At 35.6% G+C, this 115343-nt stretch carries 102 protein-coding genes and 1 pseudogene (2 of these 103 cut by a window edge); 69 read left to right on the top strand and 34 right to left on the bottom strand.

All coding sequences use genetic code 11. The annotated features are described in order from the left end of the window. On the bottom strand, positions 1–934 hold the 5' portion of the coding sequence (locus tag GQR59_RS09985) for an IS91 family transposase (RefSeq protein ID WP_160062109.1). 116 nt of this gene lie to the left of the window's left edge; 934 of the gene's 1050 nt are visible here — the first part of the coding sequence; it begins with the start codon at positions 932–934; the stop codon falls past the left edge of the window. Beyond that, a complete protein-coding gene (locus GQR59_RS09980) occupies positions 931–1818 on the bottom strand; it encodes a site-specific integrase (protein WP_160062107.1) in 888 nt (295 codons plus the stop codon). Before GQR59_RS09980 ends, GQR59_RS09985 begins: the two co-directional genes overlap by 4 nt. Positions 1819–2039: 221 nt before the next feature. On the opposite strand from GQR59_RS09980, the gene GQR59_RS09975 reads away from it, so the two are divergent. The 3 genes from GQR59_RS09975 (at position 2040) to GQR59_RS09965 (ending at position 4368) form a co-directional block, all read left to right on the top strand. Continuing rightward, a complete protein-coding gene (locus GQR59_RS09975; protein ID WP_160062105.1) occupies positions 2040–2402 on the top strand; it encodes a hypothetical protein in 363 nt (120 codons plus the stop codon). Continuing rightward, complete coding sequence (locus tag GQR59_RS09970; RefSeq protein ID WP_160062103.1) at positions 2402–3502, top strand: hypothetical protein; 1101 nt, start codon at positions 2402–2404, stop codon at positions 3500–3502. The genes GQR59_RS09975 and GQR59_RS09970 overlap by 1 nt, the downstream gene beginning before the upstream one ends. Positions 3503–3621: 119 nt before the next feature. After that, entirely contained in the window at positions 3622–4368 is a 747-nt protein-coding gene (locus GQR59_RS09965) for a hypothetical protein (RefSeq protein ID WP_160062101.1), read from the top strand. Between the two features lie 511 nt (positions 4369–4879). Here the strand turns inward: GQR59_RS09965 and GQR59_RS09960 are convergent. Next, entirely contained in the window at positions 4880–5674 is a 795-nt protein-coding gene (locus tag GQR59_RS09960; RefSeq protein WP_160062099.1) for an IS110 family transposase, read from the bottom strand. 17 nt (positions 5675–5691) lie between these two features. On the opposite strand from GQR59_RS09960, the gene GQR59_RS09955 reads away from it, so the two are divergent. The 4 genes from GQR59_RS09955 (at position 5692) to GQR59_RS09940 (ending at position 8712) form a co-directional block, all read left to right on the top strand. Next, positions 5692–6255 (top strand): transposase, encoded by a 564-nt coding sequence (locus GQR59_RS09955; RefSeq protein WP_160062097.1) that lies wholly within the window; start codon positions 5692–5694, stop codon positions 6253–6255. Between the two features lie 60 nt (positions 6256–6315). Beyond that, a complete protein-coding gene (locus tag GQR59_RS09950) occupies positions 6316–6459 on the top strand; it encodes a hypothetical protein (RefSeq protein WP_442966184.1) in 144 nt (47 codons plus the stop codon). 60 nt (positions 6460–6519) lie between these two features. Beyond that, positions 6520–7524 (top strand): transposase, encoded by a 1005-nt coding sequence (locus tag GQR59_RS09945; protein WP_160062095.1) that lies wholly within the window; start codon positions 6520–6522, stop codon positions 7522–7524. A 498-nt stretch (positions 7525–8022) separates the two neighbouring features. Continuing rightward, positions 8023–8712 carry a S1 family peptidase gene (locus GQR59_RS09940; protein WP_160062093.1) on the top strand — a complete coding sequence of 230 codons (690 nt, stop codon included), beginning with the start codon at positions 8023–8025 and terminating at the stop codon, positions 8710–8712. A 249-nt stretch (positions 8713–8961) separates the two neighbouring features. Here GQR59_RS09940 and GQR59_RS09935 read toward each other — a convergent pair whose 3' ends face one another. Beyond that, complete coding sequence (locus GQR59_RS09935) at positions 8962–9600, bottom strand: SDR family oxidoreductase (protein WP_160062091.1); 639 nt, start codon at positions 9598–9600, stop codon at positions 8962–8964. A gap of 884 nt (positions 9601–10484) precedes the next feature. Here GQR59_RS09935 and GQR59_RS09930 point away from each other — a divergent pair. Next, complete coding sequence (locus GQR59_RS09930; protein WP_160062089.1) at positions 10485–10907, top strand: BLUF domain-containing protein; 423 nt, start codon at positions 10485–10487, stop codon at positions 10905–10907. 146 nt (positions 10908–11053) lie between these two features. Continuing rightward, complete coding sequence (locus GQR59_RS09925; protein WP_160062087.1) at positions 11054–11350, top strand: hypothetical protein; 297 nt, start codon at positions 11054–11056, stop codon at positions 11348–11350. 223 nt (positions 11351–11573) lie between these two features. On the opposite strand, the gene GQR59_RS09920 is transcribed toward GQR59_RS09925, so the two are convergent. After that, a complete protein-coding gene (locus GQR59_RS09920; protein WP_160062085.1) occupies positions 11574–12803 on the bottom strand; it encodes a multidrug effflux MFS transporter in 1230 nt (409 codons plus the stop codon). Between the two features lie 133 nt (positions 12804–12936). Between GQR59_RS09920 and GQR59_RS09915 the strand changes: the two genes are divergently transcribed. The 5 genes from GQR59_RS09915 to GQR59_RS09895 all read left to right on the top strand — a co-directional run bounded on the left by GQR59_RS09915 (position 12937) and on the right by GQR59_RS09895 (position 20160). After that, entirely contained in the window at positions 12937–13434 is a 498-nt protein-coding gene (locus GQR59_RS09915; RefSeq protein WP_160062083.1) for a MarR family winged helix-turn-helix transcriptional regulator, read from the top strand. 1094 nt (positions 13435–14528) lie between these two features. Then, the gene (locus GQR59_RS09910) at positions 14529–16439 is read left to right on the top strand and encodes a RecQ family ATP-dependent DNA helicase (protein WP_160062081.1); all 1911 of its coding nucleotides are present in this window, start codon (positions 14529–14531) and stop codon (positions 16437–16439) included. 557 nt (positions 16440–16996) lie between these two features. Continuing rightward, a complete protein-coding gene (gene yidA / locus GQR59_RS09905) occupies positions 16997–17806 on the top strand; it encodes a sugar-phosphatase (RefSeq protein WP_160062079.1) in 810 nt (269 codons plus the stop codon). Positions 17807–18024: 218 nt separating this feature from the next. Beyond that, a complete protein-coding gene (locus tag GQR59_RS09900) occupies positions 18025–18687 on the top strand; it encodes an NADPH-dependent FMN reductase (protein ID WP_160062077.1) in 663 nt (220 codons plus the stop codon). Between the two features lie 744 nt (positions 18688–19431). Beyond that, the gene (locus GQR59_RS09895) at positions 19432–20160 is read left to right on the top strand and encodes a methyltransferase family protein (RefSeq protein ID WP_160062075.1); all 729 of its coding nucleotides are present in this window, start codon (positions 19432–19434) and stop codon (positions 20158–20160) included. Positions 20161–20878: 718 nt separating this feature from the next. Here the strand turns inward: GQR59_RS09895 and GQR59_RS09890 are convergent. Next, positions 20879–21667 carry a phytanoyl-CoA dioxygenase family protein gene (locus GQR59_RS09890; RefSeq protein WP_160062073.1) on the bottom strand — a complete coding sequence of 263 codons (789 nt, stop codon included), beginning with the start codon at positions 21665–21667 and terminating at the stop codon, positions 20879–20881. A 323-nt stretch (positions 21668–21990) separates the two neighbouring features. Then, positions 21991–23412 carry an aminotransferase-like domain-containing protein gene (locus tag GQR59_RS09885; RefSeq protein WP_160062071.1) on the bottom strand — a complete coding sequence of 474 codons (1422 nt, stop codon included), beginning with the start codon at positions 23410–23412 and terminating at the stop codon, positions 21991–21993. A 264-nt stretch (positions 23413–23676) separates the two neighbouring features. Between GQR59_RS09885 and GQR59_RS09880 the strand changes: the two genes are divergently transcribed. From GQR59_RS09880 to GQR59_RS09870, 3 genes are all read left to right on the top strand, one after another. Then, entirely contained in the window at positions 23677–23937 is a 261-nt protein-coding gene (locus GQR59_RS09880) for a hypothetical protein (protein WP_160062069.1), read from the top strand. A gap of 1 nt (position 23938) precedes the next feature. Then, a complete protein-coding gene (locus tag GQR59_RS09875; protein ID WP_160062067.1) occupies positions 23939–24547 on the top strand; it encodes a LysE family translocator in 609 nt (202 codons plus the stop codon). A gap of 272 nt (positions 24548–24819) precedes the next feature. Beyond that, a complete protein-coding gene (locus tag GQR59_RS09870; protein ID WP_160062065.1) occupies positions 24820–25113 on the top strand; it encodes a putative quinol monooxygenase in 294 nt (97 codons plus the stop codon). A 208-nt stretch (positions 25114–25321) separates the two neighbouring features. Here GQR59_RS09870 and GQR59_RS09865 read toward each other — a convergent pair whose 3' ends face one another. Beyond that, positions 25322–25795: a peptide-methionine (S)-S-oxide reductase gene (locus tag GQR59_RS09865; RefSeq protein WP_160062063.1), complete on the bottom strand. Its 474-nt coding sequence runs from the start codon at positions 25793–25795 to the stop codon at positions 25322–25324. Positions 25796–26283: 488 nt separating this feature from the next. Between GQR59_RS09865 and GQR59_RS09860 the strand changes: the two genes are divergently transcribed. Beyond that, complete coding sequence (locus GQR59_RS09860) at positions 26284–29085, top strand: bifunctional aconitate hydratase 2/2-methylisocitrate dehydratase (RefSeq protein WP_160062061.1); 2802 nt, start codon at positions 26284–26286, stop codon at positions 29083–29085. A gap of 482 nt (positions 29086–29567) precedes the next feature. Here GQR59_RS09860 and GQR59_RS09855 read toward each other — a convergent pair whose 3' ends face one another. The 4 genes from GQR59_RS09855 to GQR59_RS09840 form a co-directional block, all read right to left on the bottom strand. Then, positions 29568–30242: a haloacid dehalogenase type II gene (locus GQR59_RS09855; protein WP_160062059.1), complete on the bottom strand. Its 675-nt coding sequence runs from the start codon at positions 30240–30242 to the stop codon at positions 29568–29570. 79 nt (positions 30243–30321) lie between these two features. After that, a complete protein-coding gene (locus GQR59_RS09850) occupies positions 30322–31506 on the bottom strand; it encodes an MFS transporter (protein WP_160062057.1) in 1185 nt (394 codons plus the stop codon). A 140-nt stretch (positions 31507–31646) separates the two neighbouring features. Then, a complete protein-coding gene (locus GQR59_RS09845; protein WP_160062055.1) occupies positions 31647–32219 on the bottom strand; it encodes a TetR/AcrR family transcriptional regulator in 573 nt (190 codons plus the stop codon). Between the two features lie 281 nt (positions 32220–32500). Continuing rightward, positions 32501–33514, bottom strand: coding sequence for an NADP-dependent oxidoreductase (locus tag GQR59_RS09840; RefSeq protein ID WP_160062053.1), 1014 nt, complete (start codon positions 33512–33514; stop codon positions 32501–32503). Positions 33515–33682: 168 nt separating this feature from the next. On the opposite strand from GQR59_RS09840, the gene GQR59_RS09835 reads away from it, so the two are divergent. Both GQR59_RS09835 and GQR59_RS09830 read left to right on the top strand, forming a co-directional pair. Continuing rightward, positions 33683–34591 (top strand): LysR family transcriptional regulator, encoded by a 909-nt coding sequence (locus GQR59_RS09835; protein WP_160062051.1) that lies wholly within the window; start codon positions 33683–33685, stop codon positions 34589–34591. A 51-nt stretch (positions 34592–34642) separates the two neighbouring features. Next, positions 34643–35515, top strand: a complete 873-nt coding sequence (locus GQR59_RS09830; RefSeq protein ID WP_160062049.1) for a hypothetical protein — start codon at positions 34643–34645, stop codon at positions 35513–35515. Positions 35516–35689: 174 nt separating this feature from the next. Here GQR59_RS09830 and GQR59_RS09825 read toward each other — a convergent pair whose 3' ends face one another. Next, positions 35690–37033 (bottom strand): MATE family efflux transporter, encoded by a 1344-nt coding sequence (locus GQR59_RS09825; protein WP_160062047.1) that lies wholly within the window; start codon positions 37031–37033, stop codon positions 35690–35692. A 178-nt stretch (positions 37034–37211) separates the two neighbouring features. Here GQR59_RS09825 and GQR59_RS09820 point away from each other — a divergent pair, with 178 nt between their 5' ends. Together GQR59_RS09820 and pepN are read left to right on the top strand one after the other, a co-directional pair. Beyond that, complete coding sequence (locus GQR59_RS09820) at positions 37212–39929, top strand: bifunctional acetate--CoA ligase family protein/GNAT family N-acetyltransferase (RefSeq protein WP_160062045.1); 2718 nt, start codon at positions 37212–37214, stop codon at positions 39927–39929. 222 nt (positions 39930–40151) lie between these two features. Continuing rightward, positions 40152–42797 (top strand): aminopeptidase N, encoded by a 2646-nt coding sequence (gene pepN, locus GQR59_RS09815; protein WP_160062043.1) that lies wholly within the window; start codon positions 40152–40154, stop codon positions 42795–42797. Between the two features lie 548 nt (positions 42798–43345). Here pepN and GQR59_RS09810 read toward each other — a convergent pair. Continuing rightward, entirely contained in the window at positions 43346–43957 is a 612-nt protein-coding gene (locus GQR59_RS09810; protein ID WP_160062041.1) for an outer membrane beta-barrel protein, read from the bottom strand. A 169-nt stretch (positions 43958–44126) separates the two neighbouring features. Next, positions 44127–44645, bottom strand: coding sequence for a DUF2062 domain-containing protein (locus GQR59_RS09805; protein WP_160062039.1), 519 nt, complete (start codon positions 44643–44645; stop codon positions 44127–44129). Between the two features lie 33 nt (positions 44646–44678). On the opposite strand from GQR59_RS09805, the gene GQR59_RS09800 reads away from it, so the two are divergent. The 10 genes from GQR59_RS09800 to GQR59_RS09755 all read left to right on the top strand — a co-directional run bounded on the left by GQR59_RS09800 (position 44679) and on the right by GQR59_RS09755 (position 58252). Continuing rightward, entirely contained in the window at positions 44679–47153 is a 2475-nt protein-coding gene (locus GQR59_RS09800; RefSeq protein WP_160062037.1) for a DNA internalization-related competence protein ComEC/Rec2, read from the top strand. Positions 47154–47173: 20 nt separating this feature from the next. Beyond that, a complete protein-coding gene (msbA, locus tag GQR59_RS09795) occupies positions 47174–48925 on the top strand; it encodes a lipid A ABC transporter ATP-binding protein/permease MsbA (RefSeq protein ID WP_160062035.1) in 1752 nt (583 codons plus the stop codon). Beyond that, positions 48925–49905: a tetraacyldisaccharide 4'-kinase gene (lpxK, locus tag GQR59_RS09790; RefSeq protein WP_160062033.1), complete on the top strand. Its 981-nt coding sequence runs from the start codon at positions 48925–48927 to the stop codon at positions 49903–49905. The genes msbA and lpxK overlap by 1 nt, the downstream gene beginning before the upstream one ends. Continuing rightward, on the top strand, positions 49899–50078 hold the full coding sequence (locus GQR59_RS09785; protein ID WP_160062031.1) for a Trm112 family protein: 180 nt from the start codon (positions 49899–49901) through the stop codon (positions 50076–50078). The genes lpxK and GQR59_RS09785 overlap by 7 nt, the downstream gene beginning before the upstream one ends. A 2-nt stretch (positions 50079–50080) precedes the next feature. Further along, positions 50081–50872 carry a 3-deoxy-manno-octulosonate cytidylyltransferase gene (kdsB, locus tag GQR59_RS09780; RefSeq protein WP_160062029.1) on the top strand — a complete coding sequence of 264 codons (792 nt, stop codon included), beginning with the start codon at positions 50081–50083 and terminating at the stop codon, positions 50870–50872. A 5-nt stretch (positions 50873–50877) separates the two neighbouring features. After that, positions 50878–51813, top strand: coding sequence for a hypothetical protein (locus GQR59_RS09775; protein WP_160062027.1), 936 nt, complete (start codon positions 50878–50880; stop codon positions 51811–51813). A 9-nt stretch (positions 51814–51822) separates the two neighbouring features. Beyond that, positions 51823–52722: a DUF350 domain-containing protein gene (locus GQR59_RS09770; RefSeq protein WP_160062025.1), complete on the top strand. Its 900-nt coding sequence runs from the start codon at positions 51823–51825 to the stop codon at positions 52720–52722. A 74-nt stretch (positions 52723–52796) separates the two neighbouring features. After that, positions 52797–54506 carry a polyamine aminopropyltransferase gene (locus GQR59_RS09765; RefSeq protein ID WP_160062023.1) on the top strand — a complete coding sequence of 570 codons (1710 nt, stop codon included), beginning with the start codon at positions 52797–52799 and terminating at the stop codon, positions 54504–54506. 293 nt (positions 54507–54799) lie between these two features. Beyond that, complete coding sequence (locus GQR59_RS09760; RefSeq protein ID WP_160062021.1) at positions 54800–56545, top strand: lysophospholipid acyltransferase family protein; 1746 nt, start codon at positions 54800–54802, stop codon at positions 56543–56545. A gap of 144 nt (positions 56546–56689) precedes the next feature. Next, complete coding sequence (locus GQR59_RS09755; protein ID WP_160062019.1) at positions 56690–58252, top strand: SulP family inorganic anion transporter; 1563 nt, start codon at positions 56690–56692, stop codon at positions 58250–58252. Between the two features lie 116 nt (positions 58253–58368). On the opposite strand, the gene GQR59_RS18850 is transcribed toward GQR59_RS09755, so the two are convergent. Continuing rightward, entirely contained in the window at positions 58369–58494 is a 126-nt protein-coding gene (locus GQR59_RS18850) for a hypothetical protein (RefSeq protein ID WP_268892984.1), read from the bottom strand. Positions 58495–58907: 413 nt separating this feature from the next. Here GQR59_RS18850 and pfkA point away from each other — a divergent pair, with 413 nt between their 5' ends. The 3 genes from pfkA to GQR59_RS09740 all read left to right on the top strand — a co-directional run bounded on the left by pfkA (position 58908) and on the right by GQR59_RS09740 (position 61664). Beyond that, positions 58908–59870, top strand: coding sequence for a 6-phosphofructokinase (pfkA, locus tag GQR59_RS09750; protein WP_160062017.1), 963 nt, complete (start codon positions 58908–58910; stop codon positions 59868–59870). Positions 59871–60275: 405 nt separating this feature from the next. After that, on the top strand, positions 60276–60875 hold the full coding sequence (locus GQR59_RS09745) for a UPF0149 family protein (protein WP_160062015.1): 600 nt from the start codon (positions 60276–60278) through the stop codon (positions 60873–60875). 78 nt (positions 60876–60953) lie between these two features. Next, positions 60954–61664, top strand: a complete 711-nt coding sequence (locus GQR59_RS09740; protein WP_160062013.1) for a TIGR01621 family pseudouridine synthase — start codon at positions 60954–60956, stop codon at positions 61662–61664. Between the two features lie 415 nt (positions 61665–62079). Here GQR59_RS09740 and xthA read toward each other — a convergent pair whose 3' ends face one another. The 3 genes from xthA to GQR59_RS09725 form a co-directional block, all read right to left on the bottom strand. After that, the gene (xthA, locus tag GQR59_RS09735; protein WP_160062011.1) at positions 62080–62886 is read right to left on the bottom strand and encodes an exodeoxyribonuclease III; all 807 of its coding nucleotides are present in this window, start codon (positions 62884–62886) and stop codon (positions 62080–62082) included. A gap of 242 nt (positions 62887–63128) precedes the next feature. After that, positions 63129–63365 carry a TIGR02647 family protein gene (locus GQR59_RS09730; RefSeq protein WP_160062009.1) on the bottom strand — a complete coding sequence of 79 codons (237 nt, stop codon included), beginning with the start codon at positions 63363–63365 and terminating at the stop codon, positions 63129–63131. A gap of 410 nt (positions 63366–63775) precedes the next feature. After that, the gene (locus GQR59_RS09725) at positions 63776–64198 is read right to left on the bottom strand and encodes an outer membrane protein assembly factor BamE (RefSeq protein ID WP_160062007.1); all 423 of its coding nucleotides are present in this window, start codon (positions 64196–64198) and stop codon (positions 63776–63778) included. Positions 64199–64442: 244 nt separating this feature from the next. Between GQR59_RS09725 and hemA the strand changes: the two genes are divergently transcribed. The 8 genes from hemA to rlmM all read left to right on the top strand — a co-directional run bounded on the left by hemA (position 64443) and on the right by rlmM (position 71609). Beyond that, entirely contained in the window at positions 64443–65708 is a 1266-nt protein-coding gene (gene hemA / locus GQR59_RS09720; protein ID WP_160062005.1) for a glutamyl-tRNA reductase, read from the top strand. A gap of 50 nt (positions 65709–65758) precedes the next feature. Then, positions 65759–66850: a peptide chain release factor 1 gene (prfA, locus tag GQR59_RS09715; protein WP_160062003.1), complete on the top strand. Its 1092-nt coding sequence runs from the start codon at positions 65759–65761 to the stop codon at positions 66848–66850. Next, entirely contained in the window at positions 66851–67675 is an 825-nt protein-coding gene (gene prmC, locus GQR59_RS09710; protein WP_160062001.1) for a peptide chain release factor N(5)-glutamine methyltransferase, read from the top strand. 132 nt (positions 67676–67807) lie between these two features. Next, positions 67808–68194, top strand: coding sequence for a SirB2 family protein (locus GQR59_RS09705; protein ID WP_160061999.1), 387 nt, complete (start codon positions 67808–67810; stop codon positions 68192–68194). Positions 68195–68197: 3 nt separating this feature from the next. After that, positions 68198–69058 (top strand): SirB1 family protein, encoded by an 861-nt coding sequence (locus GQR59_RS09700; RefSeq protein ID WP_236546708.1) that lies wholly within the window; start codon positions 68198–68200, stop codon positions 69056–69058. 55 nt (positions 69059–69113) lie between these two features. Beyond that, on the top strand, positions 69114–69959 hold the full coding sequence (kdsA, locus tag GQR59_RS09695; protein WP_160061997.1) for a 3-deoxy-8-phosphooctulonate synthase: 846 nt from the start codon (positions 69114–69116) through the stop codon (positions 69957–69959). 157 nt (positions 69960–70116) lie between these two features. After that, complete coding sequence (locus tag GQR59_RS09690; RefSeq protein WP_236546707.1) at positions 70117–70509, top strand: DUF423 domain-containing protein; 393 nt, start codon at positions 70117–70119, stop codon at positions 70507–70509. 14 nt (positions 70510–70523) lie between these two features. After that, positions 70524–71609, top strand: a complete 1086-nt coding sequence (gene rlmM / locus GQR59_RS09685; RefSeq protein WP_160061995.1) for a 23S rRNA (cytidine(2498)-2'-O)-methyltransferase RlmM — start codon at positions 70524–70526, stop codon at positions 71607–71609. Between the two features lie 334 nt (positions 71610–71943). Here rlmM and GQR59_RS09680 read toward each other — a convergent pair whose 3' ends face one another. Both GQR59_RS09680 and GQR59_RS09675 read right to left on the bottom strand, forming a co-directional pair. Then, entirely contained in the window at positions 71944–72942 is a 999-nt protein-coding gene (locus GQR59_RS09680) for a VanZ family protein (RefSeq protein WP_160061993.1), read from the bottom strand. A 421-nt stretch (positions 72943–73363) separates the two neighbouring features. Beyond that, positions 73364–74578, bottom strand: a complete 1215-nt coding sequence (locus GQR59_RS09675; RefSeq protein ID WP_025565589.1) for a pyridoxal phosphate-dependent aminotransferase — start codon at positions 74576–74578, stop codon at positions 73364–73366. Between the two features lie 206 nt (positions 74579–74784). Here GQR59_RS09675 and GQR59_RS09670 point away from each other — a divergent pair, with 206 nt between their 5' ends. The 5 genes from GQR59_RS09670 (at position 74785) to GQR59_RS09650 (ending at position 81136) form a co-directional block, all read left to right on the top strand. Continuing rightward, entirely contained in the window at positions 74785–75738 is a 954-nt protein-coding gene (locus GQR59_RS09670; protein ID WP_160061991.1) for a LysR family transcriptional regulator, read from the top strand. A 238-nt stretch (positions 75739–75976) separates the two neighbouring features. Beyond that, complete coding sequence (gene moeA / locus GQR59_RS09665; protein WP_160061989.1) at positions 75977–77224, top strand: molybdopterin molybdotransferase MoeA; 1248 nt, start codon at positions 75977–75979, stop codon at positions 77222–77224. A gap of 229 nt (positions 77225–77453) precedes the next feature. Then, positions 77454–78506, top strand: coding sequence for a 3-deoxy-7-phosphoheptulonate synthase AroG (aroG, locus tag GQR59_RS09660; RefSeq protein WP_160062544.1), 1053 nt, complete (start codon positions 77454–77456; stop codon positions 78504–78506). A gap of 255 nt (positions 78507–78761) precedes the next feature. Beyond that, entirely contained in the window at positions 78762–80162 is a 1401-nt protein-coding gene (locus GQR59_RS09655; RefSeq protein ID WP_236546706.1) for a cobyric acid synthase, read from the top strand. Positions 80163–80164: 2 nt separating this feature from the next. Beyond that, complete coding sequence (locus tag GQR59_RS09650) at positions 80165–81136, top strand: Solitary outer membrane autotransporter beta-barrel domain (RefSeq protein WP_160061987.1); 972 nt, start codon at positions 80165–80167, stop codon at positions 81134–81136. A gap of 46 nt (positions 81137–81182) precedes the next feature. Here GQR59_RS09650 and pdxH read toward each other — a convergent pair whose 3' ends face one another. Then, positions 81183–81836 carry a pyridoxamine 5'-phosphate oxidase gene (gene pdxH, locus GQR59_RS09645; RefSeq protein ID WP_160061985.1) on the bottom strand — a complete coding sequence of 218 codons (654 nt, stop codon included), beginning with the start codon at positions 81834–81836 and terminating at the stop codon, positions 81183–81185. Between the two features lie 155 nt (positions 81837–81991). Between pdxH and GQR59_RS09640 the strand changes: the two genes are divergently transcribed. Continuing rightward, positions 81992–82486, top strand: a complete 495-nt coding sequence (locus tag GQR59_RS09640; protein ID WP_160061983.1) for an elongation factor P hydroxylase — start codon at positions 81992–81994, stop codon at positions 82484–82486. Positions 82487–82692: 206 nt separating this feature from the next. Continuing rightward, positions 82693–83244, top strand: coding sequence for a hypothetical protein (locus tag GQR59_RS09635; RefSeq protein ID WP_160061981.1), 552 nt, complete (start codon positions 82693–82695; stop codon positions 83242–83244). A gap of 230 nt (positions 83245–83474) precedes the next feature. Here GQR59_RS09635 and GQR59_RS09630 read toward each other — a convergent pair whose 3' ends face one another. Next, positions 83475–84470, bottom strand: a complete 996-nt coding sequence (locus GQR59_RS09630) for a YHYH protein (protein WP_160061979.1) — start codon at positions 84468–84470, stop codon at positions 83475–83477. A 579-nt stretch (positions 84471–85049) separates the two neighbouring features. Here GQR59_RS09630 and GQR59_RS09625 point away from each other — a divergent pair. The 8 genes from GQR59_RS09625 to GQR59_RS09590 all read left to right on the top strand — a co-directional run bounded on the left by GQR59_RS09625 (position 85050) and on the right by GQR59_RS09590 (position 93917). Then, positions 85050–85442 (top strand): response regulator, encoded by a 393-nt coding sequence (locus GQR59_RS09625; RefSeq protein WP_160061977.1) that lies wholly within the window; start codon positions 85050–85052, stop codon positions 85440–85442. A 1379-nt stretch (positions 85443–86821) separates the two neighbouring features. Further along, positions 86822–86968 carry a hypothetical protein gene (locus tag GQR59_RS09615; protein WP_160061973.1) on the top strand — a complete coding sequence of 49 codons (147 nt, stop codon included), beginning with the start codon at positions 86822–86824 and terminating at the stop codon, positions 86966–86968. Beyond that, a complete protein-coding gene (locus GQR59_RS18645) occupies positions 86958–87392 on the top strand; it encodes an EAL domain-containing protein (RefSeq protein ID WP_236546705.1) in 435 nt (144 codons plus the stop codon). The genes GQR59_RS09615 and GQR59_RS18645 overlap by 11 nt, the downstream gene beginning before the upstream one ends. 16 nt (positions 87393–87408) lie before the next feature. After that, positions 87409–87639, top strand: coding sequence for an EAL domain-containing protein (locus GQR59_RS18640; RefSeq protein ID WP_236546704.1), 231 nt, complete (start codon positions 87409–87411; stop codon positions 87637–87639). 237 nt (positions 87640–87876) lie between these two features. Continuing rightward, the gene (locus GQR59_RS09605; protein WP_160061971.1) at positions 87877–88224 is read left to right on the top strand and encodes an Hpt domain-containing protein; all 348 of its coding nucleotides are present in this window, start codon (positions 87877–87879) and stop codon (positions 88222–88224) included. 12 nt (positions 88225–88236) lie between these two features. Further along, positions 88237–89676, top strand: coding sequence for a sigma-54-dependent transcriptional regulator (locus tag GQR59_RS09600; RefSeq protein WP_160061969.1), 1440 nt, complete (start codon positions 88237–88239; stop codon positions 89674–89676). Positions 89677–90271: 595 nt separating this feature from the next. Beyond that, on the top strand, positions 90272–91156 hold the full coding sequence (locus tag GQR59_RS09595) for a phosphate/phosphite/phosphonate ABC transporter substrate-binding protein (protein WP_160061967.1): 885 nt from the start codon (positions 90272–90274) through the stop codon (positions 91154–91156). A gap of 31 nt (positions 91157–91187) precedes the next feature. Continuing rightward, the gene (locus GQR59_RS09590) at positions 91188–93917 is read left to right on the top strand and encodes a response regulator (RefSeq protein WP_160061965.1); all 2730 of its coding nucleotides are present in this window, start codon (positions 91188–91190) and stop codon (positions 93915–93917) included. Positions 93918–94033: 116 nt separating this feature from the next. Here the strand turns inward: GQR59_RS09590 and GQR59_RS09585 are convergent, their stop codons facing one another. Both GQR59_RS09585 and GQR59_RS09580 read right to left on the bottom strand, forming a co-directional pair. Next, positions 94034–95632: a B12-binding domain-containing radical SAM protein gene (locus GQR59_RS09585; RefSeq protein ID WP_160061963.1), complete on the bottom strand. Its 1599-nt coding sequence runs from the start codon at positions 95630–95632 to the stop codon at positions 94034–94036. A 154-nt stretch (positions 95633–95786) separates the two neighbouring features. Beyond that, entirely contained in the window at positions 95787–96683 is an 897-nt protein-coding gene (locus GQR59_RS09580) for a LysR family transcriptional regulator (RefSeq protein WP_201288046.1), read from the bottom strand. Positions 96684–96912: 229 nt separating this feature from the next. Between GQR59_RS09580 and GQR59_RS09575 the strand changes: the two genes are divergently transcribed. The 3 genes from GQR59_RS09575 to GQR59_RS09565 all read left to right on the top strand — a co-directional run bounded on the left by GQR59_RS09575 (position 96913) and on the right by GQR59_RS09565 (position 99983). Then, complete coding sequence (locus tag GQR59_RS09575) at positions 96913–97815, top strand: DMT family transporter (RefSeq protein WP_201288045.1); 903 nt, start codon at positions 96913–96915, stop codon at positions 97813–97815. A gap of 242 nt (positions 97816–98057) precedes the next feature. Further along, entirely contained in the window at positions 98058–99473 is a 1416-nt protein-coding gene (locus tag GQR59_RS09570; RefSeq protein ID WP_160061959.1) for an SLC13 family permease, read from the top strand. Positions 99474–99500: 27 nt separating this feature from the next. Next, on the top strand, positions 99501–99983 hold the full coding sequence (locus GQR59_RS09565; protein ID WP_137297395.1) for a response regulator: 483 nt from the start codon (positions 99501–99503) through the stop codon (positions 99981–99983). A gap of 239 nt (positions 99984–100222) precedes the next feature. Here GQR59_RS09565 and GQR59_RS09560 read toward each other — a convergent pair whose 3' ends face one another. The 4 genes from GQR59_RS09560 to GQR59_RS09545 form a co-directional block, all read right to left on the bottom strand. Further along, complete coding sequence (locus GQR59_RS09560; protein WP_160061957.1) at positions 100223–100606, bottom strand: 3D domain-containing protein; 384 nt, start codon at positions 100604–100606, stop codon at positions 100223–100225. A gap of 48 nt (positions 100607–100654) precedes the next feature. Continuing rightward, positions 100655–101614 (bottom strand): DUF2914 domain-containing protein, encoded by a 960-nt coding sequence (locus GQR59_RS09555; RefSeq protein ID WP_160061955.1) that lies wholly within the window; start codon positions 101612–101614, stop codon positions 100655–100657. Positions 101615–101902: 288 nt separating this feature from the next. After that, the gene (locus GQR59_RS09550) at positions 101903–102520 is read right to left on the bottom strand and encodes a DUF938 domain-containing protein (RefSeq protein WP_160061953.1); all 618 of its coding nucleotides are present in this window, start codon (positions 102518–102520) and stop codon (positions 101903–101905) included. 2 nt (positions 102521–102522) lie between these two features. Further along, complete coding sequence (locus GQR59_RS09545; protein ID WP_160061951.1) at positions 102523–103650, bottom strand: GNAT family N-acetyltransferase; 1128 nt, start codon at positions 103648–103650, stop codon at positions 102523–102525. A gap of 300 nt (positions 103651–103950) precedes the next feature. On the opposite strand from GQR59_RS09545, the gene GQR59_RS09540 reads away from it, so the two are divergent. The 3 genes from GQR59_RS09540 to GQR59_RS09530 all read left to right on the top strand — a co-directional run bounded on the left by GQR59_RS09540 (position 103951) and on the right by GQR59_RS09530 (position 105815). Continuing rightward, complete coding sequence (locus GQR59_RS09540; RefSeq protein ID WP_236546703.1) at positions 103951–104598, top strand: SOUL family heme-binding protein; 648 nt, start codon at positions 103951–103953, stop codon at positions 104596–104598. A 414-nt stretch (positions 104599–105012) separates the two neighbouring features. Next, positions 105013–105411, top strand: a complete 399-nt coding sequence (locus GQR59_RS09535; protein WP_160061949.1) for an acyl-CoA thioesterase — start codon at positions 105013–105015, stop codon at positions 105409–105411. Between the two features lie 110 nt (positions 105412–105521). Further along, entirely contained in the window at positions 105522–105815 is a 294-nt protein-coding gene (locus tag GQR59_RS09530; RefSeq protein WP_160061947.1) for a PilZ domain-containing protein, read from the top strand. 185 nt (positions 105816–106000) lie between these two features. Here GQR59_RS09530 and GQR59_RS09525 read toward each other — a convergent pair whose 3' ends face one another. After that, a complete protein-coding gene (locus tag GQR59_RS09525; RefSeq protein WP_160061945.1) occupies positions 106001–106750 on the bottom strand; it encodes a 4'-phosphopantetheinyl transferase family protein in 750 nt (249 codons plus the stop codon). 89 nt (positions 106751–106839) lie between these two features. Beyond that, positions 106840–107142: a DUF496 family protein gene (locus GQR59_RS09520; RefSeq protein ID WP_137297402.1), complete on the bottom strand. Its 303-nt coding sequence runs from the start codon at positions 107140–107142 to the stop codon at positions 106840–106842. A gap of 278 nt (positions 107143–107420) precedes the next feature. On the opposite strand from GQR59_RS09520, the gene GQR59_RS09515 reads away from it, so the two are divergent. Beyond that, a complete protein-coding gene (locus tag GQR59_RS09515) occupies positions 107421–108800 on the top strand; it encodes a PhoH family protein (RefSeq protein WP_160061943.1) in 1380 nt (459 codons plus the stop codon). Between the two features lie 315 nt (positions 108801–109115). Here GQR59_RS09515 and GQR59_RS09510 read toward each other — a convergent pair whose 3' ends face one another. Next, complete coding sequence (locus GQR59_RS09510) at positions 109116–109871, bottom strand: PEP-CTERM sorting domain-containing protein (RefSeq protein ID WP_160061941.1); 756 nt, start codon at positions 109869–109871, stop codon at positions 109116–109118. A gap of 337 nt (positions 109872–110208) precedes the next feature. Between GQR59_RS09510 and GQR59_RS09505 the strand changes: the two are divergent. Continuing rightward, positions 110209–110814, top strand: a pseudogene (locus GQR59_RS09505) (PhoH family protein); the annotation flags it as partial. 77 nt (positions 110815–110891) lie between these two features. Here GQR59_RS09505 and GQR59_RS09500 read toward each other — a convergent pair. Both GQR59_RS09500 and GQR59_RS09495 read right to left on the bottom strand, forming a co-directional pair. Continuing rightward, positions 110892–111491: an RNA methyltransferase gene (locus tag GQR59_RS09500; protein ID WP_160061939.1), complete on the bottom strand. Its 600-nt coding sequence runs from the start codon at positions 111489–111491 to the stop codon at positions 110892–110894. Between the two features lie 191 nt (positions 111492–111682). Further along, entirely contained in the window at positions 111683–112042 is a 360-nt protein-coding gene (locus tag GQR59_RS09495; protein WP_160061937.1) for a DUF2750 domain-containing protein, read from the bottom strand. Between the two features lie 159 nt (positions 112043–112201). On the opposite strand from GQR59_RS09495, the gene GQR59_RS09490 reads away from it, so the two are divergent. From GQR59_RS09490 to cysN, 3 genes are all read left to right on the top strand, one after another. Continuing rightward, complete coding sequence (locus GQR59_RS09490) at positions 112202–113332, top strand: site-2 protease family protein (protein WP_160061935.1); 1131 nt, start codon at positions 112202–112204, stop codon at positions 113330–113332. A 396-nt stretch (positions 113333–113728) separates the two neighbouring features. Next, on the top strand, positions 113729–114637 hold the full coding sequence (gene cysD / locus GQR59_RS09485) for a sulfate adenylyltransferase subunit CysD (RefSeq protein WP_160061933.1): 909 nt from the start codon (positions 113729–113731) through the stop codon (positions 114635–114637). 46 nt (positions 114638–114683) lie between these two features. Beyond that, a protein-coding gene (cysN, locus tag GQR59_RS09480) for a sulfate adenylyltransferase subunit CysN (protein ID WP_160061931.1) crosses the window boundary here: on the top strand, positions 114684–115343 show its 5' end (the start). The gene runs 750 nt beyond the window's last position; 660 of the gene's 1410 nt are visible here — the first part of the coding sequence; the start codon lies at positions 114684–114686; its stop codon lies off the right edge, out of view.

Below are 115343 nucleotides of genomic sequence, written 5' to 3'. Positions count from 1 at the left end.
ATATCAGCAATATTTGTAGTCGCAGTTGTTTGGCATTACCTCTTAAAAACCCATAATCCCTCACCCGCTGCAGACCTTTTGGTAACACGTGTTGTAAGATTAACCATAAGAATTCGAGCACAGGTAAAGTACGTTCTTTAGTCATATTAGTGCTGCTTTCTTTATACTTAAATGTGACCATTTCCTCGGAGAGGTTAATAATGTCTTTATCGGGTAACACGCCACGATACAGATAACGTGATAAGTATTTAAAAGCAGAGGCACCAAATCCGACCTTACGGCAATCGACCATCCATTTTTTAGGCGTGTCAGTGGGCATGGTTAACTCAGCGCTGTGATTAATCGCATCAATGACTCTTGCCCGCCATACTTTAGCGAGTGCAAATTCATTAAACAGATATTTTGCATCACTTTTGTGCCATTGTTTCTTTGTCGTATCGTAACGTCCGCAGGGCACAATGATATGCACATGAGGATGACATTCACGTCGCCGATTATGCGTGTGTAATACGCTAGTAAACCCTAAACTGCCTTTATTCTCTCGCTTGGCAAAGTCTTTTAATATGCCCGCCGTCACTTGTAACATCAATTGATACAGTGCTTTGGGGTGTTGACGAGCCAGTACTCTCAATTGATAGGGTAGCGTAAAGGTGACCATAAAATAGTGTACGGGTAATAGTTTATCGGTCTGTTTAGCTAACCAATTTGAAGTTGTTTGATGCAAACATTGTGGACAACTTCGATTCCCACAAGATGCTGGGAGTTGTTGGTCATGCTGACAATGGCCACAATGCCATTGGGTCGTTCGATTTACATCGTTTTTACAGTGCAGCATATCAGTGATAGCGCGACGAATATCTTGATTCAACAATCCACCATATTGTTGCTCCAGTTGTGCTTGATAGCGCTCAAGTAGTGCAATAAATTGGCTCATGATGCCTCCCATTGAATTGATAACCTTTCGGTTAACTGGTTCAAGGCGGTGACATTATCTTTTTGTTTGAGTGGAGTGAGTTGTGTGTATTTCGCTGTCGTATTCAGGCTGTGATGTCCCAATAGTATTTGCAGGGAGCGTAGGTCAATACCTTGCTCTAAGAGATGAGTTGCAAAGCAATGTCGTAATGAATGTGGACTGATAGATTTATTAATACCCAATTCAGTCATCACTTTTTTCAACGCTTTCTGCACACTGCCTTTATCCATCGGCACTTGTGTGTTTTTACCAATACTTGGAAATAACAACTGCGGATGACGATGCGTTGACCAATAGCAACGTAATGCAGAAAGTGTTCGTTTGGGTAAAGGGAGTAAACGGTCTTTACCTCCTTTACCTTCGCGAATATGCACTTGCATGGTATGGCTATCAATGTCGTTCACCGTCAAATCAAGGGCCTCACTTAAGCGTAATCCCATGCTGTACAAAACAAGAAAAAACACCTGATAACGCAATGCACGAGTGTGGCTAATTATCAGTCCAATTTGTTGTGGCGTGAGGATGTCGGGAATGCGTTTTACTTGTGGTGGTTTGACAATATTGAGCCATTCCCACTGTCTATCGAGAGTATGTTTATAAAAAAACTGTAATCCATTTCGGTCTAATTTAATGGTACTCCACGAGTGAGTTTGAATGAGTTGTGCAAAGTAACACTTTAAATCTGCTTTGGTTAATGTGTCAGGTGTGCGGTCAAAAAAGGTAGTTATCCTACGTACTGCACGAGAGTAGGCATCAATCGTGGCAGGTCTCATGCCTTGCAGTGTTAGGTTGGTCAAATGCTGTTGATATAAAAGATTAAAGTGTTGTTGCTCTGAGGTGTTCATCGCTTATACTCCTATTAGATATCACCGAAAAGTGATATAAATATAAGTATGAACGTTATTGGTATTTTGTTTTTCTGCCGCACAGCGGCTTCGTTCAACAAGACACTTAAACGGAACTAAAACAGTGGGTTACGTTTCGCTTCGCTACACATTTTAACCCACTATTTTAGTCCGCTTAGTGCGGCGTTATAACGCTCACTTTTACATTACTGGAGATAAATTTGCTATTTAAAGGTTACGTTGTAAATCATCAACATCGGGGGGGATTACCGATAAACAAAAAAAGTCAGTGGACTATCCCTGAATGGAAAGAATTAACTTTATTTCATGATGCAAAAATGAATGAATGGAAGTGTAACAAAGATAATTTATGGTCTGCTGATCCCGAGTTTTGTAAAATAGGTCGTGATATTAATAATGATTTATTTATAGCAAAGTTTAAAGTTGATCAAGGTATTTGGCATGGTTATCCCGTGTCACCAAAAGCTTTTGATATTCCACCTAAAGGAACCCTTAAAGATTGGGTGGTTAAAAATATAGTAAGTAAGAGAGATGCAGTCAGAATTGAACAAGGTAAATATTAATGCTAGGTCAAAAATTAACAGTTAACATTTGTGGCGATTATATTGAATCTTACATTTATTCAGGTGTTCTGTTCTTAATTGATGCCGATTTTAAACTGTCTATATATTCTTGGGATAAAATATGTGAAGAACTCCTTGCTAATAAAACACTATTTGAAAAATTAAAATTTAAAAGGTATTTGTTGGGTCACTCCTCTTCAATAGTACTTAAACATCAAGAGATATTTGAAGTTACTGAAAATGATATTAAAAAGCATAAACTGCATGAACTAAACATTAATGAATGGCCATCTGACATCAGCATTTATAATAATAGATTCTATTTTTCTTCATCAAATGGTGTTTCTTACTTTGATTTTTATTGGGAAAATGGATCAATTGATGGAGTGAGCAAAATTAATAAGATAATTGATGCCGCATCTTTTAAGTTAGCGCCTGGGTCACATAACCGTATTGCAGTTGCAGCTGGAAATGATGGCGTATTATCAGTAGCGCCTGAACGAAAATATATAAACGATAAAGACGTTAAAAGTATAATTACCGAGCCATGTAACAATCTTGATTGGTTAGGAAATAGGCTCATAGCAAATACAAAATCAGGTATAAAATTTGTCAACTATGAACCACTTATAAAACAGAGTGAGTTTAATGGAACTGAAAAAGAATTCTGGGCGAAAATTGTTGAATTGAAGCAACAAAAGCCTTCAATTGAAACGGTTAAAAAAATTGGTGAAGCAGATGTTTTATCTAGTATTTATCTAGGTGACAAGATACTTTATATTGATTCAGGTAATAATGTGCTCAACAGAGCAGGTGAAATATTAACAACGATTGATATACCAAATAATAATCAAGAATTATATTTTAGCTCGTCAGTTTTTGGTGTAATCGCTGAGTCTATAAACGATTTATACTTAGTTAATAGCAGTGGTATAAGTAAATTGGACGATAAGTTTGCGAACTATAGAAGCTTTCCAAGGGCTAAATTCTACGCCAATCAACTCCATGTAGTTAATGATGAACACTTATCTGTCAAAATATTCAGCAGTAATTCTGAAGATAAATTTTCGTATAATGTTAAAGAAATAACTGCATCTTAACGTGTTATAACAAGGCAATTAAACGGAACTAAAACAGTGGGTTACGTTTCGCTTCGCTACACATTATAACCCACCATTTTAGTCCGCTTATTGCGGCGTTAGCTGTATAAGGTATTTAAATGGGTAGTCTTGATTCTTGGGTAACTGAATTTAAAAAAATTGGTTGGTTCATTCCTCCTTATGTAACTATGGGAGAAATGGATAATATACTTGGTGCAAACATAAAAAATGAGGCTGATTTAACACAGCTAGAATTGGAAAATATCCTCTCGCCAATATATTCCGAGAATAATTTGGCTAACTTATTTATTGAAAAATATTCTAAAACTCCGTTTATTAAAGATTATATAAATATATTGGATAATGGTATCGAAGCTCATTTTATGGGATTACATTATTCAGCCGTAGCGACTTTAATTCCTGTCATAGAAGGGGCTTCAAGAAAATTAGCTATTAAACGGGGTGTGCATCATAAGCATGTAAAACAGACTATTAAAAATATATGCAAAAGCTGTAAAGATGAAGTTGTTAGTAAAAAACTTGGTGCGTATGAAGAGGTGGAATCAATGATCGATTCATTTGAGTTCTTTTTAGTAAATAACCTCTATTCGGAATCAAGTACATATCCTCACGAAGATAAAACTAATAGAAATGGAATTGCACATGGTTCATTTGATGATTCAGATTATGGTACTGCAATAAATTTTTATAAAACGATCGCAGCTATTAACTCGCTTTGTTTTTTGGCTGCAATTGATGCTGGTTTATCATGGTTTCCTCCAAAGGGTAGTGAAGAGGCATATAAAAAAGCAATGTATCATTCACTTTGTAATAAATTCTCTACTTTACGCGTGCAACACAGCTAACAAACAAGAATAGGTGTCGCGCAGCCGACACCTTATTCGGGTGTTGGACAAGCCCGTTTGAGGTTGGTTTACTCACGAAAGATCTGGACATATATGGTCACTCTTTGTAAATCAAGATTAGATTGATTTTTATTTTCTGTTTAATAATTGATTACGTACAAAAGACTCGTCACCCTTATTAATAAAGGGGTGTTTTCCTGATTAAACTTGTCTTTTGTACAGGATCGTTTTAGTCGATAAATCACCTTTGTCTAAACTGCTCTTTACATCATAGAGATAACGGTTTCTTGACATATATCCGGCGTCTTAATGGCTACTTTATGGGAAGCCGCGCCCTCCTGAATTCCAGAAGAAGTCTTACTCGCCTTTGCACCCATTATGCCTTAAAAGGCAGAAGTCCAGCTGAGGTTCCGAGTAAGACAAACCGTTTTAAATCATCAATGCTTATTACCGTTTAGGGTGGTGGATTAATTAAATCGTTTTTCATATTCTATCTGTTCATTGTGCTTTATCATGCACAAGCTTTAGTCACATCAAAGGGCTGTTTAGTCGTTAATACCGACCAAATTATTCTGGCTAGCTTATTCGCTAAAGCAACCACTGCTTTACACCCATGCATTCGCTCTTTTAGCGTTTTCAGCCAACAACTCAATACATCGTCTTTTTTCTCACACCAGTTCAGTACCGTGCGCGCACCATGAATTAGATACTTTCTAAGCGAACTATTGCCCCGCTTACTTATTTTACCCATTCGATTTGTTTCACCACTAGCATATTGTGTGGGTGTTAGGCCAATCCAAGCGGCTAGCTGCCTGCCATTTTTAAAGGCCCCCGCATCACCGACTGATGCCATTAAAGCGGCTGAAATAATTGGCCCGATACCTGGTATGCTTTGTAACAATGCATATTCATCTTTGTCTTTAATTAGGTCGAACAACTCTGTTTTTACTGCTTCAATTTGAACACTTATTCGTTGTATATTACGATAAATACGTAGGATAAAACTGCGTGCTATCGACGTTAATTCATTATTCGCATCTTCAACGATATCAGGTACTGCGTTCATCAAAGTCGTGATACCCGTTCCAACCACTACGCCGTACTCAGATAATAAACCTCTTAACTGATTCACGTCACCCGTTCTTGTTTTTACCAATCGTTCAGCAATCCGTTGTAGTGATTGAATGTCTTGTTGCTCTGTCGATTTAACCGCAACAAAACGAACTGTTGGACAAAGATCTGGACACCCACCTATTTGAATAATTGCGATAGTTAAACTATCTTTTATAAATGCGTATTTTTGCATTTAGGAGGTAGTTTATTATGACTCAATCTCGCCAATCACAAGTATCATTATCTGATACACCTTATTACCACTGTGTTTCGCGTTGTGTTCGTAGAGCTTACTTATGTGGTGAAGATAAATACACCGAAAAATCCTTTGAACATCGCCGTCAGTGGGTTGTTGAGCGAATGCATTACCTCGCTTCTCTTTTTAATATTGATATCTGCGCTTACGCTATCATGTCCAACCATTATCACCTGGTATTGCACATAGATGAGCAACATAATGAAAGCCTAACGCATGAAGAAGTTTGTGAGCGTTGGTGTCAGCTCTATTCAAAACCTGTATTAGTTGAGCGTTGGCAATCCGAGCAAACCACCTCAGAAGCAGAAAATAAAGCCGCATTAACTATTATTAATGGGTGGAGAGGGCGATTAGCTGATATTTCATGGTTTATGCGCTGTTTAAATGAATTCATTGCGCGCAAAGCGAATAAAGAAGATGAATGTTCAGGTCGTTTCTGGGAGGGGAGATTCAAGTCTCAAGCATTACTAGACGAAGATGCGTTATCGAAAGATCTGGACACCCACCTATTTGAATAATTGCGATAGTTAAACTATCTTTTATAAATACGTATTTTTGCATTTAGGAGGTAGTTTATTATGACTCAATCTCGCCAATCACAAGTATCATTATCTGATACACCTTATTACCACTGTATTTCGCGTTGTGTTCGTAGAGCTTACTTATGTGGTGAAGATAAATACACCAAAACGAAAGATCTGGACACCCACCTATTTGAATAATTGCGATAGTTAAACTATCTTTTATAAATGCGTATTTTTGCATTTAGGAGGTAGTTTATTATGACTCAATCTCGCCAATCACAAGTATCATTATCTGATACACCTTATTACCACTGTGTTTCGCGTTGTGTTCGTAGAGCTTACTTATGTGGTGAAGATAAATACACCGAAAAATCCTTTGAACATCGCCGTCAGTGGGTTGTTGAGCGAATGCATTACCTCGCTTCTCTTTTTAATATTGATATCTGCGCTTACGCTATCATGTCCAACCATTATCACCTGGTATTGCACATAGATGAGCAACATAATGAAAGCCTAACGCATGAAGAAGTTTGTGAGCGTTGGTGTCAGCTCTATTCAAAACCTGTATTAGTTGAGCGTTGGCAATCCGAGCAAACCACCTCAGAAGCAGAAAATAAAGCCGCATTAACTATTATTAATGGGTGGAGAGGGCGATTAGCTGATATTTCATGGTTTATGCGCTGTTTAAATGAATTCATTGCGCGCAAAGCGAATAAAGAAGATGAATGTTCAGGTCGTTTCTGGGAGGGAAGATTCAAGTCTCAAGCATTACTAGACGAAGATGCGTTATTAACCTGTATGGCCTATGTCGACCTAAATCCAATTCGCGCCAAAATGGCAACTAGCGTTGAAACATCAGAATATACATCAGCTTATGAGCGCCTATTACCTTGCAAAAAAGCTGGTGTTGCCCAACAACAAGACAAACCGTCAGATTTATATCATAAGAAACCACTGTTTGGCTTTATTGGTGATGAAAATCAAAATGATACGCAGAGTATTCCATTTTCACTATTAGATTACATCGAGCTTGTCGATTGGAGTGGCCGTATTATTCGAGAAGATAAACGGGGGGCTATTTCAAGCCAACGGCCTAGGTTATTATCAACATTAGGCTTAGAAAATGATATTTGGTTATCATTGGCGAGTAGTTTTGGAAAAGATTATCACGGAGCGGTGGGCTCTTTAGAAGCATTAGCTGCTTATGCAGGTAACACAGGCAAACGTTGGATAGCCAGTAAAAACCAATTACGGCTGCATTAAGTCGCGTATTTTTTATTTAAAACAAAATAAACACACTATTAGCAGCGGCTAACATCAGTCATACCTGAAAAAGTCATTATTTGCGAAAACTTCTCTTAATTTATGATTTTCTACTATCAAAAATTTTTAGGTTACCGTTTTAATAATGGAAATAGGATTATGTTTGATGGTTTAAGTCGATGGATGTCCGTAATTTTGGCATTCATTGGATACCCACTAGTTAATTACAATAAAATCAAAGCTTTAGGATGTAAAGGTGATGGGTGTCCAGCACTTTCCAAGGCACTATTCAAGGCTACAATGGCATTGCCATTAACTCAATAAATCCCGCATATTTAGCCCTCTAATCCCATTTATGACTCAATTTAATCAATTAGTTAACAAAAACAAAATAATCTATTTAATCTCAAGTAAATGTAAGCTACTGTCATTTTTATTTAAAATAAACAGGCTGAAAATGAGAAATTCTACAGCCTCGTTAGCACTACTGGAGAAAGTATGAATTTTGGTGATTTTCAAATACCGCTATTAATTGCTAAAAAAAGCATAAATAAAGGCCATGTTAACCTACAAATCGATAGATATGCAGGAGTTGCTTTCTATGTTGGTGACAAAGGTAAAGTTGTAACTTGCCGTCACATAATTCAGATGGTGCAAGATGATGAAGTATTAGTTGGTAAATGTTTAGTTAGTAATCAAATATTACCTATATCAAACATTAAAGAGCATCCTAAGTTTGATTTTGCCATGGGAGTTTTCCCTACAACACATAAGTATTCAACTTTTCCTATAGAAAATGTTGAATTATCTTTGGGTCAAGACGTTAGAGTTTTTGGGTTTAATAATATTGGTAAAGTAGGCGAGAATGTAGAAGTAAAAGCTAGGCTACTAAAAGGTTACATAGTTTCAATTAGTGATAAGTCTGATCACCCTGAAGCTAAATCAATTACAGAGTTATCATTTCCATCACTTAAAGGTTTTAGTGGAAGTCCTTTGGTAAGTACGCAGACAGGTCAACTAGTTGGAATGATGTTTAGTAATCTTGAATCTTCGATTGAGGTACATTCATTCATGGATGTAGAAGAAAATGGAGATAGCTTCAAAGAAGGGATTTATAGAATTATTGAATTAGGCCTAGCGCATCCAGTTAAGGATATAATTGAATTTATGTCTGAACTTGAAAAGTAGTGCTAACAAACAAAGAAAGATCTGGACACCCAACTATTTGAATATTTAGGAGGTAGTCTATTATGACTCAATCTCGTCAATCACAATTATCATTATCTGATACACCTTATAACGATTAACTATATAGCTTTTATGTTGCCATTGTTGAGAGAGCCTTAATATAACGACTCCCTCAATATCACTCTGTTTTACCTTATTGCCTGCTTATTGACTAAATAATGGATATTTAGCTATCACAGGTATGAAGACTTATGAAGGTAATACTTCATCAATACTTTTACTACCGTTAAAAATTTCCGTAATAGTGCTTTTCTTAGGTGGATTTTTCACAGAAAATAACAGTGCTTTAGCCACGTCATCGCGCGTGATTGTGGCTTGTTCTTTTTGCTCTGGTCGCTGATTAGTAAACTTGCCTTTACCTGTGTCATTGGTGAGCGATCCCGGGCGTATAATTGAATAATGTAAGCCACTGTGTATTAGATGTTCATCTGCCATGTGTTTTGCCACTAAATAGGGGTGCATATTTTCAGGCCCCTCTGATGGTGCGTCTGCACCAATCGAACTGACCATAGTAAAATGCTTCACATCGTTATTTTTTGCATAATCGGCTGCTCTGCAGGCTGCCCATAAATCTATCAGTATGGTTTTATCTACGCCAGTGTGACCGCCAGAGCCCGCCGCAAAAACAACATTTTCACAGTGTTTGAAAGCATGTTCAAAGTCTTTGTTAAGATCCTCTTCAATAATTGATAGTTTGTCATCATGAATATCTGATAGTTTGCTTTTATCGCGTACAAGTGCAACCACATGTTGATTGTTATCTAGCATCAATTGTGTGAGTTTTTTACCAATTTGACCACTTGCGCCAATAATTAATGTCTGTTTCATTTTATCTCCTGCTAGGTTTTAAGATTAGGTTTATATCATTAAAAATAATGCTTACTTTAGTTATTGTGAGTTTAGTTATTGCTTCTAGTTACTTATATTGTTCCTAGTAATTAGGGCTAGATAAGCCCTAGACTCAATATCACCAACATTAGAGGTGCAACTACTGTTCCACTTTTAATTGACTGATATAAAAGGATTAAATAATTTCTTTCTATAAGTTACATGCAATAAGTACAGAGGGGGTTGTAAGATTTACACGTGTAACTTGTTGTTTGCCTATGCGAAAAGTAGGGAAAAGTAGTGAACAACCAATTGCTCCAGTTCTATTAGTGCTTCGGAACGAAATCCACTTTTTTGAATTCAAATAATATAAGCAAGGATATGGTTATTAACTACCGCTACAAAGTTTAAAGCTTGAGGAGCTGCATTTAAATTGCATTGCAACTATTCAAATGAGAGGTTTTGTCTTGGAAATGCTAATTGATGTATTTGAGCAGTATCATCAAAATCGGTAAAAGCCATAAAACGTATTATCATTTTCAACTCTCGTTTAGAAACAATCATCATGCGCTTAAGGGGCTAGGTTATCTAACTGCATTAGGATTAAAATAATTAGCCTTTAGTGCCGATTCTGTTCAATGGGGTGCTGCTTATTTATTAGCAGTAGGTGTAAACGATGAGTCGATCAGAACCGGCCAATATACCAATAGGTAACATACTTTTTAGTGGCTCAAATCGGCTTCCATTAGAGAACTATGTAGGCTTCCATTAGAGAGCTATGAATAAATTTTGTTAATTTAAATACTACTTTTTGTATATTATTGTTTTAACAGACTATAGTTAATTTAATTATCTAAAAACTTTATCAATAGGTTGGATTAACTATGTTTGAATTACTTTATACCAGTGTGGCACCTCAATGCTTATCGGAAGCTGAGCTAATGGATATTTTAATAAAATCCCGAATCAAAAATAAGGAACTCGGTATCACTGGTTTGTTGATTTATCATGACAGGGAGATCATGCAAATACTGGAAGGTGAAAAAGCCACAGTTAAAGCGTTGTTTCAAACTATTTGTGACGATCTGCGACATACCAGTGCAGGTGTGTTTTATGAAGGAAATATTAAAGAACGTGCGTTTACTGATTGGTCTATGGCCTACAAATCTTTAGATGAAGAAGCTGTAAATAAAATTACACACGGTTATCAAGGTCTAAATAAAGCATTATCACCTGTTAATATGTTGTTAGAAAGCAACAACAGAGGAAAAAAGGCATTCATTTCTTTGTGTGATAATTTTAGATGATGTGTGATAATTTTAAATAATGTCTGATTGAGTTAATTATCGTCTGATAACTTTAAATTGCTTCTTGTTATGTTTAAAGTGCGTGCTTAATCATTGGTTAATTACATATTATTTGTCACATTTATTTTATCTGTGAAAGGAAGTGTATGAGTCTTTGTTACGAAGTCGCTATATTTAAAGTAGAAAAACACAATATTCCAAGAGTGATCGAACTTAGTCTTTTAATTTTTAATGAAATTAATGCTGATGAAAAGGTGATTACATCTTACGATATACTGCAAAAAACAGATGTTGCAGATCAAGTCTGTTGGCAACTGACTTGGATTAATGAACAAGCCGTTAAATCAACTGCGCTAAAATGGCCAAACTTACCGAGCACAAAAGAATTAGAATCGCTTGTGGGTGAAAAGATCTATTACGGTCATTTTTTGAGTTCAATTTAATAAGATAATGGATTGACTCAGCCGATATAAAAAAATTAAGGTTGAACAATATAGAGTATGGCTAGTTTTAATGAGTAGAGAGGCGTGTTGGTACTATTATTCAAGTTGGAGATTTTCCTAAAGCGAGAAATCCTGCCTTTTTTTAGCCTCTTTTCTGTTATTACCCTGCTATAGCTCTGTCATGGCTCTGTGATTTTTTACAACAAAAAATAATGTAAACCTTCTATGTTGTAGATTCAATTTCATCTGCTAATCGCGCTTGTTTATTACTGCGAATGACCGCTGTTAGCGCAATGCTTGACGATATCAACATGATGATCGCGACAGGTTGTAAGTAACCCATACTAATAAAAGCGGCTGATGCACTAATCGTAGCACCCATCGTACATTGAAAAGCGCCTAATACTGCAGAGGCTGTTCCGGCATCTTTTCCAAAATACTTCAGAAAACAAGCATTCGAATTTGCCATAACCCCACCATTAGCACTGATCATGATAATAAAGCCGATAACAGTGAGTGTTAAGCTTTTAGGCTCTAAGAAGCTGGAGAACACTAATAAAAGGCCACCCGTGAATTGCATGGTTAAGAAACAACGTAATAAAATAGCAGGTTCGAAACTATTTAATAACACGGTATTTAATCGGTTAATAATAATGATACCAAGAATATTAGCTGCGAATAACATGGAGAATGTGTCAGTACTGACTTTAAAAATCTCCATATAAATCATCGATGAATTAGTGACAAAGGTCATTAATACGGCAAAGGCAAATGCTTGTGCAATCAAATAACCAATTGCTTGTTTATGTCTAAACACATCTATAAATTTAATGCCTTTTCTGCGTTCTACGGTTATGGCCAATTCTTTCTTTTGTTTAGAGGATTGATGCGGAATAAATATTTTTGCCAACAAAATAGCTAAGCATGAAAATGCAGCCATAAAGTAAAAAATCCAATCCCAACTATGAATGGATAAGATAAAGTTACCGATGGTAGGTGCAATCGATGGGGCAATCATCATGATTAAAGATACTAAGGCAAACAGTTTGGCTGCTTCTCTGCCATCGGCATTATCACGAATAGTGGCAGGTACTCCTACGATTGCAATGCCACCGCCAATGGCTTGAAGCAATCTCCATGACCATAACTCGCTGATGTGTGAGCTGGTGGTGAGCAATACACTAGCAAAGGCAAAAATACCGAGGCCTAACATCATGATTGGTAAGCGACCATGTTTATCTGATAACGGTCCACCAATGAGTTGTCCAATCGCAAGACCAAAAATGTATAAGCTAACGGTCACCGATAGCATTGAGATATCAACCTGCATTTCATTGGCAATTAATGGCAGGGCGGGCAAATAGCTGTCGATTGCAAATGGTGAAACCGCGTATATCGATGACAGTGTCACTATTAAGCGTTTACTGACTTTATTTTTATTAGTTTGTGTCATTTTGACCTCTTATTTATCTTGCCAGTGAGATAATAAGTGGATTTTATCTTACTGGCAAGATATCTTCTTGTTAAGACGTTGTCATAAAGAGTTGGCACAAATGATTAAAAAATATCAATAAGAGTAAAAGAAAATGAGTGCAAAAAATAGTATGAGAGAAATGCAGCGTGAAGTTCGTGAGAACTGGCCTGAATGTGCTGACACTATCTCGTTTTCTTTGTTAAAAATGACGCGTATTCATGAATTATTCAAACATGAAATTGAATGTTGTATTGAACAGTATCAATTACAACAAGCTGACTTTAGTGTGTTAGCAACATTACGACGCAACCCTGAACCTTATTGCTTATCTCCCACTGCTTTATATCGCAGTATGTTTTTCAGTTCGGGTGGTTTGACAAAAATTTTAGGACGTTTAGCTGATGCGGGGTTGATTGAACGTATAGATAACCCAGAAGATAAGCGAAGTAAGTTAGTACAGTTAAATCATAAAGGTAAACAGTTAGTAGAGACGATCATGCCGGAGTTACATAAGCAGAGTAATTCGTTGCTTGAAGTACTTTCTGAAGACGAAACGTTACAGTTAGAGAGCTTGCTGCAGAAAGTGTTAGACCATAACGAAAAAAACTAGCTTCGACTTTGTACCTAAAAACTTTTAAATTGTCTCGGATCGCTGGCTTAAGTCTGCAGTTTTTTGTGTATTGTTTATGCTTTGTATGAAGAAGTGGATAAGGTTAAATATTTGTCAGCTGAAGAGTACGGCAAAGGTAAAAACATAAAAGGATTAACACAAAACCCCTGCAAGCTGAAAACATGACTCGCAGAGCTCTTCTGCTCATCACACTAGGCTTTGCCTAATTCGCCATGCGCCCCGAATTCAGAACATAAAAGGATTAACACAAACCCTTGTAAGTTAGAGAGTGATCGCTAAGTCAAAAGGTTAATCGTTTAAAGGTGTTTGAGTTTTTAAGGTTTTGGGGCGCTGGCTTCAGCCTGCAGAGTTTTGTGTGTTGTTTATGCTTTGGGCGAAGAAGTGGATAAGATTAAATATTCGTAAGCTGAAGAGTATGGCAAAGGTCAAAACATAAAAGGATTAACACAAAACCCCTGCAAGCTGAAAACAGGACTCGCAGAGCTCTTCCGCTCATCACACTAGGCTTTGCCTAATTCGCCATGCGCCCCGAATTCAGAACATAAAAGGATTAACACAAACCCTTGTAAGTTAGAGAGTGACGGTTAAGTCAAAAGGTTAATCGTATAAAGGTGTTTGAGTTTTTAAGGTTTTGGGGCGCTGGCTTCAGTCTGCAGTTTTTTGTGTGTTGTTTATGCTTTGCGTGAGGGAGTTAGGTTAATTAAATATTCGTAAGCTGAAGAGTATGGCAAAAGTAAAAACATAAAAGGATTAACACAAACCCTCGTAAGTTAGAGAGTGACGGTTAAGTCAAAAGGTTAATCGTATAAAGGTGTTTGAGTTTTTAAGGTGTCGGGGCGCATGCTTTAGCCTGCAGAGTTTTGTGTGTTAGTCAAGACAGTCATATGAAGTAGTAGTGTGACGTTAGTAATCAGAACATAAAATAATTAATACAAATAACGGTAATTTAAAAGTAAAACAAGCCACATACAAGGTGAAAGTAGAGGTGGCATTCATACAAATACTCTCAACTATACTTCAACTATATCTTAACTATGCTATAAATAAGCATTAATCCTTTTTTAGGTCTTTTTATGTATTCTACCCTACAGCAATATTTTGGATTTGATCAATTCAGACCGGGCCAAGAGCCGGTGATTCAAGCGCTCCTTGACGGCCATAGCGCTGCTGCTATTTTCCCTACTGGTTCAGGGAAGTCTCTTTGTTATCAACTTCCTGCATTGCATTTACCGCACCTGACTTTAGTAGTTTCTCCTTTGTTAGCGCTGATACAAGATCAACTGGAATTCTTACAAAGTAAGGGGATTAAAGCCGCGAGTATTCAGTCTATGCAAAGCCCTGCTGAGTCTGCACAGGTTTATAAAAGTGTTGCAAATGGTGAGATCAAGATTCTATTTATCTCGGTAGAACGTCTTAACAGCGAACGTTTCAGGGCCTTTTTGAAGAAAGTACCGATTTCATTGTTAGTGGTCGATGAAGCCCATTGTATTAGTGAATGGGGACATAATTTCCGTCCTGATTATTTAAAGTTAGCGAGTTACCGTGAAGAGTTTGCTATTCAACAAGTCCTTTTATTGACAGCGACTGCAACATCAAAAGTAATTCATGATATGGCCGCTAAATTCCATATTGATATTAGCAATATTACTTTGACCGGATCTTATCGTAGTAACTTAAACTTATCCGTTGTCGGTGTTGATGAAGCGAGTAAGTTACCGACCTTATTACCTTGGTTAAAAGACCGACAGCATAGCGCTGGCATTATTTATGTGACGCTACAGAAAACGGCAGAGCAAGTGGCGGAATCTTTATTACGACAAGGTGTACAAGCGACGGCTTATCATGCTGGTTTAGATTCTGAAATAAGGCAAGGTATTCAGCAACAATTTATGAGTGGAAAAATACCGTTAATTGTTGCTACTATTGCCTTTGGTATGGGCATTGATAAAAGCGATATCCGTTTTGTTGTGCATTATGATTTACCTAAATCCATTGAAAACTATGCACAAGAAATTGGTAGAGCCGGACGCGATGGCCAACCTTCAGATTGTTTAGTGTTAGCAAACAAAAATAACTTAAATGTATTAGAAAATTTTGTGTATGCCGATACTCCGGAAGGTTCTGCTATTGACTTCATTATTAACGAAATCTACCAAACTCAAGGGCATTGGGAAGTGGTAATGAACAGTCTTTCCACTCAATCTAATATTCGTTTATTAGCCTTAAAAACCTTACTTGTTTATTTAGAGTTGGAACAAGTAATAGAGCCTGCTTATAGTTATTACGCCGAATATAAATACAAATTTTTAGTCCCTGAAAATGAATTGGTTTCACGTTTTCATGGAGAAAGAGCGCAATTTGTACAAACTATATTGGCAACATCAGACAAAGCTCGGACTTGGAGTACACTCAATTTTGAAAAAATGCAGCAAACTTATCAGTGTGAAAGAAGTCGAGTATTAACCGCCATCGACTATTTGGATCAACAGGGTTTGATTGAGCTGCAAACAAAGCAAATGACACAAGTCTATAAAGTAGATAAATCTCAGATTACAGGGGATTTATTGGGTGAGTTAACGCAACGATTTTCACAGAAAGAAAGCAGTGAAATTCAACGTATTCATCATTTATTAGCTTTTTTTGCGAGCGATCAATGCCTTAATTTACAATTAGCACAGTATTTTTCAGATGCTAATTTGCAAAGTGCTTGTGGGCATTGCTCTGTTTGTGCAGGACATCCTGCGATTATGCCTGTCGTTGCTAGTTTACGACCATTACAACAATACGATGCTGCACAGCAGTGTATTGAAATATCAGAAAAGTTAGGGATTCATGATAGTGCTGTGTTGAGAGCGCGCTTTTTTTGTGGGTTAACAACGCCTATTTTTACACGTTTAAAAGTTCGTCAATTAGCAGGGTTTGCATCACTGGAAAATTATCGATTCTCGGGATGTATTAGCGTGGATAGAGGAAGGGTGCTTTAAATAATTTTTACATAGCTTGGGTATCTTTTTACATCGTTTTATTCGCTATTTTAGTTATTAATACCAATCACACTAATTAAGTTATCTATTTTACTTGTTAAAATAACTTATTTCTTCGTTGTAAATTTCGTAAAGGGAACAACCATTTAGCTCAATTTTCACCTTGGACTAAGTCATTTTTCCTGCGCAAAATTTAGATCACTTATTTAATGTAATCGGTATAACTTCAGTTCTGGATAATGGAAACGTAATATTCGACAGATTTAATATGTTAGGTTTTTATATGATACGGTATCGTTAGTTTCTGCTTTGTTTTTTAATTGGAGCGGTTATGTAACGTACTGTAACTTAATGTAAATTGTTACAGCATTCGCAATTCGTGTCATTTAAATAAAGTAAGCTCGTTATATAAGAAACTTAATGAGCAATGTTTGTTAATGAATAATGTTTGTTAATAACACTAAGAGAGAATAATTAGTTTATTAGCTGGCATTCAAAACATTCAAATAAAATATTAAAAGGTATGTCTTACACCTTAATTAAATAGTGGAGTCAATATGTACAAACTAATTGCCTTAGATATAGATGGCACATTACTCAATTCAGATAAAGAAATGTCGAATGAAAACAAAGCTGCAATTGCAGCGGCTCGTGCAAAAGGTGTGCGAGTTGTATTAGTGTCAGGACGACCTACAAGTGGTATGAGACCGTCATTAAAAGAATTAGGTATGGATTCAGATGATGACTATGTTTTAAGTTTCAACGCTTCTGTAGTGCAAAAAGTAAAAAGTGAAACAATTATTCGTAGCCAAATATTAACGGGTGCAGATGCAAAGAAGTTAGCTAAAGTAGCTCAACAATATAATGTTGATATTCATGCCTTTTCTCATCAAAAAGGTTTAATCACACCTGCGCATAATGAGTATACAGATCTAGAATCTAACATTAATGGTGAGCCTATTACCTTGATTGATTTTGAAGAATTAGCGGATGATGAATTGATATTAAAAGTAATGTTAGTCGATAAACCAGAGAAACTGTCTGCTGCCATTAAACAGTTGCCTGCTAGTTTGCATGAAGAGTTTACCATTATGCAAAGCGCTCCTTATTTTTTAGAGTTTTTAAATTTAAATAGTAATAAAGGCATTGGTGTTAAAGCGCTTGCTGAACATCTATCGATTCCTATGGAGCAAGTTATCTGTATGGGTGATGCCGGCAATGATTATCACATGATTAAATACGCTGGGTTGGGTGTTGCAATGGGCAATGCGACTGATGATATAAAGGCTATTGCCGATCATATTACGGCGAGTAATGATGAACACGGTGTTGCAAAAGCTATTCAAAAATTTGTATTAGATGTTTAATTAAAACAGGTGCTTTATTGAGATTTTAGGTTGTCTATTGTAAGTTTGATTAGTTAAACAACTAACTTATTAAAAGTATTAAATGTCTACTATGCTTTATTATTTAAACACTTATTATTCGTTATCTAGTAAATACAGTTATCTTTTAGAAAACAGTTTTCTATCAGAAGAAATAGATTTATTGCTAGATATGTAATTTCCATGACGGAGAGTTATTAATGAAGTTTCTGGTTTTTTTAGGAACGGTTCGTGATAGCACACCACCAAGGCCTGCACGTCTTGGTGACCGAGTTGCTAAAGCCTGTATTGAGTGTTTAACTCGTCGATTCGGTGATAATGAGTTTGAACTGGTTGATGCTTTAGATTATCCATTAGAAAGTGTTTTTAAACCGCATTTTTCTTATTCAAAAAGCCAAGTCCCAGTAGCATTAGATAAACTCGCTAAGAAAATACAAGAAAGTGATGGTTATATCATGATCAGTCCTGAATATAACCATTCAATGAGTCCCGCTTTAAGCAATCTATTAAATCATTTTGGTAGTTCTTTATTTTCCTATAAACCAAGTGCGATTGTTACTTACTCTGCAGGACAATGGGGGGGAATGCGTGCCGCCGTTGGGTTGCGATCTTTCCTTTCTGAGTTAGGTTGTTTGTCGGTTTCATCGATGATTCATGTCCCTAAGGCACAGGATGTTTTTACTGAAGCTGGGGAAATGAAAGAAGGGCAAGTGGAAAGTGCTTGGTTTGATTATTTCTCTCAAACATTTAGTCAATTAGTTTGGTGGGCTGAAGCAACCCATCAGCACAGAATGAAGGTCGATCCACAAACAATAAATAAAACCTTTAAAACAACACCTGCTGAGCGAAATGCTCCTTCATAATTTATACCAATCAAACTAATACCAATCACACTAATTAGCTGATCTATTTTACTTCTTGGATTTAGAGCATAAGTAAATAACTTATTTCTTCGTTCTAAGTCTCGTACGTAAAGAGGACAACCATTAAAGGGTTAACATCTTTTGGTTAATTCTCCGACAGACGATTAACGAAGTTAATTTTCAAAAAGATCTCAACTTATAACCTAAACTATTTTTACTGTGCCAATTTTAGATCTCTTATTTAATGTAATTAGTATTACTACTTACTTTTAAACTTTAGAGCTTAGAACTTAGACCTTCTCTAACGTTATCCTAGTGTATTTACTTTATTGGACAATTTTTAAATACATACTCATCACCATTTAAGGTGTAAAAATCGGAAAGTCGTAAGATAAACAGATTCTAGGCATAAAGGTAAAGATCTAACGGGTAAATCCAGACTTTATAACAACGAAAACGATTGCCTCGCGACTTGCCTTGGCATTCGAGTTAACGCCTGAATAATGCATCTTGATTAGTAACGGGTATATTAGAATAATGATAGGGGGTAATTATAAATAAAATTCAATTTTCTATAAAATTTCTCTAGTCGATTCGGATTATCATTGCCTTTATACTATAATAAAAATCACTCAACTGTTTGATTAAAATACACGTTTTTATATGGTGTTTTCTTACTATAAAAAATGACGTGGTCAATGTTTAAATCGAATTCAAATGAATAAACGTGGTTAATAGAGCAATATGACATTTTACGGTAACCAGTTAGATATAACAGAATTTACACGCTTTTACTTAGCTGCTTTTTATACTTTTGTTGCTGTTTTTTACACGGTTAAAGTGCTTGTTAATAAACGCCAGATCAATAGGCAGTCCAGCAATCAGGCTAGTATTCAACTTAGTACTCGAAATGATAGTCAACATAACACACAAAATGGCTCTCAAAATGACCATCTAGATAATAATCAACAAGAGGTAATATTCACCGGAGAGCGCTTTTGTTCTACATGGTGGAATCACATGACATTTCGTGTGTTTAGAGCCACTATCTGGATGGTATGTTTAGCTAGGTTGTTTCTTCCTAACGTTGATAATTATTTAGGTATGTTGTTCTTTTCAGAGTCATTCAGTATTGTACTTTTAGGTAATATTTTACTAACCCTAGGGTTTATGATGACTGTTATTATTCATTTTAAAATGGGTAAGCAATGGCGTTCAGGTATTGATCCGTCAGGTCCTAAGAAACTCATCACGGATGGATTTTATAAATTTTCACGTAATCCCATGTTTTTGAGTATTGCACTCTCTCAGTTTGCTTTTTTTCTTGCGCTACCTTCTTTATTTTCATTACTTTGTTTTATCATTGGTGTAATGGCTTTATACCGTCAAATTCTTTCCGAAGAAACGCATTTATTACAGCATTTTCCAGAACAATATAATATATATTCAACAAAAGTACGAAGATGGTTGTAAGGCTCTTTAAGATTTTGGGGCGCATGCTTTAGCCTGCAGTTTTTTGTGTGTTAGTAAAGAAAGTCAGATGCAAGTTATAAAGTGTACATTCATCTAATCTGTTAATGCCACTAATACCAATCACATTAATTAACGAAGTTAATCTTCGAAAGGCTTTAATTTACGCCTTCAACTAAGTCATTTATCTTGTGTAAAATTTAGATTACTTATTTAATGTAATCGGTATAAATTAAATCTGATTTTATTAAATACCTCATTGTTAAGCATCAAACGAATCTTATTAAGATTAAATAACCAACACAAAACCCCTGCAAGCTGAAGCATGCGCCCCGAATTCAAAACATAAAAGGATCAACACAAAACTCCTGCAAGCTGAAAACAGGACTCGCAGAGCTCTTCCGCTCATAACACTAGGCTTTACCTAATTCGCCATGCGCTTCGAGGTCAAAAAATAAAAGCAATTAACGCTAAAATGGGTAAGTTCAAAAGTGGCTGCTAATTTGAGAAAATTAACTGTGTAATGATGTTTAAGGTTTTGGGGCGCTGGCTTTAGCCTGCAGTTTTTTTGTGTGTATTTTTATATTTTGGTATTTTGAGGTTAAAGAGTTAGGTTGCTTCAATTTGTTTAAACTGAAGATTGAGTTAAAGGTTAAAGTCTAAAAAAAAAACAACACAAAACCCCTGCAAGCTGAAGTGCGCGCCCCTCGGTCAAAAGTGATTAATATTCACTTAATGACTTTAAATAAAGCGTGTTTTTAAATATTGTTGGGTTGGTGATTTTTTCTAACATAACTTCATCTGGTAAACAGTCGTCGTCAACATAGTCTACAAAGTCACCTGTAGCATCAAAAATCAAGGTATCAAATGCTAAACGATCTAATCCGTACAGACCTCGGTGGATCATGTCGGCTGAGAATACTAATAAATCACCGATCTTTAATGGAATCTTTTTTCCTGTTGATAGATCATCGCTGCTAAATTTACGTTTTCTTGCAAGGCGAACATCTAACTCTTCCTGAGTGTCCCACTGTTTATGAGAACCAGGAACTAACTCCATACCGGGTTCATCGAATAATGGAACACGAAAGTGCACAACTTGGGTATCTTGAATGGCTTTTTTCTGACCTTCAATATGATGATCGTATTGACAGTCACGGTGCCAAAAGTTTTCTTGTTGGCGACGTTGTGGATTAAAAAATAATTGTGTATTCATAAAAGAGGGATCGTTTGTTATCACTGTACTGATGATGTTCATCATTTTTCTTGAACTGATGAAGTTAAATAATTTTAAACGATCTTGGCTTTGTAAATATTGGCTTCCAGTTATTAATGAAGAGTTAAAGGCTTCTTTTTTGAAGAAGGTTTCATTATCTACTTTCCATGTCTCATGGAAGATGAGTATTGTTTCTCTTAATGCTGATATTTCAGCCTCAGTAAAATAATTTTGTATAACGAAGTAACCTTGCTGATCATATTCGTTTTTTAAGTGATTTAAATTACTAACCATTTACCGTTGCTGCCTTTATTCTATTTTTAAATTCGATGTCGCTAAATGCTCGATTTTCGCTATTTTCTCGTTTGTTTTTTGATATACGTTTTAGTCTTTTTTTGAGACTAGGTTCTGAACTCTGTTTAGGATTAGGCTTCAACTTTAGTCTCTGTTTCAAAACATGTTTAGTCTAGTTTTCAGAATTCCTGCTATGCTTTATTTAAGCTATGCAGTTGTTGTTTTAATTCAATAGTCTTATGAAATCGGTTTAACGATAAACAAACTTCACGTTATTTTTGGAAACGCATGATAGCGGAATATTAGTAAAACACCCATTAAGTTTATTGGTTATTTTCCTTTTGTTGCTCGATGTAAAACCCTAATTTACCAATAGCTTGCTCACGTTCAATTTCAGTTTTTTCACTAAAGTTTAAGCGCATACAATGTCGATATTTTCCTGTCGCAGAAAACAGAGTGCCAGGTGCAATACTGACGTCGCCACCTTTACATTGAGTGGCTAATTTTACGGCATCAAACTTTTTGTTGAGCTCTACCCATAAAACATAACCTCCTTGTGGAAAACTGATACGAGTATCTTTTGGAAAGTATTGTTTAATACATTTAATGAGGTGATCTCGTCCTTGTTTGTAAAGCAAACGTACTTTACGCGTATGGCGATTATAAGCCCCTGATTCAATAAAATCTGCTATAGCCAGTTGCGGCAATGTCGGACACATTGAACTACTGACGTATTTGACATGGGTTACTTTATCGCGATATCGACCCGGTGCAATCCAGCCTACGCGTATTCCTGGTGCGACGGTTTTTGAAAATGAACTGCATAATAAAACGCGACCATCTTCATCAAAGGATTTTATTGTTTTAGGTCGAGGGGATTGGTAACTAATGTCGCCATAAATATCATCTTCAATAATGCTGATATCGTAACTTTGAGCGAGCTGATAAAGTCGTTTTTTATCAGCTTCAGGCATGCTATATCCCATTGGGTTGTTAGCGGTTGGCGTGACTAAAATAGCTTTAATAGGCCATTGGTCGAGTGCTAATTCTAATGCCGCTAAACTTAATCCATTTTCTGCATTGGTTGGGATTTCAATTGCTTTTAAGTTAGCCGCTTTGATCGCTTGCATTGAACCATAAAAACTTGGCGACTCAATGGCCACTATATCACCTGGTTCTGTGACGGAACGTAAACACACTGATAAACCTTCTTGGCAACCTGATGTGATAACCAGATCGTCAGGATGTAATACGCAACCTGAGTTAATGGCTAATTTGGCTATCTGCTCTCGCAGTTGTAATGTGCCTTTAATATTGCCATAGGGAAGGCTGAGCGCTACTTGATGGCGCATTAATGATGACATTTTTTTTAATAAAGGATTCAAACTCGGCACACTCATGTTTGGCATTGCATGTTGTAATTGAGTCGTAGAGACATCTTCTTTTGCGAGTAATACTTCTAAAACATCTTGCCATTGAGATACATCAATAGGACGCTGTGCTGGACGAGAAGTGATCGGCAAGGTAGGCGTTGTGGTTTTATATGCAACAAAATAACCTGATTTTGGTCTTGCTTCTATTAAGCCTTCCATTTCAAGTTGATGATAAGCTTGTTGTACCGTGGAGATACTGACGTTATGTTCAGCGACTAATTGACGAATAGAAGGTAATTTGTCGCCTTCAACAAATAAGCCGCTATGTATATTTTCACGTAAACTATTCGCCACTTTATCGTATAACTTCATTTTCCATCTCCCTTTTAGCATTATGCCCTGTCGTTATTTTTGGATACAGTTTTATATTAAACGATATTTGAAACATTTAACCATACAGATAGGTCATAAAATCAACATACAGCCAGTAATTATAATTATCTGTATCTAAAAATTAAATAAAATTGAGTCTGTATTGAAAATGGAGCTTGTCTACAATGGTTTCTAGTCGCTTAGTTCAGCCTTCAACCCTCAGCTAAGCGAATTATATAATTGTTTAATAAAAGGATGATTGTGATGAATACTAGAAACACAATAAGTAGATTAATAAGGCAATACCAGACCCGACAGCAATTAAATGATTTGCCTTTGTATTTGATTGAAGATATTGGAAAAACACCTGAAGAGATTAAACATGAGTTAAGTAAAAATTCATTTAAGTTAGTTTGGGTTAACAAGTTAAGTGCGTTAAAAGCGGATATCAATAAAGAGATGAAAATTAATCTCTTAAGTCAGCCACTCAATAGATTATTTAGCCAGCTATTAAGGGGGGCTTAATATGGATATCTCTTTGTTGCTAGCCATCTCTTTATTTGCTTTTGTCATGTCGGTGACGCCTGGACCTAATAACATTATGTTATTAGCATCGGGTGCTCAGTTTGGTTATCAAAAGACATTACCGCATGTCTTTGGTATTTTATTAGGTATTGCTAGTTTATTGGCGTCAGTTCTACTGGGGTTAGGTGCGGTGCTCGAACGTTATCCTGATATCTATAATGTATTAAAAGTATTAGGCAGCCTTTATCTGTTCTGGCTTGCTTGGAAAATCACTACAGCATCGACAGATCCTGGTTCAATCAATAACGCACAAACAAATACTAAACCTATGACTATATTAGGTGCTGCTTGTTTTCAGTTTGTAAACCCTAAAGCGTGGGCAATGTGTGTCGGGAGTATCAGTACTTTTACGTTAGCAGGCGAACAATACCTTGAATCAGGTTTATGGATCATGTTGTGCTTTGCTTTAAATGGATTTATTGCGATCAGTTTATGGGCTTACCTTGGTGTCGGTATTGCACAGCGGTTAACGACGATTAAGCGTAAAAAAGTGTTTAATTATACGATGGGCGCAATGACGATCGGAACATTATTTTTTATATTGAATTAGTTTTTTATATCCAATTGGCTTTTTCATATTGAATGAGTCTGTATCTTTAAAGTGGAAGCGCAGTCATTGGCAATATTGAGCACTTCAGAGTTGAATCTACCCGTTAATTAAAGTCACGTTAGTTGAAAGCTCATTAACTAAGGCTATGTAACTAACGCTATATAACTAACACTACATAACCCATATTACACAGCTAAAATGGGTCAAGAATGAACACATTGATTAATCAATAATACAGTTTAGCTTATTTGAAATAAGAGATAGGGATTGAAATGAACAGAGAAATAAAATTAGTGATATTAATTGAAGTTCAGACTGGACAAGCAGATCAACAAATTGCGCTATACAATAAACTTAAGCTTTTAGTATTAGCTGAATCAGGTTGTTTACAATATGAAATGAGCCGAGTAACGGGTAGTGAAGTTCAATTTGTATTAATAGAGTCATGGAAATCACAAGATGCGTTAACTTTACATGATCAAACATTGCACATGAAAGAAGCTGATGCGTTGAGCCCCTCATTTAGAGTTGGGTCGGCAAAAGTGATTCAGTTATTTCAGCTTTAATTGCACGTTTTTAACTATTTTACTTTTAACTAATGGGTCTTCGATTATTGAAGGTTCATTATTAATTATGCATTTATGCTGTTTTTAATACTTATGTCTTAAATAAGTTAACAGAGAAAAGGTAGTGTTCTTAAGTCGCTAAATTTCCCTGTTAATTTATGTGTATTTTGTATAACAGTTATTGAAAAGCGTGCTTCACGTTGGCTATCTATTTTTTGTACTTGTAAAGCTTTTCTATAGGAATGTGACAATAGTCATCGGGGAAGTTTTGTAATCTATCTTGATGCTCGTCTGCGCTTTTTATATAGTTTGTTAATGGTTGAACTTCTACTGCAATTTTTTCATGATCACTTCTGCTGCTAATTATCTCATTAACGTCAGCTAGATGAAGTAATGAAGTGGAGTAAATGCCGGTACGATATTTTTCGCCAACATCAATACCTTGTTTATTAATGCTGTATGGGTCAATGATTTCAAAATAACAGGAAATTAATTGCTCTAAAGAAATGATGCTTGGATCAAATTGAGTTCTAACACATTCGGCATAACCATCGTAATCCCCATCTAGCTGTTGAGTTTTGCCATTTGCTCTGCCCACTTCTGTAAACGCAATGCCGGGTACGTGCCTTAAATATTCTTGGACTCCCCACAAACACCCGCCAGCTAAGTATATTTCTTGCATCTTATTTCCTCTAAATCCATGCCTTTAAAAAGCATTGTTATTTTGCCAATAAGTTAATGAATAATTAAAGATGATTTAAGCAATCAAGCAGTAAAAAGCCAAATAATAGATTAATAATATTTAAATTCAGTTTATTGAGCGAGCTGATATAAATCAAGTCTCTCTATGCTGGTGGGTGTTTTATTAAACAGATTGTTTAATTTAGTATCAAAGGATTTTAATATCCTTTATATTACTAAGGAATTAGATGCCTTATTTATTCAAAAAAACACAAACTAATGATGAATACATTTGTTTTATTAAACATGTTAATCAAATGTTTTATGTTTGTTTTTCTTGTTACTGATAATGATAATCATATGGATGATTTAGAGCTTCATTTTATTGAATTATATCGTTTTATCTGAGAGCTGAGTGGCTATCTATTATTCATGTTTATGGTATATAATGTTACGTATGTTAAATTATTGTTATTATTAGAGGTATAAATGAGCCTGTATTTAGATTACTTAAATGAAATAGAAGATCGTAAAGTTGAAGGTCTACATCCACTACCAATTGATAAAGGTGACTTGTTAGCTGAGATCATCACTCAAATCAAAGATACTGGTAATGAACATCGTGAAGCTTCACTTAATTTCTTCATCTATAACACTTTGCCTGGTACGACTAGTGCGGCTGGTGTTAAATCACAATTTTTAAAAGAAATCATTCTTGGTCAATCTGTTGTTGCTGAAATTACACCAGAATTCGCTTTTGAATTGTTATCTCACATGAAAGGGGGTCCTTCGGTTGAAGTGCTTCTTGATTTAGCCCTTTCAGATGACGCTTCAGTAGCAACGCCTGCAGCAGAAGTATTAAAAACGCAAGTATTCCTATATGAAGCGGATACAGAACGTCTTGAAGTTGCATTTAAAGCTGGTAATGCGATTGCTAAAGATATTCTTGAAAGTTATGCTCGTGCAGACTTCTTCACTAAACTACCTGAAATTGCTGAAACAATTGATGTAGTGACTTATATTGCCGCTGAAGGCGATATTTCAACGGATTTACTCTCTCCTGGTAACCAAGCTCACTCTCGTTCAGATCGTGAATTACACGGTAAGTGTATGATCACACCTGAAGCGCAAGACGAAATTCAAGCGTTACAAAAAAAATACCCTGGCAAAAAAGTCATGCTAATTGCTGAAAAAGGCACAATGGGTGTTGGTTCATCTCGTATGTCTGGCGTGAACAACGTGGCACTATGGGCTGGTGAACAAGCAAGTCCTTATATTCCATTTGTTAACTTTGCACCGGTTGTTGCTGGTACAAATGGTATTTCACCAATATTTTTAACAACGGTTGGTGTAACAGGTGGTATTGGTTTAGATCTTAAAAACTGGGTTAAGAAAGTAGATGCTGATGGCAAAACTATTTTAAATGAAAGCGGCGACCCAGTACTAGAACAGACTTACTCTGTTGAAACAGGTACTGTGCTTACTATTAATACTAAAGAGAAAAAACTATATAACGGCGATAAAGAATTGGCTGATGTTTCTTCTGCTTTCTCGCCTCAAGCTGTTGAGTTTATGAAAGCCGGTGGTTCTTACGCGATTGTATTCGGTAAGAAACTACAAACTTTTGCTGCTGAAACACTAGGTGTTCCACTAGAGCTAGTATATGCGCCTTCTCAAGAGATCTCTCATGAAGGTCAAGGTCTGACTGCTGTTGAAAAGATCTTCAACAAAAATGCAGTGGGCGTAATGTCTAAAGCGGCTTTACATGCGGGCTCTGATGTTCGTGTTCAAGTTAATATCGTTGGTTCACAAGATACGACTGGATTAATGACTTCTCAAGAACTTGAGTCTATGGCTGCTACAGTTATTTCTCCTATCGTTGATGGTGCTTACCAATCAGGTTGTCATACCGCGTCTGTTTGGGATAATAAAGCGCAAGCAAACATTCCTAAATTAATGGCGTTCATGAATAAGTTTGGTCTTATTACTGCACGTGACCCTAAGGGCGTTTATCGTCCAATGACAGACGTTATCCATAAAGTACTTAATGATATCACTGTTGATGATTGGGCTATTATTATCGGTGGCGACTCACATACTCGTATGTCTAAAGGTGTTGCTTTCGGTGCCGATTCTGGAACAGTTGGTCTTGCGCTAGCTACCGGTGAAGCAACTATGCCAATCCCTGAGTCTGTTAAAGTTACCTTTAAAGGTGAGTTGAAAGACTACATGGATTTCCGTGATGTTGTTCATGCCACTCAAGCTCAAATGCTTAAACAGTTTGGTGATAACGTATTCCAAGGTCGTGTTATTGAAGTACATATAGGTACTTTATTGGCTGACCAAGCGTTTACATTTACCGATTGGACTGCTGAAATGAAAGCTAAAGCATCAATCTGTATTTCACAAGATGACACATTGGTTGAGTCTTTAGAAATCTCAAAAAGCCGTATCCAAATCATGATTGATAAAGGTATGGATAACCAAATTGAAACTCTTAAAGGCTTAATTGCAATCGCTGATAAGCGTATCAATGAGATCAAGTCAGGTGAAAAAGCGGCACTTGCACCAGACAATAATGCTAAATACTTTGCTGAGCTAATTGTTGATTTAGACCAACTTGATGAGCCAATGATTGCTGACCCAGATGTTAATAATGCAGATGTTTCTAAGCGTTATACTCATGACACCATTCGTCCTGTTTCTTTCTATAAAGGAGAGAAACAAGTAGACCTTGGATTTGTTGGATCATGTATGGTGCATAAAGGCGACATGAAGATAATTTCTCAAATGCTGAGAAACTTAGAAGATGAAAGCGGTAAAATCCACTTTAAAGCGCCATTAGTGATTGCGCCACCAACATACAATATTGTTGATGAGCTTAAAGCTGAAGGTGATTGGGACGTACTTAAGAAGTATGCTGGTTTTGAGTTTAATGATGATGCTCCAAAAGAGTCTGCTCGTACTAAATACGAAAATATCATGTATCTTGAACGTCCAGGATGTAACCTTTGTATGGGTAACCAAGAGAAAGCAGAGAAGGGTGATACTGTAATGGCAACTTCAACGCGTCTTTTCCAAGGCCGTGTTGTTGAAGATACTGAAGGTAAAAAAGGTGAGTCTCTATTATCATCTACTCCAGTTGTTGTACTTTCAACTATCCTTGGTCGTACACCAACCATGGAAGAGTACAAAAATGCTGTTAAAGGCATCAAATTAACTGACTTTGCTCCACCACTAGATGCAATGACAACTGAACCAGTTGAATTTATTCAAGTGAGTAACGTTTAGATCACTGAGCAAAATTGGTTTTTTGATATTTAAAATAGTATGAAGTGTTAATAATATTTAATACTCATTCTACAAAAATTACCTTAAGCCAAAACTCATATAAATTAAGGATTGTACTCGAAAGAGGGCAATCCTTTTTTTATCACTATTTTTCAATAAATAAAATGGCTCAAACTTAAACTCATTTATTTTTCACTTATGTTAAATATTAATTCACTGTAGTTTTTTGATAACGACATACACGAACGCGTCTAAATGTCTGTGTGTTGAATGGAGTTCAATCTACTCAATTACTGTGTTCGGTGAATAAAAAGGAAGTTTTAATTGGAGGATGTTTTAGCGAGCAAAGTAGGGTTAATATTCACCGCATAGGTTTAAATACAAAGACTTAATAATATGCGGTAATACTTGTTATCGGTAAATTGTTATCGGCAAATTGTTATCAGTAAGTAGTTATTGATTATTTACTGTTAGATCAGGCTTTATTTATCGTCATTGATAATTTGGCCAACAATATCATTCATGTTCTTTTCGATAATACTTGGCTTTAAATATTGAGGATTATAAGGCGTGCCTGCTCTATCAATGTAAGCGGCTAACATGCCTGAAGACATTGCACCATGTGTATCCCAGTCATGGGTAGCGACTAAACGAAGTGAACTGATTGGTTGTTCTAAAAGGTCTGCAACAAACTGATATACTTTAGGATCTGGCTTAAAGCTGCCTGTTTCTTCTACTGAAACCACTTTTGAAAAATAACTGCTTAAACCCGCATTTTCTATTTGTTTTTTGATAAGTGCTAACGATGAATTTGAAAAGGCAATCGTTTCGTAACCGCTGTCACGTAACTTAGTTAACGCTGGTTTGATATCATCATGTGCATTGAGGCTAGCAAAAGTGGCTAAAATATCATCGCGTGTTTGATCTGATAAATTGACACCTTTACGTGCAGCTACATTGTTAAGTATATCGCCTGCTAATGTCGCAAACTCAGTTTTAAGTCCTGTTACTGCACAAACGGTTGATGAGTGTAATAACGTTGAAAACCAAAGTCCTAATACTGATTCATCTGCAAAAGCTTGTTGAAATTTTGGCTTAAGTTTGTTTAAGTTAAGTACTGTTTCGTTGATATCAAATAATACTGTATTACGTTTCATTGTATTTCCTTTGTCGTGCATTTTAAAAAATTTATTGGGCTTTGTTATTTATTCTTTTTAGTAAAAAGCATATTTTTTGTTAACAACATGCTTTTGCTGTAACAGGCACCTCAAGTTTATACATCACTGTTTTAGCAATAAACCCTGTGATGAAAATGATCACCGCTGATGTATAAAACATGCTTGTCATACCCCAAGAACTGATAATAAAGCCATTTAATGTGGTGCCTATTGCACCACCTGTGAATAAGCCAAATGAAGCCATCGACATAATTGAGCCTTTCATGTGTGGTATTTGCTCTTGTATTTTGGCAATAAAGACAGGCTGAAATAAGATAAAACCAGCACCAAACATAAATAGATATAAGCAAAATAGAACAGGGTTGTTGGTTGCAGATAAGCCTAATAACGCTAACGCAATTAAGGTTCCATTAAAGGGCATATAGTATTGTTGCAATTTTTTTCTGAGTCTTGGCATCGCTTTGCCAGCAACAATAATACCAAGGCCAAAAGGCGATAGCATTGCGCCGACAATAAAGATGTCATAGCCAAATCGCTCTGTTATTAATTGACCCGTGTAAGTAAAAATGCCAAACACGGTAAAACCCATTAATAGAAATAAAGGCAGTAATGAAAGCACACCTTTGTGACTTAACACTTTTTTATAGGTGGAAAGAATATTAATTTTATTACTAACGGGCTGATCTCTTTTAATCATCTTTAACATCACTATGGCTAAAATCAATTCCATCACTCCATAGGTTAAATAAACTAACTTCCAGGAACCAAGATGAGCAATGGTACCGCCTATGAGTGTTGCTGTAGCCGTTCCTAAGAATCCGTAGGACATTATTTGAGTTAGGACTTGCGGTCGTTCACTATCGCTAGTGGCTTGACCTAAATAAGCGAGTACCACTGGTAATAAACCGGCAGCAAAAGCACCATTAACAGCCCTGAAAAAGATAAGCGAAGGCAAGTCATAGGCAAGGGCACCTAAAATACTAAAGATCGCGGTTCCCATGGTAGAAATATGAATAATGAATACTTTGCCATAACGGTCAGATAAAGGACCGAATAGGATAGTAAATACACCAAATGCAAGCATATAGGCGGTAACAGAAGATGCCGCTGCATTAACTGAAAAGTCTAAATCTTCTGCAATGTTAACGATTAATGGGGCCGCTGCATAGTTGTCACCATTTGCTAAAAACAATAACGATCCAAACAAAAATATTACCGTGTTAGTTACTAATTTATCAGTCATCGTTTTATTCGCTATGTAAGTAAAATGGTTAAAGGTGATAAGTGTTAACTGCGCTAAGATTTAAATAAACTTTAAATTCCCTTGTTTCTAAACGATTGGTTAGAAATGAGGGGTGGTTTTGGACACTATTTTATTCATCGTTAGATCGAACTGAAGGTAATGTCGATAAAGTCGTTAATTTCATGTAATGAGTGCACTTTAGAAGCACTGGATATAGCTTGTTTAGCAATAATCAGATAATTCGCTTTTTTGGTGGCTGAAATTGTGTCTTCCCCATCGAAAATTAATTTATCAATGAAAAGTTGTTTTTGATATTGAACAAAAGAATCTATCTCATTCAATATATCTACATTAGTATCGCCACGGGTATTACCACTAAGTTCAGCTCTCGTGTTAGTCATTAGGCAACCTTTACTACAGTTTGCATCTGTATAGGTTACGAGGCAATCATAAAAATATTGTTTGATTGCTGCACGACCATCGTTGCTATGCTTGAGTTTTATTACAACAGGGGATAGCTTATTTCGGTAGCATCTTAAGCTTTGTAAAAAGACACCTTGCTTACTGCCGAAGCTCGAATAGATAGAGAACTTATTAATGCCCATTGTCGATTCTAAAAGACTCATTGATGTATTCTCATAGCCATTACGCCAGAAAAGCTCAGTCGCTTTTTCAATGACATCATTGTCTTCATAATTCTTTTTACGAGCCATGGCTTACACCTAAATAGTGTTGTCTAATGTTATCTAAACAGTCGGTTAGTTATTAAATAGTCTAATCTTGTTAGTGAAATTTTCAAGGTTTTAATTTAACTTTATTTTTAATAAAGGAAGTTGAGGGAGACATATATAGCGAAATGATGTTTAGGTTAATCTTTACATTCAACCTTTGATTCAACTTCATATTCTCAAATAGTCAGGGCACAAAAAAAGCTACACAAGTATCTGTATAGCCTTAAATATAGTAACGGGTAATAGGTAATGACTATTCGGTATTATTTTTCATCATCGAATAGTTTAACAATCAATTTGCCTTTATTTGCGCCTGTAGAGAATAAATTCAAGCCATCGATCGCTGATTCTAAACCTTCAAGTATATGTGAGCGATGTTTAATTTGTCCTGCCATCACATAAGGTGTTAGTTTTTCTAATAACTCAGGTACTTTATGAAAGTGGTCTGGCATTGTAAAACCTTGGATAGTGATACGACGTTTGATAACGTTTAACCAGCTTGGACCTGGAGCAGGCACATCGCTGTGATAATCTGAAATCAAACCACAGACTACGGCTCTACCATGAGCATTCATACGATCTATGATTAAGCTTTGAATTGGGCCGCCAGTATTTTCAAAGAAAACATCGATACCGTCGGGCGCTGCAATAGCTAATTGTTGATCAAGATCGTCACTTTTATAATTGATTGCAGCATCAAAACCAAGTTCGTTAACGATCCAATCTGCTTTCTCTTGGCTACCAACAACACCAATAACACGTAAACCTTCAGCTTTTGCTAATTGCCCCACAATAGAACCAACCGAACCTGCTGCGCCAGTGACAATTAAGGTTTCACCTTTTTGTGGTTTACCAACATTAAATAACCCTTGGGTAGCAGTTAAACCAGGTAACGCGAAGACGGATAAAATACTTTCATCATCTAATGGTGCGGTTACTTTATTAAGCCCTTTGCCATCGCCTACATAATATTGTTGCCATCCCATCATTCCCATGACTCTATCGCCAACAGCAAAATCTGGATGATTACTGACAGTCACTTCACCAATACCAGAACTACGCATCACATCGCCTAACTCAACGGGCGGGATGTAACTATTGGTATCTGGCGTCATCCAGCCGAACATTGCGGGATCTAACGACATATAGTTTTGTTTGACCAGTATTTGGCCAGGCTCTATATTTGGTATTTCTTTTTCTACCACGTTAAACATCGAATTGTCGACATGGCTACCTGTGTGGTGTTTAACTAGGTTTATTGCAGTAAATGTTGTCATTGCTTGTTCCTCTTGTTTAACCCAACACTGATTAAATGAATGTTGGTTGAAATCGATAAAACTATTATGCCGATTCGATAAGGTAAGATATATTGCCTAATTCGCTAATCTTTATTGTTATAAAGACAATAATGAAAATAGTAATAAAATTATTCAGCAAGGATTAATATGGATCAGTTACGTGCGCTTAAATATTTTGTTCAAGTTGTTGAAACAGGAAGTTTTACTAAAGCTGCCGCTGTATTTTCTGTACCTCCTTCATCATTGTCTAGACGCGTTGCTGATTTAGAGAAAAGCTTAGGGGCAACATTATTAAAAAGAACAACACGTGTACTGACTTTAACTGAGATCGGAAAAAGTTATTACCAACAAGTTAGTGAAATTATTAAAACACTAGAGGTGACTGATGAATCAGTTCGTTCATATCAAACAACACCCATGGGCATATTAAAAATTAGTTCAACGGTAGGTTTTGGTGAGCAAATTTTATTACCTTTATTAGATGAGTTTTCTACTTTATATCCTCAAATCACGCTAAATGTGACATTAAGTGATGAGCTAACAACCCTCGGTAGGGATGAAGTCGATCTCGCTATCAGAGGCGGATATGCGCCTGATGAACGAGTGGTCGCGATTAAATTAATGGATAATAATTTCATTCCTGTAGCAGCAACCTGTTATCTAGAAGAGTTTGGTTACCCAACGGATGCATTACATTTAAAGGAACACCAAGGTTTATACTTTAATACTCCAATGGGGCCTACACCATGGTTATGTGAAATAAAAGGACAGTGGCGCGATGTCTCTGCTGAACCTTATTTAATGTCTAACAATGGGGATTGGTTATTACAAAAAGCCATTGCAGGTAAGGGGATTTTAATGATGCCTCGCTGGGCATTGAGTGCTTACTTAGCAACAGGGCAGTTAGTTGAGTTAGATATTAAGCCTAGATTAACGGTTACTCAAAATCCTAATTTGGGGTTATTTTTATTGTACCAAAAACAACATTATCAAGTACCTAAACTAAAAGCTGCAATCGACTTTTTAGTCGCAAGAATCAAAGCAATTAATGTCTAAGCTAAGCGAATAAAATGTACGTTAAAATATTAAAAATAGATGCAGGTCGATATGGATTTTAATGAGTTAATAAAAGAGCTAAATATAGCTTTATCTCAAACACCAAATTCATTTGAAAAATGGATTAGTTGGTTAATCGAACAGCTAATGGTATTGAGTAATCATATTGCATTGTTTTTAATATTGATTTTGACATTATTTATTTTACAGCGATTAGTCTTTTTATTGTCTGCTAAGATGATGGGTGGAAAGGCTATCTACACGAGTGCGTGGATAGGCACGCCTATTCACGAATGTTCACATGCTTTATTCTGCTTTGTGTTTGGCCATAAAATCCAGCGGATTGTGTTATTTAACCCTGACAAACGTGGCACATTAGGTTATGTGACTCATTCTTATAATAACCGTAATCTCTGGCAAGTAATGGGAAATTTCTTTATAGGTATTGCGCCTTTATTTGGTGGTTTGTTAGGTCTCTATTTAGTCACTTGGTTTTTGATAGACGATGCGCTAAATTTATTTCATTTATTACAATTTTCTGCCTTTAATAACTTAGCAACGGTACAGTTATCGCAACTCACTACACTGAATAGTCAGATCATTCATTTTATTGAAAATGCCTATCTTGTATCGCCAATAAAAGTGATTATTTGGGCTTATTTATGTGCCGCTATTAGTTTGCATTTATCTCCTTCTAAAGAAGATCTAAAAGGGGCTTGGGTTGGCTTTATTATATTTATTGTTCTGTGTTTATCATTAATGATGCTTAATCAAATATTACAATTAACCTGGTTTTCTAGTTTAAAAACTATCATCAATATGACTTCAATGCTGTATTTTATTGGTATTATTCTCGCGAGTTTTTTACTTTTATGCTTATTTTTTTGTAAAGGTATCTCTTTAACTATTACTGGTAAATGGTAATCACTATATAAAATGTCAATGACGACTAAAGACAACAATATAATAGATAAAAAATAAAAAGGCGTTGTATAGAGAATCTCTAATCAACGCCTTTATTGGTTTTGTTTTGAGTGCCAAATAGTGCTAAATGCTAAATGTTAAGTATTAGGTAAAAAATACTCCAGCTAATACTCATTATGCAAAACGTGTTTTTTGTATCACGTAAAGTCGTTGGCCTAATAAGATCGCGGCAACGGTTAACCCGACCGTAATGCCTATCCAAAAACCTACTGCGCCTAAAGGTTCAGTTAATAAATCAGTCATGCCTAATACATAACCTAGTGGTAAACCTACGATCCAATAAGAGATGAAAGTACGGGTAAAAATAGCATTCATTTCTTTATAACCACGTAAAGCCCCAGCTGCAACGACTTGTATTGCATCAACACATTGGTAAATAGCAGATAAAAGAATTAAGACTATGGCTAGATCAATCACTTCTCGATGATCAGAATATAATAAAGCAATCTGCTCTTTAAAGATTACTGTGGAAAGGGCGGTAATAATTGATGCGCCTAAACCAATAGCAAAACCCGCATAACTGGCTTGTTTTGCACCATTATTGCTTTTCTTACCTAAGTTGAAACCGACTCTAATACTGACTGCATTAGCGATACTCATTGGTAACATAAAAATCATTGAAGAGAAGTTAATTGCAATTTGATGTGATGCGACAACATTCGCGCCTAATGGAGCAACTAATATTGCAATAGCTGCAAAAATAGTGACCTCAAAAAACATTGCAACAGCAACAGGTAACCCCAATTTACTGATGGATAATATATGCTTCATGTCAGGTTTAGTAAAATTGATAAACAGTGGGTAATGTCTTAGTTTCTTTGTGTAGTAAACATATCCGGCTAATGCCATGCTCATTAACCAATAAACAATCGCAGTTGCAACGCCGCAACCCGCACCACCCATTGCTGGTGCTCCCCATTCACCGTATACAAACATCCAGTTTAATGGAATGTTAACTAGTAGCCCTAAAAAGCCAATCACCATTGCGGGTTTTGTTAGTGATAGGCCTTCAATATAATTGCGTAATGCTTGAAATAATAAGAACGCTGGAATGGCAAAGATCATGGCGTATAGATATTTTACTGTGATCAAAGCAAGTAACTCTTCTATATCCATCAATGTCATTAACATGCCGGCATTAAATAAGATCACACCAATTGGAATAGACAGTAATAAGGCAAGATATAATCCTTGCTGGCCTGTTTTAGGAATTTGTTCTAGATCATTGGCGCCATGTGCTTGTGCAGTTAGTGGCACAACAGCCATTAAAACACCCACGCCAAAAAGAATACAGGGTAACCAAATGCTTGATGCGATTGCAACTGCAGCCATGTCAGTAGAACTCACTCCACCTGCCATGACAGTATCAACAAAACCCATTGCCGTTTGTGCAAACTGGGCAATAAATAAAGGAACACTGAGTTTGATGATTTTTTTAGATTCAATAAAAAAAGGCACTGCTAACTCCACTAAAGGAAAAATTATGGAGTGTATGTCGCGCGTTAACAGGGTGCAATTGAATTCGTAAATAATATTAAATGATAGGCCTCTTATTTTTTTTAAAAAACAAAGCAGAATTCATTTTAAAGAGTAAACTTGATGCTCTTTATTTTTGATAATATTAGGTGAGTTTGTTATGAGTTTGCAGCTACTTAAACACTTTTTTAATCCTCAATCGATCGCCGTTATTGGTGCGTCGGTGAATATAAAACGTGCAGGTTATTTAGTCATGAATAACTTACTAGCTGCTGGGTTTAATGGCCCTATAATGCCCGTTACACCTAAATATACTTCTGTGCATGGTGTGCTTGCTTATAAACAGGTCAACGATTTACCAATTGTGCCTGATTTGGCGGTTATTTGTACTAATGAGTTTCGTATTCCAGAGATACTCATTGCGCTTGCTGAAAAAGGCTGTCCTGCTGCGATTATTGTTACCACTGAAAGTGATCCGGTAATCTCAAAAAGCATTTATGACATTGCAGCAACAAACAAAATTCGTCTATTAGGGATGAGCAGTTTAGGTATTATCAATCCTCATAATTTAGTTAATGCAAGTTTGGCCCATTGCAATGCGCTTCCTGGGAATATCGCTTTTATTTCTCAATCTGCTGCAGTGTGTACGACGGTATTGGATTGGGCAACGAGTAAAGGCATCGGCTTTTCTGCTTTTGTCTCACTAGGCGATGCACAAGATATCTCCTTTGCTGAGCTATTAGACTATTTGGCGCGCGACTCAAAAACGCAGTCTATTTTGTTATATATCGATAATATTGATAATGCTCGTGAGTTTTTATCTGCGGCACGTGCCATTTCACAGCATAAAACTGTATTGGTGATTAAATCTGGTAGTTCTGTCTTAGGAGCAAAAGCGGCAGCCTTACACACGCGTGGTGCCTATGGACATGATAGTGTCTATGATGCTGCTTTTAAACGTGCAGGAATGTTAAGAGTACATGACTTTCATAAACTATTTGCCGCAGTAGAAACGCTAGCTTATTCAAATTATTTACACGGTGAACGCTTAGCTATTATTAGTAATGGCGGTGGCTTAGGTATTTTAGCCGTTGATAACTTAGTAGAAGAAGGGGGGCGTTTAGCTGAATTAGACGAAGCTTTAATGGATAAGCTTAACGCTTGTTTACCCAGTAATTGGTCGCATAATAATCCAATTGATATGATTGGAGACGCTGATCCGAAACGCTACGCAACTGCTTTAACGCATTTGATGGATAGCGATAAAGTAGATGCAGTCTTAATCATGCATTCACCTTCTGCGTTATCAGATAGTGAAGAAACAGCGCAAGCTATTGTTGATGCTATTAACAAACACCCTAAACGTAAACAAATTAATATTTTAACCAATTGGACCGGTGAAGCGGCGGCTAGACCTGCAAGGCAAATCTTTGCCAATGCTAAAATCCCAACGTTTAGAACGCCCAACGGTGCGATCACTGCTTTTATGCATTTGGTTCAATATCGCCGTAATAAAAAATTATTAATGGAAACGCCAACTAGTTTACCTGACCATCTTGTTTATGATGCTCAAGCAGCAGCTGAGTATATTCAACAAAATCTCATTGAACGCGGTGATTTTGAGTTAGATAAATCAGTTAAGTTAAGCACATACTGCACTAAGCCTTTATTAGATGCTTACCACCTCAATACGATTGATACCCATATTGCTTTAGATATCACTGAAGCGATTGAAAAAGCCAAGATCATTGGCTATCCATTAGCGGTTAAAATCAACTCTCCGAATATTCAATTCAAATCTCAAGTACATGGTGTGATGTTGAACATTAATAACGCACGTGAACTCGACTCTGCATTAAGATCAATTACCGACCGAGTTAAAACTGCATTACCTGATGCTGAATTGACTGGGTTTACATTGCAGAAAATGGTCGCATCGGGTTTAGCCTTAGAATTACGCGTGATGATTAAGCAAGATGCTATTTTTGGCCCTGTTATTGCGATTTCTCAAGACAGTGATGGACGTGACTTACAAACAACATTAGAAAATGCTGTCGTCGCTTTACCTCCTCTCAACATGGCATTAGCAAGATACCTTGTAATTCAAGGTATTAAAGATAAGAAAATCAAAGTCAAACAGCATGCCAAAGACTTTGATATGCAAGCCGTGTGTTTGATGCTGACGCAACTGTCACAAATGTTATTAGATAATCCACAAATTAATGATTTAGATTTAAATCCAGTGTTAGTTTCCGGTAAAGATGTGACGATTGTTGATAGCCAAGTAACGTTGATTCCAAGTGATTTAAATTTACCTTGTCGTTTTGCTATTAGCCCATATCCAAAGCAATTAGAAGAAAATGTCACATTAAAAAACGGTATTAGGATATTACTACGTCCCATCATTGCAGAAGATGAAGCAAGGCATCATGTATTTGATAATGGTTTAAGTAAAGAGGATCGATATAAACGTTATTTTTCTCAACGTGGGTCAATGACACACGAAGAGATGGCTATGTTGACGCAAATAGATTACGAACGTGAAATGGCTTTTATTGCGATACGAATTGATCAACAAAATGAAGAACAAGAAATATTAGCGATTATTCGTGCATCGACCGATCCGGATAATATAGAAGCTGAATTTGGCATGATAGTGAGTGCAGAGTTACAAGGGCTTGGATTAGGATCTATTTTATTGAAAAAGCTAATAAGCTACCAGAAAAATAAAGGCACCCAATACCTTGCTGGTATGACTATGCTCAGTAATACGGGGATGGCTATGTTAGCCAAAAAGCTAGGTTTTAGTATTGAACGAGATATTGAAGAGGGTATTATTAATATGCATATGGAACTAAAAAAAATGCCATCAGTCTGAAGTTCAAATAATGATAAGCATAATAATCATAACCTCAATCGTAATGATTATTATGCTGTAAACCACAATGATAATAATGATCATGTTATAAAACCCATGATCTTAAAAAATTATTGTTAATATCAATAAGTGTCGAGGTTTTATGCAAATAAGACATAGTAATTATTGAGCCTTCTTGTATATTAACAGTATTAATTTTCCTGATTTAAGAGTGCAAAAATAATGAGCAATTCAGACTCTCTCCTAGAAGAAGTTATTGAAAGAAATCCACAAGAAAAACACCTTAGCGATTACCGCCCATCAGATTATACGATTTCAACCATTGATCTTGAGTTTGACTTGTTTGACCATCAAACAAAAGTACAAGCTATTTCCCAAGTCCAGCGTGTTAGTAAAGAAGTCACGCCATTATTTTTGTTTGGTGAAGCATTAAATTTAGTGTCTATTTTAGTTGATGGTGTTAATTATGTAGATTTTGAATTAGTAGAAGATGGCATTGTTATTAACCATTTACCTGCGTCATTCAAATTAGAAATTAATACTGAAATTGATCCTGCTAAAAACCACGCATTTGAAGGTTTATACAAGTCTGGTGAAGCATTCTGTACACAATGTGAAGCGGAAGGTTTCCGTCGTATCACTTACTATCTTGACCGTCCTGATGTATTGGCTAAATTCAGTACTAAAGTGATTGCAGACAAAGCTCTTTACCCTTACTTATTATCGAATGGTAACCAAATTGATCAAGGTGATTTAGACAGTGGTCGACACTTTGTAAAATGGGTTGACCCTTTCCCTAAACCTGCTTACTTGTTTGCGTTAGTCGCAGGTGATTTTGATCTAGTTGAAGACAACTTTATGACCAAAAGTGGGCGTGATGTTAAGTTAGCTATTTTTGTTGATAAAGGTAATTTAGATAAAACGCAGCATGCGATGCTTTCGCTTAAAAATTCCATGCAGTGGGATGAAGAGCGTTTTAACTTAGAATACGATTTAGATATCTACATGATTGTTGCCGTTGATTTCTTCAATATGGGCGCGATGGAAAATAAAGGGTTAAATGTCTTTAATTCTAAATTTGTATTAGCGAATCAGCAAAGTGCAACAGACCAAGATTATTTAGGTGTTGAAGCGGTTATTGGCCATGAATACTTCCATAACTGGACTGGCAACCGAATTACCTGTCGTGATTGGTTCCAGTTAAGTTTGAAAGAAGGTTTAACGGTATTCCGAGATCAAGAGTTTAGCTCAGACTTGGGTAGCCGTAGTGTTAACCGTATCGCCAATGTGATGACTATGCGTGATCATCAGTTTGCTGAAGATGCAGGTCCAATGTCGCATCCTATTCGTCCTGAAAGTGTGATGGAAATGAATAATTTTTATACCTTGACTGTGTATGAAAAAGGTTCAGAAGTTATTCGAATGTTGCACACTTTACTAGGTGAAGAGAAGTTTCAAAAAGGCATGCAACTTTATGTACAACGTCATGATGGTCAAGCAGTGACTTGTGACGACTTTGTCGCTGCGATGCAAGATGCAAGCGAAATCGATTTAACGTTATTTAAACGTTGGTATTCTCAATCGGGCACACCACAGGTTTATGTGACCGACCATTACGATAGTGCTAATCAGACTTATCAAATCACTTTTAAACAAAAAACCTTACCAACAGCTGACCAAAAGAAAAAATTACCGTTACATATTCCTATTGATATTGAATTGTTAGACAGTAATGGCAATTCTCTTGAGTTATTAGAAGGTAAGAAGCATCGTGTATTAAGTTTGACACAAAAAGAACAAACCTTTGTATTCAAGCATATTCAAAGTAAACCAGTACCATGTTTATTCCGTGGTTTCTCAGCACCTGTTAAATATCAATACGCATACACTGATGAGCAGTTGTTGGATATTATGAGTTTTGCTAGTGATGAGTTTTCTCGTTGGGATGCAGGGCAAACGCTATTTAACAAATATTTAGTTAAGAATGTAAAAGCGTTGCAAAGTGGTGCGGCATTGTCATTACCAGATATTTTCATTGATGGTTTTAAGTCAGTATTAGTCAGCGAAACATTAGATCCATCTTTAGTGGCTGATATGTTTGCTTTCACTAGTGAAAATGGTGCTCGTGAATTATTTGAGCAAGTCGATATTGATGCTATTCATAATGCGCGTGATTTCATGTTAAAAGAAATTGCGATCAAATTACATGAATTATTTGTTGATACCTATTTGCGCCATAATCAACTTAAAGCTTATCAACCAAATATCGATGATATTGCTAAACGTAAACTTAAAAACAGTGCATTATCGTTCATTGCTCGTGTTGATAAAAAAGTGGCCGATGAATACGTATTAGCACAGATTGCATCATGTAATAACATGACGGATTATCTTGGTGCTTTAAATGCTGCAAACAGTGGTTTATTACCTTGTCGTGCTGCTGTAATGCAAGCTTTTGATGATAAGTGGTTTGAAAATGGTTTAGTGATGGATAAGTGGTTTGTGTTACAAGCTAGTATGCCTTCTGATAATGTGTTAGATAACATTGACGCATTATTTAATCATCGTAGTTTTGATTTTAGTAATCCTAATCGTTTGCGTTCATTAGTAGGGGCGTTTGCTCAGACAAATACTTACCGTTTCCATAATGTTGACGGAAGTGGTTATGCTTTCCTTACGGATCAATTAATCAAATTGAATAGCCAAAACCCACAAGTGGCTTCACGTTTAATAACGCCGTTAATTCAATTTAAAAACTTAGATCAGGTGCGTATTAAATTGATCAAAGCTGAGTTAAATCGTTTATTAGCACTGCCTGATTTGGCCGTTGATTTATACGAAAAAGTGACTAAGGCTTTAGCTCAATAAATGACCTTATAAACACTACTTATACTCGCTTATAGAGTCTTTCCTTTAAGCCTTTCTAATACTGTTAGAAAGGCTTTTTTGATCAATAATATTTATTATTATTAAAAAGTCTGCCTTAAAAACAGCGTAGAGTAAGGGGTGATTAGCTTAAGTCCGATATAATTTAGACTGAATAGATTAAATAATACCAATCTACCAATTACACTAAATTTAACAATCACACCAATTAACTGATCTATTTTACTTGTTAAAACAATTGATTTCTTAGTTGTAAGTTTCGTAAAGAGAACCGCCATTTACGCCTTGGATTAAACTGTTTTTCCAGCGCAAAATTTAGGTAACATATTTAATGTAATCAGTATAAATTTGATGAGCTAAGAAATTGCTAAAACTGTATTAAAGAATTTATTGTGGAAGTTAAATCAGCTGGGATAGAGGCGTATATATTGTATGAAACCTTTTACATTTTCAGTCTTAACGAATGATTTATATTTAACAATGTAAAAGGTTTATTTAGTTTTTTAGTGAATTAGGCGCTAAGTCCAATCTTAAAATTTGTATTCTATACCCGTTAAGATTTCACCTTCTATTAGGTAACCATCAGAACAGTCATCACCACTACAGAAAGATTCACTATGTCCTTCACGTAGTAAAGTTGCATATACTCTTAAGTCACTACGTAAAGCAAGTTGATCTGTGAATTGGTAACGAATACCTGCTGCCATACTTGCAGAAAATGCAAGATTAGACTCGTATGTATCACCTGTTGGATTGATGTAAGTTCCACCAAGGCCTAATGCAATACTCGTTGAAAATGGTGTCGTATTAGTAAATAAAATACGGCCACCTACATGTAAATATTGAACATAGATATCTTGATCGCCATCGGTACGTAAACTATTAGAAAACAGTAATTCACCTTCTGAGTTTTCTTTGTAATTCCAATTTAACGCAATCGCTTGTGAAAAATGAAGACCATCACCTGGATCATTTTCACCAGTCCCATCATCAAAATCGATGTCTAAACGTGAACCTAAAAATCCAGTAACAGTGACATAATCATTATTATACGGTTCTGCGCTAATTAATCTTTCGGCCAATACCGGTATTGAAAAAGTACTTAATACTAATGCTGATATGAGTTGTTGACGTATTTTCATGAAATATCCATATTATCAAATAGTGTTATTAACAATGAGCGACACTTTCACACATTGAATGAAATTGTTTTAACTATCAACAGGGTAAAGTAAATCCTGTTTAAATTCGAATTATTTATCTATTTTCTATCTATTATTTGTCTATTTTGTTGATACTGCTCTAGAGTTATTAGCGCTTTTTATAATATTTACGCTTTTTCCATTTTTGAATTGAGCTATAACGCCAAAATAACATCGCTCCCCAATAACCTAAAAAGGCACAAAGGCTACCAATGATTAAACAACCAACAAACAATGGTGGAGCAATGGTTTCAAATGCATTGACTATCCAGTGGTATGAAAGTTTAAAATGGAAATCTAATAGTGGTTCTTGAAGAACAAAAGCACCTAAGCGATAAGCGCCATAGAATAATGGAGGCATAGTAATCGGGTTGGAAACCCATACGAGTGCCACTGATATTGGAAGATTAACAGAAAAAAACATAGCTAAAAATGCTGCTAATACCATTTGAAATGGCATAGGCATCCAAGCACAAAATAAACCCACGGCGACTGCTCCAGCTGCGCCTCGTCTATTTAAGTGCCATAGATTAGGGTTTAGTAATTTAGACCCAAAACGTTTTAAATGCGGGTGAGCTTTTAATTTCTCTGGATTAGGGGTAAAACGTTTAATAAATTTTTTTGGCATATAATTAAGCTTTATCTACTCAAACGGGAAAAAATGCGCATAACAATATGGTTGTCTATTGTTACTTTTATTACCACACTTTATTGGCCACAGTTATTAGATACTAGTGGCATGTTTAGTTGTGCGTTGGTTATTTTTGTTTTCATGTGCTGGCCAAGATGGCGATATTTAACCGTTATTCCATTAACTGCACTGTATTTCAGTTCCTTCGTATACATGACTTTCTTAGGAGGGTCTGTAGCACTCGTGAATTCGAGTAGTATCGCTCAAAACAAATATTTATTAAATAATAATAATCATAAATTATCTGTTAATTTTATACCTGATGCACTTGCTGCTAAGGACAATAACATAACAGTGCATATTAAATCATTAATCAATACAAAAAATAGTGGTTATTTTGTTGCTCGTATTACTGCATTCAATGATCAAACTTGCGATTTCTGCCCATTAATTGAGATGCGTTGGTTTAGACCTTCTTTGCAAGTGCAAGCAGGGCAAGTACACCAATTTAAAGTGAGATTAAAAGCATTACAAGGAAATGCAAATCCCTCTGGTTTTGATCGACAAAAGTGGCGGTACTCACAACACATTGCTTATATTGCCAGCATTAAAGAGCACCTTAATGTAATAAATCCCCACATATCATTACGCGCTAAATTATATCAAAAAGTATTGCAAGTGACTGATTCTATGTCACAACAAGGATCGCTTGTAGCACTTATTTTTGCGGATAAAAGCTTAATGAGTATGACTGATAAAAATACGATTAAAGAACTAGGTATTGCTCATTTGTTTGCGATATCTGGGTTACATATTGGTTTGTTGTTTGTTTTCTCTTTTGTAATATTCAATGGATTATTGAAAAGGTTATTACCGGGCAGACTATTAGGTTGGTTTTCCTGGCGTTTAGTTAATGGGTTAGGGTTCTTTGTTTGTATTGGTTACGGCTATATATCGGGCTTCTCCTTACCCACTCAGCGTGCATTACTCATGTTGTTTTTAGGTGTGTTGATGTTATCTAGCAAACGAAAAGTTAGTTTGTTAGATCTATTAGTGCTGTGTTTTTGGTTAATGTTGTTGTTCGATCCTTTAGCTATTTTAAGTAGTAGTTTATGGCTTTCATTTGTTGCGATGAGTAGCATTCTTGTGTTCATTTGGGTGATGCATCGAACGAATAACATAAATAACCAAGAGTTACCTTGGTGGAAAGTACTTCTACAAAATACGATGGCATTGGTTAAAGGGTTAGTTTTGTTACAGCTTGTATTAACCTTGTTTATGTTGCCCATTCAACTTGTTAATTTTTCAGCTATTAGCCTTTTTTCTTTGGTCATTAATTTAATTGCTATCCCGCTTTTCTCTTGGTTGATTATTCCACTTACTTTATTAGGCAGTTTGATGTTGGTGATTATTGAACCTGTCGGTAGGTGGTTATTAAATGTTAGTAACTATTTATTAGAAAATTTCTTAACCTATGCAAGTCAATTCACGGTGGGTTACTTATCGATCTCAGATTTCACTATTTCACTGATATTAAGTGTCGGGTTGTTTGTTTTATTATTATGTTTATTATTTTTATTAAAACGATTTTTTATTATTAAGCCTATGTTATTGGTTCTTGTTACCTTTACTTACATTGGCTTTATTATTCTTAGAATGGCGGAATTTGCATGGGATGAAAAACATACATGGCAGGTTGAGGTGTTTGATGTTGGTCAAGGCTTAGCGATATTAGTTAAAAGTGAAGGGGAAGTTTTATTGTTTGACACAGGACCAAGCTATTCCTCTGATTATGCTGTTGCTAATTCAACTATTTTACCTTATTTGAATGCACGTGGAATAAATGAGTTAGATTATTTATTTATTAGCCATAGTGATAATGATCATGCAGGAGGAATGTTCGCAATACAGCAGAAACTACATATAAAAGAGACCTACGTTGGTGAAGCTGCATTAATGAATAATGAACGAATAAAAAATAAAGGGAATTCTCAAAAATACAAACAATGTTTAGCAGGGCAGTCTTTTAGATTAGGCAAACTAACGTTGAAGGTTCTTTCTCCTTCGAAGGTGGGTAAAAATAACAATGATAATTCTTGCGTAATAAAAATCAGTGATGGTAATAAAAGTGTTTTACTCACGGGAGATATTAGTAAAGTGGTAGAGCAAAAGTTGGTGAATGAGCATGTCAGTCAATATAAAAATAAATCGGAGTTAAAGGCTGATATTTTAATTGCGCCTCATCACGGTAGCAAAACATCCTCCAGTCAGGCTTTTATTCAACAAGTCGAACCACAATGGGTAGTTTTTTCTGCAGGTTACAAAAATCGATGGAATTTCCCCATTTTATCGGTGGTTGAGCGCTATCAATTACTCAATGTTGAGCATTTAACAACCGCAAATACTGGATTTATTCGCTTTAATGTGGAAAATCAGCATATTGACGTAAAAACTTATAGAGAAGATCTCGCTGCTTATTGGTATCATCGCCATCTTGCATTCTAAATCTATTATTTGGTGTATTCATGAAAAATAAAAAAGACAACGGCTGGGCTGTATTAAAGCGCTTAGTTAGTTATGTGAAAGAATTTAAACTCGCATTATTTGGCGGCATAGTCGGTATGATTGGCTATGCTCTGGTTGATATGACACTTATTTGGTCATTAAAACCATTAATTGATAATGGTTTTACTGGTAAAGATCCCTCTGTACTTGAAATGATGCCGTATTTTGTAGTGATCATCATTGCCCTTCGTGGTGTGTCAGCATTCTTAAGTTCGTATTGTATGGCTTGGGTAGGCACACATGTAGTAATGAAGTTACAGCGTCAGTTGTTTGCACAATTGATATTGTTACCGATCTCTTTCTTCGATAAAACCAATACGGGTGATTTGTTATCAAAAATAACCTATGACGCAAGTCAAGTCTCAAATGCAGCTAGTAATGCTTTAGTTAAAATATTTCGTGAAGGTGCAACGGTTATTGGTTTAGTTTCATTGATGTTTTATCAAAGTTGGCAATTATCATTAGTCTTTTTTGTGATTGCTCCTATTGTTGGTATTGCGATTAGTATTGTGAGTAAGCGCTTTAGAAAAATCAGTAAAAATTTACAGAATGCTATGGGGTTAGTGACAACGTCGTCTGAACAAATGCTCAAAGGCCATAAAGAAGTACTCATGTTTGGTGGGCAAAACGTTGAGAATGAAAAGTTTCGTCGAGTCAGTAATACCGTACGTACACAGAATATGAAAATGGCGAGTGCAAATGCTATCAGCGTACCTGTAATACAAACCATTGCTTCTTTTGCGTTAGCTTTTGTTCTTTATTTAGCGACTTTTCCTCAAATTATGGACACGTTATCGTCGGGCACTTTTGTGGTTATTATTAGTTCAATGTTGGCATTGATGAAACCCATTAAAAACGTTACTCAAGTGAATAACGAAATTCAAAAAGGTATTTCTGCCAGTCATAGCCTATTTGATATGTTAGACATGACAAAAGCGAAAGATGACGGCGAATATGAAGTTGAACGTGTGAAAGGTAATATTAGTATCGATAATATTATCTTTACTTATCCTACTGCTGAAAAGCCAGCGTTAAATAAAGTGAGTTTTGAAGTAAAAGAAGGTCAATCAATAGCCTTAGTAGGACGATCAGGCAGCGGTAAATCAACTATCGCGAACTTACTCACACGTTTTTATGATATTGATTCAGGTGAAATTAGATTAGATGGTAAAAATATTGAAGAGTACCGTTTAAGTTCATTACGTAACCAAGTGGCCATTGTGTCGCAAAATGTACATTTATTTAACGATACTATCGCTAATAATATTGCTTATGCTAGTGAAGGAAAGTTTACGGAACAAGATATTATTGATGCTGCTACCACCGCACATGCAATGGAGTTTATTGAAGGGTTTCCTGAAGGATTAAACACTATTATTGGCGAAAATGGGGCAATGTTATCGGGCGGCCAGCGCCAACGTTTAGCGATTGCACGTGCCTTATTACGCGATGCACCTATTTTAATTTTAGACGAAGCAACTTCGGCACTGGATACTGAATCTGAACGTCATATTCAAGCCGCATTAGATGAGTTACAAAAAAATAGAACGTCAATTGTGATTGCGCATCGTTTATCCACTATTGAACATGCTGACCAGATATTAGTGATTGATCAAGGGCAAGTCGTTGAACATGGCACACATGCTGAATTAATCACTGAAGGAAAAATCTATCATAGCTTGAGTCAGATGCAAGCATCAGGAGAGTTGTAATGCCATTTTGGTATCAATCAACTCGTTGGTGGGCGTGGTTGTTATTCCCATTGGCTTTAGCCATGCAATGTATTAGTGCTGTACGTTGTTATGCCTATAAAAAAGGGTGGTTAAAAAGCTATCAAAGTCCGTTGCCTGTAGTCGTTGTTGGCAATATTTCGGTGGGCGGTAATGGTAAAACACCCTTTGTAATTAGCCTATGTGAGTTGTTAATTAAACAAGGTTATAAACCGGGTGTAGTTAGCCGTGGTTATGGTGGAAAGTCAGGAGCCTATCCATTGTTAGTCGGGCAAGATACTATTGGAAAAGAAGCTGGTGATGAACCTGTTTTAATTTATAAACGTTTAAATATTCCTGTCGTCGTTGATCCGGTTCGTTCCAATGCAGCTACTTATTTAGCTGAACAGTGTGACGTTGATGTCATTATTACCGATGATGGACTTCAACATTATGCATTACAACGCGATATTGAAATTGTGGTTGTAGACGGTAAACGACGTTATGGTAATCAACATATTATGCCGATGGGACCTCTTAGAGAGCCGGTCAGTCGTTTAAAAACTGTAGATTATATTATTAATAATGGTGAAAATTATGTTGGTGAATTTACTATGTTATTACTGCCCTCAGAATGTAAAAGAGTCGATGGTCAAGCTGATATATTAACACTTCAATCTACTCAATCAGTCAATGCGTGTGCTGCAATAGGTTACCCTCCGCGCTTTTTTGATACACTCATAAAACAAAACTTCATATTACAAAAAAAGATCGCATTTGCAGATCATCATGCTTATACAGAAGATGATTTTAAGCAATTTGAAACAACGATACCGCTATTAATGACAGAAAAAGATGCAGTAAAATGTACCGGCTTTGCACAACCTAATTGGTGGTATTTACCGATTGATGGACAATTACCGGATACATTTACTCAACCATTTTTAGAAAAATTAAAACAGATTAAGGAATCAAAATGTTAGATATTAAACTATTGGATATCATTGCCTGCCCAATATGCAAAGGTAAATTAGCTTATAACAAAGCTGATAATGAACTGATCTGTAAATTTGACCATTTAGCTTATCCTGTGAGAGATGGCATTCCAGCATTGTTACAAGTTGAAGCACGTAAACTGAGTGCAGACGAGAGATAGTTATGTCATTTATTGTAGTTATTCCGGCACGGTACCAATCTACCCGATTACCAGCAAAACCATTGGCTGATATTTTGGGTAAAACCATGATTGAACGTGTTGCAGAGCAAGCATTAAAAAGTGGTGCTAAACAAGTCATTGTGGCCACTGATGATCAACGTATTGTTGACGTTTTAAAAGACTTAAATAATATTGATGTCTGTTTAACATCTAAAAATCATGAATCAGGTACAGACAGGTTGGCTGAAGTTTGCACTATCTATCAATTTGCAGACGATGAAATAATCGTTAATGTGCAGGGCGATGAGCCTTTAATTCCACCAAGTGTAATAAAGCAAGTCGCCAATAATCTATTTGCTAATGAACAAGCGAGTGTTGCCACATTAAGTGCCCCTATTACTGATCAAGAAGATGCATTTAATATTAATGCAGTTAAAGTTGTTACAGATAAAAATAAACTCGCTTTATATTTTAGCCGTGCGACAACACCTTGGGATCGCGATAATTTCACTGCAAAAAACCAACAAGCAAAAAATGTTAATTTGCAACATTTACAACGTCATATTGGCATTTATGCCTACCGTGTTAGCTTTTTAAAACAATACGCACAATTATCTGTATCACCTTTAGAAATGATAGAGAAATTAGAGCAATTACGTGTATTGTGGCATGGTTACAAAATACATGTTGATATTGCCTGTGAATTACCGCCGGCAGGTGTTGATACAGCTGATGACTTACAACGTGTCATTAAAGTATTGTCTGATAGAACGCTTAACAGTAAGGAATTATAAAGCATATGCGCATTTTTCTTATCTGTTGTTTTAGTTTGTTGCTTGTTGCCTGTGGCGATGACCGTGCAGATCGACTGCAAGCAAATATTAAAACAGCCGATTATTTAATTGAAAACTTAGGTAGTAACTTAGATACAGATCGTATTCGTAATGCGATTATCTTGCAGCAATATGCAACGTTATTAGCTAAAGAAAAACCCGACCTTAGTCCATTGCTAACTGAGCTGTCTAAAGATGCCACTCGTAATGGTCCTATGTACCGTTCGTTAACTGATCGTCTATCGACTTTAAAATCGAGACCTGATGTATTAGGCGATATCGAAGCACAACTTTACGAAAGTGAAACGTTAGTTGAAGCTTCTGACCCAAATTTATATAGCGATGCTTTGTCGGATCCTATCAATGTTATTGCCGATATGTCTGATGGTGAATTGGCTCGAGTTAATGCAATTAGCCAAGCCCAAAGCTTACAAGCAAATGGCGCTGAAAGTAATGGTGCTGGTAGTCAGCTAGTGGGTAATCCTGGTTACGGTCAATGGCAATCAAACAGTAGTGGTGGTTCATTTTGGCAGTGGTATGCCGCTTATACTTTATTTTCTGCCATTTCACCTCGTCAAATTGGTTATGATCGTTGGTCTTCTCGTCGAGACTATAGTTACTACAATGATGTGGGTCGTAATCGTTATACTTCACCGCAACAAAAGAAATCTCAAGATGATTTAGCACAACGCACGAAGAAAAAGTTTGGTAATAAAGGAAGCTTTAATAGCCCTTACGCCAAATCTAAAACCGGCGCTAGTAGTATGTCTACTGCGAGTAAGCAGGCACAACGTGCACCAAGTTTTTCAGGGAAATCCAGTTACTCTAAACAGAAAGCATCATCGAGTAGTTTCAGAAATAGCACATCGACCACTTCACGTGGCGTTAGACGCGGTAAATAGGATAGTAATATGAATGAATTAATCACAACGTTAGATCTCAGTGGATCGCTGATAGGTTATTTAGCAATTGATATGGCAGTGGCTATCTTATTATTAGGCTGTATTCGTTATGCGATGGGTATGATTGGTAAAGTTGATACTGCTGATGAATTAGCAAAAAAAGATAACTTTGCTTATGGCATCAGTATGGCTGGTGGTGTGGCAGCAATGGGTATTGCGTTAAGTGGTGCGATCACTGGTGAACTAGCAGGATCATACCAAATAGAGTTTATTGGTATGCTTAGCTACGGTTTAGCAGGTTTAATTTTAATTAAAGCAGGACGTTATATTCATGACAAATTTGCGTTACCTGATTTTAATAAACAAGAGTTAATTTTAGACCGTAACATTGCTGTTGCACTGGTTGATGCCGCTTCAGTTATTGCCACTGCAATTGTTGTACGTGCTGCCATTATGTGGGTTGATGGATTAACTGTAGATACCTTTATTGCTTTGATCGCAGCATGGATTGTTTCACAAGTTATGTTAGTCATTATTACTCGTCTTTTTGAATGGAAATATGCAAAAAATAACGGTATTTCTTTCCAAACTGCATTGGTTAATGAACACATTGCATTATCGTTACGTTACAGCGGTTACTTAATTTCCACGGCTATGTCGGTAACGGCTGCTAGTTACTTTATCATTTTTGATGCAAATGCATTATGGCTTGGTATTGCTCAATGGGTAGTTATTAGTATTATTTTAATGGCTTTATTAACGGTTCTTACAGCGATTGCTAAGTTTCTTGTTTTATGGGGGATTAATCGCCGTGAAGAGGTTGAAGATCAACAAAATGTTGGTATTGCAACAATTGAATTAGCAACATCATTCTCGATTGCATTGCTATTGATGGGCTTGATGTCTTAATTTAAAAATCTCATATCGTCCGAACCTATTAAGCCATCTATTAGATGGCTTTTTTTATAAGCGAATAACAAGCAATGCAATCAAACTCACTTAATAGTAAAAAAATCAAACTAGTGATCGATGATGCTTTATTAATTTTAATCATGGCAACATTAGCTTGTTGTGGTTTAATTTATGAGTACCTTCTCTCTCATTATTCAGCACGTATTTTAGGCAGTGTGGAAACTGTTATCTATGCCATTATTGGTATTATGATTGTCTCTATGGGCTTAGGGGCATTTGCTGCTAAAAAAATCAAAGATGCCTTTCAAGGTTTTGTCATTTTAGAGTTAACCGTGGCATTAATCGGTTGTAGTGCGACTTTATTCATTGCTTCTGTGATCGGATTTAGTCAAACCTTACCGCAAATCATTGCTGATACTTATCAGATACCAAATGATGTTTTAATCAAAGGTGACTTTTTAGCCAGCATCACTTGGCTTAGTATTAATTTACCTTATTTATTCGCCTTTATTTTGGGCTTCCTTATTGGTATGGAAATTCCTTTAATTGCACGTATTCGTGAAACCATTTACGGTCATCATTTGGCACATAATGCAGGGACTATATATGGTGCAGATTATATAGGGGCAGGTGTAGGTGCCGCTATATGGGTACTGTTTATGCTAAATATTGAAATTAGCCAAGCAGCAGCATTAACAGCGTCACTAAACTTAATTGCTGGTTTTATCTTTTTAGTTCGCTTTAAACAATATTTACGTCACAAAGTTAAGTTGATCGTAGGCCATTTAATATTGGCAGTCTTTATCGTACTCATTTTTGTATCTGGCGGGCATTGGCAAAAGCAAATGCAAAACATGTTATATCTAGACAAAGTAGTTTATCAAACTCAAACACCTTACCAAAACCTGGTATTTACAGAGCGTTTGTTAGGTGGTGGTTATGAACCTATTTATAATTTTTATATTAATGGGCGCTTACAATTCTCTAGTCTTGATGAACATATTTATCATGAGTTTTTAGTCCATCCTGCTATGCAAGCTTCTGCACGCCACGATAATATTTTAATTATTGGCGGTGGTGATGGTTTAGCATTAAGAGAAGTTCAAAAATGGAATCCTTCTCATGTGACCTTGATTGATTTAGATCCTAACTTGATCGCGTTATTTAAAACACCGGAAGCATTTTTACCACCTCATCTGAGTGATAAAATTGAACGCTTAACACAAGACAGTTTTAATCAACCTGGTGTTCATGTTATCAATGATGATGCTTTTATTGCTATTGATCGCTTGTTAGCAAAAAAACAAAGCTTTGATACCATTATTGTAGATTTACCTGATCCTAGCCATCCTGATTTGAATAAAGTTTATAGTGTGAATTTTTATTACCGCTTGAAGCATTTATTAAGTGGAGATGGTGTCATTGTGGTGCAATCTACCTCACCATTCCATGCTCAATCCGCTTTTATTTCAGTAGGGAAAACATTACAAAAAGCAGGGTTTAGCACTGAACAATATCATCAAAATGTACCGTCTTTTGGTGAATGGGGTTGGACTATTGGCAGCAAAAGTGGACAAACCCCATCGCAACGTTTAGCTAAGTTTAAACAGATTGAGGTGCCAACTAAATGGTTAACATTACCATTATTAAACGGATCGTTTGTGTTCAATAAAGATTTTTATATTAATAAAGATAAAATAAAAGTTAACTATCTTGGCACTAATGCTTTATATCAATATCATCAAAAAGCATGGGAAGTAGAAACGGAGTTTTCAAACTAATATGGTAACAAGCACGCTAGCCTAACTAAACTTAAAACCCTTATAAAATATCTACATAAGGGTTTTGAATTTATCTTCAGCAAACCTTTAATAATTCTTTTTTTGTTGGAACTTCTAAATAATTCTATTCGCCCCAGCTATTCAATCTTGTATTCATTCAACATTTAACGATTACTTTATTCAATATGCAGTGTGGTTGCTTAACAACGTCATCAATAGGTCTTATTTTTGTAATCTGGCTGTCATCGATTGTTCTTATTCTATTTTAAACTGAATAAAAGGATGATAATAAAATGATTTCAAGTCAGCAGGTATTCAAGAAGTATTTCCCGCAACTAATAGAGAATTCATTACAACATAAGTTGTTAAGCTCATTGTGTAAAAACCTACTGCATGAAACTGAGTTTTTGCAGTTTGCCGAGCGTTATCCTAATTTGAAAGGATTTGATTTAATCGAGAAAACACTCGATTATTTTAATTTTAGCTTTACCACTGTAGATAAGCAGATTGAACGTATTCCTGTCACGGGACGTGTTGTGATTATTGCAAATCATCCTATTGGCACGTTAGATGGTTTAGCCTTATTACATTTAGTTAAAAAACTAAGAAATGATGTAAAGGTAGTCGCTAACGAATTGTTGATGGAAATAAAACCCTTACATAATGTGTTATTACCTGTGAATAACATGTCAGGTAATACTGCAAGACAAGACTTACTTAATATTCATGAGTTTTTATCAGCAGACGGTGCAATTATTATTTTCCCCGCTGGTGAAGTTTCCCGTTTTACCGCAAAAGGTATTAAGGATTGCACATGGCAAAAAGGCTTTTTAAAAATAGCTTCTCGAGCAAAAGCACCGATATTACCGATTCATATTAAAGCGAGAAATTCTTGGACCTTTTATGCATCTTCATTGTTTTATAAACCTTTAGCTGGTTTGTTATTAGTGAAAGAGATGTTTAAACATAATGAGCAAAGTATTCAAGTTAGTATTGGTAAGTTAATTCCTTTTAGTAGTTACGGCCAAAATCAACTATCGACTAAGGTCAAAGTTAATTTATTACAAAAAGAAGTTTATCGCGTTGCGAAAGGGCAGCAAAGTTACTTTAAAACTGAAACGGTCATTGCTCATCCAGTTGCCAGAGTTGAATTAAAACATGCCATCAAAGAGTGTCAGTTATTAGGGATTACCTCTGATGGTAAAAGTATCTATTTATTAGAAAATCCAGAGCATGGCGTTATTTTAAAAGAATTAGGTCGATGTAGAGAACTAACTTTTAGATCAGTAGGTGAAGGCACTGGTGAAAAACGTGATTTAGATAAATTCGATTTAGATTATATGCATATTATTCTATGGGATAAAGAACAATTAGAATTAGTAGGGGCATATCGATTTACCACAACTTCTCGCTTAATATCAAAGCAAGGAGTTAATGCCCTATATAGCGCACAACTATTTAATTACCAAGCGGATATGCAACCTTACTTTGAGCGAGGCATTGAACTTGGGCGAAGTTTTGTACAGCCTCGTTATTGGGGGAAACGCAGTTTGGATTATTTATGGCAAGGTATAGGTGCTTATTTAGCGATGAACCAAGATATTCGTTATTTATTTGGACCTGTTTCATTGAGCGCTTCTTTACCCAAAAAAGCCCATGTATTTTTAGTGTATTTTTATCAATTGTACTTTCCTGCACAAGGGTATTTAGCGATAGCAAAAAACGCTTATTCATTATCGGATGAATTAGATAATGAGTTACTTACTTATTTTAGCGGTGATAATTACGCAAAAGATTTCATGAAGCTAAAAACCATGATGAATAATATGGGCGTCAGTGTACCGACTTTATATAAACAATACACTGAGCTTTGTTATGAAGGTGGGGTACAGTTTGTCGACTTCAATATTGATCCTGATTTTAATCATTGCATTGATGGTTTAGTCGTCGTTGACTTAAGTTTTTTAAAAGAAAAAAAACAAAGCCGATATATTGATATTCATCTTAAAAGTGAAACGATCAAAAAAATTGTGGCTTAGCCTTAACCATTTACTTAACCATTTACTTAAGCATAGAAACAGAAACAGGCATTTTGATTTAAAATCGTGTTTTTTTTGCTGTTAGCCTTAATGGGCGATATAATGCGCGCCCTATATTTTACGTCTTAAAAAGGAACTACAGCAGTGTTCGAATTCCCCCAAATTAATAAAAGCAGTGTTAAAAATGATGTGCTTTCAGGTTTAACTGTTGCACTTGCACTGGTTCCTGAAGCGGTGGCTTTTGCCTTCGTCGCAGGAGTAGAACCAATGATTGGTTTATACGCTGCATTTATGGTGGGTTTAGTGACTGCTATATTCGGTGGTCGCCCTGGTATGATTTCAGGTGCAACCGGTGCTATGGCTGTGGTAATGGTTGCATTGGTAAGTGAGCATGGCGTTCAATATCTATTTGCAGCGGTGTTATTAGCTGGTTTATTACAGGTTTTATTTGGTGCATTTCATCTCGGAAAATTCATCCGTATGGTCCCGCACTCGGTAATGATAGGTTTTGTGAATGGTTTAGCGATTATTATCTTCTTAGCGCAATTGGGGCAGTTTAAAGTTAAAGATGCAGCAGGCAACTTGACATGGCTTCAAGGCGAAGCGATGTACATTATGTTAGGGCTCATTGCATTAACCATGGCAATTATTCATTTTCTTCCAAAATTAACTAATGCAGTACCGTCTACTTTAGTGGCTATTTTAGTGGTTACTTTATTAGTTTACTTTGTACCTGCATTAGATACGCGCACCGTCTTAGATTTTCTACAAAGTATGAGTGGTGATGAAAACGCAACAATAGCAGGCACATTACCTACTTTTTCTCTACCAGTTGTTCCGTTCACAGTAGAAACCTTACAAATCATTTTACCTTACTCACTTATTCTAGCAGCAGTTGGTTTAATTGAATCATTACTTACATTAACCGTTGTAGATGAAATGACAGGTACGCGTGGTCGTCCTAATAAAGAATGTGTTGCACAAGGTGCATCTAACATGATTAACGGTGTATTTGGCGGTATGGGAGGTTGTGCGATGATTGGTCAATCAATGATCAACATCAATTCAGGTGGTCGTGGTCGTCTATCTGGTATTACTGCTGCATTAGCATTACTTGCCTTTATATTATTTGCTTCTGGTTTAATTGAGATAGTTCCGCTAGCGGCTTTAGTAGGCGTTATGTTTATCGTGGTATTAGGCACATTTGAATGGGCTTCATTCAAGATGATGCGTAACGTGCCTGTTAAAGATGCATTTGTTATTGTATTAGTTAGTGCGGTGACTGTCGTGACCGACCTTGCGATTGCTGTATTTGTAGGTGTGATTGTTTCTGCATTAGTATTTGCATGGGAACATGCTCGCCATATCCACGCTAAAATAGACCAAAACAAAGAAGCGACTGAAAAGTCTTATAGCATCAATGGTCCTTTATTCTTCGGTTCAGTAAGTAACTTTTTAGAGTTATTCGATGTTAAGAATGATCCTCGACATGTTGTTGTTGATTTTGCTGAGTCACGTGTTGCTGACCATTCTGCGATTGAAGCGATCAGTGTATTGAATGAACGTTATGTAAAAGAAGGTAAGAAATTACATATTCGTCATTTAAGTAAAGATTGCCGTAAGTTATTACACAAAGCAGGTGTGTTGGTTGAAATGAATGTGATTGAAGATCCATCATATGCGGTGGCATCTGATACGTTAGGTTAATTTAACTATTAGTTTTGGATAGTATTTTAAAGCAGGTTTAATCGCCTGCTTTTTTTGTTTTAGAATTGATGTGACATATTGGGGGATACGGTTTTAATAAACCGTTTGAGATATTTTTAACGAGTTGACTGGCGAATAGGGCGATAATCAGCATCACACTTAGGACTTAATTGGGTGGATTTTGGGTTCCAAACTGAAAACCAAATATGTTTATTTCTAAATGTTTTCTTTTTATTTTTCATCTTCTTCTCCTTTTTAATTGTCAGTTACCTTAAAGCTTATTTATTGCAAATTTGTGACAATATAAAAAAAGATAACTGATCCAAATTAATAAAACAGCAAAGAAATAGCTTTTTAACCATAATATGAATATTATTGTTATTCTACAGCGGGCTCTTATTGTATGCTTGTTAAACGAGGCGTCATAGGTTGTTTACATGAAAAACCAGTGATTAAATAATAGCTATTTTAATGAAGTGGATATGCAGTTTAGTCATCTACTTTCTATATTTCTTATAGAAAGCTGCATTTAACTTGAGTTAAAATAATAAAGTTTTAATTTTATAGACGATAATTGTAATCTGAAGTTATGCACAAACTGTCATAATTAAATTTTATAATGTTTGTCAATTAGTATAATTGGTTGAGGTAAATTGTGATTAAAAAAATTGGTGTTCTAACAAGTGGTGGCGATGCGCCTGGTATGAATTGTGCAGTACGAGCAGTAGTTCGAACTTGTCTATCACACGATGTCGAAGTATTTGGTATCTACGATGGTTTTGCAGGATTACATGAAGGTAAAATTGAACAATTAGATCGCCACTCAGTATCTGATGTTATTAATCGTGGCGGTACATTTCTAGGGTCTGCTCGTTTCCCTGAGTTTAAAGAAGAAAGCGTTCGTAAAGAAGCCATTAAACAATTAGAAAAAGTCGGTATTGAAGCATTAATCGTTATCGGTGGTGATGGTTCATATATGGGTGCTTTGAAATTAAGTGAAATGGGATACCCATGTATTGGTCTTCCTGGCACAATTGATAACGATATTGCAGGCACTGATTTTACAATTGGTTTTATGACTTGTTTAAACACAATCGTAGATGCAGTTGACCGTTTGCGTGATACATCTTCTTCACATAACCGTATCTCAATTGTTGAAATGATGGGACGTTACTGTGGTGATTTAACTCTATGGGCGGCGATTGCTGGTGGTAGTGAATATGTTATCGTCCCTGAAAAAGAATTTGATGAAGAAAAGCTAATTAAACAAATTCAATTAGGTGAAGAGAAAGGTAAAAAGCATGCGATTGTTGCAATCACAGAGCATATTACTGACGTTAATGCTTTAGCTAAACGTATTCAAGAAAGAACTAAACGTGAAACACGTGCAACAATATTGGGGCATATCCAACGTGGTGGTTCTCCAATGGCATTTGACCGTATTTTAGCAAGTCGTATGGGTTCTTATGCTGTTGATATTTTAATGGCAGGCAAAAGCGCACGCTGTGTTGGCATTAAAAGCGGTGAAATGGTTGACCATGACATCGTTGAATGTTTGACAGAAATGAAGCGACCATTCCGTCAAGATTTATACGACTTATCAGACGTTCTATATTAGATCGTTAATAGATAACTCGATTTAGCCTACCTTTTGGTAGGCTTTTTTGTATGTGATAGTTTAGTTTTTGTTGTCTTTATAAAAATGAGTTACCTATTTTGATCATTAAGTATTTTTACAAACAATTATTATCGTATACGACTAACAACCCTCTATTAATAACAATTATCTTTATTAAGGGATTTAAATTTTACGCAGAAAAAATGATTTCGTTTAAGGTGTAAGTTGAGGCCTTTCGAAGATTAACTTTGTTAATCGTCTATCGGAAAATTAACCAAAAGATATTAATGCTTTAATGGTGGTTCTCTTTACGAAACTTACAACGAAACGATAAGTTTTTTTAACCAGTAATAATAGATCAGTTAATTAGTGTAATTGCTATAACACACAAGAATGAGATTTATCATGTCCGATCATCTAAATAATGTATTTATAGATTTTATTTCTTTTAATGAAAATCATAAGCAATTTGCTAATTTGCAGGCACCTTATTATCAACTTGGATTTATATGTAGTGTTCAAGCATTACCTGAGTTAGTGGACCTTGAACAATGGTTGTCTTATTTATGGTTAGACGGAGTGGATATTAGCTTCGATAATGAACAGCAAGCTGCTGAATATGCAAAACAAGTGTTAGCGTTAGTGTCTAATATTCAAAATTTATATCAACAAGCCATTCCATTAGATGATTTAAACAGCCAACAATGGCTAACAGAGCAAGATACATTATCGGATTATGCAATTCAGTTTGCTAGTGGATTTTTAGTCGCTATTGAGCTTTTTAATGATCATTGGGTAATGGTTGAGCAAGATTTTAATACTCAGAATATATTACAAACCACTATTTTATTGTTAAGTAAATTAGCACCTGCCGAAAATATAGATCAGCAACATGTAGAGCTTTTAGCACAGCTACCAGAACCTGTTGAAATATTAAGAATACTACCGCAACTATTAAGTAATTTAGCTTATAGTGCAGCGCAAAATGCGCCAGCTGATCTATAACGAATCAAGTAATGCCTCGCCATTATTTAATACCGTCTATCTATGATCAGTCTTTTATATTAATAATTGGAATTAACCATGCTTGAACAAATAGAAGCAAAAAATGCATACTTTTCATTAATCGCAGAGAATGATGACTTTGTTGTTATTAATAAACATGCAGGAATTAATTTTCACAGCGAAGATGGCGAGTTTGGTGTTGTTGTTGCCGTTGAAAAATTTTTAAAGCAAAAGTTATTCAGCGTACATCGTTTAGATAAAATGACATCAGGCTTGTTATTACTGGCTAAGTCATCGCAAGTAGCAAATGGTTTATCTGAATTATTTAGAACTCAACAAATTCAAAAATATTATGTAGCAATTGCCGATAAAAAACCTAAAAAGAGCCAAGGCTTAATTAAAGGTGGAATGGAAAAGTCACGCCGTTCGATGTGGAAGTTAACGCGAGGTCAAGATAACTTAGCCATCACTCAATTTTTTAGTTATTCATTAGGTGAGGGAAAACGTTTATTTGTTGTTAAACCTAAAACCGGAAAAACACATCAAATTCGTGTTGCATTAAAAAGTGTCGGCAGTGCCATTATTGGTGATCCTATCTATGCAGCTGAAGAAGCTTATCGTTATGATCGTGGCTATCTACATGCGTATCAAATTCAATTTACCTATGCTGATCAAGCTTTTAATTTTATGGCGTTACCAGATACAGGATCTGAGTTTTTGTCTGAGGCTTGCCAAGCTAAACTATCCACGTTAACTGATTGTAGTTTATTGAACTGGCCAAAAATTTAAAATAGCGAGTAACTATTATTTTTCATCTACTAATGGCTATAATACCAAAAGAATTAATAAGGTGCTCATTCTTGCAGGTTAAAATCCCCCCTAACTGCGTTGTGAGTTTTGAAGTGAGAACAACTATCTCCTACAACTCACGCCTTATTAGTGTTAATTTTTCCTGAGCAATCTCTGAACACTTATTTAATTCCATTGGTATAACTTTAATTGGTCATCAATATTGTTTTAAAAATGTGTAGTGATAAGAAAGTGGATTAATAAAAAAGCTTGTTTACTATTGTAAGCAAGCCTTTTAATTTTTTGGGTTAGATAGTGTAATGATTATGTTTATTGGTTAGTGACACTGAACGTCATTTACTAAACTTTTAGGTTCAATAATCCCATTACTTCTCTTGTACACTTTCAAAGGCTATTAAGCGAATTCAGTCCAGATTGGCGCGTGATCTGAAGGTTTTTCAATGCCTCTTAATTCGTAATCAATGTCCGCTTCTACTGTTTTCTCTGCTAATGATGCTGTTGCTAAGACGACATCAATACGTAATCCTCGATTATCATCAAAACCACGAGAGCGATAATCAAACCAACTGAATTTTTCATTTTCTTCTGGGTGCAATAAACGGAATGTATCGGTGAAGCCAAAGCTCATTAATGTTGCCAACCATTCACGTTCTTCCGGTAAGAAACTACATTTTTTAGTTTGTAACCAGCGTTTTGCATTAACTTCACCAATACCGATATCTAAATCTAGTGGAGAAATATTAATATCGCCCATCACGATCACTTGCTCTTCTGCCGTGTGGTTTTCATTAAGATAAGTGTTCAGGTCTTGATAGAATTGACGTTTATAAGGGTATTTAGTTTCATGTGTTTGATTTTCACCCTGTGGAAAGTAACCATTCAAAATATGAACTGGTTGCCCATCTTCATCATCTACCGTTACCATGATCATGCGTTTTTGATGATCTTCATTATCGGTCGGGAAACCATACTGTACTGAAGTCGGCTTTTGTTTACATAACATAGCCACGCCATAATGCGCTTTTTGACCATGATAATAAACGTGATAACCCATCGCTTCTACTGCTTCAATTGGAAAAGCATCATTATGGACTTTGATCTCTTGCAGACCGATCACATCTGGTTGGTGCTTGTCGATGATTGCTTGTAATTGATGAAGACGTGCACGAAGCCCGTTAATGTTGAATGAAATAACTTTCATAGAAAATAGCCTTTACAGAATCGAAACGCTGAATGTACCTTGTTGAGCTTATTTACTCAACTGAGTAATAGAAATATTAAGCTGATTAAGTTAGAAATTTAAACATGTTGAAGAATACTGAAGTGCTTAAAGTAAAATAGAGGCGCAGTGAGCTCTTTAAAGATAATCGAGCTCACCATTTATTTATTCTGTTTATCTTAACGTTTACTACTATTAAAACAACTGCCATAAGGGAGTCGAGTTTAATTTAAAGTGGTGATGACATGGCGTAAATGCTCGGCGGTCTCTAACCCACTATCAGTTAAATATCCTCCGTCATGTTGGGAAATAAGACCTTTATCAAATAGAGATTGAGCAGCTTGAATGACTGAATGTGCTGCTTCTTTATGAATTTTTAATCCTTCTAGTTGAGACGTTTCAGGGAATTTAGCAAGTAATTTCATTTCTTCTAAAAAAGTATCAGAGTAATTTTTAATCATCTTTTAATTCACTTCTATTGTTTAAGGAATTTTTATCATAAGCTTTGATTTATAAAAAGCAAAAATTACTAGAAGGGAATTTGGGCTAGATCAATTCTCCATAAACTTATGTTATTAAAGGTGATTTAGCGCACTAAATAGATAGATGGATAGAAGGGTAAATAGATGAGGTGTTTTCCATAATACTAAAAGAATTAATAAGGTGATCATTCTTGCTGGTTAAAATCATCCCTAACTGCGTTGTGAGTTTTGAAGTGAGAACAACTATCTCCTACAACTCACGCCTTATTAGTGTTAATTTTTCCTGCGCAATCTCTGATCACTTATTTAATTCCATTGGTATAACTAAAAAATGCAATAAAAAAGGAATGCGATAATGGCACTCCTTTTAAAATAATTTATGTTGTTATTTATTCTGAAGTCAAAGGTACTTTTGTATCGTTAGTTTGTGCTGCTTCATTTGGCTCTTTTTTGACTTTAGGGCTTTTCACTAAAGGATTTTCTTCAGATGTATTGTCACTGCTTATCTCAATCAATTTATTACCGTCAAATGTTAATATTATCTCTGACTGTTGTACTTCTTCGCCACCTGGTTTGATATAGCGAATATAATACCATTTTGACGAATCAAACTGGTCAATCAACATTGGGGATCCTAATACATAAATAATTTGTTGTTGAGTCATACCGATTTCTATTTCAGCTAATTTCTCACTATCAATATAATTTCCTTGTACAACATCAATTTGATATACAAATGTATCGTATAAAAAAGAGCAACCAGAAAGGGAGAAGGTAACAGCAAGGCAGGCAAGTATTTTTTTAATAGTCATGGGCTCATCAATAATTAGGTGATAAAAATTCTGTGTCTGATAATACCCAAGCAAGCCTAACAAGTAAAAATATTAGCGAAGAAATTTTGTTAATCTGATTTATTGGGCGAAGTTATCACTTAATTGCTTAAAATTAAGACTAAATACTACGTAGAAACAGAGTTAGCTTTAAATTTAGCGTAAATTTACGTAGAATTCAGCTCTTTTGTTTTAATCCGTTTTCTTGTCTTTGTGAATTATATAAATGCCATTATTTGCGTTAGGAATTAATCATCAAACTGCTCCAGTAAAATTGAGAGAACAAGTTGCTTTTGCACCTGACTCTTTGAATACTGCTTATACCGATTTATTAGCGCAACCCTTTGTGAAAGAAGCGGTAATCATCTCAACATGTAATCGCTGTGAAATTTATTGCAACTTTGAGGGGAACGATAGTAGTTCACTTTTGCGATGGCTGACTGACTTCCACAATATAGAAGCAGGCAGTTTTGACGATAACTTTTATTGTTATCAAGATCAGCAAGCTATTTCCCATCTATTTCGGGTTTCCTGTGGGTTAGACTCATTAGTATTAGGTGAGCCACAAATATTAGGCCAAATTAAGCAAGCTTTTGCTGTCGCAAGTCATGCTAAAGCCGTCAATAAAAGCTTAAATAAGTGGTTTCAATATGCGTTTAAAGTGGCTAAAAAAGTTCGTACAGATACCCAAATCGGCGCAAATGCAATTTCAGTTGCCTTTGCCGCAGTGAGTTTAGCAAGACAAATATTCAGTGATCTAAAACAAAGCCGAGTACTATTAATTGGTGCTGGTGAAACAATTGAATTGGTAGGTAAATATTTACTCGAACATGAAGTGCCTAATATCACCATTGCTAACAGAACCTTAGCTAGAGCTGTTGAGTTGGTTGACAAGTTTGATGCAAAAGCAATTACATTAGGGCAAATTCCAGATCAATTGTCTAAAGCAGATATTATTATTTCATCTACCGCGAGTCAGTTACCAATCATTGGTAAAGGCATGGTCGAATGTGCATTAAAAGATCGCCGTCATCAACCTATGTTATTTATTGATATTGCGGTTCCACGAGATATAGAGCCACAAGTTTCAGAGTTGAACGATGCTTACCTTTATAGCGTCGATGATCTACAAGGTATTATTGAAGAGAATAAGCAAGCACGAGTTGAAGCTGCGATAGAAGCTGAGAAAATCATAGAAATAGGTGTTAATGATTTTATTGCTTGGCAAGAATCATTAAAAGCAGTGGAAAGCATAAGATTGTATCGTCAAAATAGTGAGCAATTAAGAGATGAATTATTACAACGTGCTATTGCTTCATTAGCGAATGGCAATGACACTGAAAAAGTATTAAAAGAATTAGCATTTAAGTTGACCAATAAGCTTATACATCATCCAAGCCAAGCGTTAACTACCGTTAGCAAAACCGGTAACGAGCAAGATTTAACGCTACTTAGACTGACATTAGGCTTAAGCCAAACAGATGAATTATAAGCACAAAAAGAATAGCTAGGCTATTTACCTATTCATAAGAAGAGATAAAAATGAAAGCATCAATTGTTGCAAAGTTAGAGATTTTAGTTGAACGCTATGAAGAGGTTCAAGCGTTATTAGGTGATCCTGACACTATTAGCAACCAAACAAAATACCGTGAATTAACTAAAGAATATTCTCAACTTGAAGAAGTTGTACTGTCGTTTAAAGCATTCCAATCAGCGCAAGAAGACTTAGCTGCAGCGGAGCTTATGCTAGAAGATGACGACGAAGATATGCGTGAAATGGCGCAAGATGAAGTGGTTGAAGCTAAAAATGCTGTTGAAAAGTTAGCCGATGAATTACAAATCTTATTACTGCCAAAAGATCCAAATGATGATCGTAACTGTTTTGTTGAAATCCGTGCGGGTGCGGGTGGTGATGAAGCGGCTATCTTTGCGGGTAACTTATTCCGTATGTATAGCAAGTTTTGCGATACTAAAAAATGGCGCATGACAATTATGACTAGCAATGCCAGTGAGCAAGGCGGTTATAAAGAAGTTATTATGCAAATTGAAGGCGATGGTGCTTACGGTCTAATGAAATTTGAGTCAGGCGGCCATCGTGTTCAACGTGTGCCTGAAACTGAATCTCAAGGTCGTATCCATACTTCAGCTTGTACTGTGGTAGTGATGCCTGAAATTCCAGAATCTGAAGCAATTAAAATTAATCCTGCTGATTTGAAAGTGGATACTTTCCGTGCCTCTGGTGCCGGTGGTCAGCACGTTAATAAAACCGATTCTGCTATTCGTATTACACACGTACCAACGGGTACAGTGGTTGAATGTCAGGATCAGCGTTCACAGCATAAAAACCGTGCACAAGCAATGTCAGTACTACAAGCACGTTTGCAACAAGCAGAAGATGAAAAGAATAATGCTGAAGAGCAAGATATTCGTCGTAGCTTAGTAGCCAGTGGTGACCGAAGTGAACGTATTAGAACCTATAACTATCCGCAAGGCCGTGTAAGTGATCATCGTATTAACTTAACTATCTACCGTCTAAATGAAGTATTAGAAGGTGAATTAGAGGCATTACTCGATCCAATCTTACAGGAAGACCAAGCTGATAAATTAGCTGCACTTGCACAGGGTGGCTTGTAATTGCGTATTGATGATGCGTTAATCTGGGCAGAGTATACGCTAGTTAATAGCGATTCTGCTTTATTAGATGCGCAGGTGTTATTGGCCTTTGTTTTAGATAAAGAAACCATTTATCTACTAACTTGGCCTGAACGCGATTTAAGTGCACAACAAAAATTACAGTTTGAAGGTTTGATTGAAAAACGCGTTAATGGTCAACCTGTTGCTCATTTAACAGGAGAGCGTGAATTTTGGTCTTTACCGCTGAAAGTCAATAACAGCACCTTAATTCCAAGACCTGATACGGAAATATTAGTTGAGATAGCGCTAACTAAAAGTACTGTTAACGCGCATATTTTAGATCTTGGAACGGGCACTGGAGCAATTATTCTTGCACTTGCAAGCGAATTACCTAATGCCGTTTGTACCGGTGTCGACTTTAGTGAGCAAGCCATTCAGTTAGCGATTGAAAACCGTGATAGCTTACAATTTCATAATGTAAGCATTTATCAAAGTAACTGGTTTGAAAATGTGCATGGTCAGTTTGATATCATTGTTAGCAATCCCCCTTATATTGATGCTAACGATGTGCATCTCAAACAAGGTGATGTACGTTTTGAACCTTTATCTGCGCTAGTGGCTAATGAACAAGGATTGTCTGATATTCGCCATATTTGTGAACAAGCAAAACATCATTTAAAAGAGGGAGGGTGCTTACTCTTTGAACATGGTTTTGAACAAGGTGCTTTAGTGCAAGCAATTTTACGAGAAAATGATTTTATTAATATAAAAACAGAGCAAGATTATGCTAAAAATGATCGTGTTACTTTAGGCCATTTAGCGTAACTTGTAACAAGCAATCACATTAATGGTTTGATATTACTGGTTAAACAAGCATTAGTTAAAGACAAACCAGTTAAACATAAAGGTAAGTAATACCTTATCACTAAGCATTTATTATTTATAAATAGGACAAACATGTATTCAATTTTAAAACACACCCACATGACATTCATTTTATTAGCTATCATCATGTTTATAGTCAGATTTTATTGGCTTAAATCAGGCCATGCTAATGCACAAAAAGCCGTATTTAAAAAAATACATATACATACCAATGTTGCAATTATTTTACTTGGCTTAGCATTAATGGGGCTATTACACTTTAACCCTTTTGCTGAAGGTGGATACTGGTTATTAGAAAAAATGATCGCTTTTGTTGCATACTTCTCAATGGTGCAAGTGGCATTAAATACTAAGACCAAAACACACATTCAATGGTTAGCGTTTATTGGTGCTTTCGGTTGGCTTGCGTATATCGCTAAATTAGCATTCACTAAACAAGCCATTTTATTAGTGGGGTAGACAGTGGAATTAGACGAACTGGGTGTTGTTGAACAACCCGTTGTTAACACGAGCATTATTCATGAAGCGATAGATTATAGTGCTTTTTCTCTTTTACAGTTAGCCAGTATGGCTGAAGCTGAAATTACTGGACAATCAATCTTACAATTTCAAGATTCAATGCGTTTACAATTGATTATTGTTAAGTCTCAAGTAAGAAATAAAACGCAACAAAACTTAGATAAACTACAAACTTTATTAAACAGTGTTTACCACGATCAAGGTTTTAAAGGTGATTGGAAAGCATTTTTCAAAGTTAAAAATGCATTAGTATCAAAAGTATTATCGCGTCGTAAAGGGGTGCCTATTAGCTTAGGTATTCTATTGATTGAGATGTTAAAAGAGACAGGTTTCAGTGCTTTTGGTATCTGTTTTCCAAGTGGCTTTATTGTTAAAGTCGAGTTAGAAAATGGACCTGTTTATATTGACCCTTTTAATGGTGATATTGTTGATACTCAACAACTAGAATTAAAGGTACGTGGTCAGTTAGGTAACCATGCCCGTTTAACACCTGATATGTTGCAAGCGGATAGTACTGAAACTATCATTAAACGTTACGTGAGCGTATTAAAAGCAGCTTATATTCAAGCTGAAAATATTGAATTAGCATTACTGTGTAGCGATATTTTATTACGTTTAGACCCAGAAGATGCCTTTGAAGTAAGGGATCGTGGTTTTTTGTTTCAGCAATTAGATTGTTTTCAGCTGGCGTGCAATGATTTTACTTATTTTATTGAGCAATGTCCTGAAGACCCAATCGTTAATTTATTAAAACGACAAATTAAACAAATGAATGATGAGCATAATGCTCAAACTATTCATTAAACAAACTAAGTAACTTTTTTGACAACTACGGTTGCCAACGAATAAGAGAGTAAAGATGAGCCAGAAAATTATCAAAGTAGGCAATATTGATGTTGCAAACGATCGTCCATTTGTTTTATTTGGTGGGATGAATGTTTTAGAATCTCGTGATCTCGCGATGAAAATGGTTGAAACGTATGTTGAAGCTACTTCTAAACTGAACATTCCCTATGTATTTAAAGCATCTTTTGATAAAGCAAATCGTTCTTCAATTAACAGCTACCGCGGACCTGGTTTAGAAGAAGGTTTACGTATTTTTGAAGACATTAAATCTACTTTTAATGTGCCAATTATAACTGACGTACATGAACCGTACCAAGCAAAACCAGTTGCTGAAGTTGTAGATGTTATTCAATTACCTGCGTTCTTAAGTCGTCAAACTGATTTAGTACAAGCAATGGCTGAAACTAATGCAGTTATTAATGTTAAAAAAGCACAATTTTTAGCACCACATGAAATGCAACATATCATCACTAAATTTAAAGAAGCGGGTAATGATAAAATTATCCTATGTGAACGAGGTAGCTGTTTCGGTTACAACAATCTAGTCGTTGATATGTTAGGTTTCAGTACGATGAAAGAAACAGGTTACCCAGTTATTTTTGATGTGACACATTCACTTCAAAAACCAGGTGCGCGTTTAGATAGTGCTGATGGCCGTCGTAGCCAAGTAGTACAACTAGGTTTAGCGGGTATGTCACAGGGTATTGCAGGGTTATTCTTGGAGTCTCACCCAGATCCAGCTAATGCTAAATGTGATGGCCCATGTGCGTTACCATTAGATAAGTTAGTGCCATTCTTAACGCAAATGAAACAAATGGATGACTTAGCAAAAAGCTTAGAGCCTATTGTCACTGAATAGTTAATACTGAATAAAGACTAGTGACAAGTGTTGCCAAACAATTGTCACTAGGTAATGACGACTCTACATAATTGCTATTAATTTCTTAATAGCAATGACTAAGTCACTGTTATTAAAAAACGGTTACTAAGTTCTGCAATAAATAAGGTTATTAACATTGCTGATAACTAAACAATCACGTTGTTTTATCTCCATCGCTGCCTTACTAGGTGCAACGGCGGTTATGTTTGGCGCTTATGCAAGTCACGGTTTGTCGACTTGGGCAAATACGGCGCAAGTCTCTCAGGTACAAGTTGCTGCACAATACCAGCTGTTTCATGCCATCACACTAATAGTAATATCACTATTAAATTCAATGTTTACAAGTCGGTTACTGACCATTAGCTTATATTGCTTCACATTGGGTACTGTATGTTTTAGCGGTAGCCTATATTACTTAGTATTTTTAGGCTCAAAATTATTAGTATTAGTGACTCCATTAGGTGGTTTATTACTCATACTCGCGTGGTTATTTGTCGCTATTGCCATGCTATTTACACAAAGAAAATAAAGGTTTAAGTCTGTATGTTAGGTATTCTGTTATATTGTCGCCCTGGTTTTGAAAATGACTGTGCAAATGAAATTCAAGCTAAAGCGAGTGAGTTAGAAGTTTTTGGTTATATTAAAACCCTTAAAAATAGTGGTTTTGTTTTATACCATTGTTATGAGCCAACACAAGTGGAGGCATTATCAGAGCAGATTAATTTTGCTCAACTTATCTTTGCTCGGCAAATGATTGTTGCGGTCGCACTGCTTGAAGACTTACCTGCAGATGACAGAATTACACCTATTTTAGACATTACACGTAACTTACCAATGGCAGGTGATGTTTATGTTGAATGTCCTGAAGGCGATGAAACCAAACCCTTATTAACATTTTGCCGTAAATTTACGGTTCCTTTCAGACAAGCCCTTAAAAAACACAATAACCTAACAAACAAAGAAAACCTAAAAAAACGACGCACACATGTTTGTTTCATGGATTATGAAACAGCGTATGTTGGATATTCACTCCCTAAAAATCGTAGCGAATTGCACATGGGTATCACTCGTTTACGTTTTCCTAATGAAGCACCTAGCCGATCAACACTTAAATTAGACGAAGCTTTCCAGACTTTTTTAACCAAAGAAGCGCAAGAAGAACGTGCTCATTCAGGTTTACGTGCGGTTGATCTTGGCGCATGTCCTGGCGGGTGGACTTATCAGTTAGTACGACGTGGTATGTTTGTAAGTTGTGTTGATAATGGTGTAATGGCCGATAGTTTGATGGAAACAGGGCAAGTCACTCACTTTATGGAAGATGGATTTAAGTTTGAACCTGAGCGTAAAAATATTCACTGGTTAGTGTGTGACATGATTGAAAAGCCTAAACGAGTTGCTAAATTAATGGCGCAGTGGTTAATCGATGGTTGGTGTAAAGAAGCTATTTTCAATCTTAAATTACCAATGAAACAACGTTATCAAGAAGCGACTGATGATTTGAAATTACTGACGGATATGATTGAAGAAGCGGGATTCAATTATGAATTACAAGCGAAGCATCTATATCATGATCGTGAAGAAATCACTGTTCATGTGCGTTTAACGGATAAAGTATACGGGCCTTTGTAAAGTCTTCAATAAAATATATATTGATTGACAATATATGCTGAACGGTTATCAATAAAAAGAGAGACTAATTAGTCTCCCTTTTTGTTTGTGTTGCTAGAACAATAAATTATAGCAATCACATTACATAAGAACTCTAATTTGCACAGAAAAAATGACTGATTTCAAGGCGTAAATTAAGATCTTTCTAAGATTAACTTCGTTAATCATCTCTCAGAGTATTAATTAAAAAATATTAATTCTTTAATGACCGCTCTCTTTACGAAACTTCCAACGAAGCAATAGGTTGTTTTAACCAATAAAATAGAACGGCTAATTAGTGTGATTGATATTAATATCACTGTAAATATAATTGGTCGATATAAAGGTTAACTGGCCCATCTAATTCATACATATAAAAATCAACTCCTGCCATTTTACTTAAATCCATCTTTCTTAACTGAACACCATCCCTGATTGTATTTAATGGAATGCTAATCTCACTGAAGCCTGGTTCAATATGTAATTTTTTCTCGTAGCGATCTTTATAGTTTGGTTTTGATTTGTCGTAATGCCCATCAGTGATCAGTAAGGTAACAGGTAATGTTTCAAGTTTTGTCCTTCCTACTTTATCACTTTCTGTAATTTCTGCTTCAGTGGCGGTATTAGGATTATAAAAACCTATGACTAATTCTTTGTAATCTTGCCAATCACCTTCGAAATAACGTAGAGCAACACCACTATATTCACGAGGAACAAAAGTCACTTTCATCATTTTATTGATGGCTGAGGGTAAATGACTTAGTTGTTTATTTTGCTGCATATTTAATTGTTTAGGTATTGCCAAGGATAAAGACTGATCTGCTTTCCAGCGTGTTAAAGCAACGTCTTGTTCAAAAGAAGCTAACACTGGAAACTCAGCTTTTGCTTTAATTTCATCATAAACACAGAGTGTAGAAGGGGAAAGTAAATAACCAAGCAAGCAAAAATAAAGTAGCTTATAGCGCCAGTGAATATAGTGGTGACTAAATAAAATAATGCTCAGTAACATGCCTACGTAATTCAAAAAAACATCTTCTAGTTCTCTAGAACGTCCAAAAAAAGGTTGGATTAATTCAATTGATATTCCAAAAATGAAACAGAAAGCCGTCATTAATAAGAATTGTTTTTTGAGTGAGGCTGTTTTTACGGTGGGCTGGTAAAGTAAGAATAACGAACCCCAAAATGCAAACACAGTAACGTGTCCAATAGGCCATAATGCATCAATTAATCGATCTGAAATAACAGTGTTGATATCAATGAATAAAAGTAAGAAGAAACATAATGAAATAATCGCAAGTGCTATTTTTTTAAACATTTTTATCTCGTGTGAAATAAATAAAATAGTGAAAGGAGAGTTGATTTTATCATTACTATTTATTGACTTACAAAACAAATAAGCGTCAAAAATAATAAAGGGCAAAAAAGAACAAATGAGGTTGAGTGATGACTTGATGGTGATGAATGTTAATACAGTGACCATACTATTTAATGTTAAAGGTCGTTCATCGCTATGTTGCTTAAAGCTATTTAGTTAATCGCTTTTTTATTGATAGCTTTTCGTTAATAGTTTTTCATTAATAGCTTTTCGTTAATAGAAAGGGGCTTAATAGAATTGAAACTGTCGAACTCAATAGTTATTGATTCTTGAATTCAAGTGATAAGTTCGACATCTCTCTGATATACCTTTTTAATATAGCTTCTTGGTTTACTTTTTCGATACGGGTTTCTAGTATTGCTTACTGACTATATCCATCTAGGAAGTGAGCAATTTTCTTAATTGCTATCGCCATCTCATCGACACGTGGTAAACAAACGATACGGAAGTGATCTGGTTTGTGCCAGTTAAAGCCGGTACCTTGAACAATTAGGATCTTTTCTTCGACTAATAAATCCATTGCAAAACGTTGATCATCTTTAATGTTAAAACGTTTTTGGTCTAATTTAGGGAAAAGATATAAAGCACCATTTGGTTTAGTACAGCTCACACCCGGAATATCATTCAATAATTTCCAAGCTGTTTGCGTTTGGTCATATAAACGGCCACCAGGGACAGTCAGTTCATTAATGCTTTGATAACCGCCTAATGACGTTTGAATCGCATGTTGCATCGGTACATTGGCACATAAACGCATACTCGCTAGAATTTCTATGCCTGATATATAATCACGTGCTTGCTTTTTCGCACCACTTATCATCATCCAACCAACACGGAAACCACACACTCTATAAGCTTTTGATAAACCATCAAAGGTTACAATCAAAATATCATCGGCTAAAGTTGCTAATGGAATATGGACTGCATCGTCATAAACAATTTTTGAATAAATTTCATCAGAAAAAACAATTAAGTTGTGTTGACGTGCTAACTCTACAATTTGTTCTAGTAAATCTTTGCTATAAACGGCACCCGTTGGGTTATTTGGATTAATTAACACAATACCTTTAGTGCGAGAGGTGATTTTTGATTTGATATCGTCGATATCAGGAAACCAGTTTGATTCTTCATCACAAATATAATGTACCGCTTTACCGCCAGACAGGTTAGCTGCAGCTGTCCATAATGGATAATCAGGTGCTGGGACTAAAATCTCATCACCGTTATTAAGTAAACTCTGCATTGCCATTACGATCAATTCACTGACGCCATTACCAATATAGATATCATCGGTATCTAACGATAAAAGCCCTTTAGCTTGGTAATGTTGCATGACGGCTTTACGCGCAGAAAACAGCCCCTTGCTGTCACAATAGCCTTGGCTATTAGGTAAGTTTTTGATCACATCCATCAACACTTCTTCTGGGGCTTCAAAACCAAATTGGGCGGGATTACCAATGTTCAATTTAAGAATACGCTGACCTTCATCTTCTAATTTCATCGCTTGCTTTAATACAGGTCCACGAATGTCATAGCAGACATTATCTAGTTTGTTTGAACGAACAATTGAATACATTTAAACCCCTTAAATCCTAATTTCCATAATGCTTTAAACAATGACATAAAGTACCTTATCTGATTGATTTAGTGAAGATGAAATCAACAATATGATGAGGTATATTCAGATAATGATTAATTATATTCAATGATTGCTTATATAGTGTGAAAATAATTAACTTTTATGGAATACTAATACTATTTAATGCTTTATTAAGGTTAATTATGATCGAACTCAAACACTTAAAAACGTTATCAACACTAAATAAAGCAGGTAGTTTAGTAGAGGCTGCAAAGCAATTGCACTTAACGCAATCTGCATTATCACACCAGTTAAAAGAATTGGAGCAACGTTTAGATTGTTCTTTGTTTATTCGTAAATCACGTCCAATTCGTTTTACCATTTCAGGTTTACGCATTTTAGAGTTAGCAGATCAGGTATTACCGCAAATTCGTCAAGCTGAACGTGATATATCACGCTTTGCTTCTGGCGATGCAGGGCGTTTACACATGGCGATAGAATGCCATTCGTGCTTTCAGTGGTTGATGCCGGCCATTGATAAGTTTCGTGATAGCTGGCCTGAAGTTGAATTAGATTTTTCAAGTGGTTTTAGTTTTTTACCTTTACCCGCATTAAAGCGAGGTAACTTAGATTTAGTGGTGACGTCAGATCCTCAACCGATAGAGGGTATCAGTTATATCCCTCTATTTAGTTATCAATCGATGCTGGCATTAAGCCGTCATCATCCTTTAGCCAATAAAATTTATATTGAAGCAGAAGATCTCAGTGAAGAAACGTTGATCACTTATCCTGTTGAAAAAGAGCGTTTAGATATCTTTAATGCTTTCTTAACACCAGAAGGAGTGGCACCTGCAAAAATTCGCCAAGCAGATATGACTTTAATGATGTTGCAACTAGTCGCAAGTGGTCGAGGCGTAGCAGGTTTACCAAATTGGGCTTTGTTTGAATACCTCCAAAAAGACTATGTTGTTGCGAGGCGTTTAGGGAAAAATGGCGTTTGGAAAACACTTTATGCAGCGGTAAGAGAAGAGCAAAATTCATTAGCCTTTATAGAAGATTTTATCACAACGGCCATTGAAAGCTGTTTTAGTAATTTAAAAGGGATTAAAGTACCAGAATCTTTACCTAACGATGCTACTGCTAAAGCGTTTGAGTAAGCTAATTATGTTTTTCGGGTGTAAATTAAAAATTTTTGAGTGTAAATTAAAGTTTTAGATAAATTTAAGCACATTCATTGATCTTTATGCGGCTCAGCGAAGTTTTAATATTGTACCTTTACACTGAGCAATACATAATGAAATACCAATCAATTTTCGATAATCAATAAGTAAAAACTAATAAGTAATAACTAATAATTATTATTAAAAATTCACTAATCAAAATAGAGTAACCCATATGAGCTGTTGTAATGCAAAAGGATTAATGCCGTTAGCTGATGCGTTGGAAACAATGCAACAAGCGTTGTCGATAGTATGTGACAAAATCACGTTACCATTATCGGATGCGCTAGGCTTTACACTTTGTGAAGATATTGTGTCACAAAAGAACGTACCACCTTTTAACAATTCAGCAATGGATGGTTATGCATTACACGTTGATAATCTAAAAGATTGTTCTGCTGAAAATCCGGTTAAATTAACATTAGTCGGTAAATCATTTGCAGGAGTGCCTTTTAATGGGGAAGTCGATACAGGTTGTTGTATCAGAATAATGACAGGTGCATTAATACCTGATTCGTTAAATTGTGTGGTTATGCAAGAGCAATGTTTAGCAGAAGGAAAGCAGATTACTTTTAGTCATGCACCTGAAATCAATAACAATGTTCGCTTTGCCGGCGAAGATTTAAGTATTGGACAGCACGTTTTGCAAAAAGGACATAAATTAACGCCACGTGATATCCCTTTACTTGCATCATTAGGTATTGCAAATGTTGAGGTTTATCGAAAACTTAAAGTAGCGGTATTATCGTCTGGTGATGAGTTAAAAAGTTTAGGTGAGACGTTACAGCAAGGCGAAATATACGATAGTAATAGATATAGTATTATGGCTCTTTTGTCTCGTTTAAATGTTGAAGTGATTGATTTTGGCATTATCAAAGATGATTACGCTTTAATTAAAGCGGCAATGATCAAAGCTGATCAACTAGCTGATGTTGTAATAACAAGCGGCGGCGTATCAGTGGGAGAGGCTGATTTCATTAAAGAAGTGTTAAATGAAATAGGTGAAATAGGATTTTGGAAACTAGCCATTAAACCAGGCAAACCGTTCGCTTTTGGCCAGTTGCAAAACAGTGTCTTTTTTGGGTTGCCAGGAAATCCGGTTTCCGCTATCGTAACTCTATATCAATTAGCTGTGCCAGCAATGGCCAAAATGAGTGGTGAGCTTGTTAAACCTGCTCTACGCTTGAATGCAATATGCAGTGATGCATTGTCAAAAGCACCAGGAAGAACTGATTTTCAACGTGGTACCTACTCAGTTAATGAGCAAGGCCAGCTAGTTGTCTCAACTACTGGAAATCAAGGTTCTGGTGTGTTTAGTTCAATGAGTCAGTCAAATTGCTTTATTGTACTTGAACAAGACCGAGGCAGTATTGCCGAAGGTGAAACGGTGGTTATTGAACCGTATAGTCCTTTAATGGATTGATGTTTAAAATAAAACGATAGATAAACTGATATAAAAAAGTAAAAACCATAATATTTCTTAATTTAAGATTTAATGTTTTTCACTTAGCAAAAAGTTAAATAAAAAAAGTGCCTAAAACGATAAAAACAGTACTAATAACATTATCAATAACAATATTTTTTATAATATAAATAGAAGTAAAAGATAAATTAAAAACTAACTACCAGCACAACGAAGTGCTTCAGGACAAATTATGATTAAGACAGATGACGTGAATATAACTGCAATCAAAGAATTATTACCCCCTATTGCTCTATTAGAGAAATTTCCAGCTACATCTGAAATCAGCCGTACTGTTTCTGGTTCTCGTAATGCAATTAGCAAAATTTTAAGCGACGAAGATGACCGTATGTTAGTGATCATTGGTCCTTGTTCAATTCATGATACAGAAGCGGCGCTTGATTATGCTGCTAAATTAATGCCGCTACGTGAAAAATACAAAGATTCACTAGAAGTGGTTATGCGTGTTTATTTTGAAAAACCACGTACTACAGTAGGTTGGAAAGGATTAATCAACGATCCTGAATTAAACGGCACGTTTAATATCAACAAAGGTCTACGTACCGCTCGTAAATTATTATTAGATATCAATTCAATGGGGTTACCTGCTGCAACTGAATTCTTAGATATGATCACGCCACAATACGTCGCAGATCTCATGTCATGGGGCGCAATCGGTGCACGTACTACAGAATCTCAAGTTCACCGTGAATTAGCTTCTGGTCTTTCATGCCCAGTTGGTTTCAAAAATGGTACAGATGGTACAATTAAAGTCGCTGTAGATGCAATTGGCGCAGCTAATGCTTCACATCACTTTTTATCGGTTAACAAATTTGGTCATAGTGCAATCGTAGAAACAGCCGGTAACCCAGATTGTCATATCATTTTACGTGGTGGTAAAGCACCTAATTATAGTGCGGAACATGTTGCTGCCATTAAAACTGATTTGAAAAAATCGGGTCTAGCTGAAACACTAATGATCGATTTCAGCCATGCAAACTCAGAGAAGAAATTCGAAAATCAAATGAAAGTGTGTGATGACGTTTGTAGCCAAGTTGCTGGTGGCGATAAAGCTATTTCAGGCGTAATGGTTGAAAGTCATTTAGTTGAAGGTCGCCAAGATTTATGTGAAGGTGTTGCTGCAACTTATGGTCAAAGTATTACTGATGCATGTATTGGTTGGGATGCAACAGAAACATTATTAGCAAACCTCTCTGCAGCAGTAATTGCTCGTCGTGGCTAATTACTTGTTATCAGCTAAAGGTTAGCTTATTGTAAAGCACTGTGAATACAGTGCTTTTTTTTGCTTTATTGAATTCAAATAAAAAGTTAAATATCTTATAAAATTAAATACCTATATGCTTTATATTAAATTATAGAGGTAAATTTTACACAGAATAAACAATACAAAAAATGAAGTTTACTGCTAATAAAATAGATCATTTATTTACCGTGATTAGTTTTAGTAAACATTATTAAATAAATTCAAGTGAGACTAATGTCCGTAAAAAATAAACCAATCATGATTTTAGGTTGTACTAGTGATGCAGGTAAATCACTAATAGTCACGGCCATTTGTCGGTTACTCGCTAACAGAGGTGTTAATGTCGCGCCTTTTAAAGCGCAAAATATGAGTAATAACGCTGCTATTACAGAAGATGGTTTAGAAATTGGCCGTGCGCAATATTTACAAGCGATTGCCGCTAAAGTTACTCCCTCTGCGTTAATGAATCCAGTTTTGCTTAAACCCAGTGCAGAGACCTTTAGCCAAGTTATCATTAACGGCAAAGTCGATACTGAAATCTCTAATATGCCTTGGATGGCTCGTAAAAAACTACTTTGGCCAAAAGTTCTAAAGGCATTAACAATACTTCAAAGTGAACATCAGCAAATAGTGATCGAAGGTGCGGGTAGTCCTGCGGAAATCAATCTACGCCAGGGTGATATCGTTAATATGAGTGTTGCGTTAGCTTGTCAGGCAGATGTGTATTTAGTTTCTGATATTGACCGTGGTGGTTCTTTTGCACATTTATTAGGCACTTGGTCATGTTTAGCAGAAGAAGAGCAGAAACTTATTAAAGGGTTCGTCCTTAACAAATTCCGCGGCGACCCTAAGTTGTTAGGTAATGCGATGGATTGGTTAGAAGAAAAAACAGGTATTCCTACGGTTGCTAACTTGCCTTATCATCGTCATCAATTACCAGAAGAAGATAGCTTCCGTTTAGGCACAACTTGGCAACACGGTGCTATCAATGTGGCTCTGATCTACTATCCTTATGCCTCTAATATGGATGAGTTCGATGCGTTAACTTATCAAAATGATGTTAACTTAGTGCCTGTTCAGAAAAACCAAGATCTATCTGTTTTTGATGCAGTGATTTTACCGGGCAGTAAAAATAGTGGTAAGAGCTTAGCGTTTCTACAGGAAACGGGGTTGGATAAACAGATTCAACAATTTAGTAAAACGAATAAATTAATACTGGGTATTTGCGGAGGGTTGCAAATCCTTGGCAACAGTATTAATGATCCATTAAAACTGGAAGATGGCAATAAACAAGGTTTAGATATTATTGATTTAAGTACTACCTTAGCGCATGACAAAGCTACGCTTCAGAGAACCTTCGATTGGGTTGGTGAAAAAGTAGAAGCTTATGAAATTCATCATGGAGAAAGTGTTGTGTTAAGTGAAGCCGTTAAACCTTTTATTAATGACAATATGGGATGGCAACAAGCTAACATTTATACATCTTATTTACATGGCTTATTTGATAACGCTGTTTTTTATAATTGGTTTATGCAACAACTGGGTGCAGCCCAAAATGGTATCAGCTGGAAAGCACATATCGATCAAGAATTAGATAAATTAGCAGACATGTTCGAAGAGCATGGTTGGTTATAACAATGAATATTAAGTATCACAGTAAACTTATACTAATTGCCTTATCTACGGGAGCATTTAGTAGTCATGTGCATGCAGCTGATAGTTCCTCTTTTGACTCAACTGAAGAAGCCTTTGCCATTGCGACATTAATGTCTGATAGCGGTGCGTTGACTTTTGGTTTTACTAATTTTGATTTAGAAGTGGATGACCCTGGCTTTGGCGATGAAGATACTGTTGATTTAAAAAACAGTTTAAATGTATTTGTAATTCCCTATACATGGGATTTAGAGCCTAAGAGTGATGCTTGGGATCATGCTCTGACTGTACGTGCTTTTTATATAAATTCAGACCGTGACAGTGAAATCTTCTCTGATGTCACAGATGAATTAAAGCAAGACACCTTTGGTGTGTATGGTAGTTATTCTCAGTTTTACCATGTTACTGATCATTGGTATGTAACCTCCGCTTTAGGGTTACATCTTATCTATTATAAAAATGATTATAATTATGGTGATGGTTTTCCAGAAGAGACTAAAGCAACCTTTGATAACAATGAATTCAATATCAGTGCTTTCACTGCCATTATAGAGCCTGAAGTAGGTATCGGTTATGAAAGAGAAGAAACCTGGGGCACATGGAGAGCACACAATAATAACAACTATATATATGGGCAAGGTTTAGCAGGCTCTATTGATGACCCTTATAGCATTAATCCAGAAGGTTGGCGTGTCACTAATGGTGTAGAATTTACGGTGGGTGTACCTGATTTATGGGGTGTTGGTGATTTTTTAACTATCGACCTTAAAAGGATTGATCTGTTTGGTGATTTAACTGCTATTGCAGATAATGGCTATTATTATGAAACGAGTTTCGGTTGGGTAATTGATACTAATAACCAAATTCCATTGCTAGATAATATTGGTATCGGGCTTTCTATTAATTATGGAAGTTCAATCAGTGGTGCAACACTAGTGCTTTATTGGAACGAATAATAAAGCACATGTTGTATTGATTATGATAATGAAGTTATCAATAACGTTAAGGATTTAAGCGAGTTATCACCCATTCAGTCTGTTTTTTTGTATAAATAAAACGATCATGTAACCGATCTGCTTTACCTTGCCAAAACTCAATTTTTTCAGGGATAACACGGTACCCCCCCCAGAACTCAGGTAAAGGAATGGTTTTGCCTGCAAATTTTTCTTCGTAAAACTTCACACTATCAACAAGTGTTTGGCGTTGATCTAATACTTGGCTTTGTTTTGAAGCCCAAGCTCCAATTTGACTACCACGTCCGCGAGAATGAAAATAAGCTTCAGATTCTTCATGGCTAATACGCTCAATTTTACCTTCGATACGCACTTGACGTTGTAAAATATTCCAATGAAATAATAAAGCAGCAAAAGGGTTTTGCTCTAGTTCACCGGCTTTTCTACTGCCGTAGTTAGTGAAGAATACAAAGCCATTTTGATCAACTTCTTTTAATAACACCATACGTGAAGAAGGTCGTCCTTCAGTCGTACAAGTTGAAACTGACATCGACTCAGGTAATACAACACCTGTGCTTTCAGCCTCTTTCAACCAAGTATCAAAAAACTGAATTGGGTCATTAGTGGTCGTGAGTGCTTTATTTTCAATTAAGACACCTTGTCCTAAGGTGAATGCGCAACGAAGTTTACTGAGTAATGACATGGTTTATCTTTATTAGTTAGATTGAACAGTGAGTGGAGTGTATAATTTGCGCTTATTTTTGTCGAACTTATTGTTTTTTATCTAACAAAAACACTTCATAAATCAATAAAATGACACTCTCGGCCTTATTTTAGTCGTACTAGGATGATAGATAAATGAATGACCGTTTTACCGATGATGAATTTTGCCAATATTTAATCGGCATATTGGCAAATGTTTTTCCTGATTTGAGTATAGAAGGCGGGGCAGACGAACCCTTTTATCAAGCAGCAAAAGACAATGCCAAAGCAGTGATCTATTTTCGTGATAATTACCCGAGAAGCCTATTGCATGAATTGTCTCATTATTGTTTGGCTGGGTATCGAAGAAGAATGTTAGACGATTTTGGCTATTGGTATTCGCCATGTGGCAGAAGTGCAGAAGAACAGAATAAATTTGAAATGGTGGAAGCAAGGCCTCAGGGCTTAGAAAAAGTCATGTGTGAAATTCTGGGGATTAAGTTTTCGGCGAGTATTGATGATTTTTCAGGAAGACCACCATCGGATGCATTTTTGCAGAGACTGGAAGCGGCTTATCAAGAAATGCTGATTAATCCACCGCCTACTGCTTTAAAAGTATTAAATGGTTTAAAAAACCAGTGCACACAGTAAAACTAATCCATACTGATGCAAGGGTGAACCTCAAACACGATTGTATAAAAGTGCCATTCACAATGGTCATCATCAATCATTAAGTAAACGTTAAACAAGATTCAAAGCTAATAGCCTACATGGCCTTTGTAAGTTACACTGCGCCCATTTTATCCGCACAAACTAAGTCATCCAATCATGTGATGCAACATAATAGGCGCGTTTTAATGAGCATAGAATTACCAGAACAAGAATCAACCATTCTAAAGTACTTAGATATCACGCATTACATCGATACTAATGCGCCAGAAGCACAAGAAAAACGTGAAGCAAAATATAAAATCGGAGAAGCTTGTAAAGAAGTAAGAGACATTATTAGTGATGATGAAGCCTTTAATGATTGGATATGGACAAACATCATTTCAGAGTGTTCAGCAACAGAGATTGAAGAAGTCACTACGAATACATTAGTGGCTTGGTCTAAACTGCCTGAATTTGGCACATTAGTACAATGTGAAATTGTCGGATTTACGCATATTTCTAAATTACTACAAAACAAAAATGCAGACATGAAAGCATTAGTATTAGAGACGATTGCAAACAACGACCCTGAAACAGCCAAAGAGTTGATTAAAGCTATTCTTAAGCCAACTATCGACTACACGCCAATCGTTGAAGATAAAGAAAAACTAGCCACTACAGTCGAATCAGTTAACAAACTGTCAAAAGAAGCATTAGTCGCATTAGTAAAAGCGATGCATCAAGAAATGATTAAATAATAACTAACTTATAGTTAGCTCATACATCGTCAGTTATACGGTGTTAACCATAACTAATGGATTACTGTTGCGGTTAACATTGAATATCTATTTTAGCTGCAAATAATTTAGTATCACTACCGGTTTAAAAGTCTTTAGTCTTTATTTCAAAAGACTAAAGATGCTGTAAGTCGAATATAAAAAATAATTTTTCATTGAGGTCTATTTAGGATTCTATTCATTATTTTCATTTACTCATCTAGTGGTCTATGACTAGGTTCATTATCATCCATTTTAGGTCGTGACTGTTCAGATCTTGCGTCTTCTTCAAAATAACCTTTTTCACCCATATAACAACCAAAAATTTGGTTTTTACCTGGCGCTGAAGCATGGTAATGATAACCACGAATTTGATCTGTTTCACCACTGCACTCGTCCAGTCCTTCTGCTTCTATAGTGCTCTTGTCTGTCTTTGCATAAATAGCATATCCATCTAAGGCATAACCAATCATTGGTGAATGTCCATCTTTTTGGATACCAAGCTCAGCGCATCCATTCGCAGCGTGATAATGATAACCTTCATGTGGATTAGCATGTCCACCGCATTGGTCAAATACCCCTAGCGTATGACTGCTTAGTATCATATCAAGTGGAGCTGGTGGCCCTAATAACACGCCATTTAATGCAATACCTGTATTGTCTCGACCTCTAATCTGAGTGGGTTTGCTAGTGGGTACCGGTTTTGTTGGGATAAAGACTGTTTTCTTTATGCCGCCATCGATTTCATCAAGTGGGCATTCTAGACAAAAATTGTTAAACCCTGGAATTGGTCGTGGATCGCCTGCTACTTCACAGCCTCTCGCACCACTTATGATGGTGACTTTACCTGTTTTTATATCATACATTTGCCATTGTTTATCTTTGTAAAGCGTCGATAAATTTTCAATGAATTTTCCATCTACTTTATAAACAGTGCCTTTGCCATCAATCCATGTTCCGCCTTCCTCTTTACTCGATGAAATGTTTTGGGGGCAGTAGGGGCCTTCCGGGGAGGTCTCAGGATCGGCAGGAGCACCAGCAATGGTTAAACGATAACAGGTGGTTTGAGTTCCTCCGCTCAAGGCGCAATCGACAATTACAGGGGCAGTTGTTAGGGCGCCTGAGATAAAATTATCAGTGTTAATTGCTTCTTTAGTAACGTTCGGCTTTGAAGTGCTGAGATCACTTTCACCGCAAGCTATTAACATAAATGGGATGGCGAAAAAAAATAAATAGCGCATAACTATTCCTTGAGTTTTAGGTGTTTAATGAGGATAGATTGAGTATAGGGTATAAATGTGTAAGAAGTATGGACGCTAACGAAGGCTTACGGTTAAATATTTTTCTGATAGCAGAGCTTGAAAATCTCTAAATTATTTACAGGGTCTATTATTTTTTCATATTGATTTTCAACTTGAAGTTAATGAGTTTGTAACTTAGTTTATTTGAACATGTGTAATAAAAACGCTTATAGTTTAAGCAATAAAACGTTCACTCACATGTTTTACTTTTTAGGACAAAAGTAACTTTTTCATATTAATTTTATGGATTGTTTAATTACGGTGATGAATATATTAATAGTGGAATATTAATTGCTTTATTAATCATCATATTTTTCATTATATCGTTGGGTGATATCAATAAATATATTTAAGGTATTTAAAATAAAGTGTTACTAGTAAAGGTGGGTTGATTGTTTACTTCTACATAAATACATCGTTTTAATAGAACAGACCTTAAAAGATACCACTAAAATAGTGCTTTAATAAATTAATCAGGAGAAGAAAATGCAAGAAGTAAATCAATTAAATGTGTTTGTGGCAGATGATAGTAAGCCTAGTAAGATGCTGACTATTATCATGTTACAAAGCTTAGGTTGTTCGGTGACGGGTGCTGATGATGGGCTCGAAGCCTTAGATATAACCAGTAAGCAGCCATTCGATCTTATTTTCTTAGATGAAAACATGCCAGGCTTAAAGGGCAGTGATGTCGCAGAACAACTATGTATTGTTGAAAGTAGTGGAATAAATAGGAACACACCTAAGGTGTCGTTGACAGGACTTGTGGGGGAAGACGCTGTTGAAAATCTATATAAAAAGGGCATTACCCATCATATTGAAAAACCTGTCACAAAGGCAATGTTAGAAAGTTTTTTGACATCATGGCATGAAGGAAATTAACTAAGGTAAAGTAATAAAAATGATTATCAAAGTATGATACTAAATGAAATATTCATTGTTTTTTATTAATTCTACATTTTTAAGTTAAGCTTTCTGGGGGAGATATTAACACCAGCAGTAATAACAATACTTACACTAATAGCAATGCCAATTTTAATCGTATTATCAGAAAAACAGCATTATCAACAAAAGTATCATTAATAGTGAGTCTGTCATTAGGTTATAAAATTGGTTTCGTGGTGATTTGCTTTATTCTTAGTATAAAGCAGAAATAAACTTTTTTAATTCATCTACATAAAGTTAATAGGTTGCTATAGAGTGTTTAACCTTCTATCTAGGGTTACTTTTTTGCAAAATACCAATCAATATAAGAAAATTTAAAGTCATTTTGCATAGAGTGGATCTTATCTTTTTCATACTCCCTTTAGCCCTTAAGATAATCTATTTGTTAAATAGTTAATTAAAGTTTCTTTCGCAGTTACAAACTGACTTAATACTGCGATTGGTCATTCAGCATATGAACTTCCTGATTTTCTATATAAAGAAATATTTAAGATTGTCCTATGCACGATATTATCGGTGGTATTGGATCATCGATAATATCGTTATATTTCGCAAAAGGTAGTAACAGGTGACCCATTGAATCGCATGTTAATTCACCACTAGATGCAGGAGAAGCTCCTTTAACCTGCTCTTCATCAGGATAATTTTCTGTAGACGGTATTTCATTGAGTACCAGTTGTGGCTCTGCTTGTGGTACAGACAGTGGCGGTCAATGTGGTTGTCCCGCTGGTTATTATTCTGTAACAGGAAGTATTGTAGATAGGTTAGGTTTGAAAGATTAATGTTGCCCTAATGGTACTGAGTTAGCAGGTTCAACTACATTAGGTCTTGTTGTTAATGCTTTATGTACAGGTTTAAATATTAAAAAAGAGAAACAGTTCTTGATATAAATGACGCTTTTCAAAGTGAATTAGAGCCATTTACATCTCCTTTTCAGGTTAACTTGCCTTAATTAGATGGGAGAGTAGAAGGTGAACGATGGTTTAATACGTCCTCAAATGAAGAACAGAATAACTAAATAGATTTTATTTATAAAATGGGAAGAAAGCATCATCGTTTTCTTCCCATTTTTTATATCTTATTCTCTATGTCACTCGCAATTTGCATGTGATTAAAAGAAATTTATAGGTTATGACTAGTAATTTGATTTGCATTTTGCGAGTGAATATTGAGATAAATATAAAATAAAGCCATAAGTAATTATTTAAGCTTTTATATTCAAATGATTACTCACTTTTTGACGTTTTTTTCATGTTGGTCTGTGAATTGCAGTATTAGGTATTAATCTACTTAAATTATCATAGGAATAAAATGCGATGAATACACCTGAAATTGACAATAGTGTACTTGAAAATGTTGGTGGTTCACCCAATTTAGAAAATTTGACTAGCATTATCGATAGTGCAATGAAAAAACCAACACTTTTCTATGGTTTATCAGCCGCTGTTTTCTATGCAGAATAGCAAGTTAATTGGTTTCGAAGCTCTAATACGTTGTCATAGTCCTCAATTTGGTTGTATTTCTCCAGATAAGTTTATTCCCCATGCAGAAGAAAGTGGCCAAATTGTTGAGCTAGGTGGGTGGATATTTCAACAAGTACTGTTGGATCTCAAGCGTTTCCTCCAATACGGATTAAAAGATATTGTCGTTTCTATTAACGTTTCTGCTGTTCAGATAGCGAAAACAGATATTTTTAATCAAATAATGACTTTGGTGGAAAAATTAGAGATTCCAACGCGTTGTATCAAATTAGAATTAACTGAAACTGCATTAATTCAAAATCCGAAAGTAATTGCCAAGGTGTTTGATGCTTTTCAAAGAGAGGGGGTAGAAATTTGGGTAGATGATTTTGGGACTGGTTTTTGCTTCTTTAAGCTTATTACGTGAATTTAAAGTGAATGGTTTGAAAATAGATAAAAGTTTTGTAGATGGCATTGCCACCTGTAATGATGACTTTACGCTATGTAGTGCGATAATCGCAATGGCTCAACGTCTAGGCATGCATATTGTGGCTGAAGGCATTGAGGATGAGGTGCAATTACAAATACTCAACCAATTAGGGTGTGATACAGCGCAAGGCTATTTATTAGGGCGACCGGCTTCTTTTGAAGATAATTTACAACGTTGGAAATGATCTTTAGGTTATTTTTTGATGTTTATTGTGAAAATTAAATATACATTTTCAACATTAAACTGACGCTCTAAAACTCTGTTAATGTCTAATTTTTAAGGCTTTAAATGGCTATAATTGAGCTAAAACAAGGTAGTTTATAAAATCAGTACTATAGTTACTTTATGGTTATTTTATAGTTGTTTTATGTTTATAACGCATTGGATCATAAAGAAGAAAAATTAAATCGGTGATTAAAGAATGGATATTTTAATTGATGAAAGTGTTATTGAAAATATGAAAGAGGATTTAGGGGAAGATACCTGCCAAATATTAATCGGTTTGTTTATTGAAGAAACGGCCTCGTTATTCGCCGATTTAAAAATTGCTTTTGAAGCAATGGATTTAAAAGCAATTGAAAGTGCGACACACATCCTTAAAAATTCGGCGGTACTTTATGGTGCCACTTCTGTTGCAACGAAAGCTAAAGAAATCAATGATAGATTATGTTTACCATCAAAGCTGGCTACCAGCACAGATTATCAATTATTAGAACTGATCCAAACAACACTACAAGCGTATAACAATAAATATTACAAGGTTATTTAGTAAGGGAATTACATGCCAATAACATCGCAAAAAACGTTAGTTTATATTGTAGAGGATAGTTTATCTAGCGGTGCTTTATACCGTTCTCAACTTGAAAAAGCAGGTTATGAAACCAAGCATTTTGTAGATGGTTATTCTGCTCTAGCTGCGATAAAAGAAAAGATGCCTAGTGTAATCATTCAAGATGTTTGTTTACCAGATATCAGCGGACTAAACGTTTTACAATTTGTAAACCGTCAAGAGTCGCCGGCACGCGTCATTATCATTACTTCAAATAGTTCTATTGAAGTCGCTGTTGATGCAATGCGACTGGGTGGTTTTGACTTTATCGAAAAGCCTTTTTCTCGTGAAAGAATGGTGACGTCAGTACAAGATGCGCTCAAACAAATCCATTTAGAAGAAGTCGAGTCTAAAAAAGTAAAAGTTGAATCATCGGTTATACCTGAACTGTCATTTATTGGTGAATCTTTGGCAATGAAAACGGTATTTCGTCTACTGGATAGTGCATTACGCAGTAAAGCCAGTGTCTTTGTTACTGGCGAAAGTGGTACAGGTAAAGAAGTCTGCGCGCAATATTTACATAGTTATAGTGCTAGAAAAGAGGCACCTTTAATTGCTATCAATTGTGCTGCTATACCTGGTGAGTTATTTGAATCAGAGTTTTTCGGACACATTAAAGGATCTTTTAGTGGCGCTGTTTCTGATAGAAAAGGAGCCGTAGAAGCGGCTAATGGTGGTACTTTATTTCTAGATGAAATCTGCGAAATGGATCTAAATTTACAAGCTAAATTATTACGTTTTTTACAAACGGGTACATTCAGTCGTGTGGGAAGCACAGACGTTATTCAAAGTGATGTCAGAGTGATTTGTGCAACGAACCGTCACCCTGCAGCTGAAGTTGGCGAAGGGCGTTTTAGAGAAGATTTATATTATCGATTGAACGTTATTCCGATTCAATTACCGCCTTTGCGTGACCGAGGAAATGATATTTTATTACTCGCGAATACTATTTTAATTGATAAAAATGATGATAATCAAAAAACATTTCATCAATTTTCGCCTCAGGTAGAGGCAATGTTTATGCAATATGATTGGCCTGGTAATATTCGAGAATTGCAAAATATTATTGAAAATATGGTGGTAATACATTCAGGGACTGAAGTGACGCTTGATATGTTACCGGAAAATTTTGCTCAAGGTGCTCATCATAAAGTGGGCCCTATTACGACCGCAGTTCATCATCATAATACTCACTCACATATCACTAACAATGCGTTGGAGCATCAGTCTGAAATTAAAGATATTATTCCAATGTGGTTGGTAGAAAAAATTACAATTGAAAAGGCCATTGATATTTGTGAGGGTAATATTCCTCTCGCTGCTGCTCACTTAGGTGTGAGTGCTTCAACCATTTATCGTAAAATAAAAAGTTGGCAAAACGGTGTTGCTTAATTACACATAGAAATATACCCGTCACCAGTCAAGCTGTAAAAATCAGCAAGTCTTGAGGTAAACAGATTCTAGGCATATAAGGTAAAGATCTAACGGGTTAAATCGAGACGTTATAACAACGAAGGGGTTGTCTCACAACTTGACGTGCGGGGCGCCAATTCGTAAGCCAATACTGCGTGGTAACATTCGATAAGGACTCGCTATTGTCATCATGTTATGACTTGTATTGGTGTCCGAGGTCGCGACTGAATAATGGATCTTGATTGGTAACGGGTATAGTACTTGTTAGATTTACTATTGTAGCTCTTCAATTTTAATTAAACATAAAGTCCTGACGTTATTGTTTGCCCTAATACTATCTTAGTAAATATCTGTTAGTGCTTTGATTAGTGTTTTGATGCTTTTTAAAATGCGTCGCAAATTAATTCGCAATATGAGAATGCTAATGTTTAATTATTGGTTTTTATATGTCGATATATTTCCCATAAAAAATATTTAATATATATCAGTCATTTATGATTTGTTTTTTAATTTTGGGATGATGGAATGTTAATTGCCTTATTATAGATATTAGTCACTAAGCAAAGGCAAACTGATGAAAATATTAATTCCATTATTGATGACCATTTATATTTCGTTTTCTGTTTACTCCGTGAACGCAAGCACCATTGCAAATGGTGAAAATGCGATTAATCACTCTGTAAAAGAAATTGAAAATACTGAAGTGAGACCTTTAGTCTTTGGTGTCGTTCCTCAACAATCTGCAGCTAAGTTGGCTAGAAACTGGATACCTTTACTCAAATTTGTAAGTGAAAAAACAGGTGTTGAGTTAAAGTTTGCAACGGCTCCCGATATTCCTACTTTTGAAAGACGACTTGCTAATGGCGATTATGACATCGCGTATATGAACCCATATCATTATGTTGTGCTTAATAAAGAAGTCGGGTTTAAAGCGTTGGTACATGAGAAAGATAAAAGAATTAAAGGCATTATTGTGGCTAATAAAAATAGCTCAATCAATAAATTGGAAGACTTATCAGATCAAGTCATTGCTTTCCCTTCTCCAGCTTCTTTTGCTGCAACCTTGATCCCTAAAGCTAATTTAATTAATAAAGGTATCGGTTTTACATTTCAATATGTTAATTCTCATGATGCGGTTTATCGCAATATTGCCGAAGGCCGCTTTGTGGCTGGAGGAGGCATTATGCGTACTTTTAATGCCTTGCCTGAAAGCGTTAGAAGTAAATTAAAAATTATTTGGGCATCAGACAAGTATACACCGCATGCAATTGCTACTTATCCAAGTGTTAATGAAGCTAGTCGACAAAAATTAATTGCTGGTTTTTTAGCGGTTGAAAGTGCTGATACGAGTGTTCAATTGCTAACGCCACTTGCAATGAAAGGGTTTGTAAAAGCGAATTGTAATGATTGGGATGATGTTCGTGATTTAAATATCAACTTTTTACTTGGTCAAAAATAAACGTAGATATGTATTTACAAGGAAGTTATTTATGTCGTTTCGATTAAAAACAATGCTAATGATAGGACTAACAGAAGCGCTATTTTTACTGTTATTACTGTGGCAAGCATTAGCTTATATTGAACGCTCTGGTGAAGAAGCGCTATATAGCCGAGCGAGCGAAACGTCACATCTATTTAGTTTATTGGTTAAAAGTTCGGTTATTTCGTCTGATATTGCTTCTCTTGATGAAATTACTCAGCAAATAGTAAAACTGAAAGACATTCGTTATATACGTGTTATCGATAATATAGGTGTTTTGGCGCAAGCGGGTGACACAAGTAGCTTAAAAAATGGCTTTATTGAAGATACTAAAGTGTATCAAATTGACGATGGTCTTTTTGATGCTCAAGTATTAGTGTCGGTATCAGGAGTGGAATTCGCAAAAGTCCAAGTGGGTTTATCTGTTGACTCATTATTGTTATTTGTCACTGATGCTCGTTATCGTTTAATTATGATCGCATTAGCTGAATTATTGATTGTCGCTTTAGTCTCTTTAATTTTGAGCCGATATTTAACAAAAGGTTTACTCGCTCTACAAAAAGTAGCATTAGCAGTTACTAAAGGAGATATGAGCTCTCGAGCAACAATCATATCAAAAGATGAACTTGGTGTTACCGCTGGAGCTTTTAATGTTATGTTGGATAAGATTAATTGCGATCAGAAAAAACTTAATAAAAATGCAATTCACCTCACTAAAGCGAAGCAAATAGCAGAAGACGCCTCTCAAGCTAAATCCAGATTTTTATCGCAAATGAGCCATGAAATACGTTCTCCAATGAATGCAGTTTTAGGTGCAGTCAATTTAGTAGCTGAACAAATTAAAGAGCCCCCTGAATATATTCGCTTGTTAAATACGGCTAAAACCAGCGGTAATGCGTTACTTGGTGTTGTGAATGACATACTCGATTTTTCTAAAATTGAGGCAGGGCACATGGAGTTGAAATTCAGTGAAGTTAACCTAGCAGAATTAGTGGAAGATGTACTGAACAGTGTGGAAGCAAAGACTGCTAAGAATGAGTTAACCTTGTTAGGAGATGTATCACCAGGCGTGATTGGACGTGTTATTACCGATGCAATCCATTTCCGCCAAATACTGAATATTCTTGTTGATAATGCTTGTAAATTTACAGACAAAGGCGTGGTGATGGTATCACTTAGTCGCGTGACATCAGAAGATGGTGATGAAATGTTGCACGTAAGTGTGAAAGATTCTGGTATGGGGATTAAACAGAGCTCTCTGACTAAGATATTTGATGAATTTGAACAAGTCGATTCAACATTAGAAGCAAGAACCTCTGGTACTGGGCTTGGTTTAAATATTGCCCAAGGACTTATTAATTTAATGAAGGGGTCTATTGGTGTTAGCAGTGTACTAGGCGAAGGTAGTGAATTTTATTTTACCTTGCCCGTTATATTTGTTGACCAAGCTGAATTGAAAATGCCTATGCTTGAAGGGCCAATGGTATTGGTTTCTAGCAATCACAGTTTACGTACTATTTTTACCGAAAAAATGAGTTACATGAATGTTGATTATTTTGAGTTTGATAATATTAGTGTTTTACGCGAGCAAATGGACGAACGTTTTTTAAGCAATACTGCTATCTGGTTAATAGATGATAACGTATTGAGTAACGCCGAAGAATGTCATAATGATTGGGTAAATAGCCTTAACATTAATATCAATTGTATTAGTAGCCTAGGGAAGGAATTGCCTTTACCTTATCGAGATTTTAACCGTATAAATAGACCGATATTTTGTCATGATATATGCTATTTAAGTTCCATTAATAAAACTAATGTATCGGTAAAAATAAAAAGGGTACGTAGTCAGAATAATCAGAAAAATAGTATCTTGTTAGTGGATGATATAGAAGCAAATCGTTTCATAGCAGGGGAAACCTTAAAGAATCGTGGTTATAAAGTGTGCTTTGCTTGTGATGGTATTGAAGCGCTAGAGATATTAGAAAAACAATCATTTGATGTGATTTTAATGGATGTTCGTATGCCAAGAATGAATGGCATCGATGCAGTAAGATATTTAAAAAGTGGTGAGAGTCTTAATCGTCATACACCTGTTATTGCGATGACAGCTAATGCTGAAGTCTCGGAAATGGAGAGGTGTAAAGCGGCTGGAATGGATGACTTTATTGGTAAGCCTTTTGATACTCAAATATTAGTTGAATGTATTAATCGTTGTATATACAACACTAAAATTAAGATGCAATCTATTACTGAAACTAAAGCTGAAACTAAAGCTGAAACTAATATAGAAAATAACTACGATGAAAGTAATAACAACCATGCTACTAACAACACGAATAATGGCAAAGATGAGTTAACAGAAGAAGCATTTTTATCGAAAGAAGTATTACTATCAAAAGAGTCGCTTAAAGCTTTAGTTGCTGATACATCACCTGTCGCCGTTTTAACCTTAATTGGCTTTTTTATCGATGATATCAACCATCGTAGTGAGTTGATTAACCAGTCCCTTAAAAGCGCTGATTTAGAGGGGCTTGGTGATCATGCTCATGCATTAAAAAGCTCAGCAGGTTCACTAGGTGCTGAAGCTATGTTTTCATTCTGTAAAAATTTAGAGCAAGCTAGTTTAGCAAAAGACCTTCCTAAAGCTGAAGGTATCTGTAAACAGCTAAATCTTATAGCTGAACGGACTTTAGTGGTTTACAAAGACTTCAAAAATAGCCAAACAGACTCTGCTTAAGGTTCAATTAAAAGATTAGCTAAAGCTATTAAAAACGAGCTTTTAAACAATATAGGAGCTCGTTTTATTTTTCATGTTAATGAAATAGATTAAGAAAGCATTAGTAGCTTCATTTTTTACTGCATGTGCTGCTTTTGGCGCTGTAATAACTTACTTGGTTTAGTAGAGTCTTTTACTTGTGCAGCATAAAGATTAAGTGTGTTGAATACACTTTTAAGGCCTGAAGCCGTGTAGTCTCGTTCAAGTTGTGGTAGTACTACTTCATGTTGTTCAGGAAACAAAGCAACAACGGATTGTGAAATTAATTCATATAAGCGCTTAAGATTAATCTTATGTGTTTGGCCCGTCTCGTCGAATATCCAGTTAGAAATTGCCATAAAGTTATCAAAGGGCTTATCAGCGAGTAGGTAATCTAAGGTGTGTTTAAATCGTCCTGAATTACCGATCATATCCCAATATCTTGCAAAGCGATTAACCAATTGCATGGTGGCAAAATCGACACGATCCGTACTTAAAATATTAAATGGTGGTAACGGGTTAAAACGTAAATCAAAATTTTCAGTGTGTCTAATAATCGGGCTTCCTTTAAGGCGCTTTAAAATACCCATTTGTATTTCATGTGGCTTACACGCGTATAGCTGATCGAAACTATCCTTAAAAGTATCAAAAGTTTCACCTGGTAGTCCAAAAATTAAATCGGCATGAATATGTGCGGTCGTATTTTCTTTCAACCAGATTAAATTATCTTTGGATTTTTTGTTATTTTGTTTACGACTAATATTAGTTTGTACTTGTTGATCAAAGGTTTGAATACCAATTTCAAACTGCAATGTATTCTCAGGAAACAGCGCTAACATTTCTTTTAGTTTTCTAGGCAGATGATCTGGTACAACTTCAAAATGCAGATACAAGTCATCGGTCATTCTATCTAAGAAAAACTGCATAATTTGTAGTGACGTATTAATGTCTAAATTAAAGGTTCTATCAATAAACTTAAAGTTACGAGCACCACGTTCATACAATGTGAGCATTTGCTTTAAGAACACGGTTAACTCGTAAGGATTGGATTTAGTGTCTAACGAAGACAAACAAAATTCACATTTGAAAGGGCAGCCGCGAGATGCTTCAACATAGAGTAAACGATTCTTTAAATCTTCATCGGTATAATATTGATAAGGCATTTCAAGATCTTTTAAATCAACGGGTTTTGATTTCATGATCTTTGTATCTGGTGCATTATTGCTCAGAAGATCTCTACAAAGCTCATAGAAGCTGATATCTGCTTCACCTGTTAATACATAATCTGCCGTTTGAACAATAAGTTGCTCTTCTGATTCATAACTTACTTCAGGCCCGCCGAGTACTATTGTAACTTCTGGGGCAATGACTTTTAGTAGGCTAACCACATTAGTTGTTTCAACAATATTCCAAATATAAACCCCAAAACCTACTATCGATGGCTTGGCCGCTAGTATTTGTTCAACAATATCTAATGGACGAGTATGAATAACAAATTCTTTAACTTCACAATTATCTTGCAACTCTTTTAAGTTCGCATACAAGTAACGTAGCCCTAAACTAGAGTGAATATATTTAGAGTTAAGCGTTGAAAGTACGATGCTAGAAGGAGTTAACCCCTCAATAACGGGTACTTTCTCTTCATTGTTACCAGTACGCATAATGGTGAGTTCATTATCGAATTGTTGAATAGTCATTAAAGCTCTTAAATCTCGGGGGAATATATGCGCGACATAATACAGTAATCGCTTATGCTATTCAGCGTCTATTTTCTCTAATGAGAAAGGGAGCGATTTAATGTTTCATATCTACATAAATGGACCCTGTAAATAACTCTGTCTAATTGCGAGTTTACATTGTCTTATACCAACGAGCTAAAAGTGTAGCAAGTTGTTTACTAGGACTCCCTTTCTTTTCGCTTTCTCGGGTGAGTGCAGACCAAGCAAGATCAAGTCCTTTTGATCCTAGTTTAGTTGAGCTAATTCTTTGGGTTTTAAGGGCTGCACTGACCGCCCACTTTGACAAGATGCTTACGCCTAAGCCCGCACTGATTAATTCAATAATCGCATCGGTCATTTCAACGATCTCTAACTGTTGTGGAATAATGCCTGAAGGACTAATAAAACGGTCATATTCAAAGCCAGGTAATACGGTTTGGCTATAGGTGTAGTAATGTTTATCTCTGAGATCTTCGGCTTCAATGAAATCTTTACTGCTTAACGGATCGAGATAGGGCGTTACGAGTATTAACTCATCTATAAAAAGAGGTGTCTGGCTAATACCTGGTGTAGCAAGGTGCCCTGGTGCAATCACAATATCTACTGAGCCATGTTGCAAACTACTTATTGGGTTTTGTGTCGCAGAGGCGACTAATCTTATTTTTAAGTTCGAGGTATTTTGGTTAACAAATTTAATAAAGTCAGGCAGCCAGTAATAGCAAGAATAAGAAGCAACACCCAAGCGTACTACTTGATTATTTAGACTCGCATTTGATTCAAAATCTGTCTCTGCTCGTTCTAATATAGGGAGAGTTTGTAATGTCGCTTTTGTTATTAATGATCCAGCGGGTGTTAATTTTAAACGACGACCTTCTTTTTCAAAAAGCTTTCCACCTAATCGACGTTCAGCTTCTGCAATGCGGTGGCTCAATGCTGATTGACTAATACCTAAAGCATCGGCTGCTTGCGCAACATTACCTAACTCTGAGATAGCTCGGAGCATTTGCCAGTGTTTGATTTCAAGTTTCATTGAATGTCCCATTGGTAAATATGAGTAACGTCATATTAAGAACGCTACATTAATAGCTTTGTCTCTTTTTTATATTAATATTATGCATGTATTTATTTATATATTCACTTATATATTAATGTAATTTCCTATACCGTCTATCGATACAAAGTATCAAATATACTTTAGTAGAAAGAGTCTAAGGTTTTATAAGGCAATTTATAAACATTTAATGATAGGAATAAAGGAAATGGAATCACAAACGAAGGGGCCATTGTTGGTGTTATTAGCTGCTATTGGATTTGGTTTTAATCCATTGTTTGTTCAGATTCTTTTTGCACAAGGCATGACACCTGAAGTGGTCACGCTTTATCGTTTTGTTTTACCTTGTATTTTGTTGTTATTTTTTTTACCTACTCCTGTGACTTTGTGGAGAGAAGTGAGCAGAATGTTAATGATAGGCTTAGCTAACGGCCTTGCTATGTTAGCTTACTTTTATGCTTTACAAACTTTACCGTCCGCCACTGCTATTTTAATTTATTATACTTATCCTTTTTTCTCGCTATTGATTGGTGTGTTAATTTTTAAACGTACAGTCAGTATCAATGCTTTATTATCTGCAGCGTTAGTGTTAATTGCTGCTTCGTTAGTGATTGAGCCTTCACAATTATCTATGGAATCTAAGTGGCTGGTCATGGGCTGTTTTTTAGCACCGATGATATTTGCTTTTCAAATACAATATTTAGCAAAACCTAAACAGAACTTATCTACACTTGGCCGTATGGCTTGGAGCACCATAGGGCATTTAATTGTGTTGATTCCGCTCGCTATTTATAGTTTTCCTGTGATGCTCTTTCCTGATGGACTTAATGGATGGTGGGCATTATTGGGGCTCGCTTTTCTTGCCGCAGCCTTACCTCAATATTTATTTGTAATAGGTGCAATTAAAACAAAACCTGAAGTTATTGCTATTTTGGGCGCTACTGAGTTGGTAGTCGCTATGCTGTCTTGTTCATGGTTGCTTGATACTGCCTTAACACGGCTTGATATTACTGCGATGTTATTAGTCATTGTGGCACTTTGTATACGACACCCAAAGTCTATTGCACAACCTAAATCTATGTTATTGGTCGTTGAAACAGATTTAAAATAACAAGATCTTGTCTTATTTAGAAAACTAATTAATAAAACTTAATATTATGAAAGGTAGTCTAATGGAGGAATTTTAATAATGTCTGCTATAAAGCAAGGTTAAATAAACAGATTTTTTGACCTCCTCTACAAATCTATAACAACTTTACATTTATCAAATCTTTTATTGATCTAACACTGTTCTCATCAAGATTATACTATTGATAATGGTATAAAGCGTGTTTAGGTTCAGGAGGCTACAAAGTGTATAGATATTTAAAATATATGTTGCCAATAGCCATACCATTATTGATTCTTTATTTACCATTATCTGCTTTTCCTTTTGAAGGTATGACGATTGTTCAACAACGTATTGCGGCTATTTTCGTATTCGCTACGCTCAGTTGGGTATTAGAGCCAATCCCTATTTATGCTACTTCTGTCGCAATTATTGCGCTTGAGCTGTTTTTAGTGTCCGATAAAGCGATCATACTTTTTCGTGGCGCAGAAGGAACTGAGCAATATGGTGTTGTAATCAATCATGTCGATATCATGGCTACCTTTGCCAGCCCGATTATCATGCTTTTTTTAGGTGGGTTCTTTTTAGCTATTGCCGCTACAAAATTTCGTTTAGATGTTAATTTAGCAAGAGTGTTACTTCGTCCATTTGGTGATAATCCACGTTATGTCATGTTAGGACTGATGTTGATCACGGGAATGTTTTCAATGTTTATGTCAAACACCGCAACAACTGCCATGATGTTGTCAATTTTAGCTCCTGTGATTGCATTGTTTAGCCCTAAAGATCCTGGTCGTATAGCTTTTGCTTTATGTATTCCTCTTGCTGCTAATATAGGTGGAATTGGAACTCCTATTGGTACGCCACCAAATGCTATTGCACTTAAATACTTACAAGGTATCAACAGTATTAATTTTGGCGAGTGGATGGCATTTGGGGTGCCTTTTGCTTTGTTAATGATGGCTTTTTCATGGTTTCTTATCAATAAACTTTTCCCTGCTAAACAACAGAAAATTACATTAGATATTCAAGGCGAGTTTTTAAAAACACCGAAAGCGTTGTTAGTTTATACGATATTTATTGTTACTATTTTATTATGGTTAATGGGCTCTGTTCATGGAATGAATTCTTATACGGTGGCAATGCTCCCTGTGACTGTTTTTCTCATGACTGGTATCATTACTAAAGATGATTTAAAGAAAATTTCATGGGATGTATTGTGGTTAGTATCCGGTGGTATTGCATTAGGTTTAGCATTAGATAAAAGCGGTTTAGCGGAATTGATCGTTTACAGCATTCCCTTTAACTCTTTTTCTCCTTATGTGGTGTTAGTTGGCGCTACCTTGATGAGTTGGTTGATGGCTAATTTTATGTCTAATACTGCAACAGCAAATCTGTTGTTGCCTATGATGGCAGCATTAGGCGCTTCAATGACTTCATTAGCTCCATTGGGAGGTGAAGTCGCTTTGATATTAGTGGTTACCTTTGCCTCTTCACTCGGTATGGCATTACCTATTAGCACGCCGCCTAATGCGTTAGCTCATGCTACTGGCCACATAAAAACAAATGACATGGCTAAGGTAGGTATTATCGTTGGACTATCTGGTGTATTACTAAGCTTTGTTGTCGTTTGGGTATTGAATCTATTAGGTCGAGTTTAGAACAGGCATCTACTTTAGAGGGAAATCATGGATAAATTACATCTTGTTTGTGTCGATGAAGATAGCGAAGTGACGTTTAAACTATTACATGATCTCGCGCCATTAACTGAATTTTTAACCTTCACTCAATGCCATTCAGCCGATGAAGCTATAACTAAGTTAGATAGTATTGATAGACAAGGAGACTTTGTCGCAATATTAGTTTCTGGGTTAACTGAATGCGCTGAATGTGCAAAGCAATTGTTAGACGTTATAGCGGAAGATACTCGATTTGATCATACCAAAAGAATATTGATTGCCAATGATACGTCAAAAGAGGTACTGATTAATGCGATTAATGTGGCTCATATTAATCGTTTTTATGAATTGGACTGGGATGCTGAGCTTTTATTGCAACAAGTTAGAGTACTACTAACAAAATACATTTTTGCCAAAGGGCTAGATTATGAAAAGTACCAATCTCAGCTAGATTCTGAAACAATATTAAAGCGTATGCGAAAGCGACTTTGACTTTTTATTTGTTATTTATTATTTTTTATTTTTTATTTGCTCATGATTTACCCATTTTTACTTACTGTTGGGTTGTTTATAACGATTTTAGCTTGGGTATTTTTAACTATTAATTGGTTAGCTTTATAGTGTTTAAATGTTAATCGTGTATAAATTTAGATCTTGGATTCAAACAATAAGTGCACTTAATAAAATTAATGCACGATTTTAGATTATAAAAAAATGTAAATTATTAAGGGTTATTCTTCGTCTGTCCAATAAATAACAACTTGTTGTTTCCCCCATTCTCTGGCTTTCTCAACATCTTTGCCCATGTAAATATCGATCTTCTTTTTCCAACGTTTGTTCATTTTATCTAAGACTCTAAATGTGCCTTCAAAACCTTCGATTTTGACTTCTTGTTGATGAGTGAGTCCAAGTTTTATCAGATCTCTGGATACGGCAATAGACTTCATGCCTGGTTTTAGCTTATCACCCCATGCTGCATGGTTTGGTGTCGAATCAGTTTCTCCTACACTCGAAGTATAAGCACTAGCAGTTACCGTTAATGATTGTTCTGCTATAGCAAAACCCATAAATGACATAAGAGTTAGCACAGTAACGATATTAAGGTTGGATTGCATAATAAATAGTCCTTTATTCGTTTTTATTAAAAGTCATCACAAGTAAACCTAGTATTCAAATTGACTAATAGCGAGTACGTCACCGTTTTCATTTTGAAGTTCAACTTTCCATTGGCCATGCATATTTGGCTGGACAAATTTACTTGAATGGCTTCTCCAACGATTGCCTATTACCCCTATTCGTATTTTCGCAACGTCTTCATCATTTAAACTCCATTGATAATAGAGCGTCGTATTTTTTGAGTCATCAACTTGAGAGAAGGCATAGATCGTTGCAATGTTATTTTCAAAAGTAATATCGTTGATAGTGCCTACAGGTTCATTTTCTATTACATTTTGTGAAATGATAAAGCGTGAAACATTATCAGAAAAGAACTCTGTTTTAACTTGAGTGAACAGTGCCGATGGATTATTAGTCTTTATTTCAGGTGCATCAGTTGTCGCCGTATTTAAGGATGTCGATGTATTACCTGTTAAATTGTTCATTTTATCTTCGATAACAGGGGGTTGTTCAGTCTGATAACTTGTGACGTCTGGCACTGTTGTATTCTCAATTGATGAAGTCTTTTGATTTAACTGAGTAATAGCAGAAGTGATTTTTGTAAGCTCACTTTCTATGTCATCAACAGGTGTTGCATCGCCATTGATATTTTCAATACCAGGGCTGTCTAATTGAGTTTGCTCTTGTGCCTTTACTTGTATTTTTGTCTCATTTGGTATGTTGGCAGTTGTTGTTGAACCTGAATTTTCTATTGAAGAAATTTGGGATACCGTTGTTGCTGGCTCTGTACTGTCAGTTTCTGCTGCTATTGTTTGATTCTCATCAGTATTGTCTTGGGAAAAATAATAAGTACCGTAATAAACACTACTGCCGATGGCCATAAACACTAGGAGAGAACATCCAATTATTCTGCCCCAGTGGTACTGATATTTTTTTTCATCCTGAGTGATACTAGTTTGTTGCGGTTTAAAATTAACTCGGATGGTAAATTTTTCCGATTCTTTCATGCTTTTGATCTCACTGAGGTGTTGATAAGTAATAAAATATTGGACTATTAATACAATTAATAATTCAAAGATACTTTTAGGCTATTTTCATCTAATGTGATTATTATTTTACTTATTTGGTATGTATTTGCTACTTTTCTAAGTCTAAATCGTTAAATGAATTGATGTTAATGATAACTTAATCATTGAATAGGTAGAGTTGGGAAGGGCAGCTACACTAAGATTGAGTGTTAAGTCCTAAAAATCAATCTAGTGCGTGGTTAGATTCACTGCAAGCAACTAGTTAGGTTATTTGTTTGAAGTCTGTTTTTGAAAGCATAATAGCTGATTGTTAGCGGGCATTGCGTGATCATTTATTAAATTAAGATTTGCTAAGCTTGCCAATATTAATATGTCTTCTATATTACGAATACCACTGTTTTTATCTCTCTCTTTTAGCCAAAAATCAAAGTTTTCATTGCTTTCGCTAGTAAATTTCCCTTTATATTTAAAAGGACCGTAAATGCAAATATGATCCCCTTCTGACAAGTTATTCGCAATGCCTTCAAAAAATTTAACCACTAATGGCCAACTTATTATGTGTAATGTATTCGCTGTAAACAATGCATCTATTGGTAATGCTTTGTTTGGTACAGGCCAATCTTCATTTAAATCCACTATAATAGGTTTTACAACATTAACGAGTAAACTGTCGTCTAACCATTGGCTAATGCCGAAGTGGTTGATTGCTAAATCACTGGTTTGCCATGTTAAATGTGGTAAATGTTGAGCAAAGAAAACAGCATGCTGCCCTGTACCAGAACCGATTTCTAATACATGTTTATTTGATGAAAATACTGAAGCTAACAGATCAAGGATAGGTTTTTTGTTATTTTCAGATGCTTGGGAAAAAGGTTTATTAGTCATTTTTAATCTAATTTTTTGAAGGGTAATAATTCGCGACATTGTGCTTGGTAGATTAGCATATGAGTTTGCTCTTGTTGACAAAAATCTTTAATTGCATCTTTAAAGCTTGGGTGCATTATCCAATGATAAGAATAAGTTAGGATAGGCTCAAAGCCTCTTTGTATTTTGTGTTCTCCTTGTGTACCTGGGTTAAAGCTTGTGAGATTATTTTCAATACAAAACTCAATACCTTGGTAATAACACAATTCAAAATGTAAATTATTATAGTATTCAGTACATCCCCAATAACGCCCATATAATTGTTTGTCATCGTAAAAAAATAATGCACAGGCAACATCTTCTTGGCCATTATCTGCAATCAGTAATAATACATTACCAGTCATTTTACTGACTATATCTTTAAAAAACTCTGCATTTAAATGCGGCTGGTGGCCACGTTTTAAATAAGTTAATTGATAGGTTAAGTAAAAGAAATCTAAGTCTTTTTCTGTTATTTGATGGTTGAATAACCGTCGAATGCTAATCCCCTGTTGTGACACGGATAATCTTTCTTTACGTGTACTTCTTCTTTTACGTGATGTGAACGTATTTAAGAAGTCATCGAAGGTTTTATAATCACGATTAAACCAATGAAATTGTACCGTATTACGTTGATAGACATCTTCTGGTAACGTTGTTGTTATTTCATCGCAATACAATAAATGCCAACTGTTAATTTGTTCTTGTTCACAATGTTGTATTAGCGGTTCAAATAAATTGCGTAAGTGTAGCTCTGAAGATAGTAATTTATCACTATTGACAGGCGTAAAAGGAATGGTCGCTACTAATTTAGGATAATAATCAATGTTGTATCTTTTAAATGCATCTGCCCAATCCCAATCAAAAACATACTCTCCCCATGAGTGACTCTTTAAATACATTGGCATTATTGCCAGTACATTATTATCAGCTTTGGCAATTAAGTGATGGGGTTGCCATCCTTGTTGACTACAAACCGATTTGCTATTTTCAAGCGCATTAAAAAAATCATAACGAAGAAAAGGGCATTTTGAATGATTTAATTTATGCCAATCACTCTCATTTACTGCTTCAATAGAATTAACGAAGTTAATGTTTATATGGGTGGTCAATTGAAATTCCTTAATTGCTATCTGGAAAAGCTTATTGTTCGTAACTAATGTTGCTATCACTTTAATAATTTTTGTATATCTAATTTATTACCTAGCATACCGCGATAAACCATGAAGATAGGTACTATTTTTGGCTTATTAAATCTTTAAAGCACTTTAATGTGCTTGAAGTGTTTATTCTAGTGCTATGTATGATCTGCCTGAGTTTTGTACTCGTATTGGAATGGTATTGATACCAACTAATAAAATGAAGTTGAATTTCTTATAATAAATTTAAGGCTAATATTAATGAAATATGCGATGAAATACACAAAACAGAGTATGTTGAGAGTTCTATTAATAAGTACTTTTATGTTGATTGGCAGTGGAGGAGTAATGGCGACAGAAGAAGCTAAATATCAAGTTAACTATCAACAAGAAAACTTTCAAGTTCGACAATATGAGGCTCACATTGTTGCAGAGACGATTGTTGATAGTGAATTTGAAGATGCAGGTAGCGAGGCTTTCCAACGTTTGTTTAAATATATTTCAGGTAATAATACGGCTAAACAAAGTATCGATATGACAGCACCTGTTAGCCAAGAAGCCGATGGCCAAAAAATTGATATGACATCGCCAGTAGGGCAGCAAAGTGTGAACGGTCGTTGGGCGGTTAGCTTTATGATGCCTGCGTCTTCATCTTATGAGACTCTTCCTAAACCTAATGACAGTGAAGTTGTATTGAAACAGGTACCAGAACGATACATCGCTTCTATCGAGTATTCAGGTTTTTGGAGTGAGACATCATATAAAGAAAATAAGAATAAGTTACAAGCATGGATAAGCAAAAATGGTTACCAAGTAATAGGTGAACCTATTTGGGCCCGCTATAACGATCCATTTACTCTCTGGTTCTTAAGACGTAATGAAATTTTAATTCCTATTGAAAATCCTTCAATTAGCCAGTAAAAATATCCGTTCACGGATTGAAAATATTATTTGGGACGGTGTGTTATTTAAGTCAGTTAAATATTTAATACATCGACCTATTACAACTCAATCGATTGCAACTTATTTTGACGTCATCTATATTTTCATCTTTTTCATACTTCTTTTTATGCCTATCATTGATTGAAAATATTCAATAAAATAGACCTGATTACTCATTAATTAATAGTCATTTATATTGATAGGTTTCCTTCTTTAGTCTGTTCAATGAGGAAGTTTATATCTGTAGTGATAATATAAGTGTTATAGTGATCAATAGCTTATGATTTAAATTAGCGCTTTAAAATAGTGAAACATGTTATTCATAAGCTTGTTGTATATTAAAAAAGCACAAGTGTTCGCTGTATTTTACTAAATAAAGTAGGTTAGATTCACATGAGTAATAAAATATACCATCATCCTGTTCAGATTTATTACGAAGATACAGATCATTCCGGTGTCGTTTATCATCCTAATTTTTTAAAGTATTTTGAACGTGCTCGTGAGCATGTGATTGATAGTCAACGTTTAAATAGATTATGGAATGATCAAGGTATTGGTTTTGCCGTTTATAAAGCTAATATGACTTTCCAAGAAGGTGTGGAGTTTGCTGAAGTATGCGATATTCGCACTAGTTTTATTATTGAAGGTAAATATAAAACACTATGGCGACAAGAAGTTTGGCGCCCTAATGCAATCAGACCTGCCGTTATTGGTGATATTGAAATGGTATGCTTGGATAAAGATAAGCAATTACAGCCTATACCTAATGAAATTTTAGCCTTACTCGTATAAATTATATTTTTAGCAATGTTACGGCTCTCTCAAACTTATTAAAATAACGATTTCACGCTTGCAGAAATAGTATTTATAAGTCATTTTAGTACTTTAAAAAAGGGATAATTATGATTTTTGCAAAAAATGAACAACGCTCGTTTCATCGAATGGAAATTAATTTACCTATCGAAATTACAAAAGATGAAAAAACGTATCATGGGATTTGTAGTGATTTAAGTAGCACTGGAATGCGAATTTCGCTAGAAAAAGCAGAATTAAATGAAGGTGATGAAGTGAATATTCATCTTCGTACTGATGATGAGCGCTTTTTGCCATTAAATGCGACTGCCAAATTATTGCGAGTGAATAAATCGGAAGATGGAAGCTTTTCTGCTGCCGTTGAGTTCTTAGATTTAGAATAAACGTTAATTAGTTGAATCACCAACTCATTTAATTGGTTAAAACAGTTGGCAAATACTGTTATATTTTATAATCAAAATATATTTTTTAGAACTCTATTTATAAGAGCTCTGTTTATAAGACATTTCTTTATAAAGCTGGAGGCAGCCACTTGTAGTTCGTACTAACTTGTTTTTAAGTCGACTGATTAATTTGTTAATAAATGTTTAGCATCAAAATATTTTATAGTTTGTTGTAATGTACTTGTACGGCATATTGCTAATGATTGTTCATTAAACAGGGTTTGATGGCATTGCCAAGGTGCAAATTTGTCTAACGAATAATGATCATTAAAATTGATATCTACGTTTTGTGTTAGTCGTTTTTTAAGGTCAAAGTAAAAAGTATCTAAGCCCAACGCAATCCCAATCCCTGTTGCCTTCACAAATGCTTCTTTTAATGTCCATATTTCAAAAAAACGTTGTTTTTGTTGTTCCCCTGTTAAGTGGCTAAGTTGCTTATGTTCTTGTTTTGCAAAATAACGTCGACTAATCGGTTCAATACTGATCTTTCGTTTTGGATTTTCTATATCACATCCAATGTCATCATTTGCACAAACTACCATTACAATTAATTCGTTGTTATGGCTAAGGTTAAAGCGAAGTGCATTTATATTATCAACCAACTCAGGTTTGCCGTGCCGATTGCGTATAAATTTTAATGATGCAGGTGTCTTGTTTGTATACTGAGCGAGTATTAAGCGACATAGCGCTCGGGTAACGGTAGATGTATGTTGGGCCGGTTTGTTTTTATATTGTTGGAGTTTTAACGTCTCTTCATTACTCAGCAAAGCACGTAATGATGTCATTGCCTCTGTTGATAATTGATGAGGTTCAATAAACCACAAATCAATATGGTTAGTGTTTAAAGCGTTAAGAGAAGAGCGAGGTAGAAACAATTATTCACCATTTATAAAAATAAACTTATAAAGTAAAAAAGATAGCTAGGCTATCTTTTTTATAATCAATTTAGCATTATCTAAATGATTTATTTAGTTGATTCTGGACGTCTAAATGCATTGATTTGTTTATTTACTTCACGACGTTCTTTTGATAACTCAGCACCAGTGATGATATGGTCGTCAACACGATCTTCATAGTCAGATTGCATGTTTTTGATAATGTTAACAATATCTGCATGACTCATATTGGGTGTGATGTACTCAGATAAGTTTGTTAATAGATCCACACGTTTGCGGTTATCACGGATTTTTTTCTCGTTATCAATGATTTCACGCTTTAGTTTGTTTTTACGTCGAGTGTTTTTTACCAATTCAAGAACAGTACTCATTTATCACACCTTTTTATTTATACACTTAATGATTATTTAAATAGTAACAAATAATATTATTCGTTTAATTAAATCAATAAATTGCTGATTTTTACTTAGAATTTAATTATACGCTGCATATTCATTTACGAAACCGATTTTTTAAAAAAATGTTAGATAAATGACATATTATTGGACTTTTATGATTTTTTTGTAAAAGATAGTCGTGTCATAAAAACGTAATAACTTACTGTTTATATAAAAACTCCACTGCAACATCATAACCAGAGGAATTATTCATGACAGATATCGCACGTAAATTTTATATACTAGATACCAATGTTTTATTACATGAACCTTTAGCTTTATATTCCTTTCAAGAACATAATGTTGTCATTCCCATGACAGTCTTAGAAGAGTTAGACCGTATCAAAGATAGGCAAAAAGATGTTAGTAGAGATGCTCGGGTTGCAATCCGTAGTTTAGAACAACTTTTTCAAGATGCGACAACAGAACAAATTAGCCAAGGAGTTGAAATAGACCATAAAGGTGTTCAGTTAGGTGGCGTTATTTCTATTTTTGCTGATCATCATGCCTCTTTTATACAAGAATCTTTTAGTGAAGATGAACCTGATAATCGTATTATCAACGCTGCGTTATACCTACAGAAAAGTAAAGCTCCTGCCAAAGTTATTCTAGTCACTAAAGATATCAATATGCGCCTTAAAGCGAAGGGGGCTGGACTTAAATTCGTAGAAGACTATAGAACTGATCAAGTAATTGATGATGTCGATCTATTAAGCAAAGGCTATCAAAAAGTAGAAGGGCAATTTTGGGATAACATAAAAGAATGCGATACCTTCAATCGCGGCGAAGATACTTACCACCAACTAAAATCTGAAAAAATACTTAACCCTTATACTAACCAATATGTCATTGATGAAAAAAACGATTTTGTTGGAAAAGTGACAGATCATTTTAAGGATGAAGTTGAGTTATTAGACATCGGTTATGATCGTTTAATGAATCAGCAGGCTTGGGGAATTACACCAAAGAATATATATCAAGGTATGGCGATCAATGCGTTGTTAGATCCTAAAGTCGATTTAGTGATTTTAACGGGACCCGCGGGATGTGGGAAAACCTTACTCGCTGTTGCAGCTGCCCTTGAGTTAGTGATTGAAAATAAACAATACGATAAGATTATCGTGACGCGAAATACGCCTGATATTGCCGAAAATATTGGTTTTTTACCTGGAACGGAAGAAGAAAAAATGATGCCTTGGTTAGCTTCGGTGACTGATACATTAGAAGTGCTACATAAAAATGATAATTGTAGTGCCAGTTCCGTTAACTACATTATGGATAAAGCCAATATTCAATTTAAATCAGTCAATTTTATGCGAGGCCGGAGTATCCAAAACAGTTTTGTATTACTGGATGAGTGCCAAAACTTAACCGCATCTCAATTGAAAACTATCATTACACGTTGTGGTGAGGGCACTAAAATAGTGTGTTCTGGCAATCTTGCTCAAATCGATAGTAATTACCTTACACCTGTCACATCGGGATTAACTTATATAGTGGAGCGTTTTAAGGATTTTGAAGGAAGTGCCAATATTTATTTAAATGGTGTTATGAGAAGTCGATTAGCTGAGTTTGCTGAGGAGCATTTATAATATGAATTTAATTAGAAATTATTAAGACTGAATCATTTTATCTATCATAAATGAGAATTCATTTTGTCTAATAATACTGATGTACCTTTTAGAAGGATACCGAAAATATTGGTATCTAAAGATAAAAATAATTATTTTTATGCAGGATATTTAGTCCAATTGATATAACGCAAAGCCTTATTCATCTGCTGTAGTAGCTAGATATGAATATCGTTAACCATCTCAATGACAGAGTTAAATACAGTAGAAGTACATAACATGATTTAAATAAGCTTTAATCATGTTATGTACTCTTCAAATACGGATTAAATTATTTTAAACTTTTTGTTTTTTACGATAAAAACCAATACCAGCTAAACTTAGCCCAAATAAAAGTATTGATGCAGGTTCAGGTACATTAACAACTGCACCACCACCATCAGCTCCATTGGTATTTATATTGTTTTGAGATAAAAAAGTCGCAGCACCAGTGCTAGTATCCAGAGAAAGAGTTGCACCAGAGTAAGTAAATCCATACAAAGTATTATTAAGGTAATTCAAACCATAAACTGAAGAATATCCAGTTGAACCAATCAATGTTCCACTACCATCTGTAGTATTCAATGACCAAAGGCTATCTCCATTACTACCTGTTGAAGATGATAGATAAAGGTTGCCTAAATCATCAAAAGAAATATCACCAGATGAATAATATGAGCCCGTGCCTATTAAAGAGCCACTGCCAGTTGTCGTATCGATTGTATATAAACCATTTCCACCACTACCGTACAATGTACCATTACTAGCGAATGTCAAACCGTTTACACTTGCACCAACATTTCCGATTAAAGTAGTCGCTGCTGTTGTTTGGTCGATCGAATAAAGTCGATTACCGCTCGTGACACCATACAATGTGTTTGAAGTACTTAATGCGATATCATACATAACCCCTGTATTACCTATTAAAGTAGAGTTATTAGTACTGACATCATAATCATATAAGTTACCATTAGATGCGCCAATAAACGTCGCATGTGCTGAACTTACACATAAAATTATTGCACTGCTTATAGCATAAATTATAGGTTTCATTTTATATCCTTATTTTAGGTTTTATTAATTAAAAAAGCATCATTGCTATTTTCGATTAAATATAAAGCATAAAATATTCCAATTTAATAAAACACAGTAAGATCAATTAACTGTCAATTAAAAATAAAGTGTGACGTGTTGTATCATCCAAAATATAGTCTAAATAAAAAAATGTGTAAAATATATCGACAAAGAATCACAGTTCATAAGTAAGTTTAATATTTTTAAGTCGCTCTTGTTTTATACAAAGAACAAATGTCGGCTATATACCCGTAACCGTTCAAGGTGCTTTGTTCAGTCGTTAGCTTGAATGGTAACGGGTATATATAAATGTAAGGCGATCAATGCACTATTAGACCCTAAGGTTAATTTGGTTATTTTAACGGGCCTAGCAGATACTGGGGAAACCTTGCTCGCTGTTGCAGCTGCCCTTGAGTTAGTGATTGAAAATAAACAATACGATAAGATTATTGTGACGCGCAATACGCCTGATATTGCCGAAAATATTGGTTTTTTACCTGGAACGGAAGAAGAAAAAATGATGCCTTGGTTAGCTTCGGTGACTGATACATTGGAAGTGCTACATAAAAATGATAATTGTAGTGCCAGTTCCGTTAACTACATTATGGATAAAGCCAATATTCAATTTAAATCAGTCAATTTTATGCGAGGCCGGAGTATCCAAAACAGTTTTGTATTACTGGATGAGTGCCAAAACTTAACCGCATCTCAATTGAAAACTATCATTACACGTTGTGGTGAGGGCACTAAAATAGTGTGTTCTGGCAATCTTGCTCAAATCGATAGTAATTACCTTACACCTGTCACATCGGGATTAACTTATATAGTGGAGCGTTTTAAGGATTTTGAAGGAAGTGCCAATATTTATTTAAATGGTGTTATGAGAAGTCGATTAGCTGAGTTTGCTGAGGAGCATTTATAATAAACTAGCTTATTTGTAAAAAGTATTGGCTTTTTAATGTGCATAAAGCCAATACTGTTCATTTAAAGCTTAAGGTGTTAACTCTTTTCTGCTTGTGCTCTTTCTAATCTTTTAGCTTCTTTGATCATATTGTTTTTATACTTCAATTCTTTTACTTTAATTTTGTTATTTTTATCTCGACTATTTTTAATTAAATCATTATCGAGTTGATGTTGTTGTGATTTTGCTAATTTGTCATAAAGAACAACATTCACTGAGGCCGCTAAATTCATACAACCAATCGTTGGAATATAAACAACTGCATCAGCTTTATTGATCACCTGTTGTTTGATAGTGCCGTCTTCTGGGCCGAATAAATACATGGCATTTTCAGGGTGTTCAAAATTCGGTAATGGAATTGCACCTTCAATTAAATCAACACAGACTAGTTTCATACCAGGTTCTAACGCTGTTAATAGATCTTCGTAATGTACTAAGGGGACAATTTCGTGGACTTTTTGAGTGTCTGCCGCTAAACGAACCGCGCGATTAAATCGATCGCCAGAGTAAACCACTTTCTGTGCATCGTAACAACCCGCTGCACGCATAGCGCCGCCAACGTTAGATGAGCTTTTAGGATTAGTAAGGGCGATCATGGTACGAATTTTTGAGCTAGATTCTAGTTTATTTTCAGACATAATAAATTGGCACAGTAAGTAAGAGTTGAGGGTTGGAATAGGTTATAAGCATGTTAGGTTTCATTTACTTTACTTTTGATAGAGTTCAATCGTTATGAACTTCAATTGTCAGATAATAAAGGAGAAAAAGCTAACACGCTTTTAATGATTAACTATTATTTATTTAACTAATTGCAATAAAGAATAGTAAATTATAACGCTTCGATTTGGCCAAGTGCTTCAGTAAACTCTGACAAACCTAATTCAATATCATCTTCATTACCAACCCAGTTAAGGCCAACGATTACATCGTCTTCAACTAAATCTTCTAACCAAAACTCAAACCAATCCGCTAATGCAATAGGTGCTGGCGTATAATCTTCCCATTCTTCGATACAATGAGTTTTTGCAAGCGCTTCAGACGACCATAAAGGCATTACTTCAGTTTCTTCATAGCTCATTGAATCCATCACGACCCAATCACCACTTGCTTTATCTTGTAGTGCCCATAAAAGTTGACTTTCTTTAACGTCATCTTGGAATTTTTCTAATGCAGCAATGTTCTGAGTCATGGTGCTTCTCTCTTATCATGAAGTAGTAAAACTAAAAACGCTTAGTATACGGGTTAAGACGATAATTGATAGTCAGAAATAAGGATGTTTTGGTGCAATGAGTTGATAGTCAGTTTTTTTAAATTCTGTCATAATTGCGTCGACTAAAAAGGAAAAATCATGGAATTATTACAATTAGAACATTACGGAAAAACATTACGCCTTGAAGCATCAATGGCTGGTTGGCAGCAACTCTATTGGGGAGACCAAATTGTATCGCAAATTACGGCGAGCGAGTTCGCGGAAGGTAAAAAAAGTCATGAGTTTGAACTATTTCAGCAAGCGGCATTAAATGAACTCCCTTTAACACCTGATGCAGACCAACCAGAAAGTGTGACAATAAAGTGTAAGTTAGATATCGAACTTGAATGGCAGCCTTTTTTGCTTAATTATTCATTTTATGAAAATGAAGAGTTAATAAAAGAGGCGTCCCGTAACGAAAAAGATATCGAACAACAAACACCGATAAAAGTGGTTTCAGAGCCTAAAAAAATAAGTATTCTTGGATTAGGCTCATTAGCACTAAAGCTATTTAAAAGCGCCAAAATCATTAAAGTAGTATTAGCTGGAGCAAGTATTGCTGCTTACAGCTGGTTTTTCTCTTTTCAATTTGCAGCTGCATTGATAGCTTGTTTAGTTTTTCACGAATACGGTCATATTCGAGCTATGAAATATTTTGGCATGAAAACTAAAGGTATTTATTTAATTCCGTTTGTTGGTGGGCTCGCGGTATCCGATGAAAAAATTAACACACGTTGGCAAGATGTGGTGATTTCGATTATGGGGCCGACGTTTGGACTAATAATGTCATTAGTGTGTTTAATTATTTATTGGTTAACAGGCAGTGAATTTTTTGCTGGTTTAGCGACATTTAATGCCTTGCTTAATTTATTTAACCTTTTACCTATTTTACCGCTTGATGGTGGTCATATATTAAAAAGCATTAGCTTTTCTATGAACAGTAAAATTGGTTTGTTAGCTTGTGTGTTAGGTGCTGCTGCGGGCGTCTTTATTAGTTACGCATTAGGATTAGCACTATTAGGCTTTTTACTATTAATAGGCAGTGTTGAAATAGTATTTGAATGGAGAGCACGTTTTAATAGCCATTTATTACCATTAGATCGTTACGGTCAATTATTTTCAACAACTTGGTATCTACTAACAGTGGGCGCCTTAATAGGTATCATTTTTTATTTTGCAAAATCGGGTGATCAATTATTATCGCTTCCTTTAATTATATTAGGTAGCTAATCGTTAGGTAAATAAGCGAGCGCGATAAATTAGACATCCAAAAAGTAAGTTAGACCGTGCTCGGCAAGGTAAAATATTAACATTTGATATCATGATTCTTTTAAAGTAGATTAGCGTTAAATTTTTTACAACTTTTATACCTTTTTATGGTCGTAAAAAGTGTTCGTAATAAAGCCAGTCTCTACTGGCTTAATTTTTATAGTCATAGATGTTTATCAAAACGTTTTATTTTATATTGGTTTAACGTTTAATAATCAACATTTAGCATCAATGACATAATTAATTACGCTTATAACTATTTTCTATATTCTATCTGAATTTGTTACTGATATTTTTCAGAGAACACTGCATAATAACTTTAAATTATATATATCCTGTGACTTTGTAAGGAAACACATGAACAATAAAAGACTAACTCACCTTAAGGCACTTGAGGCTGAATCAATTCAAATAATGCGTGAAGTAGCCGCTGAATTTGATAACCCAGTAATGCTGTATTCAATTGGTAAAGATTCGTCTGTGTTATTGCATCTTGCACGTAAAGCCTTTTACCCAGGTAAAATTCCTTTCCCATTACTTCACGTTGATACTGACTGGAAATTCAAAGAAATGATTGAGTTCCGTGATAATTTAGCGAAGAAGTATGATTTTAATTTGTTAGTACATAAAAACCCTGAAGGTATTGCAATGGGCATGGGGCCATTTACACATGGTTCAGCTAAGCATACTGATGTAATGAAAACACAAGGCTTGAAACAAGCACTAGACCATTATGGTTTTGATGCTGCATTCGGTGGCGCACGTCGTGACGAAGAGAAATCTCGTGCTAAAGAACGTGTTTATTCATTCCGTGATAAAAAGCATCGTTGGGATCCTAAAAATCAACGCCCTGAATTATGGAACATCTATAACTCAAAAGTTGACCGTGGTGAAAGTATTCGTGTGTTCCCACTATCTAACTGGACTGAGCTTGATATCTGGCAGTACATTTACCAAGAAGATATCGAAATGGTGCCACTATATTTCTCTGCACCACGTCCAGTTGTTGAACGTGATGGTTCATTAATCATGGTTGATGATGAACGTATGCCACTTGAAGAAGGTGAAGTTCCACAGATGAAAAATGTACGTTTCCGTACATTAGGCTGTTACCCATTAACAGGTGCGATTGAGTCTGAAGCTAAGACACTACCTGAAATCATTCAAGAGATGCTGTTAACAACAACATCTGAGCGTCAAGGCCGTGTAATCGATAACGATTCTGCTGGTTCGATGGAAAAGAAAAAAATGGAAGGTTACTTTTAGGCCAACGCTTAAATAACCCAGTCCTATAAAGAGTTAAGGAAAAAAAATGACTAACGATACAAATCTAATCGCATCGGATATAGAAGAATATTTACGCGTTCACGAAAACAAAGACATGATGCGTTTCATCACTTGTGGCAGCGTAGATGACGGTAAATCAACTTTAATCGGACGCTTATTATTTGATAGCAAAATGATCTTTGAAGATCACATGGCTGCTATTGAAAAAGATTCTAAAAAATTCAACACAACTGATGAGTCTTTTGACTTAGCATTATTAGTTGATGGTTTACAGTCAGAGCGTGAGCAGGGCATTACGATTGATGTTGCTTACCGTTATTTTGCAACAGAGCAACGTAAATTCATCATTGCTGATACACCTGGACATGAACAGTACACACGTAACATGGCAACGGGTGCTTCAACATGTGATTTAGCAATTATCCTGATTGATGCGCGTCATGGTGTACAAGTTCAAACTCGTCGTCACTCTTACATTTGTTCTTTGTTGGGTATTAAGCATGTTGTTATTGCTATCAACAAAATGGATGCTGTCGGTTACGATCAAGAAGTTTATAAGAAAATTAAAGCAGATTACCGTGAATTTGCTAAACAATTAAACATCGCTGATGTTCGTTTTGTTCCAATTTCAGCGCTTAAAGGTGATAACGTAGTAAACCAAAGTGAAAACATGCCTTGGTATCCT

Source organism: Psychromonas sp. L1A2, from assembly GCF_009828855.1.
Taxonomy (GTDB): domain Bacteria; phylum Pseudomonadota; class Gammaproteobacteria; order Enterobacterales; family Psychromonadaceae; genus Psychromonas.
This window is presented reverse-complemented; position numbering and strand designations above follow the sequence as displayed.

Bases quoted from the DNA above. Each gene is read 5' to 3' on its own strand.
- GQR59_RS09980 (WP_160062107.1), bottom strand. From the start codon at position 1,818: ATGAACACCTCAGAGCAACAACACTTTAATCTTTTATATCAACAGCAT.
- GQR59_RS09970 (WP_160062103.1), top strand. From the start codon at position 2,402: ATGCTAGGTCAAAAATTAACAGTTAACATTTGTGGCGATTATATTGAA.
- GQR59_RS09965 (WP_160062101.1), top strand. From the start codon at position 3,622: ATGGGTAGTCTTGATTCTTGGGTAACTGAATTTAAAAAAATTGGTTGG.
- GQR59_RS09960 (WP_160062099.1), bottom strand. From the start codon at position 5,674: ATGCAAAAATACGCATTTATAAAAGATAGTTTAACTATCGCAATTATT.
- GQR59_RS09955 (WP_160062097.1), top strand. From the start codon at position 5,692: ATGACTCAATCTCGCCAATCACAAGTATCATTATCTGATACACCTTAT.
- GQR59_RS09950 (WP_442966184.1), top strand. From the start codon at position 6,316: ATGACTCAATCTCGCCAATCACAAGTATCATTATCTGATACACCTTAT.
- GQR59_RS09945 (WP_160062095.1), top strand. From the start codon at position 6,520: ATGACTCAATCTCGCCAATCACAAGTATCATTATCTGATACACCTTAT.
- GQR59_RS09940 (WP_160062093.1), top strand. From the start codon at position 8,023: ATGAATTTTGGTGATTTTCAAATACCGCTATTAATTGCTAAAAAAAGC.
- GQR59_RS09935 (WP_160062091.1), bottom strand. From the start codon at position 9,600: ATGAAACAGACATTAATTATTGGCGCAAGTGGTCAAATTGGTAAAAAA.
- GQR59_RS09930 (WP_160062089.1), top strand. From the start codon at position 10,485: ATGTTTGAATTACTTTATACCAGTGTGGCACCTCAATGCTTATCGGAA.
- GQR59_RS09925 (WP_160062087.1), top strand. From the start codon at position 11,054: ATGAGTCTTTGTTACGAAGTCGCTATATTTAAAGTAGAAAAACACAAT.
- GQR59_RS09920 (WP_160062085.1), bottom strand. From the start codon at position 12,803: ATGACACAAACTAATAAAAATAAAGTCAGTAAACGCTTAATAGTGACA.
- GQR59_RS09915 (WP_160062083.1), top strand. From the start codon at position 12,937: ATGAGTGCAAAAAATAGTATGAGAGAAATGCAGCGTGAAGTTCGTGAG.
- GQR59_RS09910 (WP_160062081.1), top strand. From the start codon at position 14,529: ATGTATTCTACCCTACAGCAATATTTTGGATTTGATCAATTCAGACCG.
- yidA (WP_160062079.1), top strand. From the start codon at position 16,997: ATGTACAAACTAATTGCCTTAGATATAGATGGCACATTACTCAATTCA.
- GQR59_RS09900 (WP_160062077.1), top strand. From the start codon at position 18,025: ATGAAGTTTCTGGTTTTTTTAGGAACGGTTCGTGATAGCACACCACCA.
- GQR59_RS09895 (WP_160062075.1), top strand. From the start codon at position 19,432: ATGACATTTTACGGTAACCAGTTAGATATAACAGAATTTACACGCTTT.
- GQR59_RS09890 (WP_160062073.1), bottom strand. From the start codon at position 21,667: ATGGTTAGTAATTTAAATCACTTAAAAAACGAATATGATCAGCAAGGT.
- GQR59_RS09885 (WP_160062071.1), bottom strand. From the start codon at position 23,412: ATGAAGTTATACGATAAAGTGGCGAATAGTTTACGTGAAAATATACAT.
- GQR59_RS09880 (WP_160062069.1), top strand. From the start codon at position 23,677: ATGAATACTAGAAACACAATAAGTAGATTAATAAGGCAATACCAGACC.
- GQR59_RS09875 (WP_160062067.1), top strand. From the start codon at position 23,939: ATGGATATCTCTTTGTTGCTAGCCATCTCTTTATTTGCTTTTGTCATG.
- GQR59_RS09870 (WP_160062065.1), top strand. From the start codon at position 24,820: ATGAACAGAGAAATAAAATTAGTGATATTAATTGAAGTTCAGACTGGA.
- GQR59_RS09865 (WP_160062063.1), bottom strand. From the start codon at position 25,795: ATGCAAGAAATATACTTAGCTGGCGGGTGTTTGTGGGGAGTCCAAGAA.
- GQR59_RS09860 (WP_160062061.1), top strand. From the start codon at position 26,284: ATGAGCCTGTATTTAGATTACTTAAATGAAATAGAAGATCGTAAAGTT.
- GQR59_RS09855 (WP_160062059.1), bottom strand. From the start codon at position 30,242: ATGAAACGTAATACAGTATTATTTGATATCAACGAAACAGTACTTAAC.
- GQR59_RS09850 (WP_160062057.1), bottom strand. From the start codon at position 31,506: ATGACTGATAAATTAGTAACTAACACGGTAATATTTTTGTTTGGATCG.
- GQR59_RS09845 (WP_160062055.1), bottom strand. From the start codon at position 32,219: ATGGCTCGTAAAAAGAATTATGAAGACAATGATGTCATTGAAAAAGCG.
- GQR59_RS09840 (WP_160062053.1), bottom strand. From the start codon at position 33,514: ATGACAACATTTACTGCAATAAACCTAGTTAAACACCACACAGGTAGC.
- GQR59_RS09835 (WP_160062051.1), top strand. From the start codon at position 33,683: ATGGATCAGTTACGTGCGCTTAAATATTTTGTTCAAGTTGTTGAAACA.
- GQR59_RS09830 (WP_160062049.1), top strand. From the start codon at position 34,643: ATGGATTTTAATGAGTTAATAAAAGAGCTAAATATAGCTTTATCTCAA.
- GQR59_RS09820 (WP_160062045.1), top strand. From the start codon at position 37,212: ATGAGTTTGCAGCTACTTAAACACTTTTTTAATCCTCAATCGATCGCC.
- pepN (WP_160062043.1), top strand. From the start codon at position 40,152: ATGAGCAATTCAGACTCTCTCCTAGAAGAAGTTATTGAAAGAAATCCA.
- GQR59_RS09810 (WP_160062041.1), bottom strand. From the start codon at position 43,957: ATGAAAATACGTCAACAACTCATATCAGCATTAGTATTAAGTACTTTT.
- GQR59_RS09805 (WP_160062039.1), bottom strand. From the start codon at position 44,645: ATGCCAAAAAAATTTATTAAACGTTTTACCCCTAATCCAGAGAAATTA.
- GQR59_RS09800 (WP_160062037.1), top strand. From the start codon at position 44,679: ATGCGCATAACAATATGGTTGTCTATTGTTACTTTTATTACCACACTT.
- msbA (WP_160062035.1), top strand. From the start codon at position 47,174: ATGAAAAATAAAAAAGACAACGGCTGGGCTGTATTAAAGCGCTTAGTT.
- lpxK (WP_160062033.1), top strand. From the start codon at position 48,925: ATGCCATTTTGGTATCAATCAACTCGTTGGTGGGCGTGGTTGTTATTC.
- GQR59_RS09785 (WP_160062031.1), top strand. From the start codon at position 49,899: ATGTTAGATATTAAACTATTGGATATCATTGCCTGCCCAATATGCAAA.
- kdsB (WP_160062029.1), top strand. From the start codon at position 50,081: ATGTCATTTATTGTAGTTATTCCGGCACGGTACCAATCTACCCGATTA.
- GQR59_RS09775 (WP_160062027.1), top strand. From the start codon at position 50,878: ATGCGCATTTTTCTTATCTGTTGTTTTAGTTTGTTGCTTGTTGCCTGT.
- GQR59_RS09770 (WP_160062025.1), top strand. From the start codon at position 51,823: ATGAATGAATTAATCACAACGTTAGATCTCAGTGGATCGCTGATAGGT.
- GQR59_RS09765 (WP_160062023.1), top strand. From the start codon at position 52,797: ATGCAATCAAACTCACTTAATAGTAAAAAAATCAAACTAGTGATCGAT.
- GQR59_RS09760 (WP_160062021.1), top strand. From the start codon at position 54,800: ATGATTTCAAGTCAGCAGGTATTCAAGAAGTATTTCCCGCAACTAATA.
- GQR59_RS18850 (WP_268892984.1), bottom strand. From the start codon at position 58,494: ATGAAAAATAAAAAGAAAACATTTAGAAATAAACATATTTGGTTTTCA.
- GQR59_RS09745 (WP_160062015.1), top strand. From the start codon at position 60,276: ATGTCCGATCATCTAAATAATGTATTTATAGATTTTATTTCTTTTAAT.
- GQR59_RS09740 (WP_160062013.1), top strand. From the start codon at position 60,954: ATGCTTGAACAAATAGAAGCAAAAAATGCATACTTTTCATTAATCGCA.
- xthA (WP_160062011.1), bottom strand. From the start codon at position 62,886: ATGAAAGTTATTTCATTCAACATTAACGGGCTTCGTGCACGTCTTCAT.
- GQR59_RS09730 (WP_160062009.1), bottom strand. From the start codon at position 63,365: ATGATTAAAAATTACTCTGATACTTTTTTAGAAGAAATGAAATTACTT.
- GQR59_RS09725 (WP_160062007.1), bottom strand. From the start codon at position 64,198: ATGACTATTAAAAAAATACTTGCCTGCCTTGCTGTTACCTTCTCCCTT.
- hemA (WP_160062005.1), top strand. From the start codon at position 64,443: ATGCCATTATTTGCGTTAGGAATTAATCATCAAACTGCTCCAGTAAAA.
- prfA (WP_160062003.1), top strand. From the start codon at position 65,759: ATGAAAGCATCAATTGTTGCAAAGTTAGAGATTTTAGTTGAACGCTAT.
- GQR59_RS09705 (WP_160061999.1), top strand. From the start codon at position 67,808: ATGTATTCAATTTTAAAACACACCCACATGACATTCATTTTATTAGCT.
- kdsA (WP_160061997.1), top strand. From the start codon at position 69,114: ATGAGCCAGAAAATTATCAAAGTAGGCAATATTGATGTTGCAAACGAT.
- rlmM (WP_160061995.1), top strand. From the start codon at position 70,524: ATGTTAGGTATTCTGTTATATTGTCGCCCTGGTTTTGAAAATGACTGT.
- GQR59_RS09680 (WP_160061993.1), bottom strand. From the start codon at position 72,942: ATGTTTAAAAAAATAGCACTTGCGATTATTTCATTATGTTTCTTCTTA.
- GQR59_RS09675 (WP_025565589.1), bottom strand. From the start codon at position 74,578: ATGTATTCAATTGTTCGTTCAAACAAACTAGATAATGTCTGCTATGAC.
- GQR59_RS09670 (WP_160061991.1), top strand. From the start codon at position 74,785: ATGATCGAACTCAAACACTTAAAAACGTTATCAACACTAAATAAAGCA.
- moeA (WP_160061989.1), top strand. From the start codon at position 75,977: ATGAGCTGTTGTAATGCAAAAGGATTAATGCCGTTAGCTGATGCGTTG.
- GQR59_RS09655 (WP_236546706.1), top strand. From the start codon at position 78,762: ATGTCCGTAAAAAATAAACCAATCATGATTTTAGGTTGTACTAGTGAT.
- GQR59_RS09650 (WP_160061987.1), top strand. From the start codon at position 80,165: ATGAATATTAAGTATCACAGTAAACTTATACTAATTGCCTTATCTACG.
- pdxH (WP_160061985.1), bottom strand. From the start codon at position 81,836: ATGTCATTACTCAGTAAACTTCGTTGCGCATTCACCTTAGGACAAGGT.
- GQR59_RS09640 (WP_160061983.1), top strand. From the start codon at position 81,992: ATGAATGACCGTTTTACCGATGATGAATTTTGCCAATATTTAATCGGC.
- GQR59_RS09635 (WP_160061981.1), top strand. From the start codon at position 82,693: ATGAGCATAGAATTACCAGAACAAGAATCAACCATTCTAAAGTACTTA.
- GQR59_RS09630 (WP_160061979.1), bottom strand. From the start codon at position 84,470: ATGTTAATAGCTTGCGGTGAAAGTGATCTCAGCACTTCAAAGCCGAAC.
- GQR59_RS09625 (WP_160061977.1), top strand. From the start codon at position 85,050: ATGCAAGAAGTAAATCAATTAAATGTGTTTGTGGCAGATGATAGTAAG.
- GQR59_RS09615 (WP_160061973.1), top strand. From the start codon at position 86,822: ATGAATACACCTGAAATTGACAATAGTGTACTTGAAAATGTTGGTGGT.
- GQR59_RS18645 (WP_236546705.1), top strand. From the start codon at position 86,958: ATGCAGAATAGCAAGTTAATTGGTTTCGAAGCTCTAATACGTTGTCAT.
- GQR59_RS09605 (WP_160061971.1), top strand. From the start codon at position 87,877: ATGGATATTTTAATTGATGAAAGTGTTATTGAAAATATGAAAGAGGAT.
- GQR59_RS09600 (WP_160061969.1), top strand. From the start codon at position 88,237: ATGCCAATAACATCGCAAAAAACGTTAGTTTATATTGTAGAGGATAGT.
- GQR59_RS09595 (WP_160061967.1), top strand. From the start codon at position 90,272: ATGAAAATATTAATTCCATTATTGATGACCATTTATATTTCGTTTTCT.
- GQR59_RS09590 (WP_160061965.1), top strand. From the start codon at position 91,188: ATGTCGTTTCGATTAAAAACAATGCTAATGATAGGACTAACAGAAGCG.
- GQR59_RS09585 (WP_160061963.1), bottom strand. From the start codon at position 95,632: ATGACTATTCAACAATTCGATAATGAACTCACCATTATGCGTACTGGT.
- GQR59_RS09580 (WP_201288046.1), bottom strand. From the start codon at position 96,683: ATGAAACTTGAAATCAAACACTGGCAAATGCTCCGAGCTATCTCAGAG.
- GQR59_RS09575 (WP_201288045.1), top strand. From the start codon at position 96,913: ATGGAATCACAAACGAAGGGGCCATTGTTGGTGTTATTAGCTGCTATT.
- GQR59_RS09565 (WP_137297395.1), top strand. From the start codon at position 99,501: ATGGATAAATTACATCTTGTTTGTGTCGATGAAGATAGCGAAGTGACG.
- GQR59_RS09560 (WP_160061957.1), bottom strand. From the start codon at position 100,606: ATGCAATCCAACCTTAATATCGTTACTGTGCTAACTCTTATGTCATTT.
- GQR59_RS09555 (WP_160061955.1), bottom strand. From the start codon at position 101,614: ATGAAAGAATCGGAAAAATTTACCATCCGAGTTAATTTTAAACCGCAA.
- GQR59_RS09550 (WP_160061953.1), bottom strand. From the start codon at position 102,520: ATGACTAATAAACCTTTTTCCCAAGCATCTGAAAATAACAAAAAACCT.
- GQR59_RS09540 (WP_236546703.1), top strand. From the start codon at position 103,951: ATGAAATACACAAAACAGAGTATGTTGAGAGTTCTATTAATAAGTACT.
- GQR59_RS09535 (WP_160061949.1), top strand. From the start codon at position 105,013: ATGAGTAATAAAATATACCATCATCCTGTTCAGATTTATTACGAAGAT.
- GQR59_RS09530 (WP_160061947.1), top strand. From the start codon at position 105,522: ATGATTTTTGCAAAAAATGAACAACGCTCGTTTCATCGAATGGAAATT.
- GQR59_RS09520 (WP_137297402.1), bottom strand. From the start codon at position 107,142: ATGAGTACTGTTCTTGAATTGGTAAAAAACACTCGACGTAAAAACAAA.
- GQR59_RS09515 (WP_160061943.1), top strand. From the start codon at position 107,421: ATGACAGATATCGCACGTAAATTTTATATACTAGATACCAATGTTTTA.
- GQR59_RS09510 (WP_160061941.1), bottom strand. From the start codon at position 109,871: ATGAAACCTATAATTTATGCTATAAGCAGTGCAATAATTTTATGTGTA.
- GQR59_RS09500 (WP_160061939.1), bottom strand. From the start codon at position 111,491: ATGTCTGAAAATAAACTAGAATCTAGCTCAAAAATTCGTACCATGATC.
- GQR59_RS09495 (WP_160061937.1), bottom strand. From the start codon at position 112,042: ATGACTCAGAACATTGCTGCATTAGAAAAATTCCAAGATGACGTTAAA.
- GQR59_RS09490 (WP_160061935.1), top strand. From the start codon at position 112,202: ATGGAATTATTACAATTAGAACATTACGGAAAAACATTACGCCTTGAA.
- cysD (WP_160061933.1), top strand. From the start codon at position 113,729: ATGAACAATAAAAGACTAACTCACCTTAAGGCACTTGAGGCTGAATCA.